94 protein-coding genes, 1 tRNA gene and 1 pseudogene are annotated in these 106040 nt (G+C 68.4%); 46 read left to right on the forward strand and 50 right to left on the reverse strand.

Annotated features, from left to right (window positions below):
* A partial coding sequence (locus ACWEIJ_RS41145) for an exo-rhamnogalacturonan lyase family protein (RefSeq protein ID WP_449842807.1) occupies positions 1-171 on the forward strand: 171 nt, incomplete at its 5' end.
* Between the two features lie 284 nt (positions 172-455).
* Here the strand turns inward: ACWEIJ_RS41145 and ACWEIJ_RS41150 are convergent.
* Positions 456-2078, reverse strand: coding sequence for a right-handed parallel beta-helix repeat-containing protein (locus ACWEIJ_RS41150; protein WP_449842720.1), 1623 nt, complete (start codon positions 2076-2078; stop codon positions 456-458).
* 326 nt (positions 2079-2404) lie between these two features.
* Between ACWEIJ_RS41150 and ACWEIJ_RS41155 the strand changes: the two genes are divergently transcribed.
* Positions 2405-3946, forward strand: coding sequence for a histidine phosphatase family protein (locus ACWEIJ_RS41155; RefSeq protein ID WP_449842721.1), 1542 nt, complete (start codon positions 2405-2407; stop codon positions 3944-3946).
* 264 nt (positions 3947-4210) lie between these two features.
* Positions 4211-5122: a PucR family transcriptional regulator gene (locus ACWEIJ_RS41160; RefSeq protein WP_449842722.1), complete on the forward strand. Its 912-nt coding sequence runs from the start codon at positions 4211-4213 to the stop codon at positions 5120-5122.
* 59 nt (positions 5123-5181) lie between these two features.
* Here ACWEIJ_RS41160 and ACWEIJ_RS41165 read toward each other — a convergent pair whose 3' ends face one another.
* The 6 genes from ACWEIJ_RS41165 to ACWEIJ_RS41190 all read right to left on the reverse strand — a co-directional run bounded on the left by ACWEIJ_RS41165 (position 5182) and on the right by ACWEIJ_RS41190 (position 11280).
* Positions 5182-5733 carry a cellulose binding domain-containing protein gene (locus tag ACWEIJ_RS41165; protein WP_449842723.1) on the reverse strand — a complete coding sequence of 184 codons (552 nt, stop codon included), beginning with the start codon at positions 5731-5733 and terminating at the stop codon, positions 5182-5184.
* Positions 5734-5950: 217 nt separating this feature from the next.
* Positions 5951-6811 carry a S1 family peptidase gene (locus ACWEIJ_RS41170; protein WP_449842724.1) on the reverse strand — a complete coding sequence of 287 codons (861 nt, stop codon included), beginning with the start codon at positions 6809-6811 and terminating at the stop codon, positions 5951-5953.
* A 491-nt stretch (positions 6812-7302) separates the two neighbouring features.
* Positions 7303-8625, reverse strand: coding sequence for a helix-turn-helix domain-containing protein (locus tag ACWEIJ_RS41175; RefSeq protein ID WP_449842725.1), 1323 nt, complete (start codon positions 8623-8625; stop codon positions 7303-7305).
* A gap of 182 nt (positions 8626-8807) precedes the next feature.
* Positions 8808-9674 (reverse strand): crotonase/enoyl-CoA hydratase family protein, encoded by an 867-nt coding sequence (locus ACWEIJ_RS41180; RefSeq protein WP_449842726.1) that lies wholly within the window; start codon positions 9672-9674, stop codon positions 8808-8810.
* Positions 9667-10311 (reverse strand): TetR/AcrR family transcriptional regulator, encoded by a 645-nt coding sequence (locus tag ACWEIJ_RS41185; RefSeq protein ID WP_449842727.1) that lies wholly within the window; start codon positions 10309-10311, stop codon positions 9667-9669. The genes ACWEIJ_RS41180 and ACWEIJ_RS41185 overlap by 8 nt, the downstream gene beginning before the upstream one ends.
* Positions 10312-10461: 150 nt before the next feature.
* The gene (locus ACWEIJ_RS41190; RefSeq protein WP_449842728.1) at positions 10462-11280 is read right to left on the reverse strand and encodes an SDR family NAD(P)-dependent oxidoreductase; all 819 of its coding nucleotides are present in this window, start codon (positions 11278-11280) and stop codon (positions 10462-10464) included.
* A 140-nt stretch (positions 11281-11420) separates the two neighbouring features.
* On the opposite strand from ACWEIJ_RS41190, the gene ACWEIJ_RS41195 reads away from it, so the two are divergent.
* The 4 genes from ACWEIJ_RS41195 to ACWEIJ_RS41210 all read left to right on the forward strand — a co-directional run bounded on the left by ACWEIJ_RS41195 (position 11421) and on the right by ACWEIJ_RS41210 (position 16185).
* Entirely contained in the window at positions 11421-12017 is a 597-nt protein-coding gene (locus ACWEIJ_RS41195) for a TetR/AcrR family transcriptional regulator (RefSeq protein WP_449842729.1), read from the forward strand.
* Between the two features lie 109 nt (positions 12018-12126).
* Positions 12127-12969 (forward strand): glycoside hydrolase family 16 protein, encoded by an 843-nt coding sequence (locus ACWEIJ_RS41200; protein WP_449842730.1) that lies wholly within the window; start codon positions 12127-12129, stop codon positions 12967-12969.
* A gap of 167 nt (positions 12970-13136) precedes the next feature.
* On the forward strand, positions 13137-14456 hold the full coding sequence (locus ACWEIJ_RS41205; protein ID WP_449842731.1) for a right-handed parallel beta-helix repeat-containing protein: 1320 nt from the start codon (positions 13137-13139) through the stop codon (positions 14454-14456).
* A gap of 4 nt (positions 14457-14460) precedes the next feature.
* Positions 14461-16185, forward strand: coding sequence for a family 43 glycosylhydrolase (locus tag ACWEIJ_RS41210; RefSeq protein WP_449842732.1), 1725 nt, complete (start codon positions 14461-14463; stop codon positions 16183-16185).
* 96 nt (positions 16186-16281) lie between these two features.
* Here ACWEIJ_RS41210 and ACWEIJ_RS41215 read toward each other — a convergent pair whose 3' ends face one another.
* On the reverse strand, positions 16282-17175 hold the full coding sequence (locus tag ACWEIJ_RS41215) for an alpha/beta hydrolase family protein (RefSeq protein WP_449842733.1): 894 nt from the start codon (positions 17173-17175) through the stop codon (positions 16282-16284).
* Between the two features lie 549 nt (positions 17176-17724).
* Positions 17725-18447: a sugar isomerase domain-containing protein gene (locus tag ACWEIJ_RS41220; RefSeq protein WP_449842734.1), complete on the reverse strand. Its 723-nt coding sequence runs from the start codon at positions 18445-18447 to the stop codon at positions 17725-17727.
* An 89-nt stretch (positions 18448-18536) separates the two neighbouring features.
* Between ACWEIJ_RS41220 and ACWEIJ_RS41225 the strand changes: the two genes are divergently transcribed.
* Both ACWEIJ_RS41225 and ACWEIJ_RS41230 read left to right on the forward strand, forming a co-directional pair.
* Complete coding sequence (locus ACWEIJ_RS41225) at positions 18537-19244, forward strand: SDR family oxidoreductase (RefSeq protein WP_449842735.1); 708 nt, start codon at positions 18537-18539, stop codon at positions 19242-19244.
* A gap of 327 nt (positions 19245-19571) precedes the next feature.
* On the forward strand, positions 19572-19910 hold the full coding sequence (locus tag ACWEIJ_RS41230; protein ID WP_449842808.1) for a hypothetical protein: 339 nt from the start codon (positions 19572-19574) through the stop codon (positions 19908-19910).
* On the opposite strand, the gene ACWEIJ_RS41235 is transcribed toward ACWEIJ_RS41230, so the two are convergent.
* The 3 genes from ACWEIJ_RS41235 to ACWEIJ_RS41245 all read right to left on the reverse strand — a co-directional run bounded on the left by ACWEIJ_RS41235 (position 19864) and on the right by ACWEIJ_RS41245 (position 24662).
* Positions 19864-21375, reverse strand: coding sequence for a carotenoid oxygenase family protein (locus ACWEIJ_RS41235; protein ID WP_449842736.1), 1512 nt, complete (start codon positions 21373-21375; stop codon positions 19864-19866). The two genes, ACWEIJ_RS41230 and ACWEIJ_RS41235, sit on opposite strands and share 47 nt — an antisense overlap.
* 26 nt (positions 21376-21401) lie before the next feature.
* Positions 21402-22865, reverse strand: a complete 1464-nt coding sequence (locus ACWEIJ_RS41240; protein WP_449842737.1) for an aldehyde dehydrogenase family protein — start codon at positions 22863-22865, stop codon at positions 21402-21404.
* Positions 22866-23066: 201 nt separating this feature from the next.
* Positions 23067-24662 carry an MFS transporter gene (locus ACWEIJ_RS41245; protein ID WP_449842738.1) on the reverse strand — a complete coding sequence of 532 codons (1596 nt, stop codon included), beginning with the start codon at positions 24660-24662 and terminating at the stop codon, positions 23067-23069.
* A 220-nt stretch (positions 24663-24882) separates the two neighbouring features.
* Here ACWEIJ_RS41245 and ACWEIJ_RS41250 point away from each other — a divergent pair, with 220 nt between their 5' ends.
* The 4 genes from ACWEIJ_RS41250 (at position 24883) to ACWEIJ_RS41265 (ending at position 28763) form a co-directional block, all read left to right on the forward strand.
* On the forward strand, positions 24883-25377 hold the full coding sequence (locus ACWEIJ_RS41250; protein ID WP_449842739.1) for a VOC family protein: 495 nt from the start codon (positions 24883-24885) through the stop codon (positions 25375-25377).
* A gap of 28 nt (positions 25378-25405) precedes the next feature.
* Positions 25406-27079: a bifunctional 3-(3-hydroxy-phenyl)propionate/3-hydroxycinnamic acid hydroxylase gene (locus tag ACWEIJ_RS41255; RefSeq protein WP_449842740.1), complete on the forward strand. Its 1674-nt coding sequence runs from the start codon at positions 25406-25408 to the stop codon at positions 27077-27079.
* Positions 27076-27915 carry a fumarylacetoacetate hydrolase family protein gene (locus ACWEIJ_RS41260; RefSeq protein WP_449842741.1) on the forward strand — a complete coding sequence of 280 codons (840 nt, stop codon included), beginning with the start codon at positions 27076-27078 and terminating at the stop codon, positions 27913-27915. The genes ACWEIJ_RS41255 and ACWEIJ_RS41260 overlap by 4 nt, the downstream gene beginning before the upstream one ends.
* A gap of 62 nt (positions 27916-27977) precedes the next feature.
* On the forward strand, positions 27978-28763 hold the full coding sequence (locus ACWEIJ_RS41265) for an IclR family transcriptional regulator (protein WP_449842742.1): 786 nt from the start codon (positions 27978-27980) through the stop codon (positions 28761-28763).
* Between the two features lie 410 nt (positions 28764-29173).
* Here the strand turns inward: ACWEIJ_RS41265 and ACWEIJ_RS41270 are convergent, their stop codons facing one another.
* Genes ACWEIJ_RS41270 through ACWEIJ_RS41295 form a run of 6 tightly spaced genes read right to left on the reverse strand, consistent with a single transcriptional unit; the run spans position 29174 to position 37107 of the window.
* The gene (locus ACWEIJ_RS41270; RefSeq protein WP_449842743.1) at positions 29174-29410 is read right to left on the reverse strand and encodes a glycoside hydrolase family 78 protein; all 237 of its coding nucleotides are present in this window, start codon (positions 29408-29410) and stop codon (positions 29174-29176) included.
* Positions 29407-30318: an alpha/beta hydrolase gene (locus ACWEIJ_RS41275; protein WP_449842744.1), complete on the reverse strand. Its 912-nt coding sequence runs from the start codon at positions 30316-30318 to the stop codon at positions 29407-29409. The genes ACWEIJ_RS41270 and ACWEIJ_RS41275 overlap by 4 nt, the downstream gene beginning before the upstream one ends.
* 12 nt (positions 30319-30330) lie before the next feature.
* Entirely contained in the window at positions 30331-31089 is a 759-nt protein-coding gene (locus ACWEIJ_RS41280) for an SDR family NAD(P)-dependent oxidoreductase (protein WP_449842745.1), read from the reverse strand.
* Between the two features lie 21 nt (positions 31090-31110).
* Positions 31111-33306, reverse strand: coding sequence for a glycoside hydrolase family 3 C-terminal domain-containing protein (locus ACWEIJ_RS41285; protein WP_449842746.1), 2196 nt, complete (start codon positions 33304-33306; stop codon positions 31111-31113).
* Complete coding sequence (locus tag ACWEIJ_RS41290) at positions 33306-35789, reverse strand: glycoside hydrolase family 78 protein (RefSeq protein WP_449842747.1); 2484 nt, start codon at positions 35787-35789, stop codon at positions 33306-33308. Before ACWEIJ_RS41290 ends, ACWEIJ_RS41285 begins: the two co-directional genes overlap by 1 nt.
* 10 nt (positions 35790-35799) lie before the next feature.
* Positions 35800-37107 carry an MFS transporter gene (locus ACWEIJ_RS41295; RefSeq protein ID WP_449842748.1) on the reverse strand — a complete coding sequence of 436 codons (1308 nt, stop codon included), beginning with the start codon at positions 37105-37107 and terminating at the stop codon, positions 35800-35802.
* A 107-nt stretch (positions 37108-37214) separates the two neighbouring features.
* Between ACWEIJ_RS41295 and rhaI the strand changes: the two genes are divergently transcribed.
* The 6 genes from rhaI to ACWEIJ_RS41325 are packed head-to-tail and all read left to right on the forward strand — an operon-like array spanning position 37215 to position 44630.
* Positions 37215-38414, forward strand: a complete 1200-nt coding sequence (rhaI, locus tag ACWEIJ_RS41300) for an L-rhamnose isomerase (RefSeq protein WP_449842749.1) — start codon at positions 37215-37217, stop codon at positions 38412-38414.
* A 5-nt stretch (positions 38415-38419) separates the two neighbouring features.
* Positions 38420-40444, forward strand: coding sequence for a bifunctional aldolase/short-chain dehydrogenase (locus ACWEIJ_RS41305; RefSeq protein WP_449842750.1), 2025 nt, complete (start codon positions 38420-38422; stop codon positions 40442-40444).
* Positions 40441-41904 (forward strand): rhamnulokinase, encoded by a 1464-nt coding sequence (locus tag ACWEIJ_RS41310; protein ID WP_449842751.1) that lies wholly within the window; start codon positions 40441-40443, stop codon positions 41902-41904. The genes ACWEIJ_RS41305 and ACWEIJ_RS41310 overlap by 4 nt, the downstream gene beginning before the upstream one ends.
* A complete protein-coding gene (locus ACWEIJ_RS41315; protein WP_449842752.1) occupies positions 41901-42626 on the forward strand; it encodes a (Fe-S)-binding protein in 726 nt (241 codons plus the stop codon). The genes ACWEIJ_RS41310 and ACWEIJ_RS41315 overlap by 4 nt, the downstream gene beginning before the upstream one ends.
* A gap of 11 nt (positions 42627-42637) precedes the next feature.
* Entirely contained in the window at positions 42638-44065 is a 1428-nt protein-coding gene (locus ACWEIJ_RS41320; RefSeq protein WP_449842809.1) for a LutB/LldF family L-lactate oxidation iron-sulfur protein, read from the forward strand.
* A complete protein-coding gene (locus ACWEIJ_RS41325; protein ID WP_449842753.1) occupies positions 44052-44630 on the forward strand; it encodes a LutC/YkgG family protein in 579 nt (192 codons plus the stop codon). Before ACWEIJ_RS41320 ends, ACWEIJ_RS41325 begins: the two co-directional genes overlap by 14 nt.
* Before the next feature lie 4 nt (positions 44631-44634).
* On the opposite strand, the gene ACWEIJ_RS41330 is transcribed toward ACWEIJ_RS41325, so the two are convergent.
* Entirely contained in the window at positions 44635-45633 is a 999-nt protein-coding gene (locus ACWEIJ_RS41330) for a LacI family DNA-binding transcriptional regulator (protein ID WP_449842754.1), read from the reverse strand.
* Between the two features lie 163 nt (positions 45634-45796).
* Positions 45797-46624 (reverse strand): SDR family oxidoreductase, encoded by an 828-nt coding sequence (locus ACWEIJ_RS41335; protein WP_449842755.1) that lies wholly within the window; start codon positions 46622-46624, stop codon positions 45797-45799.
* Positions 46625-46708: 84 nt separating this feature from the next.
* Here ACWEIJ_RS41335 and ACWEIJ_RS41340 point away from each other — a divergent pair, with 84 nt between their 5' ends.
* Positions 46709-47308 carry a TetR/AcrR family transcriptional regulator gene (locus tag ACWEIJ_RS41340; RefSeq protein ID WP_449842756.1) on the forward strand — a complete coding sequence of 200 codons (600 nt, stop codon included), beginning with the start codon at positions 46709-46711 and terminating at the stop codon, positions 47306-47308.
* A 267-nt stretch (positions 47309-47575) separates the two neighbouring features.
* On the opposite strand, the gene ACWEIJ_RS41345 is transcribed toward ACWEIJ_RS41340, so the two are convergent.
* The 6 genes from ACWEIJ_RS41345 to ACWEIJ_RS41370 form a co-directional block, all read right to left on the reverse strand.
* Positions 47576-48487 (reverse strand): SDR family NAD(P)-dependent oxidoreductase, encoded by a 912-nt coding sequence (locus ACWEIJ_RS41345; RefSeq protein ID WP_449842757.1) that lies wholly within the window; start codon positions 48485-48487, stop codon positions 47576-47578.
* A gap of 22 nt (positions 48488-48509) precedes the next feature.
* Complete coding sequence (locus tag ACWEIJ_RS41350) at positions 48510-49415, reverse strand: short-chain dehydrogenase/reductase (protein WP_449842758.1); 906 nt, start codon at positions 49413-49415, stop codon at positions 48510-48512.
* A 41-nt stretch (positions 49416-49456) separates the two neighbouring features.
* On the reverse strand, positions 49457-49729 hold the full coding sequence (locus ACWEIJ_RS41355) for an SDR family NAD(P)-dependent oxidoreductase (RefSeq protein ID WP_449842759.1): 273 nt from the start codon (positions 49727-49729) through the stop codon (positions 49457-49459).
* A gap of 6 nt (positions 49730-49735) precedes the next feature.
* Positions 49736-50635, reverse strand: coding sequence for an alpha/beta hydrolase (locus tag ACWEIJ_RS41360; RefSeq protein WP_449842760.1), 900 nt, complete (start codon positions 50633-50635; stop codon positions 49736-49738).
* Between the two features lie 91 nt (positions 50636-50726).
* Positions 50727-51740, reverse strand: a complete 1014-nt coding sequence (locus tag ACWEIJ_RS41365) for an AraC family transcriptional regulator (protein WP_449842761.1) — start codon at positions 51738-51740, stop codon at positions 50727-50729.
* A gap of 440 nt (positions 51741-52180) precedes the next feature.
* Positions 52181-54853 (reverse strand): RICIN domain-containing protein, encoded by a 2673-nt coding sequence (locus ACWEIJ_RS41370; RefSeq protein WP_449842762.1) that lies wholly within the window; start codon positions 54851-54853, stop codon positions 52181-52183.
* 463 nt (positions 54854-55316) lie between these two features.
* Between ACWEIJ_RS41370 and ACWEIJ_RS41375 the strand changes: the two genes are divergently transcribed.
* Both ACWEIJ_RS41375 and ACWEIJ_RS41380 read left to right on the forward strand, forming a co-directional pair.
* The gene (locus ACWEIJ_RS41375) at positions 55317-56387 is read left to right on the forward strand and encodes an integrase core domain-containing protein (RefSeq protein ID WP_449842763.1); all 1071 of its coding nucleotides are present in this window, start codon (positions 55317-55319) and stop codon (positions 56385-56387) included.
* Positions 56388-56853: 466 nt separating this feature from the next.
* Complete coding sequence (locus tag ACWEIJ_RS41380; protein WP_449842764.1) at positions 56854-59883, forward strand: NACHT domain-containing protein; 3030 nt, start codon at positions 56854-56856, stop codon at positions 59881-59883.
* 466 nt (positions 59884-60349) lie between these two features.
* On the opposite strand, the gene ACWEIJ_RS41385 is transcribed toward ACWEIJ_RS41380, so the two are convergent.
* Positions 60350-60598, reverse strand: a complete 249-nt coding sequence (locus tag ACWEIJ_RS41385; protein ID WP_449842765.1) for a hypothetical protein — start codon at positions 60596-60598, stop codon at positions 60350-60352.
* Between the two features lie 191 nt (positions 60599-60789).
* Here ACWEIJ_RS41385 and ACWEIJ_RS41390 point away from each other — a divergent pair, with 191 nt between their 5' ends.
* Complete coding sequence (locus ACWEIJ_RS41390) at positions 60790-62349, forward strand: transcriptional regulator (RefSeq protein WP_449842766.1); 1560 nt, start codon at positions 60790-60792, stop codon at positions 62347-62349.
* On the opposite strand, the gene ACWEIJ_RS41395 is transcribed toward ACWEIJ_RS41390, so the two are convergent.
* From ACWEIJ_RS41395 to ACWEIJ_RS41405, 3 genes are all read right to left on the reverse strand, one after another.
* Complete coding sequence (locus tag ACWEIJ_RS41395) at positions 62350-62700, reverse strand: signal peptidase I (RefSeq protein ID WP_449842767.1); 351 nt, start codon at positions 62698-62700, stop codon at positions 62350-62352.
* The gene (locus ACWEIJ_RS41400; RefSeq protein ID WP_449842768.1) at positions 62697-64271 is read right to left on the reverse strand and encodes a transcriptional regulator; all 1575 of its coding nucleotides are present in this window, start codon (positions 64269-64271) and stop codon (positions 62697-62699) included. Before ACWEIJ_RS41400 ends, ACWEIJ_RS41395 begins: the two co-directional genes overlap by 4 nt.
* A gap of 135 nt (positions 64272-64406) precedes the next feature.
* A complete protein-coding gene (locus tag ACWEIJ_RS41405; RefSeq protein ID WP_449842769.1) occupies positions 64407-64766 on the reverse strand; it encodes an XRE family transcriptional regulator in 360 nt (119 codons plus the stop codon).
* A gap of 212 nt (positions 64767-64978) precedes the next feature.
* Between ACWEIJ_RS41405 and ACWEIJ_RS41410 the strand changes: the two genes are divergently transcribed.
* From ACWEIJ_RS41410 to ACWEIJ_RS41435, 6 genes are all read left to right on the forward strand, one after another.
* A complete protein-coding gene (locus ACWEIJ_RS41410; protein ID WP_449842770.1) occupies positions 64979-65176 on the forward strand; it encodes a hypothetical protein in 198 nt (65 codons plus the stop codon).
* Entirely contained in the window at positions 65169-65507 is a 339-nt protein-coding gene (locus tag ACWEIJ_RS41415; RefSeq protein WP_449842771.1) for a WhiB family transcriptional regulator, read from the forward strand. The genes ACWEIJ_RS41410 and ACWEIJ_RS41415 overlap by 8 nt, the downstream gene beginning before the upstream one ends.
* Positions 65504-65836, forward strand: a complete 333-nt coding sequence (locus ACWEIJ_RS41420) for a hypothetical protein (protein WP_449842772.1) — start codon at positions 65504-65506, stop codon at positions 65834-65836. The genes ACWEIJ_RS41415 and ACWEIJ_RS41420 overlap by 4 nt, the downstream gene beginning before the upstream one ends.
* The gene (locus ACWEIJ_RS41425) at positions 65833-66471 is read left to right on the forward strand and encodes a hypothetical protein (RefSeq protein WP_449842773.1); all 639 of its coding nucleotides are present in this window, start codon (positions 65833-65835) and stop codon (positions 66469-66471) included. Before ACWEIJ_RS41420 ends, ACWEIJ_RS41425 begins: the two co-directional genes overlap by 4 nt.
* Positions 66468-68561 (forward strand): FtsK/SpoIIIE domain-containing protein, encoded by a 2094-nt coding sequence (locus tag ACWEIJ_RS41430; RefSeq protein WP_449842774.1) that lies wholly within the window; start codon positions 66468-66470, stop codon positions 68559-68561. Before ACWEIJ_RS41425 ends, ACWEIJ_RS41430 begins: the two co-directional genes overlap by 4 nt.
* 151 nt (positions 68562-68712) lie before the next feature.
* Positions 68713-70476 carry a recombinase family protein gene (locus ACWEIJ_RS41435; RefSeq protein WP_449842775.1) on the forward strand — a complete coding sequence of 588 codons (1764 nt, stop codon included), beginning with the start codon at positions 68713-68715 and terminating at the stop codon, positions 70474-70476.
* Here the strand turns inward: ACWEIJ_RS41435 and ACWEIJ_RS41440 are convergent.
* Positions 70458-70540, reverse strand: a tRNA-Leu gene (locus tag ACWEIJ_RS41440). The two genes, ACWEIJ_RS41435 and ACWEIJ_RS41440, sit on opposite strands and share 19 nt — an antisense overlap.
* Before the next feature lie 266 nt (positions 70541-70806).
* Between ACWEIJ_RS41440 and ACWEIJ_RS41445 the strand changes: the two genes are divergently transcribed.
* Positions 70807-71730 carry a squalene cyclase gene (locus ACWEIJ_RS41445; protein ID WP_449842776.1) on the forward strand — a complete coding sequence of 308 codons (924 nt, stop codon included), beginning with the start codon at positions 70807-70809 and terminating at the stop codon, positions 71728-71730.
* On the opposite strand, the gene ACWEIJ_RS41450 is transcribed toward ACWEIJ_RS41445, so the two are convergent.
* The 5 genes from ACWEIJ_RS41450 to ACWEIJ_RS41470 form a co-directional block, all read right to left on the reverse strand.
* Positions 71727-72332, reverse strand: coding sequence for a response regulator (locus ACWEIJ_RS41450; protein ID WP_449842777.1), 606 nt, complete (start codon positions 72330-72332; stop codon positions 71727-71729). The genes ACWEIJ_RS41445 and ACWEIJ_RS41450 overlap by 4 nt on opposite strands.
* Positions 72329-73468 (reverse strand): sensor histidine kinase, encoded by a 1140-nt coding sequence (locus ACWEIJ_RS41455; RefSeq protein ID WP_449842778.1) that lies wholly within the window; start codon positions 73466-73468, stop codon positions 72329-72331. Before ACWEIJ_RS41455 ends, ACWEIJ_RS41450 begins: the two co-directional genes overlap by 4 nt.
* The gene (locus tag ACWEIJ_RS41460) at positions 73465-74172 is read right to left on the reverse strand and encodes an ABC transporter permease (protein ID WP_449842779.1); all 708 of its coding nucleotides are present in this window, start codon (positions 74170-74172) and stop codon (positions 73465-73467) included. Before ACWEIJ_RS41460 ends, ACWEIJ_RS41455 begins: the two co-directional genes overlap by 4 nt.
* Positions 74169-75053, reverse strand: a complete 885-nt coding sequence (locus ACWEIJ_RS41465; RefSeq protein WP_449842780.1) for an ABC transporter ATP-binding protein — start codon at positions 75051-75053, stop codon at positions 74169-74171. Before ACWEIJ_RS41465 ends, ACWEIJ_RS41460 begins: the two co-directional genes overlap by 4 nt.
* Positions 75054-75122: 69 nt before the next feature.
* Positions 75123-75533 carry a hypothetical protein gene (locus tag ACWEIJ_RS41470; RefSeq protein ID WP_449842781.1) on the reverse strand — a complete coding sequence of 137 codons (411 nt, stop codon included), beginning with the start codon at positions 75531-75533 and terminating at the stop codon, positions 75123-75125.
* A 141-nt stretch (positions 75534-75674) separates the two neighbouring features.
* Between ACWEIJ_RS41470 and ACWEIJ_RS41475 the strand changes: the two genes are divergently transcribed.
* The 7 genes from ACWEIJ_RS41475 to ACWEIJ_RS41505 all read left to right on the forward strand — a co-directional run bounded on the left by ACWEIJ_RS41475 (position 75675) and on the right by ACWEIJ_RS41505 (position 81856).
* Positions 75675-76832, forward strand: coding sequence for a PucR family transcriptional regulator (locus ACWEIJ_RS41475; RefSeq protein ID WP_449842782.1), 1158 nt, complete (start codon positions 75675-75677; stop codon positions 76830-76832).
* A gap of 144 nt (positions 76833-76976) precedes the next feature.
* Positions 76977-77564, forward strand: coding sequence for a DUF6801 domain-containing protein (locus ACWEIJ_RS41480; protein ID WP_449842783.1), 588 nt, complete (start codon positions 76977-76979; stop codon positions 77562-77564).
* 25 nt (positions 77565-77589) lie between these two features.
* Positions 77590-78480, forward strand: a complete 891-nt coding sequence (locus ACWEIJ_RS41485; RefSeq protein WP_449842784.1) for a glutaminase — start codon at positions 77590-77592, stop codon at positions 78478-78480.
* Between the two features lie 28 nt (positions 78481-78508).
* Positions 78509-79825 carry a M20/M25/M40 family metallo-hydrolase gene (locus tag ACWEIJ_RS41490; RefSeq protein ID WP_449842810.1) on the forward strand — a complete coding sequence of 439 codons (1317 nt, stop codon included), beginning with the start codon at positions 78509-78511 and terminating at the stop codon, positions 79823-79825.
* Positions 79826-79835: 10 nt separating this feature from the next.
* Positions 79836-80624 (forward strand): SDR family oxidoreductase, encoded by a 789-nt coding sequence (locus ACWEIJ_RS41495; protein WP_449842785.1) that lies wholly within the window; start codon positions 79836-79838, stop codon positions 80622-80624.
* A gap of 57 nt (positions 80625-80681) precedes the next feature.
* Positions 80682-81515 (forward strand): alpha/beta fold hydrolase, encoded by an 834-nt coding sequence (locus ACWEIJ_RS41500; protein WP_449842786.1) that lies wholly within the window; start codon positions 80682-80684, stop codon positions 81513-81515.
* Positions 81516-81607: 92 nt separating this feature from the next.
* Positions 81608-81856 (forward strand): hypothetical protein, encoded by a 249-nt coding sequence (locus ACWEIJ_RS41505; protein ID WP_449842787.1) that lies wholly within the window; start codon positions 81608-81610, stop codon positions 81854-81856.
* On the opposite strand, the gene ACWEIJ_RS41510 is transcribed toward ACWEIJ_RS41505, so the two are convergent.
* The 5 genes from ACWEIJ_RS41510 to ACWEIJ_RS41530 form a co-directional block, all read right to left on the reverse strand.
* Positions 81853-82281, reverse strand: coding sequence for a [protein-PII] uridylyltransferase family protein (locus tag ACWEIJ_RS41510; RefSeq protein ID WP_449842788.1), 429 nt, complete (start codon positions 82279-82281; stop codon positions 81853-81855). The two genes, ACWEIJ_RS41505 and ACWEIJ_RS41510, sit on opposite strands and share 4 nt — an antisense overlap.
* Before the next feature lie 196 nt (positions 82282-82477).
* A complete protein-coding gene (locus ACWEIJ_RS41515; protein WP_449842789.1) occupies positions 82478-86119 on the reverse strand; it encodes an nSTAND1 domain-containing NTPase in 3642 nt (1213 codons plus the stop codon).
* A gap of 208 nt (positions 86120-86327) precedes the next feature.
* On the reverse strand, positions 86328-86540 hold the full coding sequence (locus ACWEIJ_RS41520) for a DUF5703 family protein (RefSeq protein WP_382380143.1): 213 nt from the start codon (positions 86538-86540) through the stop codon (positions 86328-86330).
* The gene (locus ACWEIJ_RS41525) at positions 86537-87256 is read right to left on the reverse strand and encodes a YncE family protein (protein WP_449842790.1); all 720 of its coding nucleotides are present in this window, start codon (positions 87254-87256) and stop codon (positions 86537-86539) included. The genes ACWEIJ_RS41520 and ACWEIJ_RS41525 overlap by 4 nt, the downstream gene beginning before the upstream one ends.
* Before the next feature lie 117 nt (positions 87257-87373).
* Entirely contained in the window at positions 87374-88339 is a 966-nt protein-coding gene (locus ACWEIJ_RS41530; RefSeq protein WP_449842791.1) for an aldo/keto reductase, read from the reverse strand.
* A 71-nt stretch (positions 88340-88410) separates the two neighbouring features.
* Here ACWEIJ_RS41530 and ACWEIJ_RS41535 point away from each other — a divergent pair, with 71 nt between their 5' ends.
* From ACWEIJ_RS41535 to ACWEIJ_RS41545, 3 genes are read left to right on the forward strand one after another with little or no spacing between them, the layout of a single operon-like run.
* Positions 88411-89460 carry an LLM class F420-dependent oxidoreductase gene (locus ACWEIJ_RS41535; protein WP_204765897.1) on the forward strand — a complete coding sequence of 350 codons (1050 nt, stop codon included), beginning with the start codon at positions 88411-88413 and terminating at the stop codon, positions 89458-89460.
* Positions 89457-90284: an undecaprenyl-diphosphate phosphatase gene (locus ACWEIJ_RS41540; RefSeq protein ID WP_449842792.1), complete on the forward strand. Its 828-nt coding sequence runs from the start codon at positions 89457-89459 to the stop codon at positions 90282-90284. Before ACWEIJ_RS41535 ends, ACWEIJ_RS41540 begins: the two co-directional genes overlap by 4 nt.
* Before the next feature lie 10 nt (positions 90285-90294).
* Positions 90295-90987: a histidine phosphatase family protein gene (locus ACWEIJ_RS41545; protein ID WP_449842793.1), complete on the forward strand. Its 693-nt coding sequence runs from the start codon at positions 90295-90297 to the stop codon at positions 90985-90987.
* Here ACWEIJ_RS41545 and ACWEIJ_RS41550 read toward each other — a convergent pair.
* Together ACWEIJ_RS41550 and ACWEIJ_RS41555 are read right to left on the reverse strand one after the other, a co-directional pair.
* Entirely contained in the window at positions 90959-92137 is a 1179-nt protein-coding gene (locus ACWEIJ_RS41550) for an RNA polymerase sigma factor (protein ID WP_449842794.1), read from the reverse strand. The two genes, ACWEIJ_RS41545 and ACWEIJ_RS41550, sit on opposite strands and share 29 nt — an antisense overlap.
* A complete protein-coding gene (locus ACWEIJ_RS41555) occupies positions 92134-92505 on the reverse strand; it encodes a YciI family protein (protein ID WP_449842795.1) in 372 nt (123 codons plus the stop codon). Before ACWEIJ_RS41555 ends, ACWEIJ_RS41550 begins: the two co-directional genes overlap by 4 nt.
* Positions 92506-92619: 114 nt before the next feature.
* Here ACWEIJ_RS41555 and ACWEIJ_RS41560 point away from each other — a divergent pair, with 114 nt between their 5' ends.
* Positions 92620-93069: a YybH family protein gene (locus ACWEIJ_RS41560; protein ID WP_449842796.1), complete on the forward strand. Its 450-nt coding sequence runs from the start codon at positions 92620-92622 to the stop codon at positions 93067-93069.
* Positions 93070-93139: 70 nt separating this feature from the next.
* On the opposite strand, the gene ACWEIJ_RS41565 is transcribed toward ACWEIJ_RS41560, so the two are convergent.
* The 5 genes and pseudogenes from ACWEIJ_RS41565 to ACWEIJ_RS41585 form a co-directional block, all read right to left on the reverse strand.
* Positions 93140-94618 carry a M4 family metallopeptidase gene (locus ACWEIJ_RS41565; protein WP_449842797.1) on the reverse strand — a complete coding sequence of 493 codons (1479 nt, stop codon included), beginning with the start codon at positions 94616-94618 and terminating at the stop codon, positions 93140-93142.
* 366 nt (positions 94619-94984) lie between these two features.
* Complete coding sequence (locus ACWEIJ_RS41570; RefSeq protein ID WP_449842798.1) at positions 94985-96103, reverse strand: site-specific integrase; 1119 nt, start codon at positions 96101-96103, stop codon at positions 94985-94987.
* Positions 96100-96684, reverse strand: coding sequence for a beta-eliminating lyase-related protein (locus tag ACWEIJ_RS41575; RefSeq protein ID WP_449842811.1), 585 nt, complete (start codon positions 96682-96684; stop codon positions 96100-96102). The genes ACWEIJ_RS41570 and ACWEIJ_RS41575 overlap by 4 nt, the downstream gene beginning before the upstream one ends.
* Before the next feature lie 158 nt (positions 96685-96842).
* A pseudogene (locus ACWEIJ_RS41580) lies at positions 96843-97148 on the reverse strand (beta-eliminating lyase-related protein); the annotation flags it as partial.
* Between the two features lie 51 nt (positions 97149-97199).
* A complete protein-coding gene (locus tag ACWEIJ_RS41585; protein WP_449842799.1) occupies positions 97200-97571 on the reverse strand; it encodes a DUF4180 domain-containing protein in 372 nt (123 codons plus the stop codon).
* Between the two features lie 105 nt (positions 97572-97676).
* Between ACWEIJ_RS41585 and ACWEIJ_RS41590 the strand changes: the two genes are divergently transcribed.
* The 3 genes from ACWEIJ_RS41590 to add all read left to right on the forward strand — a co-directional run bounded on the left by ACWEIJ_RS41590 (position 97677) and on the right by add (position 100636).
* Complete coding sequence (locus ACWEIJ_RS41590; protein WP_449842800.1) at positions 97677-99113, forward strand: pentapeptide repeat-containing protein; 1437 nt, start codon at positions 97677-97679, stop codon at positions 99111-99113.
* A 33-nt stretch (positions 99114-99146) separates the two neighbouring features.
* Positions 99147-99539 (forward strand): effector-associated constant component EACC1, encoded by a 393-nt coding sequence (locus tag ACWEIJ_RS41595; RefSeq protein WP_449842801.1) that lies wholly within the window; start codon positions 99147-99149, stop codon positions 99537-99539.
* A gap of 122 nt (positions 99540-99661) precedes the next feature.
* Positions 99662-100636, forward strand: coding sequence for an adenosine deaminase (add, locus tag ACWEIJ_RS41600; protein WP_449842802.1), 975 nt, complete (start codon positions 99662-99664; stop codon positions 100634-100636).
* Here the strand turns inward: add and ACWEIJ_RS41605 are convergent.
* Both ACWEIJ_RS41605 and ACWEIJ_RS41610 read right to left on the reverse strand, forming a co-directional pair.
* A complete protein-coding gene (locus ACWEIJ_RS41605; protein ID WP_449842803.1) occupies positions 100603-100929 on the reverse strand; it encodes a hypothetical protein in 327 nt (108 codons plus the stop codon). The two genes, add and ACWEIJ_RS41605, sit on opposite strands and share 34 nt — an antisense overlap.
* Entirely contained in the window at positions 100929-101483 is a 555-nt protein-coding gene (locus tag ACWEIJ_RS41610) for a DUF4240 domain-containing protein (protein WP_449842804.1), read from the reverse strand. The genes ACWEIJ_RS41605 and ACWEIJ_RS41610 overlap by 1 nt, the downstream gene beginning before the upstream one ends.
* Before the next feature lie 453 nt (positions 101484-101936).
* Between ACWEIJ_RS41610 and hrpA the strand changes: the two genes are divergently transcribed.
* Both hrpA and ACWEIJ_RS41620 read left to right on the forward strand, forming a co-directional pair.
* Positions 101937-105803, forward strand: a complete 3867-nt coding sequence (gene hrpA, locus ACWEIJ_RS41615; protein WP_449842805.1) for an ATP-dependent RNA helicase HrpA — start codon at positions 101937-101939, stop codon at positions 105801-105803.
* A gap of 16 nt (positions 105804-105819) precedes the next feature.
* Positions 105820-106040, forward strand: a 221-nt coding sequence (locus ACWEIJ_RS41620; RefSeq protein ID WP_449842806.1) for a hypothetical protein, incomplete at its 3' end; no start/stop codon positions are given.

Here is a 106040-nt window from a genome sequence, read left to right on the forward strand (position 1 = left end):
GGTGAGGCGGGCTACCCGGCGAGCAGTCCGTGGCGCAGCACCAGGGTCACCGGTCCCGCCGTGCTGAACCCGGTCGACGAGGCGACCTGGGTGTCGACGAACGCGACCGCCCAATACGGACTCGCGGCGATCCAGTGCCTCGCCCTCGTGGGGGACAGGATGCCGGGCTGACGTGGTGCCGCCGCGGGCTCGTCGGGAGCCCGCGGCGGTGCACGGCTGGATCTCCTTGCTGCCGAACGGTTCGACAGCATCGACTGCGCGTCGTTGACACGTTCTGACGCTTTCGCGAGACGCGGATCGGGCCGAGAGCAATTACGTGCTCACCGCGGCCCAGGTGGCCGTCACCGACTCCGCCGGTGGCTCGCTGGCGCTGAACGTCCCGGCGTCGAGCGGCAACGGCTACCTTACGTCTACGCCCTCTCGCTGGTCCGCACCTCCTGACCAGCCACGCGCGTTCACGACTCGAACGCGCCGATGTCGGGCTTGCCCTGGTACAGCGGGGTTCCGGCGAAGTCGCGCGCGCCGGGATCGTCGATCCGCGCTCCGGCACCGATCGCCGGTGAGCCGGCGCGCGGCTTGAGCGAGTCGGCGAGGTCGAGCCGCGGCCCCGACTCCGGGGTGCCGGTGCCCTGACCGGGTGTGGCGGTGAACCTCGGGTCACCCTTGACGGCGCTGGTGTCGTCAGCGGGGATCGGCAGGGTGGCGCCGCCGTAGAGGTTGTTGCGGTACCGGACGGTGGAGCCGGTGGTGAGTGCCGCGTGCGCCACTGTCGAGTAAATGATGTTGTTGGTGATGTCGTAGGTCGACTGCAGGCTCTTGCCGTAGCCGTAGATCGCGTAGTCGCTGCGAGTGTTGTAGATCGTGTTGTTGTACACCGAGGCGCGCGATGCCGGGTCCGAGTGCAGGTAGACCTGGTAGCGGGTGTTGCGGGCGATCACGTTGTAGCGCACCACGACGTCACCGAAAGCGAACTGGCACAGGAGGATGCCGTCACCGTTGTCGTGCGTGTAGTTGTACTGCACGACCTGACGGGTGGTGCCCTTGTCCGGGTCGATGCCGTTGGAGTCCGCGCCACCCGCGCGCTGCCTGGTCTCGGACACTTCGTTGAGCTGGATCGTCACGTCGTCGGCGAAGTAGGTCTCGATGCCGGACGTGCCAGCGCGGTTCACGACGTTGTGTTCTATCAGCGCGTGCCGGACGTCGGTGAGGTAGATGCCGTTGCAGCCGTAGTCGGTGTTCGGGTGGCTGATGTGGTTACCGCGGATGACGACGTTGGTGTGCGGGGCGAACTGCGCGTCGTCCGGCCTGGTCCTGGTGCCCCAGCCGGTGGCGACCGCGCCGGGGGCGTCGCCGGTGTACTGCTTGACGACGATGCCCGCGAACGAGGTGTTCGTGATCACCGAGTTCTGCACCGTGATGCCGTTCAACGTGGTCGGCGTGGCCGGAGGCGCCTGCGGATTCGGCACGCCGGTGTCGAAGACGATCCCGCCCGTCCTCTTGGAACGGTCCCAGCCCATCCTGAACCTGATACCGGGCTTGTCGCCCGCGGTGTCGCCGCTGATCCAGTTCACCTCGCCGGTCACGTCGTGCACGCGCACGCCGTCGATGACGAAACCCTCCAGCTTCCCGCCCCTGTCGCCGGTGACGTGGATGCCGCGCAGGCCCTTCAGGTTCTGCCCCGGCGTGCCGGTGGCCGCGGCCTGGTTGGTCACCTCCAGGCCGCGGATGGTCCAGAACTGCTGGTTGGCCAGGCGCACCGCGTCGGCTACCTGTCCGGCACCGTCGACGCGCGGGGCCGCGCCGCTGCCGTACCGGTCGATCGTGATGGGCCGAGAGGCCGTGCCGGAGCCCTTGGGCCAGAGCTGACCTGTCCAGTGACTGCCCGCGCTCAGCAGGATCCGGTCACCAGGTTGGAAGGTCGTGCCGTTCACGCGGGAGAAGGAGCGCCACGCGTGACCGCTGTCCAGTCCGGACGCCGTGTCGTCGCCGTTCTGGGAGTTGACGTAGTAGGTGGTGCCGGCCTGTGGGCCTGGCTCGGCGTGGGCCGCCTGCGACGCGATCGCGGTGAGTGCGATCACGATCGCTGCGCATCTCGTGAACCATTCTGATCGCCGCATGAACCGAGGCTACGAAGGCGGGTCGCGGGCCGTCCAGGAGCTCCGTGGTCGATTCGAGTCGAAGTTGGTGGGCCAAAAGGATCTTCGCCACATTCGGTGAACGTGAGCGTGCCGAACCCGAAGACGTCGAGGGCGCTGCCTCCGCGAGCGTGCAGCGTGGCGTCAGGCCGGCGCCGACCACCCACGCGCAGTGGTCGTGTGACGCGGATCTCGTCGCACGAATGCCGGAAGTTCTTCGGGCGGAACGCGGATGGCGTCGGCCGATGCCGACTGTCTTCACTGGACTCATGGCCATCTACTTCGTGCGGCACGGCGAGTCCGAGGCGAACGAGCAGAACCGGTTCGCGGGCAGGCAGAACACGCCGCTGACCGACCTCGGCGTCCGGCAGGCCCACCAGGCCGGCAACGCCGTGGCGGCGCTGGGCATTCGGTTCGACGAGGTGCACACGTCCACATTGGACCGGGCGCGGCGGACGGCGAGCATCGTGACCGGGCACCTCGGTCACGAGCCGGGTACCAGGGTGGCGACGCACGCGCTGGACGAGCGCGACTTCGGCGTGTTCACGGCCGCGAACAAGAGTCTGGTCAAGAAGGCGGTCGGGTTCCGCGGTTACACCGAGTTCTTCCACTCGACCACCGGCACGCCGCCGGGAGGGGAGAGCTGGGAGGAGCTCAGGGATCGCGTGCGCCGCTACTACCTGGAGGTGCTGCTGCCGTCGTCGCTGGCCGGTCGGCAGGTTCTCGTCGTCACGCACAAGTACGTGGTCGAGATGTTCGCGGTGGTGCTCGCCGACCTGCACGACTACCGCGACCTGAAGATCCCCAACGCCCGCCCGCTGTCGGAGGAGGACCTCCGCCGGATCGCGACCGCGCCGGCGGTCACGGCGAAGATCAACGACCTGGGTGAGCACGTCGAGATCCGGCTGCCCGTGCTGCTCGCGGCCGCGTGCGCGCTCGGCGCGTTCCTCCAGCTGGTGCTGCGCACTCCGCTGCCCGCACCGGTGCTGTCCGTCGCGATCACGACGTTGCTGATGTGCAGCACGTTCTTCGGCATGCTGAGACTGCAGCCGAAGATGCTGCGGGTCACCCACGGCCTCGGCCGGCTCGCGGCGGGCACGTTGCTCAAGTCCGCTGCCGGAGCGGCGCTGCTGCTCACGACGGACAGCGTGCCGTTGCTGCTGCTCGGCCTCGCGCTGCTGGTGCCACCGGCCACGCTGGCCCCGGTGCTCGCGCTGTTGTGGGGCGGCGACTTCCACGCCAGCGTGCGCCACACGCTGACCGCGTCGCTGGTCACACCGGTGGTGCTGCTGGTGGTCGCGGCAGCCCATCACGACCCGCTGCCGCGCGGTCTGCTGGCCGCTTCCGCGATCGTGCTGCTCTCCGCCGTGACGGTGCCGACGCTGGTCGCGCAGCGGCTGCGGCGACGCGACCCGATCACGGCCGGCCGGCTCACCACGAACTGGAACTGGCTCGGCTCGGCGGCGCTCGTCCCGCTCGCCGGGATCACCGGGTACGCGCTCACCCCGGCGACGGAGCTGCCCTCGGCGCTGATGCCCTTCGGCATGGTCGAGGCGGCCCTGGTCGTGGCTGCGTTCGCGGTGCCGCGGCTCCTCGTCGGGGTGCTCGAGTCGCGCCGTCACCTCTACGTCACGCAGGGCACGCCGAACGTGTTCCTGTGGCTGACGGTCGCCGCGCCATTGGTGGCGCGGGCAGGAGCTCTCGTGAAGCTGCTGCCCGCGCTCACCGCCACCGTCTTCTTCGCCGCACTCGTGCTCGACGAGCACATCTTCGTGCGGATGTTTCGCCGCCGGTTGGCCGCTTCGCGCTGACGCCTGACAGCGCGCGCCGCGAGATCCGGGCGTTCCGGCCACAGCCTCACGGCGCCGACATGCGGTTCCACTGATGGAACGGTGTGCCACTGACCGAACCATCCATCGTCTCAACTGGCCGCGAACCGTCCCGACCGAACCGTGATCGACCGAACGTCCACAGTATTTGAAGTCGATGAATTGACGCTGTGAACGTTCCCAACCTAGCTTGGCGATGTCTCGATCTTGCCCTGAAGGCGTGAACGTCCTTTGCTAGGAGTGGTCATGGCAAACCCCGCGACCAGGTGGGAAGAGCAGGTCGACGCACGGACTCTGCGCGTCGCCGGCGAGCAGGAGCGCCGCATCGCCGAGTTCCGCGCGAAGGTGCGCGAGGCAGGTGAGCGGTGGGCGGGCGCACGGCCGGCCGGGCTGGCCGAGCTGTTGCGTGAGGCCGCGGCGGACGATCCTGAACTGGCACGGCTCGCACGGGCGAGCGGACAACTGCTCGAGGACTTCATGGAGGGGCTCAGCCGCACCGTCGCCGCGCCGTCCGGAGATCTCGCTGCCGACCTGATCGACGGCAGGCACGTGCCGTCCGACGTGCTCGAACGGCTTTCGCCGACCTACGTGGTGACAGCGGCGCGGTCGGCCGCTGACCGGCCGGCCGAGGTCGGCCGGGACTTCGAAGGTCACGGAGTGATGTTCACCAGGAAGGCCGGCGGACTCGTGCTGCTGGTGCCTGGCGGTGACAGCGCGCTGTTGGACCGCATCACCGCCCGGCTGGCCGATGGCGCGAGCTGGGTCGCCACGGCCAGAGGCAAGGTGACCGAACTGGCCGGCGCCTACGCGGAAGTCTCCGACGTGCTGCACCTCGTCGTCGCGGGATGCCGGCCGTTCGGCGTGTACGGCATGACCGACGTGCTGGTGGAACACGCGATCACCAGGAACGACTCCGTGGCGGCCCGGCTGGCGGAGGTCGTCCGGCCGCTGCGGGAGAACCAGGCGCTGTGGGAGACGCTCGTGGCGCTCGTCCGCACGGACTTCAACCGCAACCAGGCGGCGCGCGATCTGTTCATTCACCGCAGCACGATGGACTACCGCCTGCAGCGAATCACCAAGATGACCGGGTGTGACCCCGTCAGCAGCCGCGGCAGTCAGCTGCTGAGCGCGGCGCTCATCGCCGACGCGGTGGCGTGACCTCGCGGGCAGGTCCGGGCCGAGTCGTCACAGGGTCCTGACTTCGCACCGCCAGCCGTTCAGCGTGAACGTCTTCGGGCCGGGCTCTCCTGGCTCTGGGTGGCGTTGAACCTCAGCCACTGCGAGCTGCCCGCGCGGATGGTGGCGGAGGCGGCGACGTCGCTGGCCTTCACGTCCGCACCGGACTGCTCGATCATGGTGTTCCACGTCTCCGTCACGGTTTCCCCGCGGGCGAAGGCCCAGTGCAGCGTCCAGCGGACGATGTCGGTGTTCCCCGTGTTGGCGATGGTGATCTCGGCGTGGAAACCGCCCTGCCACCGCTTGGCGACACGGTACGTGACGGTGCACCCGTACGTTGGAGCGGGTGCGCGGCGGCGGGGGCGTGGTCGGAGGAGTCGGAGAGCGGGCGCCCTTCGCGTTGCCCAGGCACGGTGGGCCCCAGAGGTCCAGGCCTGCCCTCGACGCGGTGGCCTCGGCGGCGCCGAACGCGGGGTCGTGCGGTGCGTCCTCGATCGCGGCCAGCCCGTCGATGACGATCCGGCTGCCGTCCGACAGCAGTACGGTGCGGCCGTCATGTATGTCGCGCGGAACTTCCTTGCGCCACGCGGCATCGGACGGCTGCACGGGATTCCGCTGTGCTGATCCACGGGCGTTTGGACGCCGGCGGTCCGCTCGGCACGGCCTGGGTGCTGCACCGGGCCTGGCCGGGAGCGAGCTCCTGGTGCTCGGCGGTCGTCGCCGCCACCGATGTCCACAACGGACAGACCTCAGCGCGGGAAACGCCGGGCGCGCGGTACGGCCACGTGCCCGGCTTTGGATCTGGTGCGCCTAGTAAACGTGGACCTGGTAGCGGTTCAGGGCCTCGACAACCGGCTGGAAGAACGTCTCGCCACCGGACCGGCAGTTGCCGCTGCCACCTGAGGTGAGGCCGTACGCGGTGCTGCCGGAGTACAGCGGGCCGCCGCTGTCGCCCGGCTCGGCGCAGATGTTGGTCTTGATCATGCCGTGGACCGAGCCCGCGGCGTAGTTCACCGTGGCGTTGACGCCGGTGACCGTGCCGCAGTGGATGCCGGTGGTGGCGCCACGGCGGCACGCACGCGCGCCGACGGAAGGGTTGGCCGCCTTGGTGATGTCCTGCGAGCCGACCGCGCCGCTGCGGGCGATCGAGGAGTCGTACCGGACGATGCCGTAGTCGTTGCCGGGGAAGCTGCTGCCGGTGCGCGGACCGATGTAGCGGCCGCTCGCCGACCACGCGGAGCCGATGTTGGTGCAGTGGCCCGCAGTGAGGAAGAAGTCCTTGCCCGAGGCGTCCTTCACGTTGAAGCCGAGCGAGCAGCCGGCTCCGCTCGTCTGGATCGCCTCACCGCCGCTGATGAACGGGCGCAGGGTGCCCGGCGTGCGCCGCACCTCGACCGTCTCCCCGTGGCGGGCGGCGACCTGCTGGATCAGGCCGAGCTGCGGTGCGGTGACCGTGTCGTCCACGGAGACCACCACGCGGCCACTGGCCGGGGCGGTCGACCAGGCGGTGCCGGGAACGCGGGCGGTGGCGTCGAGGTCGGCGGTGGCCTCGAGGGCGAGAGCCGAGACGCCGGACGCGGCCATGGCCTGCGGGGCCTGCACGGCCACGGCGGCGATCAATCCGGCAGCGGCCACACCGGTGGTGACGAGCCGCGTGACTGACTTCTTCATTGCCATCCCTTCCTCCAGGAAGTGAGGGAAACGTCCGCTGGGCCGGGGCAGGGGCCGGGCCCAGCAGACGGCAGGGTTGCGAGTGGCAGAACCATAGGTTGCGGATCCATCTCGTGATCGTTTCCGCACGCCCTGGTCAAGAACTGTCAAAGGCGTCTCAGCAGGCCGAGCCCCCTCGCGGATCGCCTCGCCGTGGCTGATGTCCTTCGTGGTGCCGCTGAAGGTGACGTCGGCGGCGCCGGCGAAGGGCTTCGCCTCCGTGTCGGCGAGCGCGGTCCGCGGGCCGGTGATCGCGTGTGCCCACCGTGGCGGTGAGCACGCGAGATCTTGCGATCACGGAAACCCCTCTGGTGGTGCGCCTCTGCGAACGCACGGCGAATTCTTCTCCGACGAACGACCAGAGGATCTCGTCGAATTCCGGAAACGGGTGTCGGCCAGTAAGAAGAAGATAATTTCCCGGCGGTCACGCTGGCTCAGGCGAAGTGGAGAGATCAAAGACTGTCAAAGAGCTCGCCGAAACGAGCGCCGAGCCGCAGGTGCAGCCGGCTGAGCTCGTGGCTGAGCTGCGTGTTGAGCGCGGCCGTCACCGCGGGCATGATCGGCCGAGCGATGTTCACGGCGGCGTCCAGATCTCCGCGGCACGCCTCGCTGTCGGCGAGGCGCAAGGTCAGCAGCAGCCTGCTGCCGTGCATCCGCGAGGGCACGTTGAGCAGCGAGGTCTCCGCGAACGCCACCGCGCGGTCGGCCATCTCCGGCAGGCCGGTGGTCTCCGCCAGGTCCCGCAGGCCACCGGCCAGGTGCGAGGCGATGAAGGTCTCGCCCTCCGCGCCGGTCAGCCACGGCGCCTCGATCCGGTCGCGGGCGCTGAGCCGCTCGGCGCCGCGCTGGGCGGCGTCCGCCAGGGAGGTGAACGCGCGGTAGTCGCCAAGCAGCGCGTGCGCGCGTGCCTGGTCGAGTTTCGCCTGCACGGCGGTCCACCGCCGGCTCCTGTCCACCGAGGCGGCCGCCTGGGCGTACTCGAGCGCCGTCGGGCCGTCGCCTTCGATCAGCGCGATCACGCTCATGCTGCTCAGCGCCTCGCACGCGGTCGGCAGGCCGTCGGAGGCGAGCGCCCACTCCACGCTGCGCTGCAGCCACGTCATGGCGATGCCGTGCTGCCCCCGCTTCACGCGCAGCCAGCCGGCCAGGTCGGCGTACCGCGCGGCCAGCTGCAGCAGGCCGTCCGCCTGGTCGCCGCGCGCCTTCGGCACCACGGTCATGAGCGAGCGCAACGCCTGCTCGGCGGGCAGCGCGAGGTCACCGCCGCTCGTGCTGATATCGGCCTCGACGTAGGTCGTGAGCAGCGCCGCGAACCCGTGCAGCGTCTCGGTTCCCACGGTGCGACCGTCGACGCCGGGCACGTCCGCGATCCCGGTGGGCACCGGTGCCGCGCAACCGGAGTCGCCGTGCGACGGGCAGGTGATGCCGAACATCGGCAGCTGTACCTGCCTCGCCTGGCACGGCCGCGGCGGCTCGCCGCCGTGCGGTGCGCGGGGCAGCGGAATCGCGGTGGTTCCGGTCGCGACGCAGAGGTCCGCGCGCATCCGGGCGCGGATCTTCGTGGCCAGGGCGAGCAGCGTGCCGCCCGCGGCCAGCACGTCGTCCGCCTTGCTCGCGAACGAGATGCGCGGCTCGCGGGCGCCGCTCTCGATCTTCGAGACGTAGGTGTGGTGGTAGCCGAGGCGGGCAGCCAGCTGGACCTGGGTGAGCCCCACCTGCTCCCGCAGGCGGCGCAGCTGCAACCCGAATTCTTCACCGGCCGACGCCGTCGTCATTGTCCGGCACCCCCGCGCACTCATCAGTTTCGGCGCCGGACGCGGAAGGCAGCCAAATCGCGCCCGGCTCGGTGAACGTTAACGGTAAATGGTGACGCTGTCAGCAGTCTGAACGGCTTGGCGGTGTTACCGCTGACATTTTCGAATCGAATTCGACAGTTCTTCCGATTGTCGAAGCGGGCTCACCGTTCGCCGAGATCGGCGGCTGTGGGGACGGGGCCACCGCCGTCGGGGATGGGCCTGCCGGAGTCACGCCACGCCACCGCGGCGGGAAAACCGTGCTGTGCGGCGAACTCCTGGAACCAGCGACCTTCCGGGGAGTGCCGGGTGATGCCGTCGAAGAGGGTCGCGAGAATCTGGGTGCCGTGCAGACCCATGTTGTCGTACGCCTGGTTGATCATCAGCTTCTGCATGACCAGCTGGTTGACCGGGACACCGGCGATGCGGTCCGCCAGTTCCTCCACCGTGCGGTCGAGCTCGGTGGCCGGGACCGCCTGCAGCACGAGACCCCACGCCGCCGCGGTGGTGCCGTCGATCGTGTCCCCGGTGAGCAGCATCCGCTTGGCCCGCTCGGCGCCGAGCCGGTAGACCCACATCGCGGTGGTCGGGCAGCCCCACACCCTCGCGGGCATGTAACCGATCCGGGCGTCCCGCGCCATCACCACCAGGTCGCAGGACAACGCGATGTCGCTGCCGCCCGCCACCGCGTGGCCGTGCACCTTGGCGATGGTCGGCTTCAGTGAGCGCCACAGGCTGAAGAAGTCGTCGGTGTTGCGCTTCATCATCCGGTAGTCCTGGACGGGATCCCACACGGGCGGCTGCGTGAGATCGCCGTCCTCGGCGTACTGCTTGAGGTCGTAGCCGGAGCTGAACGAGCGTCCCGCGCCCTGCAGCACGATCACTCTCACAGCCGGGTCCTCGTTCGCCCGGTCGACCAGCTCGTGCAGCCGCCTCGCCACCTCCGCGGTGATCGCGTTCAGCCGGTCGGGCCGGTTCAGCGTGAGGTAGGCCTTGCGGTCGCGCACCTCGTACCGGACGACGTCACTCATCCGCAGCTCCTTCCGCTTCCAGCGAGCGGCCGTTCAGGATCGCCCGCACCACCGCCGTCCAGTCCGCGATCAGGCGTTCGGTGCCGCGCCGCTCGCCGCGCAGCACCTCGGAGATCGCGAGGCCGCGCAGGAACTGCACGGTCAGCGACGCCACCAGTCCGTAGTGCGCGGACGCCACCAGGTCCGCGCCGAAGACCTCGCCGACGACCCGGTGCAGCTCCACGCGCGCCCGCTTCTCCTCCGCCCGCAACACCTTGCGCAGTGCGGCATCCGTGCGTGCCGCCGCCCACAGCTCCAGTTCCGCGATGAACGCGGGGCGCACCGTCGAGGCGCACAACACCCGGATCGCGCGGCCGATCCGGTCGAGGCCGGCGGGCACCTCGCGCTCCGCCTCGCGCACCGCCGCCTCGTTGCGCTCCATCAGCGAACGGATCGTGGCACCGAGCAACGCCTCGCGCGTCGGGAAGTGGTGCAGCAACGCCCCACGGCTGAAGCCGCCGGCCCGCTGCACCTCGGCGGTCGTCGTGGCCGCCAGGCCGCGGTCGACCAGCAGGTCGACCGCCACCTGCACGATCCGCCGCCGGGTCGCCTCGCGCTGCGCCGCGCGCACTCCCGGTGTCTCCTCGTCCGACGACATGCTGTGGAGAGTTTCGCAGTCAGCCCTGACTGTCAAGGCTCTGGCTGCCTCGCGAATCCCTCCACAGTGGACACCAGGCCGACCGCCGATCCGCCAGGAGGTGCCGCAGCACGCCGTTGTTCTCGCGGTCCGACCTCGTGCCCCTCTCGATCAGGCGGCCTGCCCGGGATCGGCCGAACGACTGACCTTCTCCCACGCGCGCCAGGTCGCCAGGCGCTGTTCGTGCACGGCGAGCACCAGGTCGTAGCCGCGCGACGCGAGGAGCAGCCGGGTGGGCGGCTCCTCCGCGTCGACGGCCGCGAACAGGGCCTCGACGCTGTCCTGCGCCGTGGGGGCTGTTCCCCAGTCCTGCCGCGCGTCCCGCAAGAACTGGTACGCGGGGTGGGGCTCGGAATGAGCCGCGGAGGCTGTGGCCCACTCGGTCGCGAAGCCGGACGGCTCGATGAGAGTGGTCTTGATGCCGAACGCGGCGACCTCCTGGGCCAGCGCCTCGGTGAGCCCTTCCAGTGCCCACTTGGAGGCGTTGTAGACGCCGAGGCTGGGGAACGCCAGCACGCCACCGATGCTGGACACCTGCACGATGTGCCCGCCGCCCTGCTCGCGCAGCAACGGCAGTGCGGCCTGGGTGATCCACACCGCGCCGAAGAAGTTCGTCTCCATCTGGGCGCGGACCTCGTCCTCGGTCAGCTCCTCCACGGTGCCGAAGTGGCCGTAGCCCGCGTTGTTGACGACCACGTCGAGGCGGCCGAAGTGCCGGTGGGCGGCGCGGACCGCCGCCATGCCCGCCGCTCGGTCGTCGACGTTCAGCTCGATCGGCAACAGCGCGTCGCCGAAGCGGCCGGCCAGCTCTGCCAGCGTGCTCGTGTCGCGGGCGGTGGCGGCGACGCGATCGCCGCGCTTCAGTGCCGCGGTGGTCCAGGCACGGCCGAAACCGCGGGAGGCACCGGTGATGAACCACGTCTTGGACATGGTGGATCCCTTCTGGGGTCCGGCGGGGAGGCCGGAGGTGTTGTGACCGCTTCACCTTACGCCTAACGTGTCTCACTGTGTCAAGTTTGGCTTCATGGGAATATTCAGGCCTCTCGTGACAGCTGAGGTAACCTCAGTCCATGGACGAGCCGAAGGTGGGACTCCGGGAGCGCACCCGCAACGCGGTGCGTCAACAGCTGGGGCGGACTGCCGTGAAGCTGTTCGTGGAGCAGGGTTTCGAGGCGACGACGGTCGAGCAGATCGCGGCCGCGACAGGCCTGTCGCGGCGCAGCTTCCACCGGTACTTCTCCGGCAAGGAGGACGTGCTCGGCCAGTGGTTCGTCGAGATGGGTCAGCAGATCGCCGCGGAGCTGGAGGCACGTCCCGCCGCGGAAACGCCGTGGTACGCGCTGCGCCGGTCCTTCGACGGCCTGGTGGAGGCCCTGAGCGCCCGGCCGGAGTCGTTGCTGCTGACCCGCATGATGCTGAACACCCCGGCGTTGCACGCGAGCCATCTGCAGAAGCACGCGCACTGGGCGGCTGTGCTCGCCGACGTGCTCCAGCGTCGCCTGGAGAAGTCCGGCGGCACGGCGAGGATCGCCGCGGTCGCGCTCGCCGGTGCGGCGCTGGCCGGCCTCGAGTCTGCGCAGGCGGAGTGGGTCGCCGAGGACAACGAGCGGCCTCTCGGCGAGCTGGTGGACGAGGCCATGAACGCCATCACGCCGCTCGAGGCCTGACCCGAGGTCTTTGACAGTTCTTGACGGTCTCACGCGGAAGGCTGCTCCGAACCCCTTGCGCTCCTACGGTGATCTTCACCCCGCAGCGCGTGTTGAGGAGCTGGAAGCCATGAGAAAAGCCCGGCGCTTCGCCAGGTTCGCCGCCGTCTGGCCACTGGTGGCCGCCACCCTCGCCACCGGCGCACCCGCGGCCCAGGCGGCGGACGTTCCCCCGAACCCGCTGCAGAAGCCGGGTTGGGTGCTCGACCGCCACGACGAGTTCAACGGCTCCCTCGACCAGAGCTTGTGGATCACGAACTACCTGGAGTCGCGCACACCGGAGTGGCGTTCACGGGCGCGATACGGGTTCCGCAACAACGCCCTCGTCCTGCGCATCGACGACGACCAGCCGACCTACTACGCGAGCGGCGACAAGATGAAGGTCTCGAGCATCCAGACAGGACAGCGCACCGGCCTGCACAAGACCTCGCCGCAGGACCACACGATCCCGACGATCTGGAAGTACGCGCCCAAGTACGGCTACTTCGAGATCCGCGCGAGGACGTCGGCCCGCAGCGGCCTGCACGCCGCGTTCTGGACGGTCGGCAGGCAGGACACTCCGCAGCAGAGCGCGGAGATCGACGTGATGGAGCACCCGGGACGAACTCCCCGGAACTTCAACTTCAACCTGTTCAAGTGGAACGACCCGAACATCCAGCAGAACACCCAGTCCGTCGGGGTGGGCTTCGACGTCGCGGGCGGGATGCACATCTACGCGCTGGAGTGGACGCCCACCCAGATCAAGCTCTACGTCGACAACAAGCTGACCAGAACGGTGAACCAGTCGCCGGCCTACGCGTCCGGATTCCTGCTGGGCATCTACGAGAACGCGGGCTGGACCGGCGACGTCGACCCCAATGACCCGCGGCCCAAGGAGTTCGTCGTCGACTACTTCCGCGCCTACCGCAGGTAGCGGCCTGACCGCGGCTCTCGCTGCAGAAGGCGTCGATCGCGAGGCGGGAGGAGCTGTCCGTGCTCACCCTCGGTCGTTGGTGCCGTAGAACATGCCGCCCTGACCCTGCACCAGGAGGAACAGTGCATCTGTCCGCAAAGGCATCGATTCGCAAGAAGACGATCCACATGATCCGCTCCCTCGCGGTCGCGATGATCGCGGCGAGTCCGTTCGTCCTGACCGCCGGTCCGGCCACCGCGGCCGGAAACGTCTACTACGTCGCCCCGAACGGCAACGACGGCGCGGCCGGCACCCAGGCCGCGCCGTGGGCCACGATCGCCCGTGCGCAGACCGCGGCCAAGGCGGGCGACACGATCTACTTCCGCGGCGGCAGGTACGCCTACACCCGCGCGACCAGCGCCTGTTCGGGCCAGACGGGCAGGGTCGACGCGATCACCCTGACCAAGAGCGGCACCTCGGGCAACCCCATCCGGTACTGGGCACAGCCGGAGGAGAAGCCGGTCTTCGACTTCTCCGGCATGAAGGAGGACTGCCGCATCAAGGGTTTCGACGTCACCGGCAGCTATCTCCACCTCAAAGGGCTGGAGGTCACCGGCGTCCCGCAGAACAACAACCTCAACCACGAGTCGTGGGGCATCTGGATCTCCGGCAGCAACAGCGTCTTCGAACTCCTCAACACCCACCACCACATGGGACCGGGCCTGTTCATCAGTGGCGGCAGCGGCAACCTCGTCCTCAACTCGGACTCGCACGACAACTACGACTCGCGCAGCTCCAACGGCGCGGGCGAGAGCGGTGACGGATTCGGTTCGCACTACTCACCGGCCGGGAGCCCGTCGAACGTGTTCCGCGGCTGCCGGGCCTGGCAGAACTCCGACGACGGGTTCGACCTCATCCACACCTACGCGTCGGTGCTGATCGAGAACTCGTGGTCGTGGCGCAACGGGTTCGTGCCGGGGATGACGACCCCGGCGGGCAACGGAGCCGGGTTCAAGATGGGCGGCTTCGGCAACAAGTACGACGCGGGAGCGGTCAAGCACACGGTCCGCTTCTCCGTGGCGTTCAACAACAAGGCCGCGGGGTTCTACTCCAACCACCACCCGGTGGCCAACGACTACTTCAACAACACCGGCTACGGCAACCGTCCCGACTTCGACATGCTGGGCATCACCTCGAGCGGTGCCGCGACCGGCAAGGGCACCCTGCGCAACAACATCGCGTACACCGGCACGTTGCTGTCGAACATGACCGGCACGACGGCGTCGAACAACTCCTGGAACCTCGGCGTCTCCTTGTCGGACGCGCAGTTCCGCAGCGTGTCGACGTCCGGGTGGGACGCGCCGCGGCAGGCCGACGGCAGCCTGCCCGCGCTGCCGCACCTCCACCTCGCCGCGACCAGTGCGTTGATCGACAAGGGCACGCCGGTCGGCCTGCCCTTCAGCGGGAGAGCGCCGGATCTCGGCGCCTTCGAGAGCGATGGAAGGTGACGACGTGAGGTGTTGGAAGCTGTTCGTCGCCGCGGCCGCGGTGGCGGCGACCCTGACCCCGCTGCCGGCCGTGGCGGGACCGGTGGAGCACGGATTCGCGGACCTGGTCGCGGACTACCAGACGCGGACGCGGGCCAAGTACACCGACGAGTCGTGGGCGCCGTTCGCCCAGGCGCTGACCACCGCGTCGAAAGTGGCAGGTGACCGGACGGCGAGCACGTCGCAGATCGCCGCCGCGAAGACGGCGTTGATGAAGACGGCAGGTGAGCTGAAGGCCGCGGACGAAGGCACGTTCCAGACCATCACGAACGACACCTTCTGGAACGACACGAACGGCAACCCGATCTACTCACAGGGCGGTGGTGTCTTCAAGTTCGGTGACACCTACTACTGGTACGGCGTGCACTACACCGGCGCGGAGCTGTACCGGGCGAACCCGACGAAGAAGTTCGACGGCAACGTCAGCTTCGTGTCCATCCCGGTCTACTCGTCGAAGGACCTGGTGAACTGGAAGTTCGAGAACAACGTCGCCACGCGCTCGACCAAGATCCAGAACGGCGCCACCCTGGCCTCCTCCGGCTGGGTCGGACGGCTCGGCGTCACCTACAACGAGAACACCGGCAAGTACGTGCTCGCCGTGCAGGCCTTCGTCGACGGCGCGGACGGAGTTCTGCTGCTGCAAGGAGATTCGCCGACCGACTCGTTCGACTACGGCTACTTCCAGACCCAGATCACCAACTCGCCGACGACCGGCACCGGTGACCAGACCGTGTTCACCGACGACAACGGCAAGGACTACCTGGTCTTCTCCAACCGCAAGGGCAGGGGACACGCGTTCGTGGCCAAGTTCCGGGAGTCGGACTCGCTGCGAATCGAGCCCGCCATCGAGATCAGCTCGAGCTCCACGGGCCGTGAGGGCAACGCGATGTTCAAACTCGGCGGCCGGTACTACCACGCGGCGTCGGACCTGCACGGCTGGAACAGCTCCGTCACCCACGTCGTGGAGTCCGGCAGCATCCAGAGCGGCTACTCCAGCGAGTACACGCTCCCCGGCACCGAGATGGACTACAGCCACGTGACCCAGACCGGGTTCTTCGTGACGGTCCAGGGCACCAAGCAGAACACCGTGATCTTCGCCGGTGACCGCTGGTCCGACTTCGCCTGGAACGGAATCGGCTACAACCAGTGGATGCCGGTGACGAAGTCCGGTGCCCGGCCCCAGTTCCACTCGGTGAGCCAGTGGCAGTTCAACGCGACCACCGGGGAGTGGCGAGTCGGGCCGCAGAACAACTACGTGCTGAACCCGGACTTCCAGGCCGACCGGGTCATCGTGTCCACGCTGACGGGGTGGACGAACTTCCGCGAGTCGGGCCCGAGCAGCATCGTGACCAACGTCAACGGTGGTGCGAACGGCAGCCGCTTCGGCCTGCAGATCGGCGCTTCCTCGTCGTACGCCGGCGGCGTGCGGCAGCAGGTCACCGTTGCGGCGGGCACGTACAAGCTCGCCTTGTCCGCCAAGACGTCCGGATCGCTCAGCGCTGCCCAGGTGACGGTCACCGACTCCGCCGGTGGCTCGCGGACGCTGAACGTCCCGGCGTCGAGCGGCTGGACGCGGCGCGAGCTCGCGAACATTCCGCTGGCCGCGGGAACCGTCACGGTCACCATCCGTGCAGCGAGCGGCAACGGTTATCTGTACGCGGACGCCCTCTCGCTCGTCCGCACGGCCTGAGGCTCACAGTCCACTCAGGAAAGAATGGTGACGGGGGAGCTTCCCGGAACGTTCAGGTTCAGGGCAGCTCCCCACATCAACATGTCTGGTTGATGTTCAGCCGCCCAGCTGGGCTTCCCACTTGATCTTCGAGCCGGAGGCGTCGGAAGGGAGCCGGTTGCGCGCGGCGGTGTCGCCGTACATGGTCCAGCGGGCCCAGTCGACGACGGTCTTCGGGAAGCGGCTGTCGCTCCAGAAGCTGGTGTGGCTGCCGCCGATGAAGGTGAGGAAGGCCTTGGGCCACTTGATCTCGTTGTAGGCCTGCCGGGCGGAGGAGTAGCTCGTGGTCGAGTCCTTGTCGCCGTGGACGAACAGGACCTTGGCGTTGACGGAGCTCGACGGGTTGCCCATGTCGACGCACGACTGCGGATTGGCGGAGATGATCCGCTTGTCCGGCCACGAGGTCAGCAGGCCGTGGGTGACCATGCCGCCCAGCGAGTGACCCGAGACGCCGACGCCGATGCCGGTGTTGATGTGCCCGGCCAGTGGGCCGTTCGTGTTGAGGGCGAGAGTGTTGGTGAGGATCTGCGAGACGTCCTTGGAGGTGTTGCCGTTGTTGACGTCGTTGAAGTTGTGGTTGAAGTGCGGTGCCGGGACGACGAAGCCCGCGGCGGCCAGCGCTTTGATGATGAACAGGGAGTTCTGCGGGCTGCTGCCCCAGCCGTGGGTGAAGTTGTAGATGGGGAAAACGCCGGCCGCGACCGGGGCGTTCGTCATCGGGTTGCCGCCGGCCGCGCCGGTGGCGGGGTAGTAGACGTAGGTGGTGCACGGGCGGCTGCCGCGAGTCCAGTCGTAGCGTCGCACGCCGACCGCGAACGGCGTGGTCGGTGCCGTGGCCAGCGGGTTGGCGGGTGCGGCCAGAGCGTGCCCCGTGCCGAGCAGGGTCGCGCTTCCCGCGGCTGCGGCGGCGGCCGCGCTCAGCTTCAGGAAGGCACGTCGTTGCAGTGACATGATGAGCTCCTTGCAGGGGAATGTGTGGACCACGAGAGAACGGTGGCGGCCGCCTGTGAAGGATGGTCGATCCACAAGAGACGGGCAGATTCACCCGAACCGGCCCGCGGATCGACGAGCACGCGTGGAAAGCGCTTACCTGTGATTCTAGTGCGCTAAGCGCCAGGTAGCATCAGTTCGACTGCGTTCGCATTCGAATGCGGCGCGATGATCGATCGAGGGCGGCCTCACCACTCGAAGTGCGCGCAAAACATGGCGTGGCAACGCAAGGTTCACTGACTCGAACGACGGTACCAATGGCGGGATTGCAGGAATCGGTGAGGTGCCAGCCGCGGCGGTTCGGCGTGAACCAGACCGGTCGGCAACGTCAGTCGAACTGTGCCTGTGCGTGGCCTGTCGGCCGATCCGGATTCGGCTCCGGCGCCAACTCGTATTGGCGTTGTCCGTGCGCCTTGCGCCCGCCGGCAGCCGCGATCAGCTGTCTCGCGGGTACTCGCCGGTGACCAAGGTGTCGTCGACCTTGGTCACCAGCACGTGTCGGCCTGTTCGCTAAAGCGCCGGCACGTGTGCTCGGTAGTGATCGAGGTGCTGTTCGTTGGCGGTGTCCCCGCCGGGCAGGTTGGAGCTTTGCCAGAGAGGGACGGATACGTCGGCGGCTGCGGCGAGTGTGGTCAGGCGAACCAGGAGAAGGTTCCAGAGGTAGACGGAACAGAGGCTGGACAGCGCCCCGGTGGCTCCGCTGGGGGTGGGGACCACGGCGTCGCCGGGCGGGACGGCGGTGTCCAGCAGAACGTCAGCCAGTTCGCCGAGTTTGGCGAAGGATCGCTTCGGGGCCTGGTCCATGTGGGGCCGGGAGGTGACCGCGACGACGTAGGCGCCGCGTCGCTTGAGTTCATCCGCGATCTCGACAGGAAAGGCGTTCACGCCTGAGTTGGAGAAGATCACCCCGACGTCACCGCGCTGAACCCGGTTCTGCGCGGCCAGTGTCGCGGCCAGGCCGGGGACTCGTTCCAGTTGGGTGCTGGCCTGAGCGCCGTGCAAGGGCAGCAAGCCGGGATGGAACAACGGACGCACGCAGGCCAGGCCGCCGGCGCGGTAGAAGGTCTCCAGCACTGCGGCCATGCTGTGGCCTGCGGCCGCGGTGTGCACCAGTCGGCCGGCGCGGACGACACCGAGGAGTCGCTCGGCCACAGTGTCGAGCGCGGCGGCGTTGCGGTCTTCGACCAGGCGGAGATGCTCGCGCATCGCCGCGCCGAAATCGGGAGAGTCCACGGGGTACTCCTTGCTGAGGTGGCGGTGGGGCAGTAGCCTGCCAGATATGGTCTAGACCAACTTGCACTGCTTTGACTAGTCTCACTTCTGTGAACGATCCCGTGTTCCTGATCACCGGAGCCTCCAGAGGCATCGGAGCCGCCACCGCCCGGCTCGCCGCGGAATCCGGCTACCGCCTGGTCCTCGTCGCACGCGACCAACTCCGCCTGGCCGACCTCGCAGCGCAGCTGGACAGTCCTGACAGGACGTTGCCGATCTCCTGTGACGTCACCGACTGGGAACAGCTCAGCGGGCTCATCACCAGGGTGCAGGACACGTGGGGCCGACTGGACGTGGTCTTCGCAAACGCCGGTGCCAGCGTCGTCACCTCCTTCCTCGGCACCCACGGCGCGCCGCCGGACCAGTGGCGAGACATGGTGCTCGCCAATGTGTACGGCCCCGCGCTGACCGCCCGTGCCGCCCTCCCGGCACTGGTCGCCTCCGGCGGTCACCTCGTGCTGACCGGCTCGGCCGCGGGCCGCGGCGTGCGGCCGGGCAACCTCTACTCGGCCACCAAGTGGGCCGTCACCGGCCTGGCTCAGTCCATCCGTGCCGAATGCGTCGGGACCGGTGTCCGCGTGACCTTGATCCAGCCCGGCCTGGTCGACACCGGTGGTATCCCGCCCGAGCGGTCCCACGACCCCAAACTCGACTCCGCCGACATCGCCCGCGCGGTCCTCTACGCGGTCAGCCAACCGGCCACAGTGGACGTCAACGAGATCCTCATCCGCCCGGTCGGTCAGGACGCATACCGCTGAACCGTTCGATGCGCTGCTGTCCGATGTGGAGCTCGCCATGTACCTCGCCGTTTCCGGGTGCTGCTGGATCCGGTAGGTCGGTGTCGCCGTGACCACCTCGATCGTGGTTCGGAGCTCGGTCCACCACTGGTTGGGAAGGTCGACGGCGTGGCTTCGCCCGTCCGGAATCTCCTGATGGACCTCGAAGACGCCGGTAACCTCGCACGAGTCAGGTTTCTCATCCGTGATCGTGACGGCAAGTACTCCGCATTGATCGACGAGATCCTCAGCGACGCAGGGATCGCGACGCTCCTGACCGGCGTCAGGGTGCCCCGCATGAACGCGATCATGGAACGCTGGGTCAAGACGCTGCGCGGCGAGCTCTTGGGCCGCACGCTGATCTGGAACGAGGCCCATCTTCGGCGCGCGCTGCGTGAGTACGAGTGGCACTACAACGAGCACCGTACCCACCGACCCCTCGCCGCGGCAGCACCCTTGCGAGCCCGGCACCAGCCCCTTTTTCCACACCGCGTCCGTGCAGTGGCCGCAGCAGGGCGGTCCCGCGCCGCTGAGTCAACGCGGGACCGCACATCGGCTTCGGGTGTGGGCCAAGTCCCCGCTGCTGGTGTTTGTCGGGTCCCTACCTTCCGTCGCCGTGGCGGGCCGCGATGGCTCGGTCCAGGGTGAGGTGGTCGGCCCAGCTGCCGTGGAAGCCGAAGGGCACCCGGCTGGGGAGCTTGACTCGGGCCAGCGGGAGGTGGTGCAGGTCGGCAGCATCGTGGATGAGTAGTTCGCTGAGGTTGGTGGTGCGGTTCCACCACAGGGAGAGCAGGTAGCCGTCGTCCTCGCTGCGTGCGTTCTCCCGGGCGACGAAAACCGGCTCGCTCGGGCTGGTCAGGCCGTCTGGTCCCTCGACGACGACGGTGCGGTCGAGCAGGTAGTCGTGGCGGGCCAGTCCGTCGGACATGGTGTCGTCGGCGAGCCCGCGCGTCGTGACGAAGTAGCCGTAGCGGTGCGGCCGGCCCGTGTACGCGTCGTTGATCTTGGGAAACTCGCCGAAGATGTCACTGACCATCTCCTCCGTGGCGTCTCCGGTTACCAGGTCGACCCGCCACCGGTGTGGCTGGGCTGGAGGGAACCACTCGTGGGAGCCCAGCGGTGTGGCGAGGCGACCGACGGGGTTGCCGAGCCGAGATATGCGGTGTCCATCGATGATCAGCGCGCCCTCCTGCTCGTAGGCGTTGAAGAAGTGGGTGTTCGCCCAGTGACCACCCACCGCGTGCCAGGTGACCTCGTGGGTGTGGCGGTTCATCAGGACGATCTGTACGCCGTGTTCGAGGGAGTTCTCGTCCCAGACCACACCCGGCTGGCTCTGGGCCACCAGGTCGAGACGGAACTGGGCGGGTGTGACGAAGAAGATGGCGTAGGTGTTGCTCACCGCGAAGTCGTGCATGAGGACCGGCACGCCGATGTCGAAGGAGTGCGAGTCGATGATCCGGGCGGTGTTCACGTCGGCGCGGTACCAGGTGATCGTCGCTCCGGTGGCGGCGAAGAACAGCATGTCGCCGCTGTCCGGGTCGATCTTGTAGTGGCCGGTGCACAGGACGTCGATGCCGCCGTGGAAGTCGTACGTGTCGAGGGTGCGCAGGGTCTCGGGGTCCAGCGCGTGCGGCAGTCCGCCCTCGAAGTAGACGATCAGGTGGTCGTCGAAGATGCCGGCGTTGATGTTGGCGAGGTTCTTGGCAGGTGGAGCACCTTCGGGGAGCCGGCCGGGTGTGCCGCCGTTGACGAAGCCGCTGTAGATCGCTTCTCCGGCCTCGACCTCGACCTTCATCGAGTCCGTCTCGACCCAGCGGGTGCGGTAGGCGGCCCTGCCCTCGCGGAGGTAGATGCCGCACACCATGCCGTCGCCCTCCCACCAGTGGTAGCGGTCGGTGTCGCGGGGCTGGAAGCGGGGGTTGGACGAGACCCGGAACAGCGCGCCCGCGAGGTCGGCCGGTATCTCTCCCACCACCTCCAGGTCGTAGGCCTCGTTCTCCTCCGTCCACGGTGCGAAGGGACCGTTGAGGAACTTGTTGTCCGTGGACCAGCCGACTCCAGCGCCGGTCAGTCCGTTCTGGTGGGGAACGACGGTCATGGGGTTCGGGGGCACGGAAGTCTCCATGTGGTTGCCGGAGGTCAGAAGGGGTAGTGGGGGAGTTCGCCGCGTACGGTGATCCACTGCTGTTCGGTGAAGGCCTCGAGGTTGGCGGCGGCGCCGCCGTGGCGGGACCCGGTGCCGGAGTCGCCGACACCGCCGAACGGGATGAGCGGTTCGTCGTTCACGGTCTGGTCGTTGATGTGGACTAGGCCGCTGGGCACGCGGTCTGCCAGGGCGAGGCCCTTCATGACATCCCGGGTCAGGACGCCCAGGGACAGCCCGTATTCCGTGCTCGCGGCGAGGCTGGCCGCCTCGTCCAGGTTTTCGAACGTGACGACCGGCGCGACCGGCCCGAAGATCTCCTCGGCGTAGGCGGGCGCGGTGAGCGGCACATCGGTGAGCACGGTGGGCCGGTAGAACAGGCCCTCGTAACGACCGCCCGCGACCAGCCTGGCGCCGGCCTCGACCGTGTCCGTGACGACGCGATGGATTTGATCACGTTGTCCGCTGTCGATGAGCGGCCCGACCGCGACGTCCTCGGTGGCGGGGTCGCCGACCCGGAGCGCGTCGGCGTGCTGGGCGAGCAGGTCGGTGTAGTCGTCGGCGACCGAGGCATGGACCAGGTGGCGGCTGGTGGCCATGCAGATCTGTCCGGCGTGGACGAACGATCCCCAGGCGCCGACCGAAGCGGCCTTGTCCAGGTCGACGTCGTCCATCACGACTAGAGCGGAGTTGCCGCCCAGCTCCAGGTGAACCCGCTTGAGATGCCGGGCGGCGGTGGTGCCGATCGCGCGGCCGGCTCGGGTGGAACCGGTGAACGCGATGACGGGGACTCGCGGATGCTCGACGACGGCGGCTCCGACGTCCGCGCCGCCGGGCAGGACGTGCAGCAGGCCGGAGGGCAGGCCCGCCTCTTCGAAGACACGGGCGAGGACGACGCCACCGCTGATCGCGGTGCGAGGGTCCGGCTTCAGGACCACCGCGTTGCCAAGAGCGAGCGCAGGGGCCACCGCCCGCATGGCCAGGATGATCGGCACGTTGAACGGAGCGATGACACCGACGACTCCGACGGGGACGCGGCGAGAGAAGGACAGCCGCTCCTGCCCGGAGCGCAGCAGCTCGCCGTAGGGCGCTCCGGAGAGGGCGGCGGCCTCGTGGCACTCCTCCGCTCCGCCGCCGGTGACCTGGTGGGCGGCGAACGGGCGGGTCGCGCCGGACTCTCTCACCAGCCAGGTCTCGATCTCGTGCTGGTACTCCTCGAACAGGCGCGCGGCACGGCGCAGGACCGCAGCGCGGTCGGAGTACGGCCGGGCGGCCCATTCTCGCTGAGCTGACGCCGCCCGCTCCACCGCCTTGTCGACGTCGGCTGGTGTCGCCGAACCGATGCGGCCCAGCGTCTTGCCGGTGGCGGGCTCGACGGCGTCGTACACCTCGCCCGAGCCGCTGATCCACTCACCGGAGAAGATGCGACCTTCCCAGGTGGTGCTGTCCAGAAATGTCATACCGCCCTCGTTCCACCGAAGATCGTGTCCCTGTCCTGATTGCGGTCTCGGGAGGTTCGCTCCAGGCCGAGCAACGAGTCGGTCGCCAGAGCACCGGGACCGGCGGCGAAGGCAAGCCAGCCGGTGACGGCTCGCAGCACCAGCGTGGTACTTCGGTACAAGCGGAACACGGAAGTCTCCTTCGGAGAGTCGGGGTCTCGGTCAGTGGCTGGGCGAGCCCTGGCCCGCGGTGTCCGCGGGCACCGCGGCGGTGTTCTGGAGGGTGAGCACGGCGATGAGCGCGGCCACCAGGCTGGCGCCTGCGCACAGGTACAGGCTGAGATCGAGGCCGGCTTCGAGGGCCTGGCGGGCCAGCGGGACCAGCGTGCGTGACAGTTCGCCGAGGTCGGCGTTGGCGACGGCGATCGCGCCGCCCTGAGCATTGACGGCGCTGGCCACACCCATGGCTTCGGCGGGGAGATCGGCGGCGCCGAGTTTCGCGGCGAGGGCGCTGCCCGCCGTGCCGAGGGCGACGGCGCTGACGATCGCGGGGCCCAGTGCCTGCCCGGTCTCGCGGACGAGGCTGGTGACCGCGCTGGCCATGCCGGCTTCGTGGATGTCGACGCCGCCGACCGCGACAGCCGTCAGCGCGGAGAACATCGTGATGAAGCCGACCCCCAGGAGCAGGATCGATCCGGCCATCGATGCCAGGTCCGTGGCCTCACCCGGTAGCAGGGCCATCCAGACCTCACCGGCCGCGAGTGACAGCAGACCGCCGACGAGCAGTGCGCGGGGATGCACACGCTGCAGCAGCTTCGGCAGGACGGGCGTCAGCAGCAGCGGGATCGCCTGGATGAGGGCGAACGGCAGGGCGGCCTGGAGCGGGGAAAGGTGGTAGACAGCCTCAAGCTTGATGCTCAGCGCGTATGCGGTGCCGATGAAGCCGAACATCGCCAGCAGACCGATGGCGGCGGCCGCCGCGAACGAGGGGATTCGGAAGAGGCCCAGCCTCAGCATCGGCGCCCGCGACCTGCGCTCCGCGACGAGGAAACCCACGAAGGCGGCGAGCGCGACCACGAAGGCGGACACGATGTGCACCGCGGTGTAGCCGTCGTTGGCACCCTCGATGACGGCGTAGAGCAGCGCCAGCAGGGACACCGCGATGGTGACCTGACCCGGCCAGTCGAGTCCGCGCCCGGCCGGCTGGCGGGAGTCGGTGATCCACCGGGCGCTGACGACCGCGGTGACCAGGCCCAGCACCGCGAGCGGCACGAAGGCCCAGTGCCAGTCGATGTGCTCGGCGGTGAACCCGCTGATCAGCGGGGCGACCATGGCGCCGAACGCCAGGCTGACGGCCCAGTAGGACAACGCCCGTGCGCGGTCGGCCGACTGCGGCGTGCCCGCGACGATCACCGCCAGGGACGAGGGGAAGATCGCCGCGGCTCCAAGTCCGGCGACCGCCTGGCCGGCGATGAGTTGGGTCAGCGTGCCCGAGGTCGCGACGACCAGGCAGCCGACCGTGATCAGGAGACCGCCGAGGACGAGCAGGCGCCTGCGTCCGAAGAGGTCGCCGAGAACGCCGAAGTTCAGCTCGAGGATGGCCGTCGGCAGGATGAACGCCGCGGGGATCCAGGCAAGTGCGGCGGCCGACGACCCGAGGTCCCGCTGGATCTCGCCGATGATCGGGGACGCGAGCGGGATGCCGATCTGTGCGACGCAGATGGCCAGGCAGGCGGCGATCAGGGTGCGGCGTCCCAGCGACGCCGGGTCCTCTGTGGCAACCGGGGCAGCGGCGCTCCCGGCATCGGAACGGGTCATGGGTCCTCCAGCAGCGGCTTGGGCGGTCCCCGGCAGGCTCGCAGAAGCTCCGACACCGATGTCCCGCATATTCGGATACATGTTGTGTAAAACAGGACTCTGTACGGTGCGGCTCGCGCAGTCAAGGGGATGATGTCAGCTTGTTCACGTTGACCGCAGCCTCAGGCGCGCCTAGTGTCCTGCTTATCGAAACAGACGTCCCACGGGGAGGTAGTACCCTATGGCGATCACTGGACTGGGCCACACCGGCTTCTGGGTCGACGACCTGGAGAAGATGCGCGACTTCTACGCACGTGTTCTCGGGCTGACCGTCACCGACGAGGACGACGAGCGGGGCATCGTGTTCTTCTCCTCCCGTCCGGAGGAGGAGCACCACGAGTTCGTCCTGCAGCGAGGCCGTACCGCCCCTCCCGGGGCCAAGCTCACCCACCAGGTGTCGTGGCGCGTGGACTCTCTCGAGTCGATCATCGACTTCCACCACCGGTTCCGGGCCGAAGGCATCGAGGTCCAGCAGGAGGTCACGCACGGCAACGCGATCGGGATCTACTTCTTCGACCCCGAGGGCAACCGCAACGAGGTCTACCTCCGGCTGGAACGTGACGTGCGCCAGCCTTTCCGCAAGACCCTGAACCTCGACCAGGACCCGGCGGACGTGCTCGCCGAGGCCGAGCGGCTGCTGACCGAGGGTGGCCCGTCCTACCAGCCGGTCCAGTAACAGCGGCCCGTACGACGGAAGGTCCTTCATGACGCAGCCACCACCGGTGCCGCGGCCCGACGTGCTCGTCGTCGGCGCCGGCCCGACCGGGCTGACTGCCGCCCATCTGCTCGGCTCGCGGGGTGTGCGGGTACTGCTGGTGGAACGCAACGCCACCACGAGCGACGACGCCAAGGCGATCAGTCTCGACGACGAGTCGCTGCGCACACTCCAGTCGGCAGGGGGCCTGGATGAGGCGGTCTACCCGATCCTCGTGCCGGGCACCGGGACGAGGTACTTCGGTGTCGGCGGGCGGACGCTCGTGCACGCCCGCGGCACCGGCGACCAGCGCTTCGGGCATCCGTTCAAGAACCCGTTCGCCCAGCCCGACCTGGAGCGCGTGCTGCGCGCGCAACTGAACCGCCTGCCCAGTGTCGATGTCCGCTTCGGCACCCGGCTGACCGCCCTCACCCAGCATTCAGACCGGGTGACCGTCTCGCTGCGCGCAGGCGGACAGGGCGAGCCGGGCGAGGACTTGGACATCTCCTACGTCCTCGGCTGCGACGGCGGCCGCAGCACGGTTCGCGACCTGCTCGCCATTCCCATGCGTGGCCGCAGCTTTCCGGACGTGTGGCTGGTGGTCGACACCCTTCAGGACGCGCACGACCAGCGCTACGGCATGCACCACGGCGACCCGGACCGCCCGGCCGTGATCGTGCCGGGGCGGGACGGTCGCTGCCGCTACGAATTCCGGCTGAGGCCGGGTGAGTGCGAAGCCGGTGCACCACCCCCGTTCGCGCTGGTGCGCAGACTCCTCGCGCCCCACCGGGAGATCACACCCGAGCAGGTCGAGCGTGCGGTCGCCTACAGCTTCCACGCGCTGCTGGCCGACCGTCTGCGCCACGGCCGCTGCTTCCTGCTCGGCGACGCCGCGCACATGATGCCGCCATTCGCCGGACAGGGCCTCAACTCCGGTGTGCGCGACGCGGCCAACCTCTGCTGGAAGATCGCCGAGGTCCTGGCGGGAAAAGCTGGCGACACGCTGCTCGACACGTACGACACCGAGCGACGTCCCCACGCCCAGGCCGTGATCGACCTGTCCGTACGGCTCGGCCGCATCGTGATGACCACGAGCCGCCCACGCGCCCTGCTGCGCGATCTGCTGGTGCGTGCGGTCATGCGCACCCCGCCGGGACGTCGCTATCTCACCGAGATGCGCTACCGCCCCGACACTCGCGTGCGGTCGGGAGCGGTCATCGGTGCGGACGGAGCGGGCTGTGGGCTCGTCGGCGCCGTGTTGCCGCAGCCGAGGGTGCTACGCGGACAGCAACATCAGGTCACGCGGCTGGACGACGTCCTCGGACCAGGCTGGAGCCTGCTGGGCATCGGCGTGACCGACGCCGACTGGGCGGCTGTCGCGCGGGCCGGTGTGCCGGACGCCGCCGCGGTGGACGTCTTCTCTGACGACCGGGCACCGCGTGACCAGGCGGGGCGGGTGGGGATCGCCGACGCCGACGGCCGGCTGGACGCCCTCTTCGCCGGATTGACCGGGCATTTCGTACTCGTGCGGCCCGACCGTCTGGTGGCAGCGGTCTTTCCTCCGGACAGGTCCGGACACGTGGGCGCACAGCTGCGCCGCTTCGCCGCCGGCGTGCCCGTTCCAGCTCCCTTCCCGCCTGCCGTTTCCGAGATCCAGCACGACTTCCCAGGAGTAGCCCGATGAGGCTCAGCACCGTCCGTGTCGCCGCCGGCCGTCAGACCGCCGCCGCCCGGCAGGAAGGGGACGAGCTCGTCCTCCTGCCCTTCGCCGACGTCGGCGCACTGCTCGCCGCCGACGACTGGCAGGAACGGGCGACCGCTGGGGACGGCGAGCGCCTGCCCTTGGCCGAGGCGTCCTTGGCACCGCTCGTCCCGCACCCGAACAAGATCGTCTGCCTGGGACTCAACTACGCCACCCACATCAAGGAAATGGGTCGTCCGACCCCCAGGTACCCCACACTCTTCGCCAAGTACGACGGCTCCCTGATCGGCGCGCACGACGAGATCCACATGCCGCCGGTCAGCGACGACGTCGACTGGGAGGCGGAGTTGGGAGTCGTCGTCGGCCGCAGCGGCCGCCACGTGCCACGCGAAAAGGCCTTGGAGTACGTGGCCGGCTACACGGTCGTCAACGACGTCACCGTCCGGGACTGGCAGCACCGCACCCGTGAGTTCCTGTCCGGCAAGACGTTCGAGGCCACCACACCAGTCGGGCCCGCGCTCGTCACCCCCGACGAACTGCCGCCCGGCGCCTCCGGCCTCACCATCGCCTGCAGCGTCGACGGCCGCACGATGCAGAAGGCCAACACCGCCGACCTGCTGTTCGACGTGGCCGACACCATCGCCTACATCAGCACCATCATCACACTGCTGCCCGGCGACCTGATCTGCACCGGAACCCCGGGAGGAGTGGGCGCCGGCCGCGACCCGAAGGTGTTCCTGCGTCCCGGCCAGGAACTCGTCACCACCGTGGAAGGCATTGGGGAACTGCGCAACCCCGTCGTCAAGGACCAAGCGTGAACCGGGTGAGCGGACAGCCGTACGCAGCGACCGACTGCCGACCGCCCGCTACAGTGTCTCGCATGTCAGGAAACGCGTCCCCGAACTATCGCGACCGCAACTCCACCGCCGACCGGGCGCTCGACATCCTGACCATGTTCGACGACACCAACCTCGTCCTCTCCGGAAGCGCCATCGGGGAGCGACTCGGCGTGGCCCGCTCCACCACCTACCGCTACCTGCAGAGCCTGGTGGCAGGTCGCTTCCTCGAAGAGGCGCCGGGCGGAGGCTTCCGACTCGGCCTGCGGGTGCTGGAGATCGCGCGGCTGGCCCGCCGCAGCTACGGCCTCTCCGAGATTGCGATGCCGTTGATGGAGACGCTCGCCCAGAAGGTGCACGAAACCGTGCTGTTGACCCGACGCGCCGGCGACCTGGTGGTGTGCGTGGACCGCGCGGAGAGCTCACGCGCGGTGCGGATCTCCTACGAACGCGGCAGCTCCCTGCCGATCAACGCCGGCGCCTCAGCCCTCGTCCTGCTCGCCTGGAGCCCCGACGACGAAGCCCGCACCCTGCTGGAAGCAGCCGATTTGCGCCGGTTCACCTCGGCTACCCTCACCGACGTCGACGCACTGATGGAACGCCTCGGTCGAATCCGCCGCATCGGCTACTCCGTCACCCGCGGCGAGCTGGACCCGGACGTCATCGGCATCGCCGCGCCGATCCGTGACGAGGACGAACACGTGGTCGCGGCGGTGAGCGTGGTCGCCCTCGCCTCGCGCGTCTACCCGGAGGCCGAGACGGAAATCGCCCAGAACGTCCTGGCCACAGCACAGGAGATCAGCGACCTGATAGCCGTCGTCGCGGGGTGATGCCACTCGGCAGCTATCGCCGATCTCGTCACCCCGAGAACCTGAACCGCGGACGCCATCGATGATGAGTAGTGCGATGGCGGTCTTGCCCGCGCCCGGCCCTCCGCGCACGTGGAGGTGCGCGTCCAGTTGAGCCCCGACGAGGGTGAAGGACGGTTGGCCCGCGAGAACTGCGGCCAGCCGGTCGCGGACAACGCACAGGCGCATTGGATGGCGACACGAGTGACACGGCGCCGTGGGTGAGGTGGATCTTCGGGCAGAGGGCAGCCGGCCGCGCCGTTGCGTCGATCGTCCGCGAGCTCAACGACCGGCACGTGCCGAGGTTCGACCCAGGCGGCCGTCCAGTCCCCGGCGCCGAGCCCGGTCTCCCAGTGCGCGGGCTGCGACCAGTCGCTCTCGCCGAGGTCGGTTCACAACTTGACCTGCCAGGTCACTCGCCGCCCTGAACCGGGCGCCGGGCCGGTGTGCCGAACCAGTACGTGCTGATCACCGTCCAGACTCCCGGAATCCCAGTCGTCCGTGCGGATCCGGTAGGCCGACTGCGCAGTGGCACCGGCGGGCAGCCACCAGGACAACCGCGGCCGGATGACGTCGGTGCCCAGCGGGTTGTCCAGATGTTCGGCACGCAGCCGCGTTGGTGCGGTCAAGGAATCACCGGGCCGGTGGAGAGGGCCGCGCCGTCGACGACACGTCCTTCGGCCACGCGGTTCACGAACGCCGCGATGCGGGTCGCCGCCTCGGTCGCCTCGGGGAGGAACCCCGCGACGATCTGCCAGCAGTGGAACATGTGCGGCCACACGTCGAGCTCGACGGGCACGCCGGCCCGGGCGGCCGTGGTGGCCAGGTTCAGCGAGTCGTCGAGCAGGCGTTCGGCGCTCGACACCTGGATGAGCAGTGGAGGCAGCCCGCGCAGATCGGCGAGAACCGGTGAGACCAGCGGGTCGTCAGCGGGATGCGTGCCCAGGTAGTCGATGCGCATCTGCGGTCCGAGGTGTGCCTTGAGGAGGTACTCCGTGTCCGCGCGCTCGACCCAGCTGCCTGTGTGGAACCGCTCCTCCCGCAGGTCGAACACGCCGCAGAGGAGCACGCCCGCGAGGGCTTGCTCACGGCGCCGCAGCAGCACCGCCGCGGCGAGGTTGGCACCCGCGGACTCGCCGACCACCACCACGTTCGGCGCCAGTGCCGAGGCGTGGTCGAACGCCTCGAGACAGTCGGTGATCGCGGCCGGATACGGGTTCTCCGGAGCCAGCCGGTACTCGGGCAGGACCACGCGGGCGCGGGTGCCCGAGGCGAGGGCGGCGGCGAGCTGGCGCACCATCGCCGCGTTGCCCGACCGAAAGCCACCGCCGTGCACGAGCAAGATCACCAGATCCTCGCGTGGCTCCTCCGGGGTCATCAGGTAGGAACCGTCCACCATGAGCTCGTCGACGACGCCTGGGACAGCTTGGTACAGGGCGCCGACCGTGGCGGCGTTGGCGCGTTCGGCCGCGAGGTCGACCGGTTCGTCGGAACCGCGGAACAGGCCGACGATCTGGTCGAAGGTGTTGCTGGGCATCGGTCTTCCTCGTTACTGGTGGGTTCCGCCGTCGACGCGGACCTCAGTTCCGGTGATGAACGCGCCGTCCTCGGAGGCGAGCATGGCGATGACTCCGGCGACGGTCTCCGGCGGCGCGAACCCCTCGCCGAGAGCGGGCTGGAGCTTCAGGAACAGCTGCCAGTCGACGTCTTGCGGCAGGTGCTGGACTGTCGTTTCGGTGATGCCGCTGCGGATGCTGCCGGGAGCGACGCACACCGCCCGCAGGCCCTGCTTCGAGTACTCCTGGGCGATGCAGTGCGTGAACGACTGGATGCCGCCCTTGCTGGCGGAGTAGGCCGCCATGTACGGGTGGGCGAAGGACGCGGACGTCGAGCTGAAGTTGACGACCACGCCGTTGCCGGTCTCGAGCAGAGCCGGCAACGCGGCGCGGGTGACCAGGAACGTGCCGGTGAGGTTGACCGCGATGATCCTGTTCCAGGTTTCGAGCGTGCACTCGTGCGTGTGAGCGCCTCGCAACATGCCGGCCGCGTTGACGAGCACGTCCAGGCCGCCGAGAGACTTCACGCTGTCCGAGACGACGGTGCCGACCGCCTCCTCGTTCGAGATGTCCAGCACGCCGGTGGTGAGACGGTCGGTGTCGGCCCGCTCGGCGGTGTCCTTGAGACCAGCTTCGTCCACGTCGACGGTGACGACGTGCGCGCCCTCGGAGAGGAGCCGCAGGACCGTCGCCTGGCCGATGCCGGAGGCACCTCCGGTGACGAGGACGCGCTTGCCGGTGAATCGCTGCACTTGTCGGTTTCCGTTCTCAGGTCAGCTCTTGCTGAGTTCGATCATGTCGGCGAGCGCGTCCGAGGACACGTGCATCCCGCTCTGGGTCAGGAAGTGGGTGAACTGCTTCATCGGCAGCGACGCGACCATGCGCATCTGGTCAGGGTTGTCCGCGGCCTGCCGTGCCTGCTCAGCGGTCATCCCCTCTTCGAGCGTGCGAATGATGACCGGGCCCACGATCGGGTGGCCGAACCAGTCCTCGACCGGGGAGTCGAGGCTCAGCTCACGCTTGATCACGTCTCCGACGAGGGTGATCTGTTCCTCGGCGACGACGACCGCGGCGTTCTCTCCGATTTGGACGGTGTAGTCACCGGAAGCGACCACCCAGCGGCCGAGCTCGATGTCGTAGTACGCGAAGGCGCGGCGGCCCAGCTTCAGGTCGACGGTGCGCGACTCTCCGGGCGCGAGCGCGATCTTGGTGAACGCGCGGAGCTCACGGGCGGGGCGGCGAACAGGACCCGCGCTGGTCGCGACGTAGACCTGCACGACGTGCTTGCCGGCGACGGGTCCGGTGTTGGTGACGGTCACCGACACGAGTGCGCTGTCATCACCCGTCGCTGTGACGGAGAGGCCGCTGGTCTCGAAGCTGGTGTAGGTCAGGCCGTGGCCGAACGGGTAGCGGACCTCGACCTCGGCGGTCTCGTAGTAGCGGTAGCCCACGAGCACGCCCTCGCCGTAGCGGACGTGCCCCTGTTCGCCGGGAAAGTTGAAGTAACTCGGGTTGTCCTGGAGACGGACCGGGATGGTCTCGGCGAGGCGGCCCGAGGGGGAGGCGATGCCGTACAAGAGATCCGCGATCGCGGCGCCACCGGCCTGGCCGAGCAGCCAGCAGTCGAGGATCGCGTCGACCTCGTCGTGCCAGCCCTCTAGTGAGACGACCCCGCCGTGCGACAGCACGACCACGGTCCGGCGGCTCACCGCTGCGACGCGACGGATCAGGTCCACCTGGTAGGAGGGCAGATCGATGGACTCGCGGTCGTATCCCTCGGACTCGTCGGCTTCCTTCAATCCGGCGAAGACGACGGTCACCTCCGCCTCACGGGCGATCGCCACCGCGTTGTCGTCGAGCCCGCGCGCGTAGCTGACCGATGTACCCAGTGCCCGGATCGCGTCGAGCGGGGTGTCGACGCGGGTCGGGTTCACGTGCGAGCTGCCGCCGCCCTGGAACCGTGCCTCCGCGGCGAACTCGCCGATGACCGCGACCTTGGCGTCGGGTGCGATGGGCAGCGCGGCCTGATCGTTCTTGAGCAGCACGGCGCATTCGGCGGCGAGTCGTTTCGCCAGAGCGTGGTGCGCGTCGACGTCGACCGCGCCGGTCGCCGGAGCCGCCAGCTTGGAGAGTTCCACGACCCGCCGCACGCTCTGGTCGACGACGGCCTCGTCGAGCTCCCCGCGCCGCACCGCGGCCACGATCTCGGCGTCGGTGACGCCGTTGGTGCCCGGCATCTCGAGGTCCAGTCCGGCGGCGAGCGCCGCGACCCGGTCGGCCACCGCGCCCCAGTCGGAGACGACCACGCCGTCGAAACCCCACTCATCGCGCAGGACGTCGGTGAGCAGCCAGCGGTGCTGCGACGCGTAGACGCCGTTGATCTTGTTGTAGGAGCACATGACCGTGGCCGGATGTGCTTCGGTGACGACCTTCTCGAAGGCCGGGAAGTAGATCTCGCGCAGCGTGCGTTCGTCGACGTCCGCGCTGACCCGCATCCGGTCGGTTTCCTGGTTGTTGGCGGCGAAGTGCTTGACCGACGCACCCACGCCCTCGTTCTGCAGGGCGCGCACGTGCGCGGCCCCGAGGGCTCCGCTCAGCAGCGGGTCCTCGGAGTAGTACTCGAAGTTGCGGCCGCACAACGGCGACCGCTTGATGTTCACGCCGGGGCCGAGGTTGACGGTGACGCCGGACGCGCGTGCCTCGCGGCCGATGGCGGCGCCGATCTCCGCGGCCACTTCGGGGTCCCAGCTGCTGCCGACGGCGGCCGCGGTGGGGAAGCAGGTGGCCGGTCGGCTGTCGTACACGCCCAGATGGTCGGACTCGGCGTCCTGGTGACGTAGCCCGTGCGGTCCGTCGACCAGGACCATGGACGGCACGTCGGCGATCGCCTTGGTGGTCCCGAAGTCCTTCCCGGACAGCAGCGACGCCTTCTCCTCCAGCGTGAGGTCGGCGGGATCGTGCTGTGACATTACCTGTTTCCTTCCTGGCCGACGGCGGCCATGAGGTCGTTCTCGAGTTCCGGCGAAGCGCCGGGCACGTGTTCGAGAACGATGTTGAGCGAGATGCTCGCCGCCTCCGGAGCCGAGGCGTCGAGGGGAATGCCGGGGAAGTGCTTGCCGAACGCCTCGGTGACGGCACGCCACACCTTGAGGTCCTGGGCGAGTGCCCGCAGCGGTGTGTCCATTGTGTACTCCGCAGGAGCTGAACCGGCGATGTCGTACTGCCAGCTGTGCTCCCCGGCCTCGATCTCGACGACGAGGCCGTCCGGGTGGAGCGGGAGCACGACGGTCGCGGTGGTGCCCTCCGGAATCCTCACGTCGAGGCGCAGCTGGTTCTCGCTGATGCGCCAGGCAACGGACGCGGGTCCGTGCACCGTGTCGTGGGTGACGGTCGCGTGGGTGAGGTCGCCGCCCGGTCGCGGTGCGATGCGCATCCTGCGGTAGCCGGGTTCGGCGGGGGACAGTCCGCCGACCACCTTGTGCAGCCAGTCGGCGACCGCACCGAGCGCGTAGTGGTTGAGTGACGTCATCCCGGACGGGTTGATCGTGCCGTCCGGCCGGATCGAGTCCCAGCGCTCCCAGATCGTCGTCGCTCCCATGGTGACCGGGTAGAGGAACGACGGGCAGCCGGTCTCCAGCAGCAGGAGGTAGGCCGCGTCGAGATGCCCGGTCCGGCCCAGCGCCTCGGTGACGAACGGGGTGCCGGCGAAGCCGGTGGAGATCCGGTAGCCGGCCTTGGCGACCAGCCCCGCCAGTTGCTCATCCGCCCTGACCTCTTGCTGCTTGTCGAGGATGTCGAAGCAGATCGCGAGGGCGAGCGCCGTGGCGGACTCGTTGGCCAGGCGGCCGGATGGGGTGACGTACTCGTGGCGGAAGGCGGTCCGCACCCGATCGGCGAGTGCCGCGAAGTGCTCGGCGTCGCCTGGTTCGCCCACCAGCCGCGCGGCCTTCGTGATCTCCGCGGTGGTGCGGCACAGGAAGGCCGACGCCACGAGGTGGCGGTCGGTCTTGCCTCCGGCCGGGTTGTCCATCGGTGCGTCCGGGTCGAGCCAATCGCCGAACTGGAAGCCCTTGTCCCACAAGCCGTTCTCGTTCAGCCGGGTCTCGACGTCCCGGATGAACGCGGACATGGACTCGTAGCTGCGCCGCAGGATCTCGACGTCGCCGTACTCGGTGTACAGGGTCCACGGCAGGCTGACCGCGACATCGCTCCACAGCGCGGTGGGGGAGCACGGCGTCGACAGCACGTCCGGGACCACCCAGGGGACGTAGCCCTTCTCGCGTTGTTCGGCCGCGAGGTCGGCCAGCCAGGAACCGAGAAGTCCGCGCACGTCGTAGAGGAAGGCCGCGGTCGGGCCGAAGGCGTTGAGGTCCCCGGTCCAGCCCAGCCGTTCGTCGCGTTGCGGGCAGTCGGTGGGGACGCCGACGAAGTTGTCCCGCATGGACCACACCACGTTGGCGTGCAGCTGGTTGAGCAGCTCGTTGGAGCACTCGAACCAACCGGTGCGGGTCATGTCGCTGTGGACCACGATCGCCGTGATGTCGTCAGCGGTGAGTGCGCCCGGATACCCGTCGACCTCGACGAAGCGGAAGCCGTGGAAGGTGAACCTCGGTTCCCACGTCTCCTCGCCGCCGCCGCGCAACGTGTACCTGTCCGTCGCCGCGGCGGTGCGCAAGGTCTCGGTGTTCAGTTCGCCGTCGACCAGGACCTCGGCGTGGCGCAGCGTCACGGTCTGTCCGGCCTGCCCGCGCACATTCAGTCTGACCCAGCCCGAGATGTTCTGCCCGAAGTCGACGATCGGCTTGCCGTCGCGGTTCTGCCGGATCGAGATCGGAGCGAGTTCCTGGGTCCGGCGAATCGGCGGCGCGCCAGTGGTGACGAGGGTGGCGAGATCCCAGTCGAACGACTCCACCGGCGCCCACGCGCTGTCGTCGAAACCGGGGAGGTCCCAGCCGACGGGTTCGAGCCGCGCGTCGTGCTCCTCGCCGTCGTACAGGCTGTTGGCGAGCACGGATCCGGTTCCGGTGGTGAACGACTCGTCCGTGCCGATGATCTCGACACGATCGTCGTACTCCAGGTCGAGCTGCAGGAACAGCCCTGGGCGGTCGGCGTAGTGGTTGCGCCTGCCCTCGTATCCGATCCGGCCGATCGCCCACCCCTCACCGACGACGGCGCCGACGGCGTTGGCCCCGGACATGATCTGGTCGGTGACGTCGTAGCTGCTCACCGCCAGCCGGTGCCGGTAGGCCGTCCAGCCGGGCGTCAGCACGTCGTCGCCCACACGAGCGCCGTTGAGATGGGCCTCGACCAACCCGATCGCGGTGACGTGCAACATCGCTCGGCGGGGAAGTTCGTCGAGGGTGAACGTGCGCCGGAAGTACGCCGCGGGCTCGCCGGGCTCGGTCCAGGACCTGGACGCGGTGATGAACCTGGCCTGCCAGGTGTGTGACACGGTGATCTCCTCAGCGAACGGACTTGACGCGCAGCACCATGAGTCCACTCAGGACGGTGCAGGCGGCGGCGACGAAGAACAGCAGGCTGTAGTTCTTCTCGGTGGCGGTCGCGCCGATGGCCAGGAACGCCGGTGCGGCAAGGGGAGCGACGGACTGCGGGACGCTGGTCGCGAAGCCGATGATGCCCATGAACCGGCCGGCCTCGCTCTCCCGCTCCGGCAGGACGTCCAGCACCAGCGCCTGGTCGACTGCGGAGAACATGCCGAGTGCGATCGATGTGATGAGCGATCCGGCGAACAGCACGGGCAGGTCGGAGGCGACAGCCATCACGACCGCGCCGAGTGCGTAGATGATTCCCGCGACGAGCACGAACACGCGACGCCTGCGCAGCCGGTCCGAGAGAAAACCGCCGCTCAGCGCTCCCGCGGAGGTGGCGAGAACCCCGAGCCCGGACAGGACGGCCATGGTGCCGGCCACCTCCTGCACCCCGACTCCCAGGCGCGAGGCGAGGAAGAACGCGATGAACGTCGTGTTGAGCGTCAGCCCGAAGTAGAACAGGAAGCGGCTGACCCAGGCCCAGGAGTAGTCCGGGTACCTGCGCGGGTCGAACACGTACTTGCGGCCGAGAGTGCGGATCGTCAGCGGGTCGCTGAACGTCATCCCGCGGCTGTCCGGCTCGTGCACCAGCAACACGAAGAGCGCCACCAGAACGGCGCCGATCGCGCCGGGCACCAGGAACAGCAGAAGCGGATCACCCGCGAAGCCGCCGGCGAGCGTCACGCCGACCACCGGTGCGACGAGAGTGCCGAACCCCACGAGACCGGCGACCTTGCCGCGCTGGGACTCCGGCAGGCGGTCGGCCTGCGAGTTCGTCAGGGCGCCGAGGGTCTGACCCCAGCTCAACTGGGCCAGGACCCAACCGGCCCCGAGCACGAGCACGCTGGGAGCGGTCGCCATGACCACCAGCGACACGATGCCGACGAGCGTGCCGACGATCATGAACGGCCGACGGCGGCCCAGCCGGGTGCGGGTGCGGTCACTGAGCACTCCCAGCAGTGGCCCCGCGACCACGACCGCGGCGGCGCCGGCACCCGTGATGTAGCCGAGGTACTGCTCGCGTCCTGGCGCGAGTTCGGCGACGCGGACCGACAGCGAGATCGCCAGGGGCGTGATGAACGCCGTGAACACGCCGAACTGGGCGAGCACCATCAACCAGATGTAACGGGCGGAGACCAAGGGCTGCTCCTCGCCCGGCGAGGGCTCGGGCGGGGTTGTCCCCGGAGGCTGCGGGACGGCGGACGCTTGGCTGTCGATCATGGCAGACTCCGTTGTCCAAAAGGCGAGGTCCAGGCTGTTAGCACGTGCTAGCGAAGCGCAGTGCGGTGATGCTAATCTCGCGCAGCTAGCACGTGCAAGCATCGTTCATGTTAAAACGTTTCAAACAATCGCGGAGGTCGACCGACGTGCCTGACGTGACGGCTGTGAAGCAGGCGCTGCGGGAGCAGCGCATCGAGACGCCGTCGTGGGCGTACGCGAACTCGGGCACCCGGTTCAAGGTGTTCGGGCAGCCCGGCGTGCCGCGCACGCCGGAGGAGAAGATCGCCGACGCGGCGACGGTGCACCGGTTCACCGGCGTGGCTCCGACCGTCGCGTTGCACATCCCGTGGGACCGCGTGGACGACTACGCCGCGTTGTCCAAGTACGCACGGGATCTGGGCGTCGAGATCGGTGCGATCAACACCAACGTGTTCCAGGACGAGGACTACAAGCTGGGGTCGGTGACCAACCCGGATCCGAGGATTCGCCGCAAGGCGACGGACCACCTCGTCGACGCGGTGTCCATCATGGACGAGATGGGCTCGCGCGACCTGAAGCTGTGGTTCTCCGACGGCATCAACTACCCCGGTCAGGACGACCTGCGCGATCGTCAGGACCGGCTCGCGGCGGCGCTGCGGGTGGCGTACGACCGGCTCGGCCCCGACCAGCGCATCCTGTTGGAGTACAAGCTGTTCGAACCGGCCTTCTACGCCACGGACGTGCCGGACTGGGGGACCTCCTACGCCCACTGCCTCGAGCTCGGGGACAAGGCGACGGTGTGCATCGACACCGGTCACCACGCGCCCGGCACGAACATCGAGTTCATCGTGGCGTTCCTGCTGAGGGCGGGGAAGCTGGGCGCGTTCGACTTCAACTCCCGCTTCTACGCCGACGACGACCTGATGGCCGGTGCCGCGGACCCGTTCCAGCTGTTCCGGATCATGTACGAGATCGTCCGCGGCGACGCGCTCGGCCCCGGCATCGCTTTCATGCTCGACCAGTGCCACAACATCGAGGCGAAGATCCCCGCGATCATCCGATCGGTGATGAACATCCAGGAGGCCACCGCCAAGGCGCTGCTGGTCGACCGGGACGCGCTGCGGATCGCCCAGCGGGAAGGCGATGTCCTCGGGGCGAACGCCGTGCTGATGGACGCCTACAACACCGACGTCCGGCCGTTGCTGGCCGAACTCCGGGAAGACGCCGGGCTCGACCCGGACCCCGTCGCGGCGTACCACCGCAGCGGCTACCAGCAGAAGATCGTGGCCGACCGCGCCGGCGGTGCTCAGGCCGGATGGGGAGCGTGACCACCATGACCGTGCCCGAGCAGCTCATCGCGCGCAGCAACGCGCTGGGCGCCGACCCGCGCAACACCAACTACGCCGGTGGCAACACCTCGGCCAAAGGCGTCACGACGGACCCGGTGACCGGTTCGCCCACGGAACTGTTGTGGGTCAAGGGATCCGGCGGTGATCTCGGCACGTTGACCGAGGCAGGACTGGCCGTGCTGCGGCTGGACCGGCTGCGTGCGCTCGTCGACGTCTACCCCGGGGTCGAGCGTGAGGACGAGATGGTCGCCGCGTTCGACTTCTGCCTGCACGGCAAGGGAGGCGCGGCGCCGTCGATCGACACGGTCATGCACGGGTTGGTGGATGCGGAGCACGTCGACCACCTGCACCCCGACTCCGGCATCGCACTCGCCACGGCTGCCGACGGCGCCGCCCTGACGAAGGAGTGCTTCGGCGACCGCGTCGTCTGGGTGGACTGGCGGCGCCCCGGTTTCCAGCTGGGGCTGGACATCGCCGCGGTCAAGTCGGCCAATCCTCAGGCGATCGGCGTGATCCTCGGCGGACACGGCATCACCGCGTGGGGCGCCACTTCCGAGGAATGTCAGCAGAACTCGCTGGAGATCATCCGGACCGCCGAGAGGTTCCTGACCGAGCGGGGCCACGCGGAACCGTTCGGCGCGGTGGTGCCCGGCTTCGAGGCCCTGCCCGAAACCGATCGGCGGGCTCGTGCGGCGGCTCTCGCGCCGTTGATCCGCGGGCTCGCCTCCACCGACCAGCGCGTGGTCGGGCACTACACCGACTCGGAGGCCGTGCTCGACTTCCTCTCGCGGGAGAAGCTCGGGCCGCTCGCCGAGCTGGGAACCTCGTGCCCCGACCACTTCCTGCGGACCAAGGTCCGCCCGCTGGTGGTGGACCTGCCGGGCACCGCGCCGCTAGAGGACGTGATCGCGCGGCTCAGGGAGCTGCACGCGGACTACCGCGACTCCTACCGCGCCTACTACGAGCGGCACGCGACCGCGGACTCCCCGGCGCTGCGCGGTGCCGATCCGGCGATCGTGCTGGTTCCCGGTGTCGGCATGTTCTCGTTCGGCCGCGACAAGCAGACGGCGCGCGTCGCCGGTGAGTTCTACGTCAACGCCATCAACGTCATGCGTGGCGCCGAGGCCGTGTCCTCCTACGCACCCATCCCGGAAAGCGAGAAGTTCCGAATCGAGTACTGGGCGCTGGAAGAGGCCAAGCTGCAGCGGATGCCGAAGCCGAAACCCCTCGCCGGGCGGATCGCCCTCGTGACCGGTGCGGGCTCGGGCATCGGCAGGGCCATCGCCCTGCGGCTCGCCGCCGAGGGCGCCTGCGTGGCGATCGCCGACCTCGACGCGGCGGCCGCTGTCCGGACGGCCGCCGAGATCGGCGACCAGGCCGTGGCGATCACCGCGGACGTCACCGACACGAACGCTGTGCAGTCGGCCGTGGACGCCACCTCGCTGGCGTTCGGTGGGCTCGACCTGGTCGTGAACAACGCCGGTCTGTCGATCTCGAAGCCCCTGTTGGAGACCACGGACCGCGACTGGGACCTCCAGCACGACGTGATGGCCAAGGGCTCATTCCTGGTCTCCAGGGCCTCGGCGAAAGCGATGATCGACCAGGGCATCGGCGGCGACATCGTCTACATCTCGTCGAAGAACTCCGTGTTCGCGGGACCGAACAACGTCGCCTACGGCGCCGCGAAGGCCGACCAGGCCCACCAGGTCCGGCTGCTGGCCGCCGAGCTCGGCGCTCACGGCATCCGGGTCAACGGGGTCAACCCCGATGGCGTGGTGCAGGGCTCCGGCATCTTCGCCGGAGGGTGGGGAGCCCAGCGCGCCGCCGTGTACGGCGTGCCGGAGGAGGAGCTGGGCGCGTTCTACGCCCAGCGCACGTTGCTCAAGCGGGAGGTGCTGCCCGAACACGTCGCCGCCGCCGTGTTCGCGCTCACCGGCGGTGACCTCGTCCAGACCACCGGTCTGCACATCCCCGTCGACGCGGGTGTCGCCGCGGGATTCCTGCGATGACCGTGCGCGTCGCGGCCGTCGACCTGGGTGCCACCAGTGGCAGAGTCATGGTGGGCACAGTCGGCACCGGCCGGCTCGTGCTCGAGGAAGCGCACCGGTTCCCGAACGGGCCGGTGCGCGTGGCCGGCCGCCGGAAGCCGACGCTGCACTGGGACGTCCTGGGCCTTTACGCCGAAGTCCTGGCAGGAATCCAGGCTGCTCACGCACAGACCCCGGTCGACGCGGTCGGCATCGACTCCTGGGCGGTCGACTACGGTCTGCTCGCCGCCGACGGCGCGTTGCTCGGCAACCCGGTGCACTACCGGGACGCTCGGACCGACGGCGTCATCGACCAGGTGCGTGCGGTGGTGCCGGATCGCGATCTCTACGCCACCACCGGGCTTCAGCAGCTTCCGTTCAACACGCTGTACCAGCTGGTGTCCGAACAGGACGGTCCACGGCTGCCCCACGCCGCCACGATGCTGATGGTTCCGGACCTGCTCGCCAACTGGCTGACCGGGCAGATCGGTGCCGAACACACGAACGCGTCGACGACCCAGCTCTACGACGTGCGCACGCGCGCCTGGGCGGGCGGACTCGCTGATGCGGTGGGTGTGCCGCGTGCACTGTTCCCTCCGCTGCGGTCAGCCGGGGACATGATCGGCCCGCTGCTGCCGGAGGTCGCGGACGAGTTCGGCCTGCCGACCCTGCCGGTGATCGCGGTCGGCTCGCACGACACCGCGTCGGCGGTCGTGGGCGTGCCCGCGGAAGCGGGAGCCAACTTCGCCTACATCTCGTCGGGCACTTGGTCGTTGGTGGGGGTCGAGCTCGACGCTCCCGTCCTGTCGGACGCCGCGATGGCGGCCAACTTCACCAATGAGGTGGGCGTCGACGGCAAGATCCGCTTCCTGCGCAACGTGATGGGCCTGTGGGTGCTGTCCGAGGCCGTGCGCACGTGGCGCGCTCGCGGCCACGAGGTGGATCTGCCGGACCTGCTCGCTCAAGCGGCCGAGGTTCCCCCGTTGCGTGCCGTGGTGGACATCAACGCACCGGAGTTCTTCCCGCCGGGCGACATGCCCGCCAGGATCGAGGACTCGTGCCGGGCCACCGGGCAGGAACCTCCGGTGACCCAGGCGGAGTTCGTGCGTTGTGTGCTGGACAGCCTGGCGCTGGCCTATCGGCGTGCGGTGCGAGAAGCCGCCGATCTGACCGGCCGGCCGATCGACGTCGTGCACGTCGTCGGGGGAGGGGCCCGCAACGAGCTGCTCTGCCGGCTGACCGCCGATGCCTGCGGGATTCCCGTGGTCGCAGGCCCTGTCGAGGCGACAGCGCTCGGCAACGTGCTCGTGCAGGCCCGTGCTCTCGGTGAGGATCTCCCGGATCTGGCAGCGATGCGCGCGTTGATCCGGAGCACTCACCTCACACGCAGGTACACCCCTTCGCCGCAGGCTGCGCTGTGGGAAGGGGCGGAGATGCCGTGAAGGTCGCGCTCCTAATCACCTGCGTCAACGACGCGCTGTTCCCCGAGACCGGCAAGTCCGTCGTCCGGTTGCTGCACCGGCTCGGGGTCGACGTGGAGTTCCCGGACGCTCAGACGTGCTGCGGTCAGCCGATGGTGAACACCGGCTACCTTGACGAGGCCGTGCCCGTCGTGCGCACTTTCGCCAAGGCGTTCGACGGGTACGACGCGATCGTGACACCGTCCGGTTCGTGTGCCGGGTCCGTCCGGCACCAGCACGGGATCGTGGCTCGCCGGGGCAACGACGAACGACTCGCAGCGGCATCGTCGAAGGTGTTCGAGCTGTCGGAGTTCCTCCTCGACGTGCTGGGCGTCGAGGACGTCGGCGCCTACTTCCCGCACCGCGTCACTTATCACCCGACCTGCCACTCGTTGCGGATGCTGCGGGTGGGCGACCGGCCGCTGCGCCTGCTGCGGGCTGTTCGCGGCATCGACCTGGTCGAGCTGCCCGCAGGGGACGAATGCTGCGGGTTCGGCGGCACGTTCGCCCTCAAGAACGCCGACACCTCCGTCGCGATGGGCGCCGACAAGGCGCGGCACGTCCGGGACACCGGGGCCGAGGTCCTCGTCGCGGGCGACAACTCCTGTCTCATGCACATAGGCGGCCTGCTCTCCCGGCAGCGGTCCGGAGTGAGGGTGATGCACTTGGCCGACGTCCTGGCCGGCACGGAGGGGGACCGGTGACGTTCCTCGGCATGCCGCCGTTCCCCCAGGCGGCCCGCGAAGCCCTCGGCAACACGCAGCTCAGGCGAAACCTCGCCCACGCCACGGCCACGATCCGTGCCAAGCGGGCGGCGGTGGTCGCCGAGGTGCCCGAGTGGGAAGACCTGCGCCGAGCCGGCGCCGCCATCAAGGGCAACACCCTCCGGCAACTCGACCAGCACCTCCTCCGGCTGGAACAGTCGCTGACCGATCGCGGAGTCACGGTCCACTGGGCGCGGGACGCCGCCGAGGCGTGCGCCGTGGTCGGCCGCATCGCACGCAGTCACGGCGTCGACGAAGTGGTCAAGGTCAAGTCCATGGCGACGCAGGAGATCGGGCTCAACGAGGCACTCGCCGCTCAAGGCGTCACCGCGTGGGAGACCGACCTCGCCGAGCTCGTCGTGCAGCTCGGTGACGATCTGCCCAGCCACATCCTGGTGCCCGCGATCCACCGCAACCGCGCGGAGATCCGCGAGATCTTCCTGTCCAAGATGGACGGAACCGGCCCCGAGCTGAGCGATGAACCGGCCGAGCTGGCCGCAGCGGCCCGGCGGCACCTGCGGCAGAAGTTCCTCTCGGCGAGGATGGCGGTCTCCGGCGCGAACTTCGCCGTCGCCGACGCCGGAACGCTCGTGGTCGTCGAGTCCGAGGGCAACGGCCGGATGTGCCTCACCCTGCCGGAGATCCTCGTCTCGGTCGTCGGCATCGAGAAGGTCGTGCCCACGTGGGCCGATCTCGACGTGTTCCTCCAGCTCCTTCCGCGCTCGAGCACCGGCGAGCGGATGAACCCGTACACCTCCACGTGGTCCGGTGTGACACCGGGCGACGGACCGCAGGAGATGCACGTCGTCCTGCTGGACAACGGCCGCACCCGTGCGCTGGCCGACGAGATCGGCCGCCAGGCGCTGAGGTGCATCCGGTGTTCCGCCTGTCTCAACGTCTGCCCGGTGTACGAAAGGACCGGCGGGCACGCGTACGGGTCTGTGTACCCCGGTCCTATCGGCGCGATCCTCAACCCGTTGCTCAAAGGTGTGGGAACGGACGCCCAAACCGACTCACTGCCCTACGCGTCGAGTTTGTGCGGTGCCTGCTTCGACGCCTGCCCGGTCAGGATCGACATCCCCGAGGTGCTGGTCCACCTGCGGTCGCAGGTCGTGGACGTCCGTCGCGGACCACGACCGCACGCCGAGGCGGTGGCGATGAAGGCGGCGTCGTGGACGTTGGGCAGGTCCGGCCGGCTGCGGATCGCCGAACGCGTGTCAGCGGTGTTCAGCAGGCTGGGCCGGAGGCGTCTTCCCGGTGGGCGGCGCGCTGTGGCGAGACTGCCCTGGCCCGGTTCACTGTGGACGGACGCCCGCGATCTCCCCGCGCCGCCGACGGAGTCGTTCAGAAGGTGGTGGAGGCGCGATGAACGCTCGTGACGAGATCCTGGCCGCGGTCCGTGGCGCACTTGCGCAGGCCCGATCGGAGGAGAGCGATGTGCCCGACGTCCACCGGATCCCGGTCCGGCTGCCGGACCTGGTCGGGCTCTTCATCGAGCGGGTCACCGACTACGGCGTGGTCGTGCGCCGGTGTGCGAAATCCGAGGTGGCCCGCGCGATCGCGGAAGCCCTCGCCGACGCGAAGACCGTCGCCGTGCCGGACGATTTTCCCCACCCGGTCACCGGGCCGGCGCCGTCCGGCCCGCACACCGCCGATGCCGTGGTGACCACGGTGGCCGTCGGCATCGCCGACACGGGAACTGTGGTGCTCGACCACGGACCTGGTCAGGGCCCCAGGGTCTACTCCCTGCTGCCGGACATCCACGTCTGCGTCGTGCGCAGCGACCAGATCGTGCCCGGCGTGCCGGCCGCTGTCTCGGGACTGGACCCGCTGCGCGCCCAGACGTGGATCAGCGGCCCGAGCGCGACCAGCGACATCGAACTCGACCGGGTGGAAGGCGTGCACGGACCGAGAAGCCTGCGGGTGGTCGTCGTCGACGTGTGATCCGTCAGGACGCGGTGGACTCGCGGGCGACCACCGCCGTCGCGGCGTCGACAACGTCGCCGGACAGCGGCTGGCCAGTGGCCGCGTGGAGTGCCAGTTCGGCCAGGTGCCGTCCGAGGCCCGCGTAGTCGATCCGGATGCTCGAGATCGAGGGGACGAACAACGCGGTGTACGGGCTGTCGTCGTGCCCGATGACGGCGAGGTCGGCGGGAACCTCCCGGCCCGCGCGGATGGCTGCGCCGATCACCCTGGCAGCGCTGTCGTCGTTGTAGGCCACGACACCCGTCACGTCCCCCTGCAACCAGTCCTGGACCGCCTGCCCCGCAGCGTCCGGACCGCCGTCCACCGTTCGGACGACCAGCGGCGGCAGTCCCGAGGCCGCAGCGGCCTCCTGAGCCGCCGCCAGCCGCGACTCGACCAGACCGGACACCCGCGGGTCGCTCGTCGCGGCGAACCCGAGGCGCTCGTGGCCGTGGGCACGCAGGTGCTCGACCTGCAGGCGCGGACCGTCGTGCAGACCGAGCGGGTCAGGCGTCGACGGGTTCGGCTCAATCCCGGGGACGATCTTCGTAACACCACAGCCCTGCATCGCCGTCACTTCGTCGGGAGTGAACGGCGCGAAACCCACCACCACTTCGGGATCGAGCAGCTCCCAGAGCGGGCGCGCCGTCCCCACCGGATGATGCGTCTGGGTGACGAGCGAGTACCCGGCCTCTTCCAGGGTGTGCGAGGCCTCCTCGACGCACTTGCTGACGCTGAAGTCGACCGGCCAGTCCGGGATGATCAGCAGGATCAGCCTGCTGCTGCCGCGACGCAGTGCCTGGGCGGCCGTGTGCGGGCGATAACCGAGGCGTGCAGCCTCTGCCAGGACGCGGTTCCTGGTCGCCTCGGAGATCCTTTGTTCGGTCGTTCCGTTGAGCACGAACCCCACCGTGGCCCTGGAAAGCCCCAACGACCGCGCGACGTCCGCGGCCGTCACGCGCTTGCCCGCCTTCGTCCCCACGTCCACCCTCTCGCCACACGACTACTTGCACGTGCTAGCCGTGAGATTAGCATCCGAGAGCAGTGTTCCGCTTTGCTGCGAACTGGTCTGTGGCGCCGCAGCCATTGCAACGAAATCCTTGCGGGCCCGGCGTGGATCGGTCGAACGTCGACGGCAGTGGAAATCAATGACCGTTGGCGGCGATGGCGACGTGCTTCCACTGCTCCCAGGTGTCCAGCCGGGACTGGTAGAGGCCTGGGACGATCATGGTGGGCATCGTGCCGAAGAAGACCCGCAGGGGCGGCTGTTCGGCGTCGACGACGTCCAGCAGGGCCGGTCCGGCGGCGACCGGGTCGCCGATCAGCTCTGGTGGCGTCTGCTTGCCGCGATCGGCCATGGCCTGACGGATCGGGTCGTACTGGGGCTGCGGTTCGGCGCGCACCGCGCTGGAGCCGGACCAGTCGGTGGCGAAGCCGCCGGGTTCGACGAGGGTGACTTTGATGCCGAACGGCGCGACCTCCTGGGCGAGTGACTCGCTCAGGCCCTCGAGGGCCCACTTGGAGGCGTGGTAGCCGCCGAGGCTGGGGAACGCGGCAACGCCGCCGACGGTGGAGATCTGCACGATGTGGCCGCTGCCTTGCTTGCGCAGCAGCGGAAGGACGGCCTGGGTGACGTGCAGGACGCCGAACAGGTTGACCTCGAGCTGGTCGCGCAGTTGCTGCTCGGTGATCTCCTCGATCGCGCCGAAGAGCCCGTAGCCGGCGTTGTTGACCACGACGTCGAGGCGTCCGAAGTGGGCGCTGGCCTGCTCGACCGCGGCGAGGCCACCGGTGCGGTCGGTGACGTCGAGCTGGAGCGGCAGGACGGCGTCGCCGAACTCCTCGACGAGGTCGTCGACGTCGCCGAGCTTCCGGGCGGTCGCGGTCACTTTGTCGCCCCGGCCCAGTGCCGCCTTGGCGAACTCCTTGCCGAACCCGCGCCCGGCGCCGGTGATGAACCAGATCTTGGTCATGAATACCTCCTTGATGGCTGACGCCACCGTACGCCAAATCTGTCACTCGGTGTCAAGTGTGGCGTGTGATGCTACTCTTGGAGAGTGGAGTCACTGTCGCTGCGTGAGCGCACCCGCTTGGCCGTGCGTCAGCAGCTGCTCGACACAGCCCTGGCGCTGTTCCTCGAACGGGGCTACGAGGCGACCACGGTGGACGAGATCGCGGCGGCGGCCGGGATGTCCAAGCGCAGCTTCTTCCGCTACTTCGGCAGCAAGGAAGACGTGATCCTCGGCAAGCACGAACGCCTGGGGGAACAGTTCGTCGACGCCCTGCGCGCTCGACCGCTCGACGAGCCGCTGTGGACGTCGCTGCGGCGGATGTTCGACGACGTCGTCGATTACATGACGGATCCGGCGCAGGCCGCCGGCGCGGCGGAGCTCCAGCGGGTGATCAACGGTTCGGCGGCACTGCGCGCGGCCTACCTGGACCGGATGCTCGGGAACCAGTCCCGCATCGCCGACGCCGCCCGGGAACGAGCCCGCGAAGCAGGCCACGGCTGGGACGACGCGGATCCGGCTCCACTCGCGCTGGTGGGCGCGGCATTCGCCTGCCTCACCGCGGCGAACGCCTCAGCCGCAGCCGGCGGTGGGCCGTTGCACGAGGCTCTTGACCGGGCCATGGCCGCAGTCGGCCCACTCGCCTGAACCGTGACATCCATCGACAACGCTGACCAGCGCGGTCTTCACGACCGTCACGTCAGTTGTTCGCGGGCACGCCGGTGGCGCACCGCATGAACGCGTCGAAAGGTGCGGTTGGGCAGCGTGTTGTGCAGGAAGATCATGGGCTTGGCGCCGAAGCCGACGGCGTAACGCGCTGTCGGCGATGATCTTCTCGACACCGCCTACCTCGCCCACCCCGAACGGTTCGTCCACAAGACACAGAGCCGCCGAAGCTGCCCGGTGTCGTCTGGATCAACAAGCCCGAGAACAAGGAGGACCCGCGGTGGCAGGCCCGCTGTCGTGGCGGTGGAGGGCTTGGCTGTCATGCCAGCCGGAGCTGGAGGCGAGCTCGATGGCCCGGGCAATCGTCGACCCGCGGAAGCCCAGCCGTTCGATGATCGGGCGGAACAGCCCTGGGGCCTTGGCGGTCAGCGTCAGGGTCTTGGGCACCACGATGAGCTCGGCGCGGCGTTCGATGCCGGTGACGATGCCGGTGACAACTGTGGACAGCGGGACCATCTTCCACAGGCCTTTGTCGTTGCCGTCCCACAGCATCTGCCCGGCGGGGTCGGCGACCACATCATCCATCAGGGGCGTTTTGAAGAACGTCGGATGGGCGCTGCCCACACCCACACCCAGGTGGCGCAGCTCCAGCCGGATGGAATCGCACAGGGCCCACACGCCGGCCTTGCTGGCGGTGTAGGAGGCCTGCAGCGGCGAGTGCACGAAGGCGGCCATGGAGGAGACGGCCAGCAGGTATCCCTGCTGCTGTTCCACATACGGCAATGCTGCGCGGAAGGTGCGCCAGACCCCGGTGAGGTTGACATCGATCACCCGCTCGAACGCCTCAGGGTCGAGGGTGGCCATCGGGGCCATGGTGTCGATGCCGGCGTTGGCGATCACCACGTCGATGCGTCCGAAGTCCGCGGCGGCCTGGGCCATGGCCGTGTGCAGGCTGGCCGGGTCGCGCACATCGGCACGCCAGCCCCTGGCGACAGTGGCGCCACCGAGGGCCTGGGCCTGGGCCGCGCTGGCCTCGAGATCGAGGTCGAGTAAGGCCAGGTTGGCGCCCCGGGCGCGTAGCGCCTGGGCCAGAGCGGCACCCAGACCGCCGGTGGAGCCGGTGAGGACGACGGTGCGTCCGGTGAGGTCGTAGCGGGGCATGATCAGGGTCTTTCTCGGTTGATCAGGATGCGGGGGGAGGCGTGGGCCGGCTGGCCGGGTGCGTCCAGCTGTCGGCGGGTGTGCCGGTCGTGTCTTCGAGCTGTTGCACCAGCCGGCGGATCTGGGGGTGGCGTTCGACGATGAGGTCGGTCAGGGGGTTGAGGATGACGCGCAGGGCCGAGATCGGCTGCCAGCGGCGGGGTACCACGATGCGCGGCGAGCGGTTCTCGATACCGCGCACGACCTTCTCGGCGACCTGCTCGGGGGTGATGGTCTTGCCGAGGACGGAGGGGTAGGCGGTCTCGCGCAGTTTGGTGACGATCTCATGGCCGCCGAAGGCGACCTCGGCGATGGGCGTCTGCACCCAGCCGGGGTAGAGCACCCCCGCGGTGGCCTGGTGGACGCTCAACTCGGCGCGCAGCGCCCGTCCGAACTGCTCGACTCCGGCCTTGGACATCGCGTACGGGGCGTTGACCATGCCGTTGAAGTAGGCATAGGTCGAGGCGGTGACCAGCACGTGGCCGCGGGCGGCGATGATGTGCGGCAGCGCGGCGCGGACCGTGCGCCACACGCCCAGCAGGTCGACTTCCACGACCCGTTCGAAGGTGGCCGGGTCGATGGTGGCGATCGTCGCCGGCGGGTCGGCGGCGATGCCCGCATTGGCGAAGACGACATCCAGCCCCCCGAACCGCTCCACGGTGCGCTCCACGGCATCGGCGAGTGCGGCGGGGTCGGTCACATCCACGCTCAGGGCCAGCGCCCGGTCGTAGCCGAGCTCGCGGGCCAGGGTCGAGACGCCGCGGAGGCCCAGGTCGGTCAGTACTATCTTGGCTCCGTGGGCATGCAGGGCCCTGGCGCTGGCGGCGCCGATGCCTCCGGCGGCGCGGGTGATGAAGACGGTCTTGTTCGCTACCGGGTATGTGGACATGTCTGACTCACTTCGTGGCTGGTGTGAGCGGGCAGGGCGCTTCAGGAGGCGGCTGGGGCGGGGGTAACCGGGACGTGCCGGGTCAGGAAGGCGAGCTGGTCGGCCACGACGCGTTCGAACGCTTCGCCGAGGTAGATGTCGAAGTGGTCTTCGGCATAGAGCCGGACCTCGCGGCGGGGTGCGGTGCGGGCATGGCGCAGGTTGGTTTCGTCGACATCAGTGGCACACACGATCCAGCCTTGGCGGGCGGAGCGCTGGGCGGCTTCCGCTCCGATTCCTGCGCCGGCGCCGGTGATGACAACGGTGCGGGACATGGCCGGTCAGACGAAAACGCCGTCGAGGAAGGCGGCTTGCTCGCCGACGAAGGTCTCGAACAGTTCCCCGGTGTAAGGCTCGAAGTGCCCGGTCTCGTGGATGGCCAGTGTGACATTCGGGTTGCGGCGGGCCGCCTTGATCGCCGCGAGTGGCGGGGTGGTGCGGTCGCGGGAGCCGACCTGGACCAAGGCGGGAATCTCCAGCCGGCGCAACGCTTTCCTGGGCGAGTACAGACCGACCCGCAGCGCGAAACGGGCGGCGACGCGCTGGTCGAACGACAGGCCCGGTGGCACCAGCGCCAGGTACCCCTGAGCCTCGGGCGCGGTCATGAGGGCGAGCGATCCAGGCGGTCCGGACGCAGGCACGTAGTGCGGAGACCTGTTCAGTAGCGCGCGGCCGGCGTCGAGTACGCCGTGCCCGGCCAGGCGGAGCGACTGCCGCGGGCCCAACGCGAGAGTGGAGGCGAGCCCGTCGACGTGGGGAACCTGCGCCATGACGGCCGCCGCCCGCAGCTTCGCCGCCACGGCGAGGACGTGGCCGCCGGACAGCGACGACCCCCACAACGCGATCCGTCCGGAGTCGACCTCGGGCAGGCTCCGAGCGAAGCGAACCGCCGCCGCCCAGTCCTCGTGCTGGTGTCGGATGTCCAGCAGTTGCCGCGGCGTACCTGCACTGGCACCGAAGTGGCGGTAGTCGAACACGACCACCTGGTAGCCGGCCATGGCGAAGCGCTCGGCGTAGGCGTCCAGGCGCATCTCCTTGACCCCGGCCAGACCGTGGGCCATGACGACGCACGGCGCGGGCTCGTCTCGGTCGGCGCGGTAGAGCCAGCCCGCGCAGCGCTCACCTCCCGGTGTGAAGGTGATGTCCCGGCGTGCGGGTTTGCGGGCGTCGCTGGAGGTCATCGATTCGCTCCTCGGCACTGAGGCGGTACGCCGACAACGGTGCCGGGAGCAGACCGCCCGTGTCTTGACTCCAGACGACAAAAACTTGACTTCAGACGACAGCGGATCGGTCTTGCCCTCGGGTGCGCACCGCCCGCGGGCTCTCTCCGAACCAGCGGCGGCACGAGCGGCTCAGGCAGCTCTGCTCGGAGTACCCGAGCAGAGCTGCGATGTGGCCGAGCGGAAGGTCCGACTCCAGCAGGTACCGCTCAGCGCGTTCGCGACGCACCTCGTCCACCAGCTGTTCGAAGGTCGTCCGGTGGCCGCCCAGCCGGCGTTGCAACGTCCGCGGGTGAAGTCCCAGATGGGCCGCTATCGTTTCGATCCCCGTGCCGCCGGTGGGCAGACTGCGCGCCACGAGGTGCCGGACCTGGGTCAGCAGGCGGCCGGCGGGATCGGTTGGCGCGGCGTCGAGGTAGTGCTGGACGAGAACGGCGAGCTGCGCATCGTCGGCGAGGTGCCGGGCGAGCTCGGACGCGTGGAAGTCGAAGCCGCAGAAGTCCTGGTCGGCCTTCGGGCGACAACCGAAGAACTCGAGGTAGCGGGCCGCCGTGGAGATGGCGGTGTGGGGGAGCGACACCGCGACCGGCCGGAACTGATCGCCGATGAGCATCCGGAGCACCCGGAGGGCGACACCAAGGGCGAGCTCGTTCGTCTGCGCCCGCAGTACGGGCGAGGACGCCAAGATGGTGAAGCGGAACCGCACCGTCCTGGCGTCCAGCTCGTCGAAGTCGATCCGCAGAGCCGGGCTGTACACCGCGAGATACCGGGCGAATCCCCGCAGTGCCTCCCCCACCGTGGCGGCATGACGCGCGATCAGAGCGACCGGCCCGAGGATCTCGACACCTTGTCGTTCCGACAGCCGCAGCCCGAAATCCGGGCACGCCAGTTCAGCCGCCGCTGTCTCGATGGCTCGCACCACTGATGGGAACGGAAGGAACGCCTCCGAATCCCCGATCAGCGCCGGATCCAGGCGCAATCGCCGCAGCGCTGCCGAGCTGTCACCCCCGAGCTCGTCAACGAGCTCGGGGAAGCCCTGCAGCGCGCTGGCCCGGATGAGGTCCATGACTCGCAGTATCGCTGGTCGCAGCTTTAGCGGAGCGGTAGCGGCACGAAGACGTGGTCCAAACAGAGCCGGCGCGACCGCTCCTGCGGGTGGGCCCTGACCGCCGCACACCGTCCCACCGGTCGAGGTGCGGCGAACCTCGACTCGCCCACCGGCCCCGGTGCGTCGCCCAACGACCGGCTCGAGGAACTTCTACCTGCACAACCTGCTCGGCAACCCGGTCGAGACCGCGGTCGCGGCGGCGCGAGCGAGGCGGTTCGATGCGTTCACCGCGGTGGTCTGCCGGCCCGTACCGATGGGAGCGGAGACAAGGTGCGCGGTGGTGGTCGCTCGCCGACGTTCGGAGTTGACATCTCGCCACCGCTACCCCTGGCCGCAGGGCCGAGCGGCCAGGGGTAGCGGTCGACGCCGCGGCAGCAGGCGAGAACCGGGTCGTCCGGTCAGGCCCGGTTCAGTTGCCACTGCTGGTTGGCCCCGCCGTTGGCGGCCCACTGCACGACCTGCGCCCCGTCGCTCGTCGCCGCACCGTAGACGTCCGCCACCAGTCCGCTGTCGTGGCTGACGATGGTGTAGTAGCCGTTGCCGGTGGACCGCAGATACCACATCTGGTTGGTGCCGCCGTTGGCCGTCCACTGCTGCAGTTGCAGCCCGGCCGTGCTGCTGTTGGCGTTGACGTCGAGCACCTTTCCGCTCGGGACGTACTGGAGGGTGTAGGAGCCGTCGGAGGTCGTGGCGATGGTCCAGGTGGCGGTGCCGCTCTGCTGGACCACCTTGGCACCGTCCGCGGTGGAGTTGCCCGCGACAGCGAGCGGCTTGCCGCTGTTGCGGTTGACGATGCGGTAGGTGCCCGGTGCGGGTCCGTCTCCGCCGCTTCCGGCGAGGTTGAAGTACTCCACCGCGTCGGTGAAGACGGGGCTACCGGACTTCGTGGTCGACAGCTGCAGGTACACGCGGTTGCCGGTGGCCGGGGTGGTGAAGGACACCGGCTGGGTGACCCGCGAGCCGAGCGGGACGGTCAGGGTCGTGCTTCCGGACGCGACGACCGCGCCGTCCGGCGCGTCGAGCCGCGCCGTCCAGGTGAAGCCCACCGAAGTGTCGGCGAGGTCGTCGTTGAAGACGGTGATGTTGCGGGTCACCGTGGCGTTCCGGGCGTAGTTGGGCACGGCCTGCGGCAGAGGGAAGGTGCCGTTGGAGTCCGAGACGCCGGAGGCGGACCAGAACGGCAGGTCGACCGCGGCCACCGGGTTGAACGCCGCCTGCACGCGCTGGATCTGCGGGTTGCTCCAGGGGTCCGGGAGGTTGTCCGCGCCGTAGATGGGGCGACCGCCCTCCTCTGGGGTGAAGTCGCCGGTGCGCACTCCGGGCACGACGCTGGCCCAGGCGGACAGCAGCGTGTACGGACGCAGGTCGGTGGCGTTCTTGCCGCGCTTGGCCAGGGTTGCCGTGGCGAACCACTCGAAGCCCTGCTTGTTGTTGCACGCCGGCCAGATGTACTCGCCCTCGCCGTCGGGCCGCCCATTCACGGTTTTCAGGCCCTCCCCGTACCTGCCGAAGCCGTCGACGTAGTGCGGGATCACCGCGAAGTTGGCGTACGTCATCCCGGGATACCCGTTGAGATTCCCGTCGACGCCCACCTCGGCAATGACCGGCCGGGTGCCGTCGTTGCCGTTGATCGCCGCGTACAGGTCCTTCTCGAACTGTTCGGAATCCTGGCCGCTCTGGTTCGGCTCGTTGGCCTGACTCCAGCGGATGACCGCGGGGTGGTTGCGGTCGCGCAGGACCAGCGCACGGGCGTGGTTGACCATGTTGTCGTGCCCGGCGATCCAGTCCTGCTTGCCGGAGGAGCCGCGAATCGCGGTCTCGCCGATGATCATCAGGCCCATCTCGTCGGCGACGTCCAACATGTACGGGCTCGCGGGCTCCTGGTGGATGCGCAGCACGTTGAAGTTGAGCCGCTGGTAGTTGTCCACCGCCTGCGGCCAGCCGCCGTTGCCGGGCGACGGGGGCAGGAAGCCGGGCAGGGTGTCGTAAGCGTCGCCCTTGCCGCCGTTGTTGATCCGGTCGTAGTCGGCACCCTGGAGGTTGTCGCCGCGGAAGTTCACGCGCACGCCGTTGAGGTAGTAGTAGTCACCGTTCTGGGTGGCCTCCCGGAACCCGAACCGGTACGTGGCGTCGCTGGTGTGCCCGTCATCGGCGACGGCATGCACCGCCAGCCGGTGCAGCTGCGCCCTGTACCCCGACCGGTACGGCACGTTGGGCCACCAGTACGAGGTGCTGTCGAGGTTCCACGCGACCGGCCCGACGGTCACGGTCACGGTCGAGTTGGCCGCCACGGTGACCGTACGGCTGGGCAGTTCCGGGTAGCTGAAAGCCGTTCCGTTGCTGGACGACAGCGACCCGGTCAACGTGACCGACCGGGAACTGCCCGACGTGTTACGCACCGACACGTCGTAGCTCAACGTCTTGTTCGCCACCGACGTACGCACGAACGTGTCGCTGACGTACACCGCCGGGTACGTCCGCAGGAACGCGGACCGGAAGATCCCCTGCGGTATCGCCTCGGACCAGTCGGCGGCGTCGGGCACCAGGTACCGGCCGTTGGATGCCTTCAACGCGCCGCGGCCCTTCACGGCGACGCTGATCGTGTGGGTGCTACCGGGGGCCGCGTAGGCGGTGATGTCGAAATTCGACGGCGTGAACGACGTGGTCTGCGTCGCCACCACCCGGCCGTCGACCGACAGCGTCGCCTGGTGATTGACCGCCCCGAACTCGATCCACGTCGACTGCGGCTGCCCTGAGTCGGGCACGGTGATGGTGCCCGAGTACACCGCCTCGTTCACGTCGGTGAAGCCCTGCTTGTACCAGCCGCCGCCGGGCACCGTGATCGAGGTCGCCCCCCGACCCGCCGGCGTGAAACCCCACGTCCCGGCCAGGTCGACCGAGGCGATCGCGGTGGCGCCGGCAGCTGCGGCCGCGGGGGCTGGCTGTGTTGCGACGGCCTGCTGTCCTGCGGCGACGGGTTGTACCGTGCCGATGGTCGCGAGGAGTGTGGCGCCGGCCAGCGCTGCGCGGGCGAAGCGCTGGGATAGCGTGCGAGGGCTGTTCTGACGCATCAAGAAATCCCTTTCGCGGGTGTCGCGTCTACGGCGATACACCGAGCATCGGACCCATCGTCACTACCGCCGGGGCCGCCGAAATGGAAAGGTCCACATGGACTTGTCTACCGGTTCCATGCCCGCGGAGCGGGGCATCGGTCGGTAAGTAATCGTGGGGACGGCGCAGCCTGGTGTCACACCAATAAAACTATGACAGACAAGAAGGGTCAAAGCTAAATCTGAGCGCTAACTTTGAGCACTCCGACAAAGAAGAGTCCGACCAGGGATCATCGCCGTGACAGGTCGCCGGACCGGTCGGGAAGTTGCTCCGTTCGGCCCGCCGGGCGACCTGTGCCGGCGAGAAGGCCTCACCGTAAATAGTCCGCCGATCGGCGGTCAACGCTGTGGGTGCCAGAACTCTGCACACATGCGTTGAGCTGCGGTGGATAGGCTCTGTTGTTCGGTCGGCATGATCGTGGGTGTGACGCTGCGACTGCTGTACCTCATCTTCGTCAAGCTAGGTGGCTGGCTGGTTCTGCTCGGCCGGTCTTCGGCGGTCAAGGACGTCGAGCTGTTGGTGTTGCGGCATGAGGTCGCGGTGTTGCGTCGTGGCAATCGGCGTCCTCGGTTGGATTGGGCTGATCGTGCGGTGCTGGCCGCGTTGGTGCGGCGACTACCTCGCTGGCTACGGGAGCACCGGTTGGTGTCCCCAGGCACTGTGCTGCGGTGGCATCGGCGGTTGGTCGCCAAGAAGTGGACCTACCCGAACCGGACTGGGCGACCGCGGGTCGACGAAACCGTCGTGGCGTTGATCGAGCGCATGGCGCGTGAAAACACGGGCTGGGGTTACCGCCGTATCCAAGGTGAACTGCTCAAGCTCGGCCATCGGACGGCCGCGTCGACTGTTCGTCGTGTGCTGAAGCGTCTTCGGATTCCGCCTTCGCCGACACGGGATACCGACACGGCGTGGCGGCGGTTCCTGCGTGCTCAAGCGGCGAGCATGCTGGCGTGCGACTTCTTCCACGTCGACTGCGCCGCCACGTTGAAACGGGTGTACGTGTTCTTCGTGATGGAGGTCGGCACCCGCTACGTCCACATCCTCGGCACCACCACCCACCCGGACGGGCGCTGGACCACCCAGCAGGCTCGCAATCTCCTTATGACCCTCGGCGATGGCGCCAGTGACTTTCGATTCCTGGTTCGTGACAGGGCCGGCCAGTTCACAGCGTCGTTCGATGCCGTTCTCGCTGACGCCGGGATAGACGTCGTGAAGATCCCGCCGCGGTGTCCGCGGGCGAACTGCTACGCGGAGCGGTTTGTCGGCACCGTCAGACGCGAGCTCACCGACCGGCTGCTCATCATCAACGAGCCACACCTCAAGTCAGTGCTGAACCGCTACGTGTCCCACTACAACCACCGTCGACCACATCAAGCGCGACACCACACCCCACCGAAACCTGACCACCCGACTGCAGAGCCCGGCCGTAGATCCGTACGCCGCCGGCGAGTACTCGGCGGCTTGATCAACGAGTACGAGCCTGCGGCAGCCTGAATAGGCAGGTCAGGGGAACGTCGGCGTCAAGCTGAGGGAGTCCACGCCGGAGAGTCTCAGCGACCTCTACCGGAAGCTTGACCTGCAGATCAGCTACTCACACAAAAGCCGCGAGGCTGATGTTTCCATCAACCTCGCGGCCAGTGTGGATAATGCTTATGTCCGAGGACGATCTTGCTCGCTAAACACACGCCTTTTCTAGGCTGGCCAAGACTTCGAGACCCGTCCTAGCCGTCCCGCGAGCGCTGTCAGGCAGGACGGGTCGTGGGACGGCTTGAGATGGGGATCTGCCTGCGCAGACAGCTTGATTCGCCAGGGTGGGACGGGGCGGTGCAACCCGTCCCACCCTGGCCGCTTGTTGCCTTGTGTCGCGCCGACGAAGCGGCGCCTCGGGCGGGACAGGACACGTCGACCCACCTGGACCTTGCTGAAACGCTAGGTGCCTCCATGGCGATAGATAGGAGACGTGAACCGGCAGGTGTTGCCGGCGGCCGAGAGGACGGAAATGGTAGATCCAGCCCAGATAGCAGTTAGTGCGTTCGCTGGCCGCGCTGCGGTACGCGCGATCAATACCCTGCTTGGGCCGGAAAACTACTCTGCAGTATCTGCTGCGGTCGAGGGTGCATTCTATGCGATAGAGGATGAAGTCGGGGAAACTGTTGCAGTCCTAACAGAAGAGCAGTACGAGGACGTTGAAAACTTCCTGCAGACAAAGGAAGTCGGCTCGCTTCTGCAGTCGTGGACTGTACTTAAGATCTCAAGTCGCGGCGGCGGCGGTGTGTCCGAAATCCTAGGTGACGTAAAGCTCGCGTTTGAGAACCTCGCACAGAAACGCTGTGAGGACCAAGATCCACCTTGGAGTTCGGTCGCTGGGGATATATGGGGGATAATTACGCGGTTTCTGGACGTAGCAGTTCCAGCACTACGCAAGATGTCTGTCAGTTCCGAAGACAAGGTCGAGCTATTTGCGCGCTTTTCTGTAGGTTCCGAGGTTCTAAGGGGCAACAAGCCGTCTGCGCCCAAATATATACGAGATCTCGTTAGTATTTTCGCGTCGCCGACAAGGCTGGCGAATTGCCGAAACGCGGTATACGACGTTAGGCGTGCGGCGGAAGACGCTTTTAGTGAACTTGCGCTTGCCCACGCCCAGGACGAATACCGCGTCGAAGTCGATCGTTTGTATGTGGATCGAACGCTTAAAGAGCACCTTTCCGGTAGCGAGGCCGACTCGGATGTAATGCTGGCGGCGCACGAAGGAATACCGAGGATTGTAGTTATCGGTGATCCTGGTGCCGGTAAAAGCACTCTCGTTCAGCATACGGCCTATAATGTCATGCGGTCCAATCAGGTTCAGGTTGCGCCACTTGTCATTCAGTGTCGTGACTATGCCGCGAATGCATGGGGCATCTCGCTTGTCACGTATATGTCGAATCGCTTGGAGGCGTCGGATTCCATCAAGATTGACGATGAAGCTCTCGTTGATCTGTTGACGGTCGGAAGCGCTTACGTGATCTTCGATGGTGTTGATGAGATTATCGACCTTGCCCGACGCAGAACTTTCATTAAACAAATTGAATCATTTGGTCGACGATTCCCGTATACTCCGATCCTCGCAACTGCTCGGCGTGTTGGTTACGCACGGGCGCGGTTTAGCACTCAAGACTTCCAAGTGTATGAGCTTGACGAATTCTCGTCTGATCAGGTTGCGGAGTACGCTCGAAAATGGTTCGACCTCACTCGGCGACAGAAGTCGGAAATGCTGGCGTTCTTGCGAGAGACGGAGTCGATCGCGGACATCAGAAGCAATCCTTTGATGCTGTCTCTTCTCTGTACGCTCTACCGTGCGCGTGGCTTCATTCCGCGCAATCGCCGCCAGGTATATCGAGAATGCTCTGAGTTGCTGTTTCAGCGCTGGGACGCAATGCGTCAAATTGAGCAGCCATTTGATCATCGCCAGTACGGTCAGAGGCTGATGCAGGAGCTTGCGCGCTTCTTCTATAGAAGTCAATCGGCGCAAGGCGGACTTGAAGAACAGCAGCTCGTAAAGATTATCGCGATATTCTTTCGAGACACTGCATCAATCAATCCGCCGGAAGATCAGTCCAGGGCTCAGCAGTTTGTAGATTTCTGTGCAGATCGCGCATGGCTATTGTCAGCGAAAGGCTACAGCGCTCGCGGCGATCGACTTTTTGCGTTTACGCATCGTACGTTCATGGAATACTATGCGGCCGAATGTCTTGTGCGAATCGCGCAGAGTGTCACCGAGGTTGCAGATGCAATTGTCGGGGCATTCGAGGCTGATCCTAGTTCGGTCGTTCCTGACGTAATGGTTCAAGCAGTTGACGACAAGTTTGACCGCGGCGCGGAGCAGGTGCTCAAGTACCTCCTGGAGCGAACGCGGACAGTCGCGGGGTACCGGGATAAGTATCTTTCTCTGTGCTTGCGTATTGTGAACAGCGCTCCAATGTCACGTGCCGTCTCTGAATCTCTTCCTCGACGAATCTCTGATTTTTGGAGATCAATGCAGGGAGTCGATGGCTCTCATGAGTCTTCGACGGCGTTTTTTGAGCTCTATCGAGATCCTCGCACACGTATGATCGAAGCGGCTATGAAATCGCTTGAGGATGTCGAGACTGAAGGTGCTGCGCTATCGCGTTCCTTTGCAGTGGAAGTGTGTTCGAGATGGGCGCGGTTTGAGGCGCAGGGTGTGGCTACGTATTTTGAGCCAGAGTGGTCCGAGTCAATCGGCGTGGTCTTCGATCAGATTGCAAAGTTGTATCTGAGGGCAGTAGACGCTATAAAAGCTCAAAGGCAGGACGACGATGACTTTCCCGTGTCGGTAGAGATAATTGATCCAGCGCTCGCTGACTACCTGGTTGCGACGGCTCGCGTGAAGAGAAGGGACTTTGACGCAGCCCTGGGTTTATGTCCTCGACTTTATGTTAGAACGTTTACGTCAGCGTCGCCCGGTTGTGTCATCGAAACGCTACGAAAGGGAATTCTGAGTGGTGCTTCCGAGGTTTCGAAGAGTCAACTTCGAAGCGTAGATTGGTTTGTAAAGAACACGGTCAAGAACCCAGTTCGGCTGGCGGATGCTCAGATTCTCGACTTTGTCTTTCAGGATCTTGCTTCTTACTGGCCAAAAGCCTCTGCGTCGGAGATCAATTCAAAGCTTGCTGGCGCTCAGCCGCTGCGCGACCTCGCTTTATGGATCATGTTTGTCACCTATGAGGCAGAAGAGTACTCCACAACCTATTTGCATACTTGGTTTGATGGCGTAGTCGGCCTCAAGACGCTAAAGCGACTTTTTGCTAGCCGTGATGCTCATCTAGGTCTAGAGGGGGAGTCTCTTGGGCGGCCTCTTTCTGATAGCGAGGTTAGGGTTCTTCTCGAAAGTTTCGGTGGCTGGGCCTATAAGTGGGTCGTGGGAGACCTGAGCTTGCTTGCGGCAGAAAAGGCGGACGTCGCTGGGCGGCGCCTTGATGCCGATGAATGATTCGAGCTAAGCGGGGTGTCGAAACGCGTTGGGCGAAGTGCCGCCGAGATCCACGCCGTGATCGATTCGCTCGGCGACGTGACGAGTTCTCCGTCGTTACTGGTGAGCTGGCTGTTCGGCACCTGGTGGTGCAGGTCGATCTCTCGGTGTGGTGGACGTTGGTGAATGCCAGTCAACGCACCTTGTGCATCCGGGAGCGCATCGGCCGCAAAGCCAGCTGACGCATCGTTCGCGAGCCTGAAAGATCCGTTCGTGATCGTCGTCGGGCTGCGGGGTGCGAGCTTCCACCCTCATCGGGGATCACGCTGGCGAGGCGTGCCGTCCGGCGCTCGGTGTCGCGCATGGTTGGAAGAAGCTCGCCGAACTGCCAAGCGCGCGACGAGTTCGCCATACACGACGGCGATGATCACGGCGAGAACCGCCACCAGGACGGTGTCGAGTCCGCAGATGCACAGTGCCCCGGTCGTCATCGGCGCTGCTTCTGGCGGTCAGCTAGCGCGCGAAGCTGCTCCGACAACATCGACGAGAAATTCTCGGCACCTTGCGGGAGGAAGCCGATCAGCACCGGGCACGGACTGCCGGGCAGCGTGACGTAGATCAGGTCATCGTCGCCGAGGTGCGCCTCGATCGGCGTGCTCGACCGGACCACGGTGACCACGTATCCCGAGCCGAAAAGGCCCTCGGCCGCCGGATGCCGTTCGCCGGGCGTAGTCACGGTGACCTCCGTTTCCAGGTGTCCGGCGGCGCTGAGGCGGACAGGAGGTGTCCACGCCGCCGGACGGCTCGGGGGACCGCTTGTGAGCGACCCATGTCAAACTGAAATCAACGTCTCATCAGCACTTGGTCAGCGGAACGACCTGGCGGCGACATGTAGACGACATGAGCGAATCGAGGAGGTGGGACGGCGTGCGGACGTTCCGGACGGTCCTGGAGCAGAAGATTCGGGAACGGCGTCAGACCCTCCAGGAGTTCATCGACTTCGCCGAGGTGTTCGCGCGCGAGCACAACGAGCCGGGGACGATCGGCAAGCGTCATCTTCAGCGGCTCATCGCTGGTCGGAAGGCTTCTGGGGAACCGCTCGGGCCGACTGTTCAGCCGGCGACCGCGCGCCTGCTGGAACGGATCTTCGAAGTTGGGATCGATGACCTGTTGTCGCCACCGAAACCGCCCGAGGTCGTCGGGCTGCAACGGCCGGAACGGGACGCGGTCGAGTTGGCTGCTGCTCTTGACTGGCTCGACGAACGTGCAGGGTGGGAACCAGGAATGAGCCGTTCGAAGGTGCGCGCGAGGCTTGATGCGCTCGACCTAGGCGCGCTGCTGGACCGGGGAGCGCGACGAGCGAGGGTTGGGCGAACGGCGTTGGCTCGCGCGCTCGTCGAGTACTACGGCGATCAGGGCATCTACCGGGCGATCTGTGCGGACGCCGAGATCTTGACCAGCGTTGTGAGCCGTGCGGAATGGCTCGACCTGGCCTGTCCGCTCGGTGGTTCCCGTGGTGAGTTGACGCTCACTGAGGGAACTGGCGATCACCGGGCGCTGCACGAGGTCGAGGCATCGGCGGCCCTGTCCTGGCTAGCAGAGTCGGTCACGCTCGGCGTGCGGTTCGCGAACCTGCCGCTGTATCGCCTGCGAAGCGTTGACGTCGGTCCAGGGCGGGTGCGGGGCCGCGTCGGCATCGTGCCGTTCGTCGAGTACGCGCTGACGGCCGATCTCCTCGAACGAGAGCTGATCGATGCCGTTGGTGCCGGAAGTGTTGGCCGGCGAACTCCTTTGCGGGACAGGCGATTGCCGAGTCTCGATGCAGTGCACGACCTGTCCGGTCGCGTATGTGCCGGTGGCGTTCTGGCTCTGTGTGCGATCGCTCGGCCGCATGATCAAGTCCGCGGTTCGGCTGACTACGCCCTGCTGGTGCAGGAGCGGTCCAGCCAGGTGCTGAACGCCGCTGGACGGCTCGCGGTGATCCCGAAGGGCTTCCATCAGCCTCTGACCGATGTCCGAGCCGATGCGGCGGTGGGCGCGACGCTGCGGCGGGAGTTGGAAGAGGAGCTGTTCGGCCGTCACGACGTCGATGCGACGGTGGGTGACGCACGCTCGGCGGCACCGATGCATCCGAGCCGACGATCGGAGCCGATGAAGTGGCTGACCGGGGCACCGGGGCGGTTGCGAATGGAGTGCACCGGATTCGGGCTGAACCTGGTCAGCGGGAACTACGAGTTCGCGAGCCTCGTCGTGATCGAGGACGAGGAGTTCTGGCACCGGTTCGGTGGACAGGTCGAGGCCAACTGGGAAGCAAACGGACTGCGGCTGTATTCCAGCCTCGACGGCGACCTGGTGAGCGAGTTGATCTCGCAAGAGGCCTGGAGCAACGAGGGACTGTTCGCGTTGCTCCAGGGCCTGCGTCGGCTGAGCGAGATCGGCGGCGACCGCGTCAGCCTGCCGCCGGTCGAGTGGCGGCTCAGCGGCTGATCACGTCTGGGACGGCCAGCGAACCGTCATGACCACCGAGTCCTCAATGGACTCCCACGAGTGGTCGATGCCGGGACCCCACATCACGTAGTCACCTTGGCGGGTCATGGTCGCGCTGCCCTCGGTCAGGTCAATGCGGAAGTGCCCTTGTACCAACAGAACAAGGGTCGTTCGCTGGTCGTCCGAGGTCCACTCCACACGCTTGTCACCAGCGGGGTGATTGAACCACTTCACCTCGACATCCTTCGACGACCGCACGCCCTCGGACGGGTCGATGAAGTGCCCGACCAGCCAGCCGCGCGTGGCGCTTCCGTCCTCTGCGGCGTTGCCCTGGCTCCAGTTCGCGGTCACCGTATCTCCCACTCGATCGTTGGCACATTCACGCGGCTACCGCCGATCTCCTTGAGTCGGCGAAGCCCTTGCAGGAGCGCGAACAAGCCCTCGTTGCTCCACGCCTCGTCGGCGGCGAGTTCCTCGACGAGCTCGGCATCGGCACTGGAGTACTGGCGAAGGTTCGCCGTCTCCCAGTTGGCCTCGATCTGCCCGCCGTACCGCTGCCAGAACTCCTCGTCATCGACGACGATCAGGAGCGGGAACTCGAAGTTCCCGCTCACGAGGTTCAGCCCGAATCCGGTGGACTCCATCCTCAAACGGCCCGGCTCGCCGAGGAGCCAACGCATCGGCTCGGAAAGGCGGCTCGGGTGCATCGGATCGGCGCTGCGCTGGTCGCCCACCGTGTTGTCGATGTCGTGGCGGCCGAACAGCTCTTCTTCCATCTCGCGGCGCATCGTCGCGCCCACCTGAGCGTCGGCCCGGAAGTCCGTTAGCGGCTGGTGAAAGCCCTTCGGGATCACGGCAAGCCGACGCGCGGCGTTGATGACGTGACCTGAGCGCTCCTGCACCAGAAGAACGTAGTCCGCCGGACCTCGGAACGGGTCAGCAGGTCGAGCGAACGCGCACAACGCGAGTGTGCCGCCGGCTGTGAGGCGTCCGCCCACGTCCAGGACCGAGTCGAGGTCAGGTAGGTAGCGGTCGCGCAGCGGGAGCGCGTCCGGCTCTGTGCCGCTGGACAGCGCGTCGACCAGCTCACCCTCCAGGAGATCCATTGTCACGATGTACTCGACGAACGACGTGAGTCCGACCGAGCCGCCGATCGACTGTGGCCCCATGTCGACGCTCAGCAAGCGGTAGAGCGGCATGTTCATGAACCGGACACCGAGCGAGAGCGACTCGGCGAGCCGCTGAACGGCCTGGTCGAACGCCTCCTCGTCGAGGGTGAGTGGCGCATCTCCGGCCGCACGTTCGAGCGATAGCCGGTCATGGGTGGCGACCATGGGGCAGGCGAGATCGAGCCAGTCCGCGCGCGTGAAGATGCTGGTGTCCGCCTCGACGTCGCCGAACCGGGCGGCGTAGCGACCGTACCCATCGGAGCGGTGGCCGTAGTAGCTCGCGAGAGCTTGAGCGACGGTGCTCTGATCGACGCGTCCGCGACGGCTTCCCCTGTCCCGCAACGCATTCACGTCGATCTGAGCGAGACGCGATGCCACGGCGCGGCGCGCTGCTCCTGGTTCACGAGCCGCGCGGCCGTCGAGCCAGTCGAGTGCGGCGACGATGTTCGGATCGGCGGCGAGACGTTGCTCTGCATCTGCGGCCACGCTGGTCATCACAGGTGCGGTCGCGGCGGCAGAGATGCATGTGCGAGCCTCGGCGAAACGGGCCTTCACCTCGTCGGGCGCTCGCTCAAGCGCTGTGTCCAAGGCTTGTTGCAGCTCTGACTTGGGTCGTGAGCTGGGCTTCTTGTGCCAGTTGCCCACTGTGCGCCAGTGAACGCCGAGGTGATCAGCGAACCCCTCCTGGCTGAGCCGTAGTGCGTCCTGCAAGGCGCACGCGTCGGCACCGGTCCAGCCGTTCGGCAACGTCATCTCGTCGCTACCCCCGAAGCGCGATATGTAGGGAACTTGTCGTGGTTGTGTAGTGGTCTTGCGTGGGCTCCAGCGCGTTTTCGCAGTGGAATTAGTGCCATGGAAAACAGCAGCGCCACCAGGACAAACAACGAACTACCGGCGGCCGCGGACATGCTTCGCGAGTTCCGCGAGCTGGCTCACTACGGAAGCAACGTCGGATTTGAGACCGTCGAGCCGCTCGGTGATGTCTTCGAGTCGCTCTTCGACACGGTCCATTCGCGACCAGAGCGTGTCGGCGAGGTCCACCACCGGGTCACCGACCTCGGGAGGCTTGCGGCCACGCAGCACGGCGTCCAGGTGCTGCGGGTGCCAACCCAGTGCTGTGGAAAGGGATTCGAGGGTTCGAGGGCTCCGCCGGCGTTCCACGAGGTTGTGCTGAAGCTCGCGGACGATCGCGAGCGACACATGCGACCGCTCGGCGAGTTCCTTCTGCCGCAATCCCAGCTCGTCCACCCGCTGGTTGATCGCCTTGGCGACTGCCGCCCAATCCTCCGACACGTATTTCCTCCGCGCTCCGCCTCGGCGCAGACATTAGTCACTGTTTCGCGCACTGCGGTGTGACACGGCGATTCACGCGCCGTCCGCGGCGACACATGTCTTCACGACAACTGATATCAGCACGAATCGAACTGAAATCATCATTTCTCGTAGAAAGGCCATTCCTCATGCGTACTTCTCTGCCTTCCTCCGCCCACACCGTCCGCGAGACCGCGTGGCTCCTCGGCGTCAGCCGGTCCGAGGTCTGTCGCGCCATCCGGCTCGGCAAGCTGCGCGCCGAACTTCGGCGCGGCCAGACCGTCATCCCCGTGAGCGCGCTCCTCCCGCTGCTCGCCAACGCCGGTCCGGGGGTGCTCCGTGACTGACGACCGACTGATCGGCATCGCGTGGTCACTCGACCGCCTGCGCTGGGTGCCGACCGACCAGCTCGCCGAGGTGGTCGAGCGCGACGGCCTGTGCATGTGGGCGTTCACGAACGAGCCGCCGGACGCCGGTGAGGAGCTGACCGATCGTGAACTGGCTCAGCGCACGTGCGCCGGGTGCCCGGTGCAGGACGAGTGCCTGGAACTCGAACTCCGTACGGCTGGTGAGGACACCACCGGCGTGTGGGGTGCGCTCACCGACGACGACCGGCGGGAGCTGTACCCGCACTGGCTCCGACGCGGCGAGCGCTTCGAGAGGGGGCCGCGTTCATGAACGCTCTCACTCTCACCCCGACTCAGGTCATGGCAGGCGTCGGCGCGCTCCTGGTGCTGGTGCTCGTCTGGCGAACGGCGTCCCGTCGCGCGAAAGCTGCGGCGAGCGCGGCACGCACGGGTGCCCGGTTCGTCTCGCTTGCTGGGCGCGTGCTGTTCAACGCCGCGCTGATCGTCGTGGCTCAGTGGATCGTGATCACCCAACGAGGTAGCGGTTGGCTGCTCGTCGCGGTGCTCGCCGTGCCGGCTCTGTTCGCGTCGTACACGCTGACCAAGGCCCTGACGGTGACGACGTACGAGCCTCGTCGCCGAGGCGGTGAACGGCGATGAGCGAGCCGATCGAGCGCGTAGCGGTACAGGTCGACCGGTTGTGCTGGACCGGCATCCTGCTCGGGCTGGCGTTCACGATGACCAACGTTCAGCAGTTCGCGGCGGCTGGCTCTCCGGTGTGGTCGCTCGCATGGTGCGCGGCGTGGCTGCTCGACCCGATGGTGTCGCTGGTGCTGCTGGCGATCCTTCGAGCCGAGCAAGTCACGGCCCGGCACAGCATCCGCATGGGCGGGTGGGTGCGGGCGGCGAAGTGGTTCACGCTCGGCGCGACGTACGTCATGAACACCTGGAGCGCCTACGCCGCCGGATCGGCTGCGCTGGTGGTGCTGCACTCGGTTCCGCCGCTCGTCGTGTTCGTCGCTGCCGAGGCGGTGACCGATCTTCGAGACAAGCTCGGCTCGGCGGTCGCCGCGCTCACGGCGGTGCAGGAACCGCAGGCTTCGCCGAGTCCTCAGCGGAAAGCCCCGAAGGGCGCGAATCAGAGGACGTCGTTCGCCGACTACCTCGCGGTTGCCAAGGCGGCTCGAACGCCGGACGTGACGGTCACGCCCGCATGGGTGCGCGAGGTGACGCAGTGCTCACGTGGCCTGTCGTCGAGGCTGGCCTCGGCGCTGAACGCCGAGGTGCAGCCATGAGCGGCGAGGTAGTTCCGGCAGGACCGGTGTTCGAGGGTGAACTCGTCGACGACCAGCCGGACGCGATTCAACCGCCATCGACTCATCGGGTCGTCGGCTGGTGGCAGCGTTCGCGGTTCGTTCCGGCGGCGCTGAAGTCGAGGCAGGCGCTCGTGTACGCGGTGAAAGACGGGGCCGCGTGGTTGGTGCGGTCGCCGTACCGCTTCGTCCGAGCCACCTTGCGCGGCCTGGTGGTCGCGGTGCGCAGCTGGCGGCGATGGGTGCGGGTGCACGACTACCGCGAGGCTGCGGAGCAGTCTGAGAAGCTGGCGGACAAGTTCGCGGAGATCCGTGGACTGACGTTGTTCCGGTGGAAGGTGACCGGCGTCGTGCTCGCGGTTTCCGTTGTGTCCCTTGCGATCCTCGATCTCGTCTATGGGCACCGGGTGTTGTGGATCGCCGGCGTCGTCGGCTCGGCGGCGTTGGCGATCCTCGGCAGGCAGAAGGACGGGAACCCTGGGCGGAAGGCTGCCCTCGCCGGGCCACGCTCGCTTGCGTGGACGATGGACCCGCAGATCCTGGTGGACGCGTTCCGGGACGCGAAGCTGATCGGCAAGGACGAGAGCCTGCGGCTCGTCGAGCGGGCGAAGCACCAGGGCGGGGGATGGGCGGTCACCGTCGATCTCCCCGCCACCCGCAAGGCGGCCGACGTCGTGAAGCACCGCGAGGACCTGGCGTCGGCTCTGGCGGTCGATGAGATCCAACTCAGCGTTGAGCGCGTGCGAGGCAACGGCGGACACGCTGGACGCGTCGCGATGTGGGTTGCCGATGAGGACCCATACGCCAAGCCGCCGATCCGGACGCCGTTGCTCGCGGTCGAGCGGTGGGACGCGTGGCGGCCGGTGCCATTCGGCACCGATGCGCGCGGCAGGCGGATCACGCTTCCGTTGGTGTGGACGTCGCTTCTGATCGGCGCGCTTCCCAGACAGGGCAAGACAATGGCCGAACGGTTGGCGGCCGCGGGCTTGATCTTGGACCCCCATGTGCGGCTGTACGTCGCCGACTTCAAGAACGGGAAGGACTGGAAAGCCGCCGAGAAGGTCGCCCACCGGTTCATGGCGGGCGACGACGCCGAGCACGTTCTCGCGTTCCTGGACTGGCTCGTCGAGCTGATCGCCGATGTCCAGGACCGCTACCGGCGGATGCAGGACCTCGACGACGTCACCTGTCCCGAGTCGAAGGTGACACCGGACATGTCCCGTGATCAGTCATTGGCCATGCCGATCACAGCACTGATCGTCGACGAGGTCCACATCGCTCTGGAGGACCGCACTCCTGTTGAGGTGCAAGGGAAGAAGCTCACAGCGGGGGAGTACATCGGCGAGCTGCTCACGTGGCTCGCGAAGAAGGCGCCGGCGGCGGGCATCATCCTCGTTCTGGCGACGCAGCGACCGGATAGCAAGACCATCCCGACCAAGCTGCGTGCCGTGCTCGGCTCCCGCTTTGCCTTGCGTGTCATGGACTTCCGCGACAGCAACATCATTCTCGGCGAACAGATGAACACTCGCGGATATGACAGCAGTCGCCTACTTCCGTCTCATCGTGGTGTGGGCATCTTGCGGCCGGACGGCGAGACCCAAGCTGGTGCTGACGTACTCGCGCTGACCGTGCGGACCTACTACATGCCGAACGAGGACTGGCGGGAGATCTGCGAGCGCGGCCGTGCTCTGCGTGAGGCGGAAGGAACCCTGAGCGGACACGCGGCAGGGCAGGACGTTCCGCCGATGCTCGACCGCTCGACGGCAGTCAAGGCCATCGGAACCGGCACCATGGCGAGCCTGGCCGAGGTCGAGCTACCCGAACCGCTGGCATCGGTCGTCGACTACCTCGGCGACGACCTGAACGAGCGGGACTTCGTACCCACTGCCGAACTCGTCGAAGCACTGGAAGTCGAGGCGACAGCGTTCGGTGCGGACATGGCCGAGTTCGAGTGTCGGCCGACGCGCCAGTACGTCCAGGACGGCGAGAACACCCGGCGCGTACGCGGCTACCTGACGGCCGACATCCGAGCAGCGATCACTGAAATCAGTTCCTCGGGTGGATCGTCATGACCGCCGATGACCAGCAAGGGAAGCGGGTCACGGTCCACGTTCCGGTAGATCCACCTGTCCTAACTCGGCAGGTAAGCCGCATACTGCTACAGATGCTGATCGAAAGAACCGAGATCGAGGTACTCGACGTACCTCGGGGAGAGGAGGTGTGATGACTGCTGAAATCAGCACAGACCCGTGGGCGACACTCGACGACCTCTGGGGTGTCGAGGCGGTGAGCGTCCTCGACGAGGGGATCGGGCCGTTGGCATTCAGCGGCCGGTGTTCGACCGAGGACAACCAAGACCCGGAGACGTCTCGCGCTTGGCAGTTCGGCAACGCCCAGAAGTTCGTCGAGCCGCTCGGCGGCGTCATCGTGGAGGAGTTCTTCGACGTCGGTCAGTCGCGGTCCGTGCCATGGGAGCGACGGCCGGAAGCGGCACGGTTGCTGGAAGCGCTGAAGGACCCCAACCGAGGCTGGAGCGGCGTCGTGGTCGGCGAAGGGACGCGATGCTGGTTCGGTAACCAGTTCTCGTTGATCGCACCCCGGTTCGAGGCCTACGGAGTGGATCTGTGGGTGCCCGAACTCGGCGGGAAGTTCGATGCCCGCAACCCGTCACACAAGATGCTGATGAGCGTGCTCGGCGGCATGAGCGAGTCAGAACGACAGCACGTGCAGGCGCGAGTACGTGCCGCCATGGATGCCCAGGTAGTCAACGAGGGGCGGCACCAGGGCGGCCGAGCACCGTACGGCTACGTCGTGGTGGACGGCGGCCCTCACCCGAACCCGCGCAAGGCGGCCGAGGGCTACAGGTTGCGCGTGCTCGCCGTTGACGACTCGGCTGCCGAGGCGGTGCGCCGGATCTTCACCGACTACCTGAGCGGTGAACTCGGTGACCGGGCGATCGCGACTCGGCTCAATCGCGACGGCGTGCCGTGCCCATCGGCATTGCGGCCGGAACAGAATCGGCACCGGCTCGGCGACGGCTGGCAGGGGAGCACGGTCCGGGCGATTCTGGAGAACCCGCGCTACACGGGCTATGCGTTCTTCGGACGGTGGCGGAAGTTCGAGACGCTGCTCGACCCGGACGACGTGGCGGCCGGTCATGTCGTCAAGTTCCGCCGATCGAGCCCCGACCGCGTTGTTCGCTCTCGCCGACCTGCGCACCCAGCGCTCGTGTCGGTCGAGGAATTCACGCAGGCTCAGCTACTGCGTAAGTCGCGGGCGGCCGGTGGGATGCGGGGACGGGCGAAGCTTGAGCGCACTCGCACCAGCGGAGCGCGGCCGTACATTCTGAAAGGCCGGATGCGGTGCGGAATCTGCACGCGGAAGATGCAGGGAGCGATCATCCGGAAGGAACACATCTACTACCGGTGTCTGGCGCGCTCGTTGGCTCCAGGGTCAGCGGCACTGACCAACCATCCGAGGACGGTGAATCTCGCCGAGGACGTTGTGCTGGAGCCGCTGAACAAGTGGCTATGCCAGGTCTTCGACCGCAAGAGCATGGATCGGACCGTGGCGCACCTCGTCGCGTCACAGGGAGGACCAGAGGAAAAGTCGACGACGCGGGACGCCACGAAAAAGCGGCTTGAGGTGGCCGAGGCCAAATTGCGGAGGTTTCAGGCGGCGATCGCGGCAGGAGTCGACCCCGTGGCGCTGGTGGATGCGATCAACGAGGCGGAGGAACAGCGCGCGGCGGCGGGCGCGGAACTGAAGGGCTTGCCTGCGCCGACAACGCTCACTGCCGCTGAGGTGCAAGCGAGGCTCGACGGGCTCGACGACGTGACGACAATCATCACGGAAGGGAAGCCAGAAAGGCTCGCGAGGCTTTACGAGGACCTCGGCGTTGAACTCAGGTACGAAATACAAGAAGAGGCCATCTATGCGACGACCTCTCCTCGTGTGTTTAGCGAACGTGTCCGAGGGGGGACTTGAACCCCCACCCCCTTGCGGGGACTAGCACCTCAAGCTAGCGCGTCTGCCATTCCGCCACCCGGACGTATTTAGTTCTACCGCAGCTCTCGCCGTGGTGTGTGCATAGGTTACATGATCGTCGCCGCACGCCAAAATCGGGGGGTTGGCTGGAGGTTTGTGCTGGTCAGGAGTGGTGATCTGCGGTGGCGGTGGGTCGGGTTGACGACGGCGTGGATGGTGATCTCGAGGGGCGGGGACAAGGTCTGTGAGGACGAGGCGGTGAGTCGGCCTGGGCGTGGGACTGGGCCTCAGGTCGCCGGCTGGGTGGTTGGGGAGCGTTAGGGTCAGGGCGTGAGTGAGCTGGTGGGGTGGTTGCTCGACTCTGATCCGGCCCTGCGGTGGCAGGTTGAGCGGGATCTGCTCGCGGCGCCGCGGGCGGTGTGGGAGGCCACGCGGGCGCGAGTGGCGAGTGAGGGGTTTGGGGCTCGGCTGCTTGCGGAGCAAGGGAGCGACGGGATGTGGGCCGGCGGGGCCTTCTTTCCCGCCGGGTTTGACGGGGCCGAGGGTGGGCAGCCGTGGACGGCCACTACGTGGTCGCTCAACTCGTTGCGGGAGTGGGGGTTGGACGCTGCGGTGCTTCGGGAGCGGCGGACGGTTGAGTTGCTTGGGGAGCGCTGTCGGTGGGAGTACGAGGGGCTGCCGTATTGGGGTGGTGAGGTTGACGTGTGCATCAACGCGTGGACGCTTGCCAACGGCGTGTGGCTCGGGGCGGATGTTGAGGGGATCGCTGAGTGGTTCGGTGCGCATCAGCTTGGGGATGGCGGGTGGAATTGCGAGTGGGTTGAGGGGTCTGTGCGGTCCTCGTTTCACTCGACGCTCAATGCGCTCAAAGGATTGTTGGCGTACGAGCGGGCTGGTGGGCGTGTGCAGGAGGTGCGTGCGGCGGGGGAGGAGTACCTGCTTGAGCGGCACCTGTATCGGCGACTGTCCACTGGGGAACCTGTAGGGGAGTGGGTGGGGCGGTTCCGGTCGCCGTTTCGGTGGGAGTACAGCGTGTTGAACGCGCTGGACTACTTTCGGGAGGCAGAGGTTCGGGATTCGCGGATGGCCGAGGCGGTTGCGCTGGTCGAGGGGGCTCGGCAGGCGGACGGGACGTGGTTGCAGGCTGGGCGGCATCCTGGGCGGGTGTGGTTCGAGATCGACGTGCGGGAGAACGAGCCGTCCAAGTGGTTGACGTTGTTTGCCATGCGGGTTCTTGCTTGGTGGGGGAGTTAGATCCAGCCTCGGGCTCTGGCGAAGCGGGCCGCTTCGTGGCGGTTGGAGGCGCCGGTTTTGCCCACGGCTGAGGAGAGGTAGTTGCGGACTGTGCCTGGGGACAGGGAGGCGCGGCGGGCTATTTCGTCGATCGGGGCGCCTTCCAGGGCCAGTTCCAGGACGTCGGCTTCGCGTGGGGTCAGCGGGTTGTCGCCTGCGCTGATGGCTTCGGCGGCTAGAGCGGGGTCGACGTAGCGGCCGCCGGAGTGCACTGTGCGGACCACGGTGGCCAGGACGTCGGACGAGACGGTTTTCGGCAGGAAGCCGCGGACGCCTGCGGCCAGGGCGCGTTTCAGGTGGCCTGGGCGGCCGTGGCTGGTGACGATCATCGTCGAGCACGACGGGAGTTCGGTGGAGAGGGCTTGAGCTACCGAGACGCCGTCGAGGTCGGGCATCTGGAGGTCGATCACGGCCACGTCCGGGTGGACCACGCGGGCGGTGGCCAGGGCTTCGGCGCCGGTGGCGGCTTGGGCCACCACTTCCAGGTCGTCCTCCAACGACAGCAATGCCGCCATGGCGCCGCGGATCAGGTGTTCGTCGTCGGCCAGGAGGATGCGGATCACGGGAGCTCCACGGTCAGCACGAAGCGGTTCGGCGGCTCGGAGGTCGCGGTGACCGAGCCGCCCAGGGCTGAGACGCGTTCGCGCAGGCCGGTGAGGCCGCTGCCGAAGCGGAACGGGGCCGGTGCGGCGCCGTCGTTGGACATGGTGAGGACCTTGCCGCGCAACGTGATCGTGCACGAGCGGGCTTCGCTGTGGCGCAGGACGTTGGTGACGCCTTCGCGGACCGCCCAGCCCAGCGCGCCCGCGGGCTCGCCGTCGAACGTGACGTCGCCGATCACGCGGCAGTCGATGCCGGCGGAGGCGAGGAGGGAACGGGCGCCCGCCAGTTCGACGGACAGGTCGGCGGTGCGGTAGCCGCTGACGACGGCGCGCAGTTCGTCCAGGGAGTCCTGGGCGATGCGGCGGACCTCCAGCATCTCGTCGATCGACTCCGGGCGGCCGCGGCGGGCCAGCTGGGCCGCCAGTTCGGCTTTCAGGGCCACGACGGAGAGGTTGCGGCCCACCACGTCGTGCAGGTCGCGGGCGAACCGGAGGCGTTCCTCGGCGACGGCCAGGTTCGCGCGGACCTCGCGGGAGCGGTCGAGCTCCCAGACGAGGCCCACCATCCACAGCGTCGTGCGGAACGCGAACGCCACGAGCAGCAGCATGACGACGACGTACGCGGCGCGGTCCGGGGAGGCTGTGAGGAACACGAACACGCCGCTCACGGCGGACGCAAGGACCAGGGTGCGCGGACGGACCACCGCGGACAGGGTCGTGATCGTGAGCACGAGGACCATGACCACGACCGCGTCGGCGGGACCGTCGGGCTTGCCCGGGGGCGGAAGGGGGAACGCCACCTGCGCAGCGACCAGCACCGCGCAGGTGAAGACGAGCAGGAGCACGAGGGGCCTGCGCGGGTACCCGACCCTGCCCAGGTGGTGCTCGATGCCGAGGTGGACCAGGCGCAGGCTCAGCACGATGTGGACCAGCACCGCCGCCGAGATGGCCACGAGCGAGACCGTGCTGATCTCCTCCGCCAGCCCGATGATCAGCAACGGTGGCAGGAACAGGTAGCTCAGGTAGAACGTGGCGCGCACGAACAGGTCGAACCGCGCCGCGTTGCCCCTGGACCGCCACCAGCCGAGCAAGCTCACCTCCGAGGATCCCAGCGGAACCAGCGACGTACAGCGTAGGTGCCGAGGCCGATCCACAACGCCAGAACGATCATCGGGCGCAGCACCGGGCCGCCGTCCCAGCCCGCGTGCAGCAGGTCGAGCACCGGGCTCAACGGCAACAGCCGCAGCACCGTGGCGACACCGTCCGGCAGCACGGACACCGGGAAGAACAGTCCCGAACCGAGCACGCACGCCATGAGCACCGGCAACGACGTCACCTGCGCCATCTCGACCGTGCGCGTGAACGCCGAGGAGGCCGCCGCGAGCAGCACGAACACGATCACGCCCCCGACGACTCCCACGAGCAGGAACCACGGCCGCGACGGCAGCGAGATGCCCGTCATCACGCCGATGATCACCGCGAACAACGCCATCTGCCCCAACGCCACCACGACGGACGGCAGGGAGGCGCCGAGCAGGATCTCCGGATCGGTCAGCTCGCCGACGCGAAGACGTTTCAGGACAAGCTCTTCCCGCCGCGCCACGAACGTGGTGACGAGGTTGTAGTAGACCGCCATCAGCAGTACGAACCCCGTCAGCCCGATGACCAGCGGTACACCGTCGGCGTCCGCCGCCATCAACGCGGGCACGAGCAGCAACGGCAGGAGCAACGAGTTGAACAGCGCGGTCCTGTTGCGCCAGAACAACTTCAGCTCGGCCTGCCCCACGGCCACGGCCCTCACGCCGCCTCCTCCGCGATCGCCAGGAACGCCTCCTCCAGGGACGCCGACCGGGCGTCCAAACCGGACAGTTCGACCGAGTTGGCGTGCGCCCACGTCAGCAGCTCGTGCAGCGTCTCCTGCAGGTCGTTCGTCCGCACGGTGACCCGCCCGGCCCCGTCCTCCGACACCACGACGGGCAACGGCACCCCGGCCGGCGGCACGAACGAGATGCGCGCCGGATAGGCGTCCACCACCTCGGACACCGTGCCCTGGGCGACGATCCGGCCCCGGTGCATGATCGCCAGCCGGTCGGCCAACGCCTGCGCCTCCTCCAGGTAGTGCGTCGTCAGCAGCACCGTCACGCCCTCGCGCAGCAACGCGCGGATCAGCTCCCACGTGTTGCGCCGGCTTTCCGGATCGAGTCCGGTCGTCGGTTCGTCCAGGAACAGCACCTCGGGCCGTCCCAGCAACGCGAGCGCCAGGTCGAGGCGCCGCCGCTCGCCACCGGACAGCTGCTTGACCCGCACGGACGCCCGATGCGTCAGGTCGACGAGGGACAACGCTTCCTCGACCGGCCGCGCCGAGGTCAACGTCCCGGCCCACATCCTCGCGGCCTCGGTCACCGTGAGGTCGGGCGGGAAACCTCCCTCCTGCAGCATCACGCCGACACGCGGCCGCACGAGAGAGCGCTCCCGAAACGGGTCGTGCCCCAGCACGGACACAGTGCCGGAGGCAGGGCGTGAGAGTCCTTCCACGACTTCGACCGTGGACGTCTTCCCCGCGCCGTTCGTGCCGAGCAACGCGAACATCTCGCCCCGCTCGACTTCAAATGAAACGCCCCGCACGGCCTCGAAACCCCCGCTGTACCGGCGGGTCAGCCCCTGCACCTCGATCACCGTCATACGCCCAACGATCTCGGCGAACACGGTCCGGAGGCAGTGTCGCGAAACACCAGAAAGCCATGACAGATGTCACGGGTGGTAGCGGCCCACGATCTCGCTGATCTCACCGCGGAGGTTGAACGTCAGGCGGGGCGCGTACGGCGGGTGTTCCAGCGCCAGGAACTCCTGCCGGCTGCACGGCGCCGCGCCGAGCCCGTTCCACGACAGGTCGAGCCCGCGCGGGGTGTCCCCGCAGCCGAACGCCGTGCGGATCTCCACGTCGTCCGCGAGCTTCGACACGTGCGGGGTTCTGGACAGCTCGTGCACGTACGAGTGGTTCTCCTCCGCCGGTCTGAGCTCGGCCTCGACCCACTCGACCGTGCCGTTGTCGGCGTGGATCGCGGTGATGATCGTGATGTCCGTCGCGCTCGGCCACAGCCACACCACCGCGCCCGCCACCACCAGCACCGCGGCCCCGGCCACCCACATCCAGCGCTTCATTCCACGTCCCCTCGATTCGTGATCACCGTCTTGACGCCGTGACCGGTGGCGAGGTTGCGTGCAACCGGCCGTTGTTCCGGTGAACCATTTGGTCCACTTGGCTGAACGACCGCGTTTCGTTTTCCTTCTACACTCGCGAGGATGACTCAGCTGGACGATCCACGCCGATCGGTCCCGCCGGAGCTGGCGCCGTTGCTCCGAATGGGAGTGGCGCCTTTGTCGGTGACCATTTTCGAGGCCATCGAGAAATCGATTCCCGAATACAGCCTTTTTCGGGAGAACGTCGTCGACGGCATTCGGCAGGCGTTGGTCAAGTTCGTCGACATGATCGCCGAACCGGCAGCCGGGCGCGCCCCGCACGACGACATCCACCGCAAGCTCGGGGCCTGGGAGTTCAAGTCCGGCCGCAGCCTGGACAGCCTGCAGGCCGCGTACCGGATCGGGGCGCGGGTGGCGTGGCGGCACGTGTGCGCGTTCGCCGAGGAACGCGAGCTCTCGCTGCACCAGATGTCGGTGCTCGGTGAGGCCATGATCGCGCACGTCGACGAGCTGGTGAGCCTGTCGGTCGAGGGCTACGCGGCCGCCCAGGCGAGTGCGGCGGGAACGCTGGAACGCAAGCGGCGCAAGCTGATGGAGCTGCTGCTCGGTGACCCGTCGACCAACTGGCAGGCCGTGCTCGACGCGGCGGAGGCGGCGGCGTGGCCGATGCCGGAGCGGCTCTCGGCGGTCGCGCTTGAGCCGTCCGCCGCACCTCCCGGCGACCTGCCGCCGGACGTGCTGGTGAACTTCGAGGAAGCCACGCCGTACCTGCTCGTGCCGAACCCGGTGGCGGTCTCGCGCTGGATCCGCCGGGCACTGCCCGGCTGGCGCGCCGCGGTCGGGCTGCCGGTCGCGCCCGCCGAGGTCCGCAGCTCGCTGGCCTGCGCGCGGCAGGTGCTGCGGCTGGCACGGGAGAAGGTGCTGCCGGATCAGCCCGTCCTCGACTGCGCCGATCATCTGGTCGAACTGACCGTGCTCGCGGACGAGTTCCTGGCCAGGCAGCTGGCCGAACGCGCGCTCGAACCGTTGGCTCCGCTGACCGACCGGCAACGCACGAAGCTCGCCGAGACGTTGCTCGTCTGGCTGTCGGCACGGGGTGGCGCGCCCGAGGTCGCCGCGCGGCTGCAGGTGCATCCGCAGACCGTGCGCTATCGCGTGAACCAGTTGGAGGAACTGTTCGGCGACCGAATGCACCACGCTGAGGAGCGGTTCACGCTGGAGCTCGCGCTGCGCGCGCACTATTTGTTGGATCGCGACTGATAAAAGGCGCCGGACCAATTCGTACTTGAGTGACAAAAGCAAGTTTTCTCTTGCACTGCGGAATGCGGTGTGGCTACATTACCGGCGAGTAAACAAAGCCCGCCTTCTTGCAGTTCAATGTCGTACTCATGGAGGTCCCTGCAGATGAAGACCCTCGCACGCGCCGCTGCCTGCGTTCTGGCCACCGGAGCGCTGACCGCGGCGATGGCAGGCACCAGCTTCGCGGCAACCGCGTCGCTGAACGTGACCTACTCCTGCAGCTTCACCCTGATCGGCGCGCAGGACATGCCGACCACGGTCAGCTCCGCGAACCTGCCGGACTCGGCGGCGGTCGGCGTGCCGACGGCGGCGTCCGACACCACGGTCACGAGCACCGTGTCGGAGAACGCCACGGCCACGCTCGCCTGGCTCGGCGCGAAGTCGGTCGACGGCACGATGACCAGCAAGGTGCCCGTCACCAACGGCAGCGCCACCCAGACGCTGACGTCGGTGTCGACCATCCCGAACACGCCGGTGCCCTCCACCGGCACGTTCCAGGTGACGGCGACGGGCACGTTCCCGGCGATGACCCTCGCCAACGCGGGCTCGGCGACGATCTCGCTCGGCAGCGCGGAGCTGAAGCTGACGCCGCGTCTGGCGGACGGCTCGGCGACGTGGCTCGGCACGATCACCGTCCCCTGCACCATCAAGGCCGGTCAGAGCACCTCGTTCTACACCTTCCCGGTGGCTTGACCGGTCCCGTGATGGGATTGGCGGCATGGAGCTCCAGCAACTGGTGGACCGCATTGCCGCCGAGGTGACGCCAGGGGGTGCGGTCGCCGACTACATCCCCGCGCTCGCCAGGATCGACCCGCACGCCTTCGGCCTCGCCGTCGCCACACTGGACGGCGAGGTCTTCGGCGCGGGGGAGTACCGGACACCGTTCTCCATCCAGAGCATCTCCAAGGCCTTCACGCTCGCGCTGGCCCTGTCGCACAACGACGACGTGTGGACGCGCGTCGGCCGCGAGCCGTCCGGCTCGCCGTTCAACTCGCTGGTCCAGCTGGAGACCGAGCAGGGCATCCCGCGCAACCCGTTCATCAACGCCGGTGCGCTCGTCGTCACCGACCACCTCGGCTTCGGCGCCGCCGACCGGCTGCTCGAGTTCCTGCGTCAGGAGAGCGGCAACCCCTCGGTCGACGTGGATCCCGAGGTCGCCAAGTCCGAGCTGGACCACTCCGACCGCAACCGCGCTCTCGCGCACTTCATGGCCTCCTACGGCAACATGCGCAACCCCGTCGACGTCGTGCTGCACGAGTACGTGCGGCAGTGCTCGATCCGGATGAGCTGCGCGGACCTCGCTCTCTCGACGCTCTTCCTGGCGCGGCACGGCGTCCGCAACGACGGCACGCGGCTGTTGGGCGTCAGCGCTGCCAAACGGGTCAACGCCGTGATGCTCACGTGCGGCACCTACGACGCCGCCGGCCAGTTCGCGTATCGCGTCGGCCTGCCCGGCAAGAGCGGCGTCGGCGGCGGGATCATCGCCGTCGTCCCCGGGAAGTGCGCGATCTGCGTGTGGAGTCCAGCATTGGACGCGAGAGGCAACTCGGTCGCGGGCGTCGACGCCTTGGATCGGTTCACCACGTCCACGGGGTGGTCGGTGTTCTGAGTGGTGATAGGAAGACTGGGTGAGCACATTGGGGAACGCGCTGGCACTGGCGCAGGACGAGGCGGTCACCCTGGTCAGCGAGCTGATCAGGATCGACACCACGAACACGGGTGATCCCGCGACGCTGGTGGGGGAGCGCAGGGCCGCCGAGTGGGTGGCGGAGAAGCTGGCCGAGGTCGGGTACGAGACCACCTACGTCGAGTCCGGGGCAAAGGGACGCGGCAACGTGATCGCGCGGCTGGCCGGGGCGGATCCGAGCCGGGGAGCGCTGCTGGTGCACGGTCATCTGGACGTCGTGCCCGCGGACGCCTCCGAGTGGTCGGTGCACCCGTTCTCCGGTGCCGTGCAGGACGGGTACGTGTGGGGCCGCGGCGCGGTCGACATGAAGGACATGGTCGGCATGACGCTGGCCCTGGCACGGCACTTCAAGCGCGAGGGGATCGTGCCGCCGCGCGACATCGTGTTCGCGTTCCTCGCCGACGAGGAGGCCGGCGGTCTCTTCGGCGCGAAGTGGCTGGTGGAGAACCGGCCCGAGCTGTTCGAGGGCGTCACCGAGGCGATCAGCGAGGTCGGCGGGTTCTCGATCACGCTGAAGGACGACGTGCGGGCGTACCTCGTGGAGACCGCCGAGAAAGGCATCCGCTGGCTCAAGCTGCGGGTCAAGGGCACCGCGGGCCACGGCAGCATGATCCACCGGGACAACGCGGTCGCGAAGCTCGCCGCCGCGGTCACGAAGCTCGACCAGCACCAGTGGCCGCTGATCATCCGGCCGTCGGTGCGCGAGTTCCTCGACGGCGTCAGCGAGATCACCGGGCTGGAGTTCCCGGACGACGACGTCGAGGGTTCGATCGGCAAGCTCGGCGCGCTGTCGCGGATGATCGGCGCGACGCTGCGCGACACCGCGAACCCGACGATGCTGTCCGCCGGCTACAAGGCGAACGTGATCCCGTCCACCGCCGAGGCCACTGTGGACTGCCGGATCCTGCCCGGCCGCGAGGAGGCGTTCGACCGCGAGCTGGCCGAGCTGCTCGGTCCGGACGTCGAACGGGAGTGGGTCGGCCTGCCGCCGGTGGAGACCACCTTCGACGGCGCCCTGGTGGACGCGATGACGGCGTCGATCATCGCCGAGGACCCCGGCGCCCGCGTGCTGCCGTACATGCTGTCCGGCGGCACCGACGCCAAGTCGTTCCAGCAGCTCGGCATCCGCAACTTCGGCTTCGCGCCGCTGAAGCTGCCGGCCGACCTCGACTTCTCCGGGCTCTTCCACGGGGTGGACGAGCGGGTGCCGGTCGAGGCGCTGAAGTTCGGCGTGCGCGTGCTCGACCGATTCCTGCGCAACAGCTGAGGAGCATGCCGTGTCCACTGTGGACTTGACGGGCCAGGTCGCGTTGGTCACCGGCGGCGCGGGCGGGATCGGCGTTGCCGTGTCCCGCCGGCTCGCGAAGCTCGGCGCACGGGTGGCGGTGCTCGACCTGGACGCCGCGGGGGCACAGCGGATCGCGTCGGCGACCGGCGGCATCGCGATCGTGGGGGACGTGACGGACCCCGCCACGATGCCCGCCGTCGTCGAGCAGGTCGAACGGGAGCTCGGACGGCTCGACGTCGTCCACCTCAACGCCGGGATCGGGGGCGGGCAGGCCGGGGTGGACGACGCGCTGGACGTCGAGCGCTACCGGAAGCTGGTCGGGGTCAACGTCGACCACGTCGTCTACGGGCTCTGCGCGGCGGTGCCCGCGTTGCGGCGGCAGGGCGGCGGCAAGATCGTGATCACCGCGTCGCTGGCCGGTCTGACCGCCATGCCCGCGGATCCGCTGTACACGCTGACCAAGCACGCGGTCGTCGGGTACGTGCGGGCGGCGGGAAAGGTGCTGGCGCGGGAGAACATCGCGGTCACCGCGTTGTGCCCGGGGTTCGTGGACACGTTGCTGCTCGGCGCGGCCAAGGAGGAGTTCGACGCGGTCGCCTTCCCGTTGCTGACCCCGTCGGACATCGCGGACGCGCTGGAGTCGGTGCTGGCCGGGGCGGCGTCGGGACAGGCGTGGGTGATCCAGCCCGGTGGGCGGGCCTCGGCGTACGAGTTCCGCGGGGTGCCGGGGGTCGGCGGCGGGCAGCTGCCGCCCGACGTGGTGCTCGGCCGCGTGTGATAACCGGATCCGTGTTGTCTCGTTAGGACGAACAGACGACACGGCGAAAGGAATCCGATGGTGCGGCTGGAGGACGGGACCGAGCTCAACGTGGTGCGGGCAGGTGACCCCGAGGCGCCGGTGACGGTCGTGCTGGCGCACGGCTACGCGCTCGACCACCGCAGCTGGCACAAGGTCGTGGCAGAGCTGAGCCAGGACTTCCAGGTCATCGCCTACGACCACCGCGGGCACGGCAAGTCGACGGGTGCCACCAAGGAGACGGCGACCATCGAGCAGCTCGGGGACGACCTCGGTGAGCTGATCGAACGGGCGGTGCCGCAGGGCCAGGTCGTGATCGCCGGCCACTCGATGGGCGGCATGGCGGCGCTGGCGATGGCGGAACGACGGCCGCGGCTGTTCCGGCAACGGGTGCTGGGCAACGTCTTCGTGTCGACGGCGGCGAGCGGGCGCAGCGAGACGTCGCTGGCGTGGCCGAAGGCCGTGGGCAAGCTCGTCCGGGAGCTGGAGCGGGCGTTCGGGCCGCTCGTGCGGGCCGTGCGGGAGAGGATCGAGCCGACCAAGACCGCGGGGCTGCGGTGGTGGCTCTTCGGCGACCAGCCGGCGGACGAGGACGTCGAGCTGACCGCGGACATGGTGTGGGGGCAGTGGCCGGAGACGGTCGCGCTGTTCCGGCCTGCCGTCGACCGCTACGACCGCGAGGCCGGGCTGACCGTGGCCAAGGAGAAGGCCGTCGTCGCCGTGGTGGGGGACGAGGACCGGCTGGTGCCGGAGGCGGACGCGGCGAAGTTCGGTGGTGTTTCGGTCATTTTGGCCGATGCCGGACATATGCTCCCGCTGGAACGGCCGTCGGAGCTCGCGAACCTGATCCGCGAGGTGGCCGCCAAGGGCTAGCTGGGGGAGAAGGTGCTGCGCTACCTGGAACCGCGAAGGACGACTGGTCCACCGGGCTCGTCCTGCAGGAGCTGGGCTGGTGCGGCACACGCGTGGTGCTGTTGCTGATGGGCGCGGTCGGACCGGTGATGCATCGCGTCGAGATGCTTCCGGTGCGCAGGGGGACTGCTGGACGAGCCGGACGACAAGTACGCCACTATGTCCAGCTCGCCGTCGGCGTGCCGAGGGTGCCGGTGCTGACGATCGCGGCGATACAGCCGGACAGCGACACGCCGCGTGAGGCGCCGGTTCCGTGGATCCAGCGCCTCCGCCAGCCGGACTTCAGCGGCCTGCCGCGCTAGACGGGGGAGCGGCGGGCCCGGCCAGGTGGTCTGCCGAACAACCGGACGTGCTCGTCGACCAGCCACTCCTTGAGCGGCGCCCACTCCGGGTGGTGGTTGAGCACCAGCAGCCGGTGCATCCACCAGTTCGGGTCGTCGTGGCGCGGGAACGCCGCGAGCCACGCGGCCCGGTCGTCCGCGGACAGACCCCACAGGTGGGCCAGCTGGCCCTGGGCGTCGGTGTCGAGCCGCGCGGTGACCCGGCCGTCCTCGGTGTGCCATTCGGCGCGGAGTTCGCGCAGCACGGCCAAGGCTCGGTCGTCGCCTTCCTCAGCGGTCACGACAACTGTGTGGAGGCCCTGCGCCGCGGCTTCGGCGAGCAGGGCTCTGGTGGACGTTTCGTCGTGCGGCAGTGCGCTGTGAGCGACCCCGACTTCATGCGGCACGAGCTCCATGACACCGCATCTGATCACATCTACAACCAATTCGGTGCATTTTATTTCTTCAGTGTTGACTGAAGAGTCACCTTCCCAGGGTCTGCGGACGCGGTTGCACGGACGTTGTTGTACGACGCCCTGACACCGACACCGCACAACGTTTTCGCACTACAACTGCCGTCGAGAGGAACGGTGAGAGTGTTGTTCAGCAGAGAGGCCTCGGCTCGACGCCGGGGAAGTAGTGCTCCCAATGTCGAGTGGACAGGCGCGCCGTCGTAGTGGCGCACACGCGGGCCGCGGTCGCCTCGACGTCGATGTCCCAGACGCGCACCGTGCGGTCCGCGCCGGCGGTCGCGAGGGTGCGGTTGTCCGCCGCGAAGGCCACGCCCCACACCCGTTCGGTGTGTCCGTGCAGCACTGCCCGCAGCTGGGGGTTGCGGGCATCGCGCACGTCCCACACGCGAACGAGGTCGTCGGTCGTGCCCGCCGCGATGATGGTGCCGTCGGGGGAGAAGGCGAGGCGTTGCAGCGGCCCGCCGTCGTTGGGCAGGGCGGAGAGCCGGCGTGGCCGGGCGGGGTCGGCGATGTCGTAGAGGACGCCGCTGCTGCCCATGTTCGCGAACGCCATGACGTTGCCGTGGATGACGACGGTCATGACCTCCTCGCGCCCGGCCTGGCCGCCGCGGCGGATGGGGTCGGGGTTGTCGTCGGTGCGCAACGCCGGGTACGCGCGGGGCGAGGCGGGGTCGCCGACGTCCCACAGCTGCAGGGCGCGGCTGCCGTTCGCGATGACGAGCGTGCGGTCGTCCTCGGAGAACTCGACCTGCCACACGGTGTCGGTCTTCGGCACGGCGAAGCCGCCGGTCTTCACGGGGTTGGCCGGGTCGGTGACGTTCCAGAGGCCGAGCACGCCGCTCTCCTCGGCCACGGCGAGCGTCCTGCCGTCGTGGCTGAAGGTGGCGGCGACGATCGGGACGTTGCCGGTGATCGCCCTGCTCAGCTCACGGGGGTGGGCGCGGTCGCTGACGTCCCACAGCACGTTGGCCGCTCTTGTGGCGCCGAACACGACATCGCGGGCGGGGTGGACGTCGACGGTGAGCGCCTCGTCGTCCGGGCTGAGCTTGGGCAGGACCGAGATCTCCTCGGCATGGCGGTCGTCGGGGCGCCACAGCCTGATGGTGCCGTCGGAGGAGACGGTGGCGAAGAACCGGCCGCGCGGGTCGTAGTCGAGCTTCCACACCGTCTGCTTGTGGTGCGGGTAGTTGAGGTTGGCGAGGTCGAGCACGCGGACCTCGGCGTCGGTGGTGGCGGTGACCATGTGCCGGGAGTCGGGGCTGAACGTGACCGCCCAGAGCGTGTCGGTGTGGCCGCCCAGCGCGGTGGCGAGCCGGATGCCGGTGGGGTCGGTGACGTCCCAGATCCGGGTGGTCTTGTCACCGCCGCCGCTGGCGAGGAACTTGCCGTCGGGGGAGAAGGCCATGGTGTGGACGGAGAAGATGTGCCCGGTGCCGACGCTGAGCTGTACCGGGTTGCGCGGGTCGCGCACGTCCCAGAGCCGCACTTCGCCGTTGTCGGCGCCGGTGGCGAGGACGCGCCCGCCGGGGTGGAAGGCGACGGCGTCGGAGGCGAAGTCGCCGGGCGCCGGGTCGATCGTGGACAGGTGGTCGCCGGTCGCGAGGTCCCAGAGCTTGACCGTGCCGTCCCAGGAGGCGGATGCGACGGTGGTGCCGGCGGGGTTGAGCGAGAGGCCGTGGACGAGGTCGTCGTGGGCCTGGATGGTGCGGACGAGGGTGGCGGGGCCGGAGAGGTTCCAGACCCGGATGGTCTTGTCCTTGCCGCTGCTGACGAGGGTGTGGCCGTCCGGGGTGAACTGGACGGCCTGGACCTGGCCCTCGTGGCCGGTGACGCGGGCCTTCTCGACCGGGCGGCGCGGGTCGGCGACGTCGAAGAGGTGGATGACGCCGTCCCAGCCCGCGGCGGCGACGGTGCGGCCGTCGGGGCTGAACGCCATGTTGTGGGTGGCGTCGTCACCGGCGTGGACGCGGCCGAGCTCGGCGGGGTGGTGGGGGTCGGCGAAGTCCCAGAGGATCAGCTGCTTGTCGTCGGCGACGGTGGCCAGGACCTTGCCGTCCGGGCGGAACAACGCGTAGGAGGCCGCCTCCGCGTGTCCTTTGACGAGGGTGACCTGGGGTGCGGCGAACGTGCTGAGCAGGCTGTCGCGGGCGACCGGCAGGCCGCTGAGGCGGTAGGCGGCCAGGCGCAGCTGGCTGGCGAGACCGGGATCGCGGTCCTGCAGGACGTTGGCGTCGGCGATGGCCTTCTGGGCGAGCGCATTGGTGCGTTGCTCGGTGGTCTGTCGTTGCGCGCGTACGGCGAACACAGTGGCTGTGGTGGCCACGAGCAGCAGTGCGGCCAGCAAGGCGACGACTCGGCGCAGGGTGGTGGTGCGGCGTTTCTCGGTGGCGAGGTCCTGCTCGGCGGCGGCCTTGCTGGCGTCGAGGAACGCCCGCTCCTCGGCGTTGAGGGCGCCGGGTTCGCGGCTCGCCCAGCCGGTGGCCTGCGCGAGCGGCACACCGCGGTAGAGCGAGCCGGGGTCGCGGCCGTGTGCGACCCAGTCGGTGGCCGCGGCGGTGAGCCTGCGGTGCACGCGCAGGTCCTCGCGCGCCTCGGCGAGCCAGTCCCGCAGGCGCGGCCAGCTGCGGATGACGGCTTCGTGGCTGATCTCGACGCTGTCGTCGTCGACGGTGAGGATGCGGGCGTTCGCGAGGTGTTCGACGACCTCGTCGGCCGCGAGTTCGGACAGTTTGACGTGCCGTTTGGTGTCCTCGGTGCCTTCACCGGGGTTGACCAGGCGCAGGAGCACCTGACGGGCCTGGGCCCGCTGGTGCTCGCCGAGGCCGGTGTAGGCGTTCTCGGCGGTGTTCGCGATCGCGCGGGCGATGCCGCCGCTCTCGTGGTAGCTGGTGAGCGTGAGGGTGTTGCCGCGTTTGCGGTGCCACGTCTCCAGCAGCGCGTGGCTGACGTGGGGGAGGACGCCGGGTTCGCCGGTGGCGTCGGCGATGAGGCGGGCGACGAGCCCGGTTTCGAGCGCGCAGCCGACCTCCACGGCGGGCTGGGTGATGGCCCTGCGCAGCTCGTCCGTGCTCATCGGGCCGACCAGGACCTGTGCTTCCTCGACGGCGGCCGCGAGGCTCGGGTAGCGGGCGCAGTGGCCGTAGAAGTCGGCGCGCAGGCCGATGACGATCTGGTGGTCACGGCTCGTGAGGTCGGCGATGAACCGGTCGCGGTGGGGGAGGGAGAAGATCTCCTCGAACTGGTCGACGACCAGCAGGCCTTCGGTGTCCGGGAGCGTCTCGTGGGTGCCCGGGGTGATCAGCTCGCCGTTCCTGCGGGCCAGCAGACCGGCCCTGAGCAGGGAGGACTTGCCTGATCCGGAGGCGCCGACGACCAGCACGGTGTCGTGCCGCTCCAGCTTGGCCAGCAGCCTGCCGACGAGCTTCTCCCGTCCGAAGAACCTGTCGGCGTCCTGCTCGGTGAACGCCTTGAGGCCGACGTAGGGGGAGTCGGGCTGGGGTGCGTCGCGGTCCTGGGCGCTGATCTCGCGCCAGCGCCGTTCCCACGCGTCCTCGTCGCCGCCGCAGGCCCGGACGAACGCCAGCGTGACCGCCAGGCTGGGCAGCTTCTGGCCGCGGGCGGCGTCGGCGAGGGTGCTGGCGGAGTAGTGGCTGAGGCGGCCGAGCTCGCGGTAGCCGGGGGAGCCGGCCTTGTCGCGGAGTTTGCGGAGGTCGAAGGCGAACTGTTCGACGGGCCCGGCGAACGGGTCGAGCGGCCTTTCCGGGCGGGGCATGACGGTGATTGTTTCATCCGCGCTCGGCTCGTCACTCACGATGATTTCAGTGCAGACCAAAATCAGTCATCAGACGCGTGCAGACGTCAAGCACGAACAGACCCAAGAACAACTTCACGGGCGAGGTGAAGCAGCCGCCGGAAGCGGTCGCGCGCCCGAGGCGGCGGCCCCGGTCGAGCGGGGCTTTCCGGCGGAGTGCGGCTCTGCGTCAGGTGATGAGGCCTGGCAGCAGCGCGGGCTGCCGCTTGCGGCGCAGCCAGACCTTCCGGGAGCCGTCGCCGTAGAGCAGCGTGCGGGACAGTTCCCAGCCCGCGAACTCGGCGTGGATGGCCAACTGCGTGGTCGCGGTGCGGCGGGAGACGCCCGGCGGCAGACGCAGCGGCCGGTACTCCCAGTCCCCGTCGATCACCCCTTCGTTCATGGCGAGATCACCTGTATCCCTCCGTTGTCGCCGGACGTGACGGTGACGCGTCCGGTCTCCTGGTCGACGCTGACCGTGTTGGGTTGACGCACGGTGGGGAACCGGTACTTCTCGGTCGGTTCGCCACCGGCGACGTTGAGCCCGACGACCTCGTTGCGCTCGGTGAGCGTGATCCACGCGATGTCGCGCTTGGCGTCGTAGGCGATGCCGTAGGGGCTGCCGGGCACGGGGTAGCGCTGGCGCATGATCAGGGGGTTGATGCTGAACGCGATGAACTCCCCGCCGCGGGTGTCGACGACGAGCAGCCGGCCGTAGCGGTCCGCGACGGCGTTGGTGGCGCCGTCGCCCGCCCGCAGGCCGGTGCCGCGGGTTTCGGCGCCCTTGTCGTCGGTGGTCATCTCGAACACCGCGCTGCGCAGCCGGTCGAGCTCGACGTCACGGCCGTTGACCTTGAACTTCAGCGTGGTGTCGCCCTCGGTGAAGGTGCCGCCGGGCGTGACCTCGCCGGGCAGCGAGCCGTTCTGGGCGGGGGAGTGGGCCGGCTTGGCGGCTTCGAGCGTCGCCGCGACCTGCAGCGGATCCTGTGACCCCTCGCTCTGTCCGCACGCGGCGAGCGTGGCGGTGGTCAAGAGCAGAGCAGCGAGCCGGCGCAAGATCGGGTCCTCCTGAGACGCGTCGTGGTCTTCCAGCATCCACGACGTTTGGTCGAAGGTCACGCAAGGGGTGGGCGGAAACCCGTTTGGCCGTGTCCGGCAATTATCTCTATTGCTTCAGTGTGGCCTGAAATCAATACCCAACAGTAGTCACGACCCAGCCGAGAACCAGGCGTCAAATCACGGCATAGGACGTTCGGGGTAGCCCAGCTCGATGGCGCTGACGTCGTCCAACGCGGCGCGGATCGCGGGTGGCAGGGTCAGTTGCTCGGCTTCCAGTGACGCGATCAGCTGGTTGGTGTCGCGTGCTCCCACGACGGGCGCGACGACGCCGGGCCGGTCGCGCACCCAGGCCAGTGCCACGCACAACGCCGAGGTCCCGAGCCCGTCGGCGGCGGTCGCGACGGCCTGCACGATCCGGGCGGCGCGCTCGTTGCGGTGCTGCTCCACGTACCCGGCGAAGTGCGCGGAGGCGCCGCGTGAGTCCGGTGGCGTCCCGTTGCGGTACTTGCCGGTGAGCACGCCTCGTCCCAGGGGTGCCCACGGCAGCAGTCCGAGGCCGTGGTGCAGCGCGGCGGGGGCGACTTCGCGCTCGATGCCGCGTTCGAGCAGCGAGTACTCGACCTGGGTGGAGATGAGGGGGAAGGTCGAGGGGGTCATGACGGCGGTGGCGAGCTGCCAGCCGCTGTAGTTGGAGATGCCGGCGTAGCGGACCTTGCCGACGGAGATGGCGTGGTCGAGGGCGGAGAGGGTCTCCTCGACGGGGACGCCTGCGTCCCAGGCGTGCAGTTGCCAGAGGTCGATGTGGTCGACGCCGATGCGGCGCAGTGATCCGTCGAGTGCGGTGAGCAGTGCGCCTCGGGAGGCTCCGCCGCCGAAGGGGCCTTCGGTGCGGCGGGCGACGGCTTTGGTGGCGATGACCAGTTCGTCGCGGGGGACGACTTCGCCGAGCAGGCCGCCGAGGATGCGTTCGGACTCGCCTTCGGTGTAGACGTCGGCGGTGTCGACGAGGGTGCCGCCGGCGTCGGCGAAGGCCATGAGCTGGGTGGCGGCCTCGTCCGCGTCGGTGTCGCGGCCCCACGTCATCGTGCCCAGTGCCGTCCTGGACACGCGGAGGCCGCTGCGGCCGAGGTATCGCTGTTCCACGTGCGCGATGCTAAGGGGTGATCATCGGCTGAGCCTGGCAATCGGTGTTACTGACCGGTAGGGTCTCGCCCGTGAAGCTCGGATTGAACCTCGGATACTGGGGCGCCGGCAACGACGCCGCGAACCTTGAGCTGGCCAAAGAGGCCGACCGGCTCGGCTTTTCGGTGGTGTGGGCCGCGGAGGCCTACGGTTCCGACGCGCCGACGGTGCTCGCGTGGGTGGCCGCGCAGACCGAACGCATCGACGTCGGCAGCGCGATCTTCCAGATTCCGGCGCGGACGCCGGCGATGGCGGCGATGACCGCGGCGACGCTGGACACCCTGTCGGGTGGCCGGTTCCGGATGGGTCTCGGCGTGTCGGGTCCGCAGGTGTCGGAGGGCTGGCACGGGGTGCGGTTCGACAAGCCGCTGGCGCGCACGCGTGAGTACGTGGAGATCGTGCGGAAGGCGTTGTCGCGCGAGAAGCTGCGGTATGAGGGTGAGCACTACACGCTGCCGTTGCCGGATGGTCCGGGCAAGGCGTTGCAGCTGACGGTGCACCCGGTGCGCGAGCAGATCCCGATCTACCTGGCTTCGGTGGGTCCGAAGAACCTGGAGCTGACGGGTGAGATCGCGGACGGCTGGCTGGCGATCTTCTTCTCGCCGGAGTACTCGGCTGAGTCGCTGGCGAGCGTGAGGGCCGGTCGGGAGAAGGCCGGCAAGACGATGGACGGGTTCGACGTGGTGCCGACGGTGCCGTTGATCGTGGGTGAGGACTGGAAGGCGTGTGCTGACCCGGTTCGCGCGTACACGGCGTTGTACGTGGGTGGCATGGGCAGCCGCAAGCAGAACTTCTACAACAACCTGATGGTGCGGATGGGTTTCCCGGCGCAGGCTGAGGAGATCCAGGAGAAGTACCTGGCCCGTGACTACGCGGGTGCGATGGCGGCGATCCCGCTGGAGTTCCTGGACGCGACGTCGCTGTTGGGGCCGAAGGAGCGCATAGCAGACAAGATGAAGGCGCTCGCTGCCGCGGGGGTCACCACGCTGTCCGTTTCGCCGATGCTGCAAGATCTGGAGCAGGGGATCGCGGGTCTTCGGACCGCGGCCGAGGCTCTGGATCTGGCAGGAGTGGGTAGTTGAGCTGGTTGCAGGCTCTGGTCCTCGGACTGGTCCAAGGACTGACGGAATTCCTGCCGATTTCCAGCAGTGCGCATCTGCGCATCACGTCGACGCTGTTCTTCGGCAACGACGCGGGCGCTTCGTTCACGGCGGTCATCCAGCTGGGGACCGAGGTGGCGGTGCTGATCTACTTCGCCAAGGACATCGGGCGGTTCATCGCCGCCTGGTTCCGCGGGTTGTTCAGCGCCGCCGCGCGTCAGGAGAAGGACTACAAGCTCGCCTGGTACGTGATCATCGGTTCGGTGCCGATCTCGGTTCTGGGTTATCTGCTGAAGGACGAGATCCGGACGTCGGCGCGGAACCTGTGGATCACGGCGACGATGCTGGTGGTGTTCGGTCTGCTGCTGGGGCTGGCTGATCATCTGGCCAAGCACGCGCGGGACGAGCTGCGGATGAAGGACGCGATCGGGATGGGGCTGGCGCAGGCGCTGGCCCTGATTCCGGGTGTGTCGCGTTCAGGTGGCACGTTGACGGCGGGTCTGTTCCTGGGGCTGACCCGGGAGGCGGCGGCGCGGTACTCGTTCCTGCTGGCGATTCCGGCGGTGTTCGGGGCGGGGTTGTTCTCCATTCCGGACGTGCTGGAGCGTTCGGGTGCGGGTGTGCAGGCGTCGGTGCCGCAGATGATCGTGGCGACGGTTCTGGCGTTCGTGGTGGGGTACGCGACGATCGCGTGGTTGTTGAAGTACGTGTCGAAGCACTCTTACTCGGCGTTCGTGTGGTATCGGCTGATGCTGGGCCTGGTGCTGATGGGGCTGCTGTCGATGGGGTTGTTGCAACCGATCTAAGGTGGAATCCGTGGCTACGGTGATTCTGCTTCGGCATGCGCGTTCGACTGCCAACGGTTCCGGTGTGCTCGCCGGGCGGTCGTTGGGTGTGGGGTTGGACGAGCGGGGGCAGGCGCAGGCCGCGGCGCTGGTGGGCCGGTTGAAGGATGTTCCGGTCTGTGCGGTGGTGTCGTCTCCTTTGCAGCGTTGCGAGGAGACGCTCGCGCCGTTGCTGGCGGATCGTGCTCTTGAGGCGGTCGCGGAGCCGGATGTGTCCGAAGTGGACTACGGGGCGTGGACCGGCAAGGCGTTGAAGGATCTGCTGAACGAGCCGTTGTGGGCGGTGGTGCAGCAGCATCCGTCGGCGGCGGTGTTTCCCGAGGGTGAGGGGCTCGCGCACGTGCAGGCGCGGGCGGTGGCCGCAGTGCGGGCGCATGATGCGCGGATCGCGGAGGAGCACGGGCCGGGTGCGGTGTGGGTGTTGTGCTCGCACGGTGATGTGATCAAGTCGGTGCTGGCGGACGCGTTGGGTGTGCATCTGGACGGGTTCCAGCGGATCGTGGTGGATCCGTGTTCGATCTCGGTGGTGCAGTACACGCAGACGCGGCCGTTCGTGTTGCGGGTCAACGACAACGGTGGGGATCTGGCGGGTGTGGTGCCGAAGGCGCCGCCGCGGGAGGAGCCGTCGTCGGACGCTACCGTGGGCGGCGCGACCGGGATCTGAGGTAGCGCTGTTCGGGCGCGCTCAGGGTGAGTTTGGCGGCTTTCTCGTATTCGTGTCGTGCGGCTTCGTGTTGTCCTTGCAGGTCGAGGAGATGCGCGCGGACGGCGTGGACTCGGTGGTGGTCGAGGTCCAGCGTGGACAGTTCCTGCAGCGCTTTGTCGGGGCCGTGGACCATGGCCACGGCGACGATGCGGTTGAGTGCGACCATCGGGCCGGGTGCGGTGACGGTGAGCAGTTCGTAGAGGCCGAGGATCTCGTGCCAGTCGGTGTCGTCGGCGGTCTTGGCGTCGGCGTGGACGGCGGCGATCGCGGCCTGCAGCTGGTAGGGGCCGATCTGTGCGGTGGCCAGGGCTTTCTGGATGAGTGTCGTGCCTTCGGCGATGGCTTCGGTGTCCCACTCGGTGCGGTCCTGTTCGGCGAGTGGGACGAGGGCGCCGCGGGTGTCGGTGCGGGCGGGGCGGCGGGCGTCGGTGAGCAGCATCAGCGCGAGCAGTCCGGTGAGCTCGCCGTCGTCGGGTCGTCTGCGGTGCAACTGGCGGGTGAGGCGGATGGCTTCGGTGGTGAGGTCGACTCGGACGAGGTCGTCGCCGGAGCTGGCGGTGGAGCCCTCGGTGAAGATCAGGTAGAGCACGTGCAGGACGGCGGTGAGGTCGGCCGGTGGCCGGAACTTCGCGCCTTTGATCTTCTGCTTGGCGCGGCTGATCCGTTGTGCGACGGTGGATTCGGGGACGAGGAACGCGCGGGCGATCTCGGCGGTGGTGAGGCCGCCGACGGCGCGGAGGGTGAGTGCGATCTGCGAGGCGGTCGTGAGGCTTTCGTGGCAGCACAACGCCAGGATCGTGAGCGTGTCGTCCTGGGCGGGGACCGGATCGGGTGGCGGTGGTGTCAGGGCGGCGGCCTTGTCCTCGCGCTGACGTCGTGCGACGTCGGACCGGTACTGCTCGATCCAGCGGCGGCTCGCCGCGGTGATGAGCCAGCCCTTGGGGTTGTCCGGGACGCCGTCGACGGGCCACTGCTGCGCGGCGGCGAGCAGGGCCTCCTGCACGGCGTCCTCGCAGACGTCGAACTGGCCGTGCCGGCGCACGAGCACGCCGAGGACCTGCGGCGCGAGGTCGCGCAGCAGGTCCTCGATCCGCGGTGTGGTTCTCACAGGTCGAGCATGCTCATGTCGAAGACGGGCCGGATCTCGATGCCGTCGTTGTGCGCGTCGGGCAGGGTGGCGGCGTGGGCGATGACCTGGTCGATGGTGTCGGCCTCGACCAGGTAGAACCCGGCCAGGTACTCCTTGGCCTCGGCGAACGGTCCGTCGGTGACGACGACCTCGCCGTTTCTGATGCTGACGCCCTTGCCGGTCTCGGGTCCGGGGAGGCCTTCGCTGACGATCAGTTCGCCGGAGGCGCGGAGCTTGTCGCTGAGGTCGTAGTGGGCCTGTCCGAACTGCATCTGCTGTTCTTCGGTCAGCTTCTCCCACGCGGCGCGTGACTTCGGGTTGCTGTAGATGAGGATCAGGTACTTCACTTCCGGCCTCCGCTCCTGGCTGGCTCGCCAAAAATCTTCTCACCGCCATGTCGAGGCCGCGGGCCGTGCTTCGACATCGCTGTGTCAGCCGGTTCGAGATGGAGGTTTGCGGAGATGACTCAGACGCTGGTGCCGGACGAGGTCGCGATCCGCGCGTTGTTCACCGAGCTCGTGGAGGGCATGCGGGAGCGCTCGCCGGGGCGGGTCGTCGCGCGTTTCGCCGAGGACGCGGTGACGTGCACGTTGGCGCCGCCGCTGCGCAACACCGGGTTGGACGCTCGTGATCCGGAGGCGGTGGCGGGGTGGATGGCGGGGTTCGACGGGCCGATCACGGTCGAGCACCGGGATCTGGAGGTCGCGGTGTCGGGTGATGTCGCGTTCGTGCACGGGCTGCAGCGGCTGGCGGCGGTGCCGGTCGGGTATCCCGAGGGCTTCTCGATGTGGACGCGGGTGACCGTGGGGCTGCGGAGGCGGGAGGGGCGGTGGCTGGTCACGCACGAGCACCAGTCGGTGCCGTTCCACATGGACGGGTCGTTCCTGGCGGCGACCGATCTGGTGCCCTGAGCTGGAAATGTGCCGGGGCCCGGACCGTGCAGGGGTGCGGTCCGGGCCCCGGTCTTCCTCGTGGCGGGTCCTACTTGACGTTCACCGCGGCCCAGGCCCGGTTGACTGCCGCGTACTCCGGCGACGAGGTGCCGTAGAGGTCGGCCGCGGCGGCGAGGGTGCCGGTGCGGGCGGCGGCGTACTTGGTGCTGGAGGTGAACTTGGTGGTCAGCGCGCGGTACCAGATCTTCTCGGCCTTGGCGCGGCCGATGCCGGTGACGGGCTGGTTGTCGTAGGTGGGGGAGTCGTAGGTGACGCCGTTGATGGTCTTCTGGCCGCTGCCCTCGGACAGCAGGTAGAAGAAGTGGTTGGCGATGCCCGACGAGTAGTGCACGTCGACGCTGCCCGCGGTGGACGACCAGTAGTCGAGGCTGCGGCCGTCCTTGGAGGGCTTGTCCATGTAGCGCAACGGCTTGCCGTCACCGCGGATGTTGATCTTCTCGCCGATCAGGTAGTCGCCGACGTCGCTGCTGTTGGCGGCGTAGAACTCCGTGGTGGTGCCGAAGATGTCGCTGGTGGCCTCGTTGAGGCCGCCGGACTCACCGGAGTAGACCAGGCCCGCGGTCGCGGAGGTGACGCCGTGCGACATCTCGTGCGCCGCGACGTCGAGGGAGGTCAGCGGGTTGCGGTTGTTCGCGCCGTCGCCGTAGGTCATGCAGAAGCACGAGTCGTTCCAGAAGGCGTTGCTGTAGTTGCTGCCGTAGTGGACCTTGCTCAGCGCGCCCACGCCGTTGTTCTTGATGCCGTTGCGGCCGTGGACGTTCTTGTAGTAGTCCCAGGTCTTGGCCGCGCCGTAGGCGGCGTCGACGCCGGCGGTCGCGGGGTCGGTGTAGGTGCCGTTGCCCCACTTGTTGTCGGCGTCGGTGAACAACGTGCCGGTGCCGGTGCCGGAGCCGTTGCTGAGGTTGTTGACCGCCTGGTTGCCGCGCGCCGGGTCCTTGAGCTGGTAGGTGCTGCCCGACTGGGTGGTGTTGAGGGCGACCGTGCCGCTGAAGGTGGACTGGCCGGTGCCCTCGGCGACGTGGATGTCGTCGTAGGACAGCAGCTTCTCGCCGGTCTTGGCGTCGGTGAACGTGTGCAGCTCGCTGGGCGTCTGGTCTTCGCCGACGCTGTGCTCGACGGTCTCCCAGGCGAGCACCGGGGCGTGGTCGAACGCGAACACCACGAGCGTGGCGCCGGAGCGGGCCGCGACGGGCGTGGAGGTGTCGAGGCCGGCGAGGGAGGCCCCGGACGCCTTCGTGACGCCGGTGACCTGGCCGGCCTTCTGGGTGACGACCACGTCGCCGCCGAAGACCTTCAGGCCGTTGAGGGTGCGGTCGAACCGCAGGTGGTTGGTGCCGTCGGCGTCGCGTAGGACGTCCTTCGGCACGAGCCGCTCGCCCCCGGCCAGGCCGAGGGCGGTGGAGATCGTCCCCGCCGGGTCGGCCGCGTTGGCCGTGAACGTGCCCGTGGCGGCCAGTGCCGCCGCGGACATCAGGGCAGTCGTGATGCCCAGGGTCTTGCGCTTCATGAACGCTCCTTGTTCCGGTGCAGGGAGTGATCGCCCGGCGTTGCAGGGGTGCCGGATCGATCACCGTGGAACAGCCCGACCTTCGTCTCGATGACCGGGCGTGGTGATCGTATTGCTCTCAGTGCATGCGACCAGCCACTCCCAAAGTGCGAGATAGCTTCATGAATTGAGCTGCGGCGCTGGTCAGGAGACCGTCTTTTGTCCGCATGGTGGAACAAAAGAGCAGCTCAACGACCGTGGAAACGCAGCGGAAACAATCCGTGCCGGCCGTGCCTACGGCGCAGTCCGCTGCTCCGTTTGGTGCAGCCCTACCGGAGGGGATCTTGTTTAGAGTTAACCGGCGGCCCTGAGAGCTGAGTCACAGATTCACAGGCCCAGACGGGTGACGGCGTTGTCCTCGAGCGGGTTCGCGGTGCGGATGTAGCGGTGCACCGTCCGCGGGTTGGTCCACCGGCCCTGCCGCATGATCTCCCGGTCGCTGGCCCCGCCCAGCGCCGCCTGCGTCGCGAACCCCGCCCGCAGCGAGTGCCCGCCGAACAACGCCGGATCCAGCCCCGCCCGCAGCGCGTACCGCTTCACCAGCTCCGCCACCGCACGCCCCGACATCGCCTTCTCGCCGATGCCGCCGTGCCGGTTGACCACCGGGAACACCGCGCCCGTCCGGCTCGTGCCCTCGTAGCCGTGGCAGCGGTGCGGACCGGTCTCCTCGATCTCCCTGCCGTCCAGCACATCCGCCCAGTCCGCGAACGCGCACACCGGACACGTCGGCCGCCGGCCCCCGCGCGGCAACACCACCGACTGCTGATGCCTGCCCGTCTGGTCCGTCTTCGTCGTCCCCAGCCGCACCAGCAGCAACGGCTCGTGCGTGCGCGGATCCACCTCCACGCTCACGTCCTCGAACGTGATGGCCGCGAGCTCGCTCCTGCGCAGCGCACCGGCGAACCCCACCAGCAGCAACAGCGCGTCCCGAACCCGCGCCGGCCCCTGCGGCGGGCGTTCCCGCAGCAGCGCCTCCAGGGTGTCGAGCAGCACCGGCCGTTTGCGCCTCGGCTGCGACCTGCGGCTGCGCCGGATGCCCCGCAACGTCAGCCGCACGACGTCACTGCGCGTCGGGCTCGGCAACCCGTTCGCCGCGTGCACCGCCGAGATCGCCGCCGACTTGCGCTCCAGCGTCGAGGCCCCGAACGCCGGCGACCCGTCCGGTTTCACCGTGTCCGCCGCGGCCGCCAGGTACACCGCCACGTCGAGCGGATCCGCCGGCAGCGCCTGCCTGCCCTCCGCCTGACACCACCCGGCCCACGCGATCCAGTCCGACCGGTACGCGCGCACCGTGTTCGGCGACTGCGCACTGCGCAGGTAGTTGCTCAGCGACGCCGCCTGCTCGTCGTCGAACCGCTCGCGCACCCTCGCGAGCGCCTCGACGTCGATCAGCACCGAGTGCGACACCCGGACCAGCGCGTGCTGAACGGGTTCGGGCAGGCTCACACCCGCGATGGTAGCCCTCTGATCAACTCCGCCACCTCGCCCGGCGCGAGCTCCAGCGCGCTGATCCCCACGCTCACCTCGAAACTGCACCGCCGCGGGTCCGGATTGGACCGCGCGTACAGGAAGAGCTTGATCCCGGTCTCCTCCGCCAGGTTCCGCGCCGCCCGCTGCGCCTGTTCGGGTGGCATCGGCAGATGGACGTGGAACAGGGGAGTGGCCGGCACCTCCGGCGTGGTGTGCGCGAACCCGTCGTCGTTGATCGCCTTCGCCAGCGCCCGCGCGTGCGCCTTGAACTCCGTCATGCGCGGCAGGTTCTCGTCCATGCCCATCAACGCGATCGCCGCCAACGGCCACGCGTCCACGATCGCCCCGCCCAGCCTCCGCCGCCACACCTCCGCGTGCCCGATCGTGCCGGCGTCACCGGCGAGCACGGCGCCCCGCACCCCTTCGAGTCCTTTGTAGAGCGACACGTACACCGTGTCGAACAGGCCCGCGATCTCCGCGAGCGCGGCGTCGAAACCGGTCTGCGCCTCCCAGATCCGCGCCCCGTCGCAGTGTGCCGCCGCCCCCTGGCCCCTGATCCACTCTCGGTCTGCAGCCGCAGGTCGTCGAACGCGGGCAGGCGGCCGCCGATGTCGCGTTGCGGCAGCTCGAACACCACCGCCGCCAACGGCTCGTTGACGGTCTTGAGGTCGTCGAGGCCCATCAGCCCGTTGCGGTCACCCACCGGGTGGAACCGCAGCCCGTGCACCGCGCTGTACCCCTGGTTCTCCCACACGTGCAGATGCGACTGCGGATGCCCGGCGAACGCGTACCGCCCCGTCCGCTCGGCGTGCACGCGCAACGCCGCCTGCTGCGCCATCGTCCCCGACGGGAAGAACAAGGCCTTCTGCTTGCCCAGCAGGCCCGCGACCCGTTCCTCCAGCTCCCGCACCGGCCCGTCGGCCGTCATGTCCGGTGTGACCCACCCCGCGAGGCGGCGCAGCACCTCGTGCGGCGACCGGCGCGGACCGGAGTGGTTCGACAGCGAGCGGCGGATCTCCATGCCCACGAGGCTAATTATCACCAGTATCTTGCAATAGTGCTGTTCGCGTGATCAGGCGGCTGCGCTCAGTCGCGCGTCCAGCTCCTCCTCGTCCGCCACGAACCACAACTGCCTGCCCTGGTTCGACTCGTGGACGAAGTCCCGCAACGCCGTGCTCGCCGCCACGTGCTCGGCGATGTCGCCCACCACCACGACCCGGAACCCGTACTGCTGCAGCTTCTGCACCACCGCGCCCGCCACCCGCGTGCGCAACCGGAAGAAGTCCGGCGTCAACCGCGCCACCGGCAACACCAGCCACTGCACGTCCTGACCCCACAACGTGGCCATCAGGTCCACAGCGGACCGCTCGTCACCGATCGGCGGTCCGTCGGGCGCGCACATCAGGACCGTCGCGCCGTGGCGCGTCTGCACAACATCAGGCATGGGCACGGAACCTAGCCGTGCGGCGCGGCCGCTGTCGCGGCGAATACCGTTCGGATCCGCTCACCCGGTTGTAGCGCGGTGATCTCCGGCGGCGATTGACCGGTCATGAACGAACGGGGCCTGCCCGAACGGCGACAGGCCAAAGGACTGGTCGCGGCCGGGCTGGTCCTGGCACTGGTGTGGAGTTCCGCGGTCTTCGGCTGGGTCGCCTGGGACGCGGTGGGCACCTGGGTCCAGGCACGGGCCACCGAGGTGGCGCTGCTCGCCGTCTCGGTGTTCCTGCTTTGCGGTGGCCTGTGGACCTACGTCACCAGACAACCGCGCGCGGCCCGTCCTCCGGCGCTGAGCTGGCCGGTCGTCGCGGTCGCCGCGCTCGTCATCACCGCGGTCGGCTGGGGCGCGACCAGCTGGCTGCTCGCCGAGGCGGCCAAGGCGAAAGACCCCTCCGCGGCGAAGATCGAGGCGATCAAGACCGGCCTCGGCATCGGCGCGGGCACCGGCGGTCTCTTCGCGCTGCTGCTCGCCGTCCGCAGACAGTGGCACCAGGAACTGACCGCCTCGGACACGGCCTTCGACGCCACCGAACGCCGCGTGACCGAGCTCTACACCAAAGCGGTCGAACAGCTCGGCTCCGGCCACGCCGCGGTCCGGCTCGGCGGCCTGTACGCGCTGGGCCGGCTCGCCCAGAACACCCCAGAACAGCGGCAGACCATCGTCAACGTGCTCTGCGCCTACCTGCGCATGCCGTATGACCCCGCAGCCCCCGCGCCCGCTGCCGACACCGACCAGCAGTCCCGCGACCGCCACCGCGACCTCGTCCAGGAACGCGAGGTCCGCCAGACCGCGCAACGCATCCTCACCGACCACCTCAACCCCGGCACCGACGCGTTCTGGGGCGAATCCATCGACCTGGACCTCGCCGGCGCGACGTTGCTCGACTTCGACATGCAGCACTGCCACGTGCACGACGCCCGGTTCACCAACGCCGTCTTCCACGGCCACGCCCAGTTCGGGAACACGACCTTCCACGGCGCAGCCTCGTTCTCGGGCGCGGCGTTCACCGACGCCACCTGGTTCGACAGCACCACCTTCCACGGCGTCGCCCAGTTCGGCGACGCGGCCTTCCACGACACGGTCCTGTTCGCCAACGCGACGTTCCACGACACCGCCCAGTTCGCACGGGCGGCCTTCAAGGCCAGCGCACTGTTCGGCAAGGCCAGATTCCGCGCCGTCACGGTCTTCGAAGGCGCCGTCTTCGACGACATCGTCTGGTTCGACAAGGCCACCTTCGCCGGTACCGCGTTCTCCCAAGCCACCTTTCGCGGCGTCGCCAGGTTCCCCGAAGCGCGTTTCGACGGCACAGCCCTGTTCGACCACGTGACCTTCGAGACGGTGGCACTGTTCGACAAAGCCGGCTTCGGTGACCGAACCTCCTTCGACGCCGCGGTCTTCCACAACACCGCTTCATTCGCCGGCGCCACCCGCGGACTTCTGGCCTTCCAGCCGGCACAGCTTCGGCAACCGGAAACCGGCGTATCGTGAGCCGGTCGGGCCGACCAGGGCGCGGAGGTGTGCATGACCGAACCTGACTACCTCCGCCTACGGCTGAACATCGAGCCCGCCGGCGACGGTGACGCGGACGAAGCCGAGCAACTCGCTCGCCGCCTGCGCGCCGAACTGTCCGGGCTCAACCTGGACCTGCTCACCACGCTCTCGGCGAGTGAGCTGTCGCCCGCACCCCAGCAGGGCACCTCGTCGACGATCCCGTTCGTCGACTACATCGTCCAGCTCCCGACCGGCATGCTCTCGCCTGTCTTCACCCTGATCCGTTGGTGGCTCGGGCGCGGCAAGGCGAACCGGCGGATCCAGGTGACCATCGGCAGCGACAGCATCGAGCTGACCGGTGTCACCGAGGCCGAGCAACAGCAGTTGATCGACGAGTTCCTGCGGCGGCATTCCGCCGGCTGAGAACAGGCTCCGCGCATTGCTGGTGTTGTGGGCAGGGGCCTGCGGTGTCGCAACAGCCGGAGCGCCGAAGTGCAGCGAAAATCGCGCGCGTCGCGTGCCGCCGCTGGGTAGCGTCGCCGGCCATGCGTGATCTTGCGACGTTGCCCAAAGCCCACCTGCACGTGCACCTGGAGAGCACCGTGCGGGCGGACACGCTGGCCGAGCTCGCGGACCTGCACGGCGTCGACGTGCGGGCGCGGACCGGGAGGTTCGAGGACTTCACCGAGTTCGCCGCGCACAACGGGCTCGTGCGGGACTGCCTGCGGCGAGCCGAGGACTTCAGCCGGATCGCGTACGAGTTCTGCGCCGAGGAAGCAGCGCAGGGGACCCGGTACGCCGAGGTCACGTTCACCGCGGCAGCGCACGGCGAACGGCTCGGAGATCCGGACATGCCGCTCGAAGCGGTGTTGTCCGGGCTCGCCGCAGGACAGGCCGCCCACGGCATCGAATGCCGTGTGATCGTGGACCACCCCCGCAAGCGGTCGGTCGAACGGTTCGAGACGTCACTTCGGCTCGCGGCCGCACACCCGCAGGTCGTGGCGATCGGCATGGCCGGAGCGGAGGACCACCCGCTCACCCCGTTCACCCCCGTGTTCCGGGCCGCCCGCGAAGCCGGGATCGGGCTCGTGCACCACGCCGGAGAGTGCTGCGGCGCCTCCAGCGTGCGCGAAGCCGTCACCGTGGGGCTCGCCGACCGGATCGGCCACGGGTTCCGCGCGCTCGAAGACCCCGAGGTCGTCGCACTGCTGCGCGACCGCGCCGTTCCGCTCGAAGTGTGTCCCTCGTCCAACGTCGCACTGGGACTGGTCGAGTCCATCTCCTCTCATCCGCTGCCACTGCTCATCGACGCCGGGCTGACCGTCACCCTCAGCACCGACATCCCCTCGTCCACCGGCGCCACGCTCACCGGCGAGTACCGGCTGCTGCGCGACGAGCTCGGCTTCGACGACGACACCATCGCCACGATCGCGACGAACGCCGCCGACGCCTCCTTCGCGCCCGAGGACACGAAAGCCCAGCTGCGTCAGGACATCGCCACCTGGCGCGCCGGCTCGTAACACACCAGACCGTGCCGCGCCGCCAGCAACCCCACCAGCTCCACCACCTGCTGCCGGCCCGGCCACACCACGTGCACGATCACCGCGTCCACCCCCACCGTCAGCGCCTCGTTCCACGACACCGGCGACGACGGATCGGGCGAGGTCTGCCGCAGCTCCCGCACGAACGCCGCCACCGCCGCGTCGAACGCGCCCAACGGCGAAGCACGCAGCTCCGCGTAACGCGCCGCCGCCTCCGCCGAGGACGCCGGACCGGGAGCCCGCCACACCACCACATCCACCGGCACGTCCATCACGCCACCTTCCCGAACAACGCACCCAGCCGCGGCACCCGCGCCGAGATCTCCACCGGATCCGCGAAGTCCCACCTCCGCCCCGCGGGCTCCGGCGACACCAGCACCCGCAGACCACGCGCCTGAAGCTCCGACTCGAGATCACCGTCGAACGCCTCGGCCGCCACGTAGTCGAGCCCCTCCCACGCCGGCCACTCGTCATCGGCCCACGCGTGCACGCCACCACGCGACGCCAGCACCCGCACGTGCGGCAGCTCCGCCAACGCGTCCGGAGACTCGGCCACCGACTCGAACACCGCCCGCCCCCGACCCACCAGCCACGCCTGGAAGTAGAAGAACCCGTCGTCGCCGCACAGACCGCCGCAGATCACCTCGGCCGCCTGCCAGTGCGCCCACGTGTCCACCCGCCGCCGCACCTCGTCCAGCCGCAGCGCGAACTCCACCGCCTCCTGCGACGAAGCCAGCGCGGCGGCCAGCCACTCCAGCCGCCGGTCCTGGTCGGAGGTCTCCGCAGCCGACCTCTCGACCAGCGCCCAGAACGCGTTCAGGTCCATGCCCAGCACGCTAGCGAGAGGGTCTGACAATTTTCGGTGCCCACCCGTCGTGCCTGGTCAGGAGGCCTCTGCCGGCACCGCGAGGTGTGTGGGTGTTCGCGCCGGCACGGGACGCGAGCGGGCGTTCTCCGCCGAGGAGGCGTCGGGCATGACCGCCCGACGCCTCGTTCGAGCCGCCGGCGGGCGCCGGTTCCAGGCAACGTGAGATGTGCGCACCGAACGCGAGCGAATGTCCCGCACGCCACCCGGGTGACCACCCGTGGGCCGCGTACCAGCCGCCCCGGCACGTGCACGAGCGTCCGAACCAAAGCCGCGCGACCACCGGCGCGCCTGCTCACGCCGCCGGCAGGCACCGAACCCAACGCGCAGACGGCCCCCGCGGCAGTGCCGAGCGCGGCACGGGCGGTTATTGGCGCGAACGAGCCGGGGTGGTCTGACTATCCTTGAGGCCAAATGGACACCCCGCTCGCTGAACTGCACAAACGCCTGCCCGAGCTCATGCCGCGTGATCAACGCCGGCTCGCCAGGCGCCTCGACGGCGTTGGCAAGGTCAAGGACCCGCTCGCCCGCAAGAAGATCACCGAGGAGATCGCCGCCCAGATCGACGAGGCCGCGCTCAAGGTCGCGCTGCGCAGGGAGTCCGTTCCCAAGATCAGCTACCCGGAAGAACTGCCGGTCAGCCAGCGCAAGGACGACATCAAAGAGCTGATCGCGAACCACCAGGTCGTGATCGTCGCCGGCGAGACGGGCTCCGGCAAGACCACCCAGCTGCCCAAGATCTGCCTGGAGCTCGGCCGCGGCGTCATCGGCCAGATCGGCCACACCCAGCCGCGCCGCATCGCCGCCCGCACCGTCGCCGAACGCGTCGCGGAGGAGCTGAACACCAAGCTCGGCGACACCGTCGGCTACAAGGTCCGGTTCACCGACCAGTCCGGTGACGACACCCTCGTCAAGCTCATGACCGACGGCATCCTGCTCGCCGAGATCCAGACCGACCGGACGCTGAGCCGCTACGACACGATCATCATCGACGAGGCCCACGAACGCAGCCTCAACGTCGACTTCCTGCTCGGCTACCTCAAGCAGCTGCTGCCGCGCCGGCCCGACCTCAAGATCGTGATCACCTCCGCCACGATCGACCCGCAGCGCTTCAGCGCCCACTTCGGCGACGCGCCGATCATCGAGGTCTCCGGCCGCACCTACCCCGTCGAGACCCGCTACCGGCCGCTCGACGAGGAGGACGACCAGACCCAGGGCATCATCAACGCCGTCCACGAGCTGCAGGCCGAAGGTCCCGGCGACGTCCTCGTCTTCCTGTCCGGCGAACGCGAGATCCGCGACACCGCCGACGCCCTCAAGGCCGAGGACCTGAAGAACACCGAGATCCTCCCGCTGTACGCGAGGCTCTCCGTCGGCGAACAGCACCGCGTCTTCCAGCGTCACAGCGGCCGCCGCATCGTGCTGGCCACCAACGTCGCCGAGACCAGCCTCACCGTGCCGGGCATCAAGTACGTCATCGACCCCGGCAACGCCCGCATCTCCCGCTACAGCCACCGCCTCAAGGTCCAGCGCCTGCCGATCGAACCGATCAGCCAGGCGTCGGCCAACCAGCGCAAGGGCCGCTGCGGCCGCGTCAGCGAAGGCATCTGCATCCGCCTGTACTCCGAAGAGGACTTCGAGGCACGCCCGGAGTTCACCGACGCGGAGATCCTGCGCACCAACCTCGCCAGCGTCATCCTGCAGATGACCGCCATCGGCCTGGGCGACGTCGCGAAGTTCCCGTTCATCGACCCGCCGGACTCGCGCAACATCAACGACGGCATCGGTCTGCTGCAGGAGCTCGGCGCCATCAACGCCGCCGAGAAGAAGCTCACCCCGACCGGCCGCAAGCTCGCCCAGCTGCCCGTCGACCCGCGCCTGGGCCGCATGGTGCTCGAAGCCGACACGACCGGCTGCCTCAAAGAGGTCATGATCATCGCCGCGGCGCTGTCCATCCAGGACCCCCGCGAACGCCCGGCCGACCAGCAGGAGGCCGCCACCCAGCAGCACGCGAGGTTCGTCGACAAAGAATCCGACTTCGTCACGTTCCTCAACCTCTGGGAGTACCTCAAGCAACAGCAGAAGGCGCTGTCGGGCAACCAGTTCCGCAAGCTGTGCAAGAACGAGTTCCTCAACTACCTGCGCGTGCGCGAGTGGCAGGACATCTACCTGCAGCTGCGCCAGGTCGCCAAGCAGCTCGGCATGCACCTGGCCGACCAGCCCGGCGACCCCCGCAACATCCACATCGCCCTGCTGTCCGGCCTGCTCAGCCACATCGGCGTCAAGGACGTGCTCAAGAAGCAGGCCCCCGGCGAGAAACGCCGTCCCATGACGGAGTTCCTCGGCGCCCGCAACGCCAAGTTCGCGATCTTTCCCGGCTCCGCGCTGGCCAAGAAACCACCGCAATGGGTGATGGCCGCCGAGCTGGTCGAGACCAGCCGCCTCTGGGGCCGCATCGTCGCGAAGATCGAACCCGAGTGGGCAGAACGCCTCGGTGAGCACGTGGTCAAGCGCCAGTACTCCGAACCGCACTGGGAGGCCAAGCGCGGCAGCGTCGTCGCCCTGGAGAAGGTCACGCTCTACGGCGTCCCGATCGTCGCCGGCCGCAAGGTCAGCTACGGCCGCATCGACCCCGAGCTGTCGCGTGAGCTGTTCATCCGCCACGCGCTGGTGCAGGGCGAGTGGACCACCCACCACAAGTTCTTCCACACCAACCGCGCGCTGCTCGACGAGGTCGGGGAACTGGAGAACCGGGCGCGCCGCCGCGACATCGTCGTGGACGAGGAGACCCTGTTCGAGTTCTACGACCAGCGCGTCGCGCCCGAGGTCGTCTCCGCACGCCACTTCGACTCCTGGTGGAAGAAGCAGAAGGACAAGAACCTGCTCACCTTCACCAGGGACATGCTGGTCAACGACCGCGCCGACGTGAGCCCCGAGGCCTATCCCGACCAGTGGCGGCAGGGCGAGCTCACCCTCCCGCTGAGCTACCACTTCGAACCCGGCACCAAGAACGACGGCATCACCGTCCAGCTCCCGCTGCCCGCCCTGACCACGCTCGACGACGACGCGTTCTCCTGGCAGATCCCCGGTCTGCGCCACGAGCTCGTCGTCGCCCTGATCCGGTCACTGCCCAAGCAGCTGCGCCGCAACTTCGTGCCCGTCCCCGACGTCGCCACCGCCGTGCTCGCCCGGGTCAAGCCCGAGGAGACCAGCCTGCTGGCCGGGATCGAACGCGAGCTCAAAGCACTCACCGGCGTCACCGTGCACCGCGACGACTGGCAGTTCGACGCCGTCCCCGACCACCTCAAGCTCACCTTCCAGGTCGTCGACGAGCAGAACCGCACCCTCGCCGAGGGCAAGGACATCGCCGCGCTGAAGGAGAAGCTGCGCGACGAGGTCCGCGAGTCGCTCAGCCAGGCCGCCGGCCACCTCGAACGCACCGGCCTCACCACCTGGGACTTCGACACCCTGCCGCGCACCATCGAGCAACGGCAGTCCGGCATCACCGTCACCGCCTACCCGTCGCTGGTCGACCAGAGCTCGGCCGTCGCGATCAAGGTCCTCGACACCCCCGGCCGCCAGGCCTACGCCCACCGCCGCGGCGTGCGCAGGCTGCTGCTGATGAACATCAACTCACCCGTCAAGCACCTGCAACGCCACCTCGACAACGCCGCCAAGCTCGCGCTGACCCGCAACCCCCACGGCGGCGTCGCGGCGCTGCTGTCGGACTGCATCATGGCCGCCGTCGACCGGCTGATGGGCGAACCCGCCTGGGACGCCAAGACCTACGCCGCCCAGCTGAAGCGGGTCCAGGCCGCGCTCAACGACACCACCTGGGTCGTCGTCCAAGAGGTCCGCAAAGTCCTCGAAGCCGCCCACGAGGCCGAACTGAAGCTCACCGGCCTCAAGGGCGCGCCGGACTCCGCCGCCGACATCCGCGCCCACCTCAACTCGCTGGTGTACAAGGGGTTCGTCACCCACACCGGGTACGACCGGCTGCCCGACCTGGTCCGCTACCTCAAGGGCATCTCCCGGCGCATCGAGAAGCTGCCCGAGAACCCGCGCCGCGACCTCGAATGGACCGACAAGGTCCACCAGGTCCACGCCGAGTACCGCGAACTGCGCGCGCAGACCCCGGCCGACGAGCCCGCGCCCGAGCTCGACGAGATCCGCTGGATGATCGAGGAGCTGCGGCTGTCGTACTTCGCCCAGACCATCGGGACGCGGTACACGGTCAGCGACAAGCGCATCTACAAAGCACTCGACGCCGTGCCGCTGTGAGCCGCTACCGTGGAGCATGAGGTTCTCGGGGGATTCCACGTGGCTGATCAGAAGCGGTGACGGCGGCACGTTCCCGCTGTTCGTGCGGGAGGCGCTCGGCATCAGCACCCCGACCGCCGACGCCATCCCGCGCCTGGTGCCGCCGGTGCCGCGGCTGACCGATCTCCTGTACCCGCCGGAGCTCGTCGAGGACTGGGACCGGTGGTGGCGCGGGTGCACCTCGTCCGGGTCCAGCCG

The organism is Lentzea sp. NPDC004789, from assembly GCF_053601075.1.

What these genes read in the sequence shown, in the direction of transcription:
- ACWEIJ_RS41255 (WP_449842740.1), top strand. Translation starts at nt 25,406, where the DNA reads ATGACGCAGCCACCACCGGTGCCGCGGCCCGACGTGCTCGTCGTCGGC.
- ACWEIJ_RS41515 (WP_449842789.1), bottom strand. Translation starts at nt 86,119, where the DNA reads ATGCCCCGCCCGGAAAGGCCGCTCGACCCGTTCGCCGGGCCCGTCGAA.
- ACWEIJ_RS41190 (WP_449842728.1), bottom strand. Translation starts at nt 11,280, where the DNA reads ATGTCCAAGACGTGGTTCATCACCGGTGCCTCCCGCGGTTTCGGCCGT.
- ACWEIJ_RS41480 (WP_449842783.1), top strand. Translation starts at nt 76,977, where the DNA reads ATGAAGACCCTCGCACGCGCCGCTGCCTGCGTTCTGGCCACCGGAGCG.
- ACWEIJ_RS41260 (WP_449842741.1), top strand. Translation starts at nt 27,076, where the DNA reads ATGAGGCTCAGCACCGTCCGTGTCGCCGCCGGCCGTCAGACCGCCGCC.
- ACWEIJ_RS41595 (WP_449842801.1), top strand. Translation starts at nt 99,147, where the DNA reads ATGACCGAACCTGACTACCTCCGCCTACGGCTGAACATCGAGCCCGCC.
- ACWEIJ_RS41485 (WP_449842784.1), top strand. Translation starts at nt 77,590, where the DNA reads ATGGAGCTCCAGCAACTGGTGGACCGCATTGCCGCCGAGGTGACGCCA.
- ACWEIJ_RS41430 (WP_449842774.1), top strand. Translation starts at nt 66,468, where the DNA reads ATGAGCGGCGAGGTAGTTCCGGCAGGACCGGTGTTCGAGGGTGAACTC.
- ACWEIJ_RS41585 (WP_449842799.1), bottom strand. Translation starts at nt 97,571, where the DNA reads ATGCCTGATGTTGTGCAGACGCGCCACGGCGCGACGGTCCTGATGTGC.
- ACWEIJ_RS41170 (WP_449842724.1), bottom strand. Translation starts at nt 6,811, where the DNA reads ATGAAGAAGTCAGTCACGCGGCTCGTCACCACCGGTGTGGCCGCTGCC.
- ACWEIJ_RS41160 (WP_449842722.1), top strand. Translation starts at nt 4,211, where the DNA reads ATGGCAAACCCCGCGACCAGGTGGGAAGAGCAGGTCGACGCACGGACT.
- ACWEIJ_RS41605 (WP_449842803.1), bottom strand. Translation starts at nt 100,929, where the DNA reads ATGGACGTGCCGGTGGATGTGGTGGTGTGGCGGGCTCCCGGTCCGGCG.
- ACWEIJ_RS41325 (WP_449842753.1), top strand. Translation starts at nt 44,052, where the DNA reads ATGAACGCTCGTGACGAGATCCTGGCCGCGGTCCGTGGCGCACTTGCG.
- ACWEIJ_RS41180 (WP_449842726.1), bottom strand. Translation starts at nt 9,674, where the DNA reads ATGAGTGACGTCGTCCGGTACGAGGTGCGCGACCGCAAGGCCTACCTC.
- rhaI (WP_449842749.1), top strand. Translation starts at nt 37,215, where the DNA reads ATGTTAAAACGTTTCAAACAATCGCGGAGGTCGACCGACGTGCCTGAC.
- ACWEIJ_RS41420 (WP_449842772.1), top strand. Translation starts at nt 65,504, where the DNA reads ATGAACGCTCTCACTCTCACCCCGACTCAGGTCATGGCAGGCGTCGGC.
- ACWEIJ_RS41435 (WP_449842775.1), top strand. Translation starts at nt 68,713, where the DNA reads ATGACTGCTGAAATCAGCACAGACCCGTGGGCGACACTCGACGACCTC.
- ACWEIJ_RS41470 (WP_449842781.1), bottom strand. Translation starts at nt 75,533, where the DNA reads ATGAAGCGCTGGATGTGGGTGGCCGGGGCCGCGGTGCTGGTGGTGGCG.
- ACWEIJ_RS41370 (WP_449842762.1), bottom strand. Translation starts at nt 54,853, where the DNA reads ATGCGTCAGAACAGCCCTCGCACGCTATCCCAGCGCTTCGCCCGCGCA.
- ACWEIJ_RS41175 (WP_449842725.1), bottom strand. Translation starts at nt 8,625, where the DNA reads ATGACGACGGCGTCGGCCGGTGAAGAATTCGGGTTGCAGCTGCGCCGC.
- ACWEIJ_RS41520 (WP_382380143.1), bottom strand. Translation starts at nt 86,540, where the DNA reads ATGAACGAAGGGGTGATCGACGGGGACTGGGAGTACCGGCCGCTGCGT.
- ACWEIJ_RS41310 (WP_449842751.1), top strand. Translation starts at nt 40,441, where the DNA reads ATGACCGTGCGCGTCGCGGCCGTCGACCTGGGTGCCACCAGTGGCAGA.
- ACWEIJ_RS41425 (WP_449842773.1), top strand. Translation starts at nt 65,833, where the DNA reads ATGAGCGAGCCGATCGAGCGCGTAGCGGTACAGGTCGACCGGTTGTGC.
- ACWEIJ_RS41465 (WP_449842780.1), bottom strand. Translation starts at nt 75,053, where the DNA reads ATGACGGTGATCGAGGTGCAGGGGCTGACCCGCCGGTACAGCGGGGGT.
- ACWEIJ_RS41355 (WP_449842759.1), bottom strand. Translation starts at nt 49,729, where the DNA reads ATGTCCCGCACCGTTGTCATCACCGGCGCCGGCGCAGGAATCGGAGCG.
- ACWEIJ_RS41610 (WP_449842804.1), bottom strand. Translation starts at nt 101,483, where the DNA reads ATGGACCTGAACGCGTTCTGGGCGCTGGTCGAGAGGTCGGCTGCGGAG.
- ACWEIJ_RS41195 (WP_449842729.1), top strand. Translation starts at nt 11,421, where the DNA reads ATGGACGAGCCGAAGGTGGGACTCCGGGAGCGCACCCGCAACGCGGTG.
- ACWEIJ_RS41285 (WP_449842746.1), bottom strand. Translation starts at nt 33,306, where the DNA reads ATGTCACAGCACGATCCCGCCGACCTCACGCTGGAGGAGAAGGCGTCG.
- ACWEIJ_RS41335 (WP_449842755.1), bottom strand. Translation starts at nt 46,624, where the DNA reads ATGACCAAGATCTGGTTCATCACCGGCGCCGGGCGCGGGTTCGGCAAG.
- ACWEIJ_RS41500 (WP_449842786.1), top strand. Translation starts at nt 80,682, where the DNA reads ATGGTGCGGCTGGAGGACGGGACCGAGCTCAACGTGGTGCGGGCAGGT.
- ACWEIJ_RS41155 (WP_449842721.1), top strand. Translation starts at nt 2,405, where the DNA reads ATGGCCATCTACTTCGTGCGGCACGGCGAGTCCGAGGCGAACGAGCAG.
- ACWEIJ_RS41565 (WP_449842797.1), bottom strand. Translation starts at nt 94,618, where the DNA reads ATGAAGCGCAAGACCCTGGGCATCACGACTGCCCTGATGTCCGCGGCG.
- ACWEIJ_RS41345 (WP_449842757.1), bottom strand. Translation starts at nt 48,487, where the DNA reads ATGCCCCGCTACGACCTCACCGGACGCACCGTCGTCCTCACCGGCTCC.
- ACWEIJ_RS41350 (WP_449842758.1), bottom strand. Translation starts at nt 49,415, where the DNA reads ATGTCCACATACCCGGTAGCGAACAAGACCGTCTTCATCACCCGCGCC.
- ACWEIJ_RS41230 (WP_449842808.1), top strand. Translation starts at nt 19,572, where the DNA reads ATGGAACGCTGGGTCAAGACGCTGCGCGGCGAGCTCTTGGGCCGCACG.
- ACWEIJ_RS41165 (WP_449842723.1), bottom strand. Translation starts at nt 5,733, where the DNA reads ATGCCGCGTGGCGCAAGGAAGTTCCGCGCGACATACATGACGGCCGCA.
- ACWEIJ_RS41360 (WP_449842760.1), bottom strand. Translation starts at nt 50,635, where the DNA reads ATGACCTCCAGCGACGCCCGCAAACCCGCACGCCGGGACATCACCTTC.
- ACWEIJ_RS41295 (WP_449842748.1), bottom strand. Translation starts at nt 37,107, where the DNA reads ATGATCGACAGCCAAGCGTCCGCCGTCCCGCAGCCTCCGGGGACAACC.
- ACWEIJ_RS41215 (WP_449842733.1), bottom strand. Translation starts at nt 17,175, where the DNA reads ATGTCACTGCAACGACGTGCCTTCCTGAAGCTGAGCGCGGCCGCCGCC.
- ACWEIJ_RS41590 (WP_449842800.1), top strand. Translation starts at nt 97,677, where the DNA reads ATGAACGAACGGGGCCTGCCCGAACGGCGACAGGCCAAAGGACTGGTC.
- ACWEIJ_RS41240 (WP_449842737.1), bottom strand. Translation starts at nt 22,865, where the DNA reads ATGACATTTCTGGACAGCACCACCTGGGAAGGTCGCATCTTCTCCGGT.
- add (WP_449842802.1), top strand. Translation starts at nt 99,662, where the DNA reads ATGCGTGATCTTGCGACGTTGCCCAAAGCCCACCTGCACGTGCACCTG.
- ACWEIJ_RS41400 (WP_449842768.1), bottom strand. Translation starts at nt 64,271, where the DNA reads ATGACGTTGCCGAACGGCTGGACCGGTGCCGACGCGTGCGCCTTGCAG.
- ACWEIJ_RS41320 (WP_449842809.1), top strand. Translation starts at nt 42,638, where the DNA reads ATGCCGCCGTTCCCCCAGGCGGCCCGCGAAGCCCTCGGCAACACGCAG.
- ACWEIJ_RS41275 (WP_449842744.1), bottom strand. Translation starts at nt 30,318, where the DNA reads ATGCCCAGCAACACCTTCGACCAGATCGTCGGCCTGTTCCGCGGTTCC.
- hrpA (WP_449842805.1), top strand. Translation starts at nt 101,937, where the DNA reads ATGGACACCCCGCTCGCTGAACTGCACAAACGCCTGCCCGAGCTCATG.
- ACWEIJ_RS41410 (WP_449842770.1), top strand. Translation starts at nt 64,979, where the DNA reads ATGCGTACTTCTCTGCCTTCCTCCGCCCACACCGTCCGCGAGACCGCG.
- ACWEIJ_RS41250 (WP_449842739.1), top strand. Translation starts at nt 24,883, where the DNA reads ATGGCGATCACTGGACTGGGCCACACCGGCTTCTGGGTCGACGACCTG.
- ACWEIJ_RS41265 (WP_449842742.1), top strand. Translation starts at nt 27,978, where the DNA reads ATGTCAGGAAACGCGTCCCCGAACTATCGCGACCGCAACTCCACCGCC.
- ACWEIJ_RS41245 (WP_449842738.1), bottom strand. Translation starts at nt 24,662, where the DNA reads ATGACCCGTTCCGATGCCGGGAGCGCCGCTGCCCCGGTTGCCACAGAG.
- ACWEIJ_RS41560 (WP_449842796.1), top strand. Translation starts at nt 92,620, where the DNA reads ATGACTCAGACGCTGGTGCCGGACGAGGTCGCGATCCGCGCGTTGTTC.
- ACWEIJ_RS41365 (WP_449842761.1), bottom strand. Translation starts at nt 51,740, where the DNA reads ATGGACCTCATCCGGGCCAGCGCGCTGCAGGGCTTCCCCGAGCTCGTT.
- ACWEIJ_RS41185 (WP_449842727.1), bottom strand. Translation starts at nt 10,311, where the DNA reads ATGTCGTCGGACGAGGAGACACCGGGAGTGCGCGCGGCGCAGCGCGAG.
- ACWEIJ_RS41205 (WP_449842731.1), top strand. Translation starts at nt 13,137, where the DNA reads ATGATCCGCTCCCTCGCGGTCGCGATGATCGCGGCGAGTCCGTTCGTC.
- ACWEIJ_RS41305 (WP_449842750.1), top strand. Translation starts at nt 38,420, where the DNA reads ATGACCGTGCCCGAGCAGCTCATCGCGCGCAGCAACGCGCTGGGCGCC.
- ACWEIJ_RS41475 (WP_449842782.1), top strand. Translation starts at nt 75,675, where the DNA reads ATGACTCAGCTGGACGATCCACGCCGATCGGTCCCGCCGGAGCTGGCG.
- ACWEIJ_RS41200 (WP_449842730.1), top strand. Translation starts at nt 12,127, where the DNA reads ATGAGAAAAGCCCGGCGCTTCGCCAGGTTCGCCGCCGTCTGGCCACTG.